Below are 102,930 nucleotides of genomic sequence, written 5' to 3'. Positions count from 1 at the left end.
TCCTTTTAGAGCTCTGGCTCTTGGGCAACACAGCCCGAGGGCCAGAGCTTTTTTTGCGTTGAGGTAGGGTCAGGGAGCATCATTGGTACGTTTCCCACTGGAGGGCACCGGGTGGAGGTCCAGGAGACCCGTGTCCAGACGGACCGGGTCCTCACCATCCCCAACATCCTCAGCATGGCGCGGCTCCTTGGCGTGCCGCTGTTCCTGTGGCTGATCCTCAGGCCTGAGTTCGGAGGGCCTAAGAGCGACGGCTGGGCGCTTCTGGTGCTGGCTCTCAGCGGCGTCAGTGACTACCTGGACGGCAAGCTCGCGCGGCGCTGGAACCAGATCAGCAGCCTTGGCCGGCTCCTCGATCCCGCTGCCGACCGGCTCTACATTCTCTCCACGTTGGTCGGTCTCACCTGGCGCGAGATTCTGCCGATCTGGTTGACCGCTGTACTTTTGGCCCGGGAACTGGTTCTGCTGGTGATGGTGGGCATCCTCAGGCGCCATGGCTATCCGCCGCCGCAGGTGAACTTCCTTGGCAAGGCCGCCACGTTCAACTTGATGTATGCCTTCCCCCTGCTGCTGCTCAGTGACGGAACTGGATGGATCCCGTCACTCGCTGCTATTTTCGGATGGGCGTTCGCTGGATGGGGTACAACGCTGTACTGGTGGGCAGGAGTCCTCTACGTGGTGCAAGTCCGCCGCCTTGTCCGTGCGGACGCCATGGCCGACGGAACTCGCGGATTGAATCGGGCGTAGCGGCTCGATGGCCCGCGGCCGAAAAGTGCGGGACAATCTGGACGGGTGAAGTCGGCTAGACCGTCGTCTCTTCGAGGAGGACGCTTCCGACATGAAGGCCGTCGTGATGGCCGGAGGCGAAGGCACGCGCCTTCGCCCCATGACCTCAAGCATGCCCAAGCCGCTCCTGCCGGTGGCCAACCGGCCGATCATGGAGCACGTTCTGCGGCTGCTCAAAAGGCATGGGCTGAATGAGACCGTCGTGACTGTTCAGTTCCTGGCCTCGCTGGTCAAGAACTATTTCGGTGATGGCGAAGAGCTCGGAATGGAGCTCAGCTATGCCAATGAGGAGAAGCCACTCGGTACCGCCGGGAGTGTCAAAAACGCCGAAGAGGCGTTGAAGGACGATGCTTTCCTTGTCATCTCCGGCGATGCCCTGACCGACTTCGACCTCACCGACCTGATCAATTTCCACAAGGAAAAGGGCGCGCTGGTCACCGTCTGTCTGACGCGTGTGCCCAATCCGCTGGAATTCGGTATCACGATCGTCGACGAGGAGGGCCGGGTCGAGCGCTTCCTTGAGAAGCCGACCTGGGGCCAGGTCTTCTCGGACACCGTGAACACCGGTATCTATGTCATGGAGCCCGAGGTCTTCGACTATGTCGAACCCGACGTGCCCGTGGACTGGTCCGGTGACGTCTTCCCTCAGCTGATGAAGGAAGGCAAGCCGATCTATGGGTATGTCGCGGAGGGATACTGGGAGGACGTCGGCACTCACGAGAGCTATGTGAAGGCGCAGGCCGACGTCCTGGAGGGCAAGGTCGACGTCGAGATCGACGGTTTCGAGATCTCCCCGGGTGTATGGGTGGCGGAAGGCGCCGAGGTGCACCCAGATGCCGTTCTGCGTGGCCCTCTGTACATCGGGGACTACGCCAAGGTCGAGGCCGGCGCGGAAATTCGTGAACACACCGTCGTCGGCTCGAACGTGGTCGTGAAGAGCGGAGCCTTTCTGCACAAGGCCGTCGTGCACGACAACGTGTACGTCGGGCAGCACAGCAATCTGCGCGGTTGTGTCGTCGGAAAGAACACCGACATCATGCGCGCCGCCCGGATCGAGGACGGCGCGGTCATCGGCGACGAGTGCCTGATCGGTGAAGAATCGATCGTGCAGGGGAACGTGCGGGTCTATCCGTTCAAGACCATCGAGGCCGGCGCCTTCGTCAACACCTCGGTGATCTGGGAGTCGCGGGGCCAGGCGCATCTCTTCGGCGCCCGGGGCGTCTCCGGGATCCTGAACGTGGAGATCACGCCCGAGCTCGCAGTGCGCCTGGCCGGCGCCTATGCGACGACCCTGAAGAAGGGGTCCACCGTCACCACGGCTCGTGACCACTCCCGGGGTGCCCGGGCGCTGAAGCGGGCGGTCATCTCCGCGCTGCAGGCCAGCGCCATCGACGTACGTGACCTGGAGAACGTTCCGCTGCCGGTGGCGCGGCAGCAGACCGCGCGGGGCAGTGCCGGCGGGATCATGATCCGGACGACGCCCGGGGTGCCGGATTCCGTGGACATCATGTTCTTCGACGGGCAGGGCGCCGACCTGTCGCAGGCCAGTCAGCGGAAGCTGGACCGGGTGTTCGCGCGGCAGGAGTACCGGCGTGCGTTCCCAGGAGAGATCGGGGATCTGCACTTCCCGGCCAGTGTCTTCGACTCGTACACCGGGTCGTTGCTGCGGAACGTCGACACGACGGGGATCTCGGAATCCGGGCTCAAGGTCGTCGTGGACGCGTCCAACGGAAGTGCTGGGCTCGTGCTGCCCAGCCTGCTCGGCAAGCTCGGTGTGGACTCGCTGACCATCAATCCCGGTCTCGACGAGTCCAGGCCGACGGAGTCGGCGGATGCGCGGCGGTCGGGGCTGGTGCGGCTGGGCGAGATCGTGGCGTCCGCCCGGGCCGCGTTCGGGGTGCGGTTCGACCCCGTGGGTGAGCGGCTGTCGCTGGTCGACGAGAAGGGGCGGATAGTCGAAGACGACCGGGCCCTGCTCGTCATGCTCGACCTCGTGGCCGCCGAGCGACGCAGCGGCCGGGTGGCGCTGCCGGTGACCACCACGAGGATCGCCGAGCAGGTGGCGGCGTATCACGGGACGCAGGTGGAGTGGACGACCACCTCTCCGGACGACCTGACACGCGTCGGGCGCGACGACACCACGATCTTCGGCGGTGACGGCAAGGGCGGGTTCATCGTCCCGGAGTTCAGCAGTGTCTTCGACGGTACGGCGGCGTTCGTGCGGTTGATCGGGCTGGTGGCGCGGACGCAGCTCACGCTCAGCCAGATCGATGCGCGGATTCCGCGGGCGCATGTCATCAAGCGGGATCTCGCGACTCCCTGGGCGGTCAAGGGACTTGTGATGCGGCGGGTCGTCGAGGCGGCCGGAGATCGCTTTGTCGACACGACCGACGGTGTGCGGGTCGTGGAGACGGACGGGCGCTGGGTGATGGTGCTGCCCGACCCGGCTGAGGCAGTCACCCACCTGTGGGCCGAGGGGCCGGACGACGCGTCGGCTCAGGCCCTGCTCGACGAGTGGTCGGCGGTCGTGGACAGCGCCGGCCGCTGAAGCGCGGCACGCGCGCGTGCCGGACAGTGTCCCCTCAAGGGGCCTGTCCGGCACGCCGGTGGGGCCATTCGGAGGTAGCGGTCGCGACGTGCGACGATGTGCGGCATGCCGCAGCAGCCCCCCGTTCGGAGCACACCTACGCGCCCCTCGCGCCCGGACGCGTCCATGTCGCTGCTCACCAACGTCATGGATCACAGCCTCGACGACGGGTACGCCGAGGCAGCCGCCCGGAAGAAGGCCGCGGGCGACAGGGGCCTGCCCAAGACGCTCAGAGCCAAGCTGGGGCTTGCCGCCGGTTTGGTGCTCGCGGCGCTTGTGGTGACCGTGGGAGCGGCCCAGGCGCGGGTCGCGGCGCCTGTTGTGGCCAAGGAGCGCGAGGAGCTGATCGACCGCATCGACCGGGAGACCGCGGCGGCGGACAAGCTTGAGGAGAGCGTCGACGAGCTGCGTGAGGACGTGAGCGCGCGGCAGCGGGAGGCGCTGAAGAGGGCGGGCCATAGCGACCAGGCGGAGCTTGTGGGCATCCTCGCGGGCGCTGTAGAGGTCCACGGGCCCGGTGTGAAGCTGGTCGTGAACGACGCCAAGGAAGCGACCTCCGACGGTGACGGCGACCCGCGCGAGACGTCCGGGTTCTCCGACACCGGACGGGTGCGTGACCGGGACATGCAGCGGGTGGTCAACGGGCTGTGGGAGTCCGGCGCCGAGGCGATCTCGATCAACGGGCAGCGGCTGACGGCCCTGTCGGCGATCAGGGCCGCGGGTGACGCGATACTGGTCGACAACAAGCCGCTGGTTCCGCCGTACACGGTGCTCGCGGTGGGGGACGGGGAGCGGCTGAGCACCAGGTTCCAGGACAGTGCAGACGGGCTGTATCTGCACGCCCTGCAGGAGAACTTCGGGATCAGGACCAGCATTTCCGTGCAGGAAGACCTCCGGCTGCCCGCCGCCCCGAGCGTGACCGTACGTACCGCACAGCCGAACACCGAGAAAACCGAGAAGGGCACATCGTGATCGCCGTACTGGGCCTCGTCGTAGGAGTCGTGGCCGGCCTGTTGGTCCGGCCTGAGGTTCCGGCGGTCGTCGAGCCTTATCTGCCGATCGCCGTCGTGGCGGCTCTCGACGCCGTCTTCGGAGGTCTGCGGGCCATGCTCGACGGTATCTTCGACGACAAGGTCTTCGTCGTGTCGTTCCTGTCCAACGTGGTGGTGGCCGCGCTGATCGTGTTCCTGGGCGACAAGTTGGGCGTGGGCGCCCAGTTGTCCACCGGTGTCGTCGTCGTGCTGGGTATCCGCATCTTCTCGAACGCCGCGGCGATTCGTCGGCATGTCTTCCGGGCGTGAGGCCGATGAGCAACCAAGACGAGACCCCCGAGAACAGGCTGCGCAAGGAGCTGCCCGAGGAGGTGTCGGCCGGTGCGGCCGAGGCCGCGGCGGCCCCTGCGGAGCAGCGGACCGAGCTGAGCGGGCGGCAGCGGCTGGTGAAGGGGCTGTGGCCGCCACGGGTCACCCGGGCCCAGCTCATCGTCGCCCTGCTGCTGTTCGGTCTGGGCTTCGGCCTGGCCGTCCAGGTCGCGTCGAACAGCGACGGTGACAGCGCCCTGCGCGGCGCACGTCAGGAAGATCTCGTTCGCATCCTCGATGAACTGGATGACCGTACTCAGCGTCTTGAGGACGAGAAGCAAGGTCTCGAGAAGCAGCGCGACGAGCTGGAGAACAGCTCCAACCAGGCTGAGGAGGCCCGCAGGCAGACGGTCGAGAAGGAGAGGCAACTCGGCATTCTGGCGGGCACGGTGGCCGCGCAGGGACCTGGCATCACGATCACCATCGACGACACGAAGGGGACGGTCGAGGCGGACATGCTGCTCGACGCGATCCAGGAGTTGCGCGCGGCCGGCGCGGAGGCGATCCAGGTGAACGGCGTACGAGTCGTCGCCGGCACCTATCTCACAGATTCCGGCAACAGCGTGAGTGTCGACGGGAACAAGATCGACGCGCCCTATCGTTTCAAGGTCATCGGCAAGCCGCAGGACCTCGAACCGGCGCTCAACATCCCTGGAGGCGTGGTGCAGACTCTGGAGAAGGAGCAGGCCACCGTGACCATCGAGCGGTCGGACAAGATCGTCGTGGACGCCTTGCGGGCAGCGAAGCGGCCTGACTACGCTCGGTCGTCCTCCCAGTGAACCGGGGGTGCATGGGGGCCGTCCGACGAGGGCATGAGGTTGCGGGGGGTCGGCGCACCGAATGGGTGGTGCGTGGTGGAAACTGTCTGGTGGAGACGGACGTTGTGAGGATGTCCGGGTCGGTCAGAGAGTGCAGTCAGGGTTCGTCCTGCCCCACGGGCGGGTCTGTTTCGGTCAAGGGGAATCGCCCGTGAAGTTGTTTGCGAAGTTGTTCGGCAAGAGCGCGCGAGAGGGCAGCGGCAACGCGACCGCTCGTCATCGTGCGCAGGGGGACGCTGAGGGCCAGCGCCCGCTGTTCAGGGACCAGGTGCCTGGGCCGGGCGGTGATGTTTCCGGAGGTCAGGGCGCGCCGTCAGTTGACCCTGGCCAGTCCGGCGGCATAGGTTTCGGGCAACCGTCAACCTCAAGTACGGGTGGAGGGTTTTCCCCGATGTCGGCCCTGGTGTGTACGAGGTGCGGTAACCGCAACGCGGAGAACAGCCGCTTCTGTTCCAACTGTGGTGCGCCGCTGCGAGCTGGTGCGGCGGCCGAGCGTCCGTCCGAGACGACCTCCACGATCTCCATCTCCGGCCTTGAGGCCTACGATGCCGAGGCCACCGGTCAGACGCCGATTCCGGCGCTGTCTCCCGAGGCCCAGGCGGCCGTTGACGCGCTGCCGCTGGGCTCCGCGCTCCTGGTGGTGCGCCGTGGGCCGAACTCGGGCAGCCGCTTCCTGCTGGACGGCGAGCTGACCACGGCCGGGCGGCACCCGCAGAGCGACATCTTCCTGGACGACGTGACGGTCTCGCGTCGCCATGTGGAGTTCCGTCGTGGCCCGGACGGCACGTTCACGGTGGCCGATGTCGGCAGTCTGAACGGCACGTATGTCAACCGGGAGCGGATCGACCAGGTCGCCCTGAACAACGGTGACGAGGTGCAGATCGGCAAGTACCGGCTGGTCTTCTACGCGAGCCAGCGGGGCTACTGACCCTCCCCGGAGCCCGTCCGGGGAGACCCAGGGAAGGTCCATGCTGAAAACACCGAGCGGCGGTGCCGGGCACGGCATCGCCGCCACGGACGGTCGGCTGATGAGCATCGGCACGGTGCTGAACGTGCTGCGCGCGGAGTTCCCTGACATCACCATCTCCAAGATCCGCTTCCTGGAGTCGGAGGGCCTCGTCGAGCCGCAGCGGACTCCCTCGGGGTATCGCAAGTTCAGCGCCCACGACGTCGAGCGGCTCGGCCACGTACTGAGGATGCAGCGGGACCACTATCTGCCCCTCAAGGTGATCCGCGAACACCTGGACGCCATGGAGCGCGGCGAGGCCGTACCACTGCCGACCCTGTGCCGCCAGCGGGACGGTGAAGCCGCCCCGCAGCCCGCCGCGGCCCCCACAGCGGCCCGGATAGGACGGGCCGAACTGCTCGCCGCAGCCGACATCGGTGAGCAGGAGCTCAAGGAGTGGGAGTCGTACGGGCTGATCACTCCGCTGTCGGACGGGGCGTACGACGCCGAGGCGGTCACCGTCGCCTCGCTCATCGCCGAGCTGGGGCGGTTCGGGATCGAGCCAAGGCATCTGCGGGTGATGAAGGCCGCCGCCGACCGTGAGGCGGGGCTCGTGGACCAGGTCGTGGCGCCGCTGAGGCGGCACCGCAATCCGCAGACCAGGGCCCACGCGGAGGCCCGTGCGAAGGAGCTGGCGGGGCTCACGGTGAAGCTGCATGCCGCGCTGGTGCAGACCGCTCTCGGGGTGCGGCTGCCCTGAGCAGGACGGCCGGGGGAGTCCGGATCGGCCACCCGTTCTCTGCCCGACTACCCAAACATCCCGAGCACGGCCTAGGGTTGCTGTGTGAACGAGCTCGATGTCGTAGGTGTCCGGGTCGAAATGCCCTCCAACCAACCGATCGTGCTCCTGCGTGAAGTGGGAGGCGACCGCTACCTCCCCATCTGGATCGGGCCGGGGGAGGCGACAGCCATCGCCTTCGCCCAGCAGGGCATGGCCCCCGCGCGACCGCTGACCCACGACCTGTTCAAGGACGTGCTTGAGGCCGTCGGCCAGGAGCTCACCGAAGTACGCATCACGGACCTGCGTGAGGGCGTCTTCTACGCCGAGCTGGTCTTCGCCAGCGGGGTCGAGGTGAGCGCCCGCCCGTCCGATGCCATAGCGCTGGCCCTGCGCACCGGAACGCCGATCTACGGCAGCGACGGGGTGCTGGACGACGCCGGCATCGCGATCCCGGACGAGCAGGAGGACGAGGTGGAGAAGTTCCGCGAGTTCCTCGACCAGATCTCGCCGGAGGACTTCGGCACCAGCAGTCAGTGAGGCGGGTGGGCGGCCCGGCGGACTCGGTCCGTGACGGGGTTGCCCACAGCCGGTTACGGCTCAGATTCCGGCATGTGCCGGAGGCGAGTGTGAGCGTCGTGCGGCCTGCTCCGAGCGCATTCGGCTAGCCTTTCCCCGCGGTGGGGTACGGGAAACCACTCTTAGGGTGATTATCACTCGGCGTGCCGAGTGTGGCGATCGTTGACGCACCCCTGGTGACTGCCTACCGTCGAGAAGGCAGGTCAAGGACGGAGGTCGGCGTGAGAAGCAGCGGCGACGGTACGGCTGGGGGTGGCCCCGGAGGCAGCTTCGGGGTGAGCGGTCCGTGCCCGCCCCCTGGCTCTCAGCCGCGTTCGAGCATGGGGTACCCCCAGCCCGGAAGCGCGACCGAGCACGCTTCGCAGCTACCCACGGCCGTGCCGAGCAGCGGAGGGGCGGCGTCCATGGCGTCCGAGCAGATCGGCTATCGCGGTCCGACGGCGTGTGCGGCCGCCGGTATCACCTACCGGCAACTGGACTACTGGGCGCGCACCGGCCTCGTCGAGCCGAGCGTGCGGCCCGCGTACGGGTCGGGGACGCAGCGGCTGTACAGCTTCCGGGACGTCGTCGTCCTGAAGATCGTCAAGCGGTTCCTCGACACCGGTGTGTCGCTGCAGAACATCCGTACCGCGGTGCAGCATCTGCGGGAGCGGGGCTTTCGCGATCTGGAGCGCATGACGCTGATGAGCGACGGCGCGACGGTGTACGAGTGCACCTCGCCGGACGAGGTCCACGCGCTGCTGCAGGGCGGGCAGGGGATCTTCGGGATCGCTGTGGGTGTGGTGTGGCGGGACGTCGAGAGCGCGCTGTCCCAGTTGCACGGGGAGCGCATCGACACCGGAGAGACGCTGGTCGGGCACAATCCGGCGGACGAGCTGGCTCGGCGGCGTAACCGAGCGGTCTGAGCGGCCTTCGCCGTAACGCCGCGCAGTGGCTGGGCGGGCGGCGTCGGAGGGCGTGGACGGGCGGTCGCAGCAGGCGTTGTCAGTGGCGTGAGGCAGCATCGGAGATGTGAGAAACGCGCCCACGATCCTGCATCTCGACATGGATGCCTTCTACGCCTCGGTGGAGCAGGCATCCAAGCCGAGTCTGCGTGGAAAAGCCGTGATCGTCGGCGGGCTCGGGCCGCGCGGAGTCGTCGCCACCGCCTCCTACGAGGCTCGGGTGTTCGGGGTCCACTCGGCGATGCCGATGGCCCAGGCGCGCCGGCTGGCGCCGAACGCCGCGTATCTCGTGCCGCGCTTCGGGATCTACCGTGACATCAGCGAGCAGGTGATGGCGCTGCTGCGGGAGCTGTCGCCGCTGGTGGAGCCGCTGAGCCTCGACGAGGCGTTCGTGGATCTGGAGGCCGGGGGAGTGGCCTGGGACGAGGCGTCGGCGCGGCTCGTGGGGGCGAAGCTGCGCGCCGACATACGGGCGGTCACCGGCCTCTCGGGATCGGTGGGCCTCGCTGCGTCCAAGATGCTGGCGAAGATCGCCTCGGAGCAGGCCAAGCCAGACGGACTGGTGCTGATCGAGCCCGGGACCGAGCGGGCGTTGCTCGGACCGATGTCGGTGCGGACCTTGCCGGGCGTGGGGCCGGCGACGGGGGACCATCTGCGGCGGGCCGGGATCCATACGGTCGACGAGCTCGCCGAGGCGGGTGAGGACGAGCTCGTCCGGCTGCTGGGCAAGGCCCACGGGCATGCCCTGTACGCCATGGCCCTGGCGCACGACGAGCGGCCCGTGGTGGCGGAGCGGGAGGCCAAGTCGGTGTCGGTCGAGGACACGTATGACGTGGACATCCATGACCGGGCCCGGGTGGGCATGGAGGTGCAGCGGCTGGCCGACCGTTGCGTGCGGCGGTTGCGTGCGGCCGGGTTGTCCGGGCGGACCATCGTGCTGAAGGTGCGGCGGTACGACTTCTCCACGCTGACCCGCTCCGAGACGCTGAGAGGGCCCACGGACGATCCGGCGGTGGTGCGGGAGGCCGCGGCGCGGCTGCTGGATTCCGTGGACACCACGGGGGGCGTACGGCTGCTGGGGGTCGGGGTCAGCGGTCTGGCCGACTACACGCAGGAGGACCTGTTCGCGCAGGCGGCGGGGGAGCAGGTCGAGCATGCCGAGGAGGAGGGCGACCAGGAGGAGTTCGCGGGGGAGCGGGAGGCCGCGCCTGCCGAGCGGCGGTGGGTCGCGGGGCACGATGTGCGGCACACCGAGTACGGGCACGGGTGGGTGCAGGGGAGTGGGCTCGGGCGGGTGACCGTGCGGTTCGAGACGCCCGAGTCGGAGCCGGGGCGGGTGCGGACGTTTCGGGTCGACGACCCGGAGCTGGAACCGGCGGAGCCGTTGCCGTTGGTGGTGCGAAGACCCGGGGGCGTCGACGATTCGGGCTCGGTGGGTGTGGGGTGACCGCCGGGGCGTCGGCTAGGGACGGGGACAGGAGGTGGCGGGTTCTCTGCGCCCGGCGTCGTGGTCGTTGTAGGGGGGGGGACGCTCGCCCGTGCTTGCGAGGTGCCGCCTGCGGCCACCCGTGCCGGCCGGGCGGCACGACTGCCCGCAGGCTGCGCCAGTCGGTGGGCGGGTCATGTGTCTTCCCTGCCGGCCAGTTTCCCGAAGTCCCGGTCCGGGAGTGGGGACGGAGGGGCTACGTCGAGGCCGTAGTGGTGGTAGAGCTGGAGTTCCTGCTCGGGGGAGAGGTGGCGGCCCACGCCGAAGTCGGGGGCGTCCTTGATCAGGGCGCGGTCGAAGGGGACATGGAGGCTGCCTTCGACCAGTTCGCTGGGCTCCAGGGGGACGAAGGCGTCCCGGGAGAACAGGCCGGTGCGTATCGCCGCCCATTCCGGCACTCCGGTCGCGTCGTCGAGGTAGACCTCGTCGATGGTGCCGATCTTGGTGCCGTTGCGGTCGAAGGCCTTGCGGCCGATCAGGTTGCGCGGATCGATGTCGGTCTGCACGGGCCCTCCACTCGTTCGCAACTCATCCGTTAGCACTACGAAAAGGCACATCGGGGAGCGCGGCCACTCGAAGACCCGGGCGTTGACCTCGCTGGTAGGCTTGCTAACGGCTGCTGACCCCGTGCGGGAGAGTCCTCCAGACACCATCGGAGGCGCCGAAGGAGCAAATCCTCCCCGGAATCTCTCAGGCCCACGTACCGCACGGACGAGGTCACTCTGGAAAGCAGGGCGGGTGTCGACGGCTTCCGCTCTCACCGACGGTGAAAGCCAGGGGGCCTTCGGGCGACCCGGTGAAGCTCTCAGGTTGAGATGACAGAGGGGGAGGCCGTCGGGGTACCCGCGCCGTGGTGCCCCTCGAAGGTCGCGTCAGACCAGGAGGCCTCCGCAATGACCGCCCATCGCATTCCGCTCTCCGAGCTCGAACAGGGGATCCCCTTCGAGCAGCGTCATATTGGTCCTGATCACGAGGCTCGGGCCAAGATGCTCGCCCACGTCGGATACGGCTCGCTCGACGAGCTCACGGCCGCCGCGGTGCCGGATGTGATCAAGAACGCCGATTCCCTGGATCTGCCGGGGGCGCGCACCGAGGCCGAGGTGCTCGCCGAGCTGCGGTCGCTCGCCGATCGCAACCAGGTGCTCGACTCGATGATCGGGCTCGGGTACTACGGGACCTTCACGCCGCCGGTCATCCTGCGCAATGTGATGGAGAATCCTGCCTGGTACACGGCCTATACGCCGTACCAGCCGGAGATCTCGCAGGGGCGGCTCGAGGCCCTGCTGAACTTCCAGACCATGGTCGCCGACCTCACCGGGCTGCCGACCTCCGGTGCCTCGCTGCTCGACGAGGGGACGGCGGCGGCGGAGGCGATGGCCCTGTCCCGGCGCATGGGCAGGAACAAGAAGGGGCTGTTCCTGGTCGACGCGGATGTGCTGCCGCAGACCATCGCCGTGATCGAGACCCGTGCCGAGCCCACCGGGGTGGAGGTCGTGGTCGCCGACCTGAGCGACGGCATTCCGGCCGAGATCGCCGGGCGTGAGATCAACGGCGTGCTCCTCCAGTACCCGGGCGCCTCCGGTGTCGTACGGGACCTCAAGCCCGTCATCGACCAGGCTCACGAGCTCGGCGCCCTCGTCACGGTCGCCGCCGATCTGCTCGCGCTCACGCTGCTGAAGTCGCCCGGTGAGCTCGGGGCGGACATCGCGGTCGGTACGACGCAGCGGTTCGGTGTGCCGATGGGCTTCGGCGGACCGCACGCCGGCTACATGGCCGTACAAGAGAAGTTCGCGCGCAGCCTGCCGGGGCGGCTCGTGGGTGTGTCCGTGGACGCCGACGGGAACAAGGCGTACCGGCTGGCCCTGCAGACGCGTGAGCAGCACATCCGGCGGGAGAAGGCGACCAGCAACATCTGCACCGCGCAGGTGCTGCTGGCCGTGATGGCCGGGATGTACGCCGTGTACCACGGGCCCGAGGGGCTGAAGGGGATCGCGCGGCGGACCCATCGGTACGCCTCGATCCTCGCCGCGGGGCTCACGGCCGGTGGCGTCGAGGTCGTGCACGGTTCCTACTTCGACACGCTGACCGTACGGGTGCCCTCGAAGGCCGCCGAGGTCGTCGCCGCCGCCCGGCAGAGCGGCGTCAACCTGTACCTGGTCGACGCCGACCATGTGTCCGTCGCCTGTGACGAGACCACCTCGCGGACGCAGCTGGGGGCCGTGTGGACGGCGTTCGGGGTCGAGGGCGACATCGAGGCGCTGGACGCGGCGACCGAGGACGCCCTTCCGGACGGGCTGCTGCGCACCGACGACTACCTCACCCACCCCGTCTTCCACCAGTACCGCTCCGAGACCGCGATGCTGCGCTACCTGCGCAGGCTCGCCGACCGTGACTACGCGCTGGACCGGGGCATGATCCCGCTCGGCTCGTGCACCATGAAGCTCAACGCGACCACCGAGATGGAGCCGGTCACCTGGCCGGAGTTCGGGCAGCTGCACCCCTTCGCGCCCGCCGAGCAGGCGCAGGGCTATCTGACGCTCATCCGCGAGCTGGAGGAACGTCTCGCCGAGGCCACCGGCTATGACAAGGTGTCGCTCCAGCCCAACGCCGGGTCGCAGGGTGAGCTGGCCGGGCTCCTCGCCGTACGTGGGTACCACCGGGCCAATGGCGACGAGCAGCGGACCGTGTGTCTGATTCCGTCGTCCGCGCACGGTACGAACGCCGCCAGCGCCGTGATGGCGGGCATGAAGGTCGTCGTCGTGAAGACCGCCGACGACGGTGAGGTCGACGTCGAGGACCTGCGGGCGAAGATCGAGCAGTACCGCGACGAGCTCGCGGTGCTGATGATCACGTACCCGTCGACGCACGGTGTCTTCGAGGAGCACGTCGCCGACGTCTGCGCCCAGGTGCACGAGGCCGGCGGGCAGGTGTACATCGACGGGGCCAACCTCAACGCCCTCGTGGGGCTCGCGAAGCCCGGGCACTTCGGTGGTGACGTCTCGCATCTGAACCTGCACAAGACCTTCTGCATTCCGCATGGCGGTGGCGGTCCGGGGGTCGGGCCGGTGGGTGTGCGTGCGCATCTGGCGCCGTATCTGCCGAACCACCCGCTGCAGCCCGCGGCCGGTCCGGAGACGGGTGTGGGGCCGATCTCGGCTGCGCCGTGGGGTTCCGCGGGCATCCTGCCGATCTCCTGGGCGTACGTCCGGCTCATGGGTGGTGAGGGGCTGAAGCAGGCCACGCAGGTGGCGGTGCTCTCCGCCAACTACATCGCCAAGCGGCTGGAGCCGCACTACCCGGTGCTCTACACCGGACCGGGCGGGCTGGTCGCGCACGAGTGCATCATCGATCTGCGGCCGCTGACCAGGGCGACCGGGGTGAGCGTCGACGATGTGGCCAAGCGGCTCATCGACTACGGCTTCCACGCGCCGACGATGTCGTTCCCGGTGGCCGGGACGCTGATGATCGAGCCGACCGAGTCCGAGGACCTGCACGAACTCGACCGGTTCTGTGACGCGATGATCGCCATCCGCGCGGAGATCGAGAAGGTCGGGTCGGGTGAGTGGCCCGCCGAGGACAACCCGCTGCGCAACGCTCCGCACACGGCTGGTGCGCTGGGCGGGGAGTGGGAGCACGCCTACAGCCGTGAGGAGGCCGTGTTCCCGAGTGGTGTGTCGGCCGCCGACAAGTACTGGCCGCCGGTGCGCCGGATCGACCAGGCCTTCGGTGACCGGAACCTGGTGTGCTCCTGCCCGCCGCTGGATGCGTACGAGGACTGACGTCCGGGCGTGGATGACATGAGGGCTCCGTCCTGGCCGTAACCGGCCGGGGCGGAGCCCTTGTCCGTCACGGCGTGGTCAGTGCCACCTCCGTGGCCTTGACCAGCGCGACGACGGGGGCGCCGGGGGACAGGGCCAGGTCGGTGGTGGCGTCCCGGGTGATGGCCGCGGTCAGGGCGCCGCCCTCCACGGCGATCTTCACGGAGGCCATGGCGCCGCCCGTGGTGATGCCGGTGACCGTGCCGGGGAGCTGGTTGCGGATGGACAGGCCCTCGACCGGGGCGGTGGCGAGGGAGATCTCCGTCGCTTTCACGAGGGCCTTCACGGGGGTGCCCTCGGCCAGGCCTAGATCCTCCACGGCCTCCCGGGTGATCGCCGCGGTGAGGTCCTGGCCGCCCGTGAGGCGGACCTTGACCGTCGCCATGACCTCGCCGGGGGTGATGGCGGTGATCGTGCCGGGGAGCTGGTTGCGGATGCTCAGGCTCATGGGGCGCCTCGCAGACGGTGGGGGTGTGGGGGCGGGCTTGGGTGGTGGCTTGGGGGGCTTGGGTGGGGGGTTTGCTTTGTGGCTATTTGGGTTGGTTCTCACCGTAGTGCGTCGTGGGTGTTATGCCGGGTACGCGTGCGTCTGCGTTGCCTTGACCGTCGCCCATACCGAGGCACCCGGGTGCAGGTCCAGTTCGGCTGCGGCGACCGTCGTGAGATCGGCGGCGAGGGGGAGTTCGCCGGTGAGGTCGGCGCGGATTTGGTCGCCGTGGGTCTCCAGGCCGGCGACCTCGCAGTGCCAGAGGTTGCGGGCGCTGGAGCCGGTGGGGCGATTGCGGTGGAGCGTTACGGCGCTCGGTGGGAAGGCCACGAAGGCCGGGCCGGTGAGGTTCTCGGTGGTCGTGATGGCGGGGCCTGGGTCCAGGTGGACCGTGTGCCCGTCGGCATGGCCTCGGTAGAGGTTGAGCCCGACCAGTTGTGCGATGTAGTCCGTGCGGGGGTGGCGGGCGATGTCGGCGGGGGTGCCTTCCTGGACGATCTGCCCGTGTTCGATGACGACGAGGTGGTCGGCCAGCACCATGGCGTCCAGGGGGTCGTGGGTGACCAGGACGGCTACGGCTTCGAAGTCGGCGAGGTGGTGGCGGAGTTGGGCGCGCACCTCCAGGCGGGTGCGGGCGTCCAGGGCGGCGAGGGGCTCGTCCAGGAGCAGCAGGCGGGGGTTGGTGGCCAGGGCGCGGGCGAGGGCGACGCGTTGGGCTTGGCCGCCGGAGAGGTGGCGGGGTTTGGTGGTGGCGTGGTCCTTGAGGCCCATGCGGTCCAGCCATGCGGCGGCCTGGGTGCGGGACTGTGACTTGGTGGCGCCTTGGCAGCGGGGGCCGAAGGCGACGTTGTCCAGGGCTGTGAGGTGGGGGAAGAGGAGGTAGTCCTGGAAGACGACGCCTACGGGGCGGGATTCGGGGGGTGTGTGGTGCAGGGGGGTGCCGTCCAGGTGGAGGTGGCCGGTGGTTAGGGGGAGCAGGCCGGCCAGGGCGCGTAGGGCGGTGGATTTGCCGGCGCCGTTGGGGCCCAGGAGGGCCAGTACCTCGCCGGGGGCGGCGGTGACGGTGATGTCGAGGTGGAATGGGGGGCGGTCGACGACCAAGTGGGCGTTCAGGCCTGGGGGGTGAGGGGGGTTGGGGGTGGTGGCGGGTTTTGGGTCGTCGACGTCGGTCATTAGGGGTGTCCGGTGGGGTGTGGGTGCGGGTGGTTTTTGGGCATCCGGCCTTCGGCCGGATTTGGGTTCCCACCCGCACCAACCGTGCTGCTTTCGTCGTCGGGTGCGGGTGGCCCCTGTGGGGCTCAGCGCCGTCGGCGGCTGCGGGCGTCACGGGGGCGGCTGGCTTGGGGCAGGGTGGGGTGGCTGGGAGCTTCGGGGCTGGGCTCGGTTGTTTGTGAGGGGGGCGGGTTTTGGTCATGCTGCTCGCATCCAGCGGTCCCGCAAGCCCGCCAATACGGCGATCGAGACGGCCAGCAGTACCAGGCTGAGGGCGATCGCCGCCTCCGGATCGTTCTGGAGGGCCAGGTAGACGGCGAGTGGCATCGTCTGGGTTCGGCCCGGGAAGTTGCCCGCGAAGGTGATCGTCGCGCCGAACTCGCCCAGGGCGCGGGCCCAGGCCAGGACCGCGCCGGCTGCGATGCCCGGGGCGATCAGGGGCAGAGTGACCCGGCGGAACGCGGTGAAGCGGGAGGCTCCGAGTGTGGTGGCCGCCTCCTCGTAGCGGGGGTCGGCCGCGCGCAGGGTGCCCTCGACGCTGATGACCAGGAACGGCATCGCCACGAAGGCCTCGGCGATCACGACCCCCGTCGTGGTGAACGGGAGGGTGATGCCGAACCAGGAGTCCAGCCAGCGGCCTACGACGCCGTTGCGGCCCAGGGCCATCAGCAGAGCCACGCCGCCCACCACCGGGGGCAGGACCAGGGGGAGGGTGACCAGCGCGCGGACCAGGCCGCGGCCCGGGAACTCAGTGCGGGCGAGGAGCCAGGCCAGAGGGACGCCGATGACCAGGCTGACCGCCGTCGCCGCCGTGGCGCAGATCAGGGACAGCTGGAGTGCCTGCCACACCGCGGCGCTCGTCAGCTGCTCGGGCAGGCTGCGCCAGGGGGCGCGGACGAGGAGGGCGATCAGGGGCAGGAGCAGGAACGCCAGACCTGCGAGTGCGGGGAGCAGCAGGGGGAGCGGGATGCCTGGGCGGACGCGGTCGTGGCGGCGGCCGGAGCGCACCGTGTCCGCGGCGTTCGTCGTGTCCGGCGAGGTCATGGCTTGAGGAACCCGGCCGCGGTCAGCACGGACTGACCCTCGGCGGACCGCACCAGCTCGATGAAGGCCTTGGCGGCCTCCGGGTTGGGCGCGTCCTCGAGCAGGGCGATCGGGTAGTCGTTGATGGCGCCGGCGGACTCGGGGAAGTCCACGCCCTCCACCTTGTCGCCCGCGGCCTTCACGTCGGTCTTGTAGACGACCGCCGCGTCGGCCTCCTTCAGCTCCACCTTCGTCAGGGCGCTCTTCACGTCCTGCTCATAGGAGACCGGGGTCAGCTTGAGGTGGCCGGCGGCGAGGGCCTTTTCGGCGGCGGAGCCGCACGGGGCCGTCGTGTCGCACAGCACGACCTTCAGGTCTGACCTGGTGAGGTCCTTGAGGGACGAGATCTTGTCGGGGTTGCCCGGCAGGGTGGCGATCTCCAGTTGGTTGCGGACGAAGATGACCGGCGCGGAGGCGTTGTCCTGCTTGTCGGTCACGATCGCCATGGTCTTGGTGCTGGCGGCGGCGAAGACGTCGGCCGGGGCGCCCGCGGTGATGCTGGCCGCGAGGGAGTCGCTGCCACCGAAGTTGAAGGTGACCTTCGTGCCCGGGTGCTCCTTCTCGAACTCCCTGCCGAGCGTTGTGAAGCTCTCCTTCAGGGAGGCGGCGGCGAACACCGTGACCGTGCCGGACAACTTCGCGGAGGAGGCCGAGGAGCCGCCCGGCTTGGCGGACGCGTCGGATGCGGAGGGCGAGGAGCAGGCGCTCAGGGCCAGCAGCGCGGCGGCGCCCACGCCGGTCGCCTGCAGCAGCCGACGGGTCCGGTGCGTGGAACGGGTCATCACTGAGCTACTCCTCTGTCTGCCACGGACGAGCCGTCGTGTCTCGCTACGGACCCTCGATGGCCGTGCGGCGATGATACTGCCGCATTTGCGAGCCGCAGGTCTTTAGTGGCATCGCATGAGCTGTGCCTCCGCGGGTTGTGGGTACGCATGTGCGTCCGGTGGAGAAGAGGTGCTGTGGGGCGCGGGTGCCGTGCGGATGAGCCATGGTGCGGGTGCCGGGCGGGCCGGTCAGGGTGCGGGTGCCCTGCGGGCCGGTCAGGTGCGGTCGATGTGGACGTTCGTCGACTTCACGCGCGCGGTGGCCTCCATGCCGACCTCCAGGCCCAGTTCCTCGACTGCCTCGCGGGTCAGCAGGGAGACCAGTCGGTGCGGGCCCGCCTGGATCTCGACCTGAGCCGCCACATCGCCGAGTTTGATCGCGGTGACGATGCCGGGGAAGGCGTTGCGGGCCGAGGTGTAGGAGGTCTCCTCCTCGTCGGTGCCGGACTTGGCGAGTTCGACCGAGAACGCGGCGAGGTCCTTGCCGTCGATGAGTCGTCGTCCGGTCTCGTCGCGGTGGGTCGCCACCCGGCCCGCGTCCGCCCACCGGCGCGCGGTGTCCGGGCTGACGCCCAGCAGCCGTGCTGCCTGGCCGATCGTGTAGGACTGCATGCCGGTCACGATAGGTGCAGAGCCGGGAACTATCGGCATGGGGCTGGCCGTTGGGCATATCGCGATATAGCGTTAGTGTCGTTGGTGACGTTGCGATCGGGGTGAGGGTATGTCGGCTGATCTCTCGCGTACGGGGCTGCGGGCCTCGGACGTGGACCGGGACCGTGTCGTGGACGTGTTGAACGCCGCGGCGGGGGACGGCCGGCCGACCATCGAGGAGCTGGACGAGCGGGTGACCGTCGCCCTCTCCGCCCGCACCCTCGGCGAGCTGGCCGAGCTGACGGCGGATCTGCCGGCGGTGCCGGGCGGGGGCGAGGTCAAGGACGTGGTCCGTATCGAGCAGCAGGGCGGTTCGGCGGCGCGGGGCGAGGGATGGGTGGTGCCCCGGCGGCTGGAGATCGAGTCGTCCTGGGGCGATGTGACTCTCGACTTCACCCGGGCGGTGACGACTCACGACCCCCTGCAGATCGACCTGGACATGAGCGGCGGCGCGCTGAGACTGCTCACACGGCCGGGCATCGTGGTGAACACCGACTCCCTGGTGATCGAATTCGCCAAGATCAAGGCGCGCTCGGGCGGTGATCCGGGCACACCGGTCGATCTGCGGGTCGAGGTCGGCGGACGGATGAGCTATGGGCAGGTCCTGGTACGGCCTCCGCGGCGCACGCCGTTCAGGAGATCCCCGAGGCCCTGAGCACTGCCAGCGCCGTCGCGTCGTCGATCTGACGGCGCAGTCGCTCCAGTACGTCCGTGCCCTCGCGCAGCGTCCCGCGTTCATGTGAGCGGCGTACTCCCGTGTCCAGCTCGTGCCACAGCAGCGGGTTGGCGACCAGGATCCGTGGGTCGAGTTCCAGGCGGCTGCCGTCCGTGTCGCGCAGGGTCAGGCGGGCGGAGACGTCGTCGTGCTGCCGTACGGCCACCAGCGCGTCCGTACGCACCGCCTGCCGTCGTACGAGGCCACGCACCATCAGCCAGCCAGAGCCCGCTGTCACACGCTCCGGGAGCAGGATCACGAACAGCAGGGCCGTCAGTGCCAGCCACAGCAGGGCGCGAAGCGGTGTCAGGGTCTCCGCGTCCCAATCGACGAGCAGGGTCATGACAAGGAAGGTGAGAGTGCAGCCCGTGGCGAACCGGACGTCGGCGCGCCAGTGGCGGTCGCCGGTCGGGCTCGGACGGGGTCTGCTTCCTTGCACAGTGCCGACGGTAGGGGCAGCGGTGGCCGGGCGAGCGCTGTTCGACGGTGCTCTGACGGCTTAAGGCTCACCTTTGACGCGAACCTGTTGGCCGTGGCCGTCTCAGCCGGTGTGCACTCGGGGCCTGCGGGCGGGGTCCGGCTCGGCCTCGCGCAGGACCTCGCGGGTGACGGGGGCGACCTCGCCCTGGCCGAAGAGGATGAAGCGAAGGAAGTTGGAGAAAGGGTTGCCCTCGGTCCACTCGAAGTAGATGTGCGGGATGCGGTCGGTCGAGTCGCGGACGTGGAGGAGGAGGGCGGCCAGGGCGTTGGGTATGGACGAGGACTCCAGGGTCAGGACGCGGTAGCGGCCGTGCATGACCTCGCCGCGCACCGTCAGGCCCGCCTCGAACTCGGACGGGTCGGTGACCGTCACCTCGACGAAGACGAAGTCCTCCTGCTCCGTCAGGTCGTTGTCGGTGCGGATCTGCTCGATCTTGTCGCGGTACTCGGCCTTGTCGCGCCGGTCGGGTTCATTGGCGATGAAACGTATCTTCCGGCTCGCGATGTCCCGGACGAATCGTTCCGCCATGTCGTCCAGCGTCACGCTGGTCACGCGGAGCTCGAAGGCGCGCAGCAGCCGTGAGAGCAGGGAGATGAGGATGATCCCGGCGATGAAGCAGGCACCGATCTTCACACCGTCGGGGCGCTCGATGACGTTCGCGACGGTCGTGTAGAGGAAGACCGCCGAGATGACCGCGAACGCGATGGTCCAGTTCCGCTGACCGGCCTTGCGGGCCGCGATGGTCACGGCGATCGCGGCGGAGCTGATGAGGACCAGCACGCCGGTGGCGTACGCGCCGCCCTGGGCGTCGACGTCCGCGTCGAAGATCCAGGTGACCAGGAAGGCCACCAGCGTGAACACGATGACCATCGGCCGCACCGCACGCGCCCAGTGCGGGGCCATGCCGTAGCGGGGCAGATAGCGGGGCATCAGGTTGAGCAGGCCGGCCATGGCGGAGGCGCCGGCGAACCACAGGATGGCGATCGTCGAGACGTCGTACACCGTGCCGAAGGTGCCCCCCAGGTACTGGTGCGCGAGGAACGCCAGCGCCCGGCCGTTGGCCTCTCCGCCCGACTCGAACTCCTTCTCCGGGATGAGGAGAGTGGTGATGAAGCTCGTGGCGATCAGGAAGCAGCTCATGATCAGGGCGGCGGTGGTGAGCAGCTTCTTGGTGTCCCGGATGCGCCCCCTGGGCTGTTCCTCGGTGTCGCCCGGCTCGCCCTGGACGTGCGGCATCACGGCGACGCCGGTCTCGAACCCGGAGAGGCCGAGGGCGAGCTTGGGGAAGACGATCAGGGCCACACCGATCATGACGAACACGTTGCCGTGCTCGGCCGTGAGGGCGTGGGACCAGTCGGTGATCACGTGCCCCTCGGTGAGGACGTGGTACAGGCCGACGACCACGACGACGGCGTTGAGCGCGAGATAGCTCGCGACCAGCGCGACCGCGACGCCGATCGCCTCCAGGAACCCCTTGAGGAACACCGCGCCGAGCAGCGCCACGAGCAGCAGGGTGATCAGCAGCTGCTTGTCGTGCAGGGCGCTTTGCAGATGCGGGTTCTCCACCAGGTGGGTCGAGGCGTCCGCGGCCGACAGGGTGATGGTGATGAGGAAGTCGGTGGCGGCGAAGCCGAGCAGGGTCAGGACGAACAGCTTGCCCTTCCAGAAGGACAGCAGCCGCTCCAGCATCGCGATCGAGCCCTCGCCGTGCGGGCTCTCCTCCGCCACCCGCCGGTAGACGGGCAGGGCGCCCGCCAGGGTGACGACCACGAGCACGATGGTCGCGATCGGGGAGAGCAGACCGGCGGCGAGGGCGGCGATGCCCGGCTGGTAGCCGAGTGTCGAGAAGTAGTCGACGCCGGTGAGGCACATGACCCGGTACCAGCGCTGACCTTTGTGAGCCGGCTCCGGTTCCGCGTGCGGGCCGGGGAGGCCGTGGCGCTTGCCCATGTCCGACAGGCCCTCCAGCATCCAGGCGCGCAGGCGACTGGGCGGCGGGTGTTCGGTCGTGGCCATCGGCGTGCTCCTGATGTGCGGCTCAGCGTGGAAGTCCGGCCATCACGCGGACGGCCGCACCAGCGTAAGCAGAGCGTGACGCTGGGGCCCACGGATGAAGGGGCCGCGAGCGTCAAGCTTCCGTTAAGACTGGCCGGTCCGGCGTGGGCCGCACACCAACAGCCGAGCTCCGGGGCCGTATGGCCACCGGCCCGGCGGTCTGGAGGGAGGGCAGCGCCGCTTCGCGGCATCGGACACACAGCGTCATCGCGCGGGTGTTCTTCCGCGAGGTCATGCGCTGAGCCGCCGTTGGGGGCCCGTGGTTCCGCCGCTGCCTGCGCTGACCGCCGGCCGCGGTTCCGGCAGGCCGCCGCGGCCGCACCGCCAGGGGCACCGTGCCGCTGTTCCGAGTGCGCCTTCGAATCCTTGGACACGCCTTGGACAAGCCTTGGACAGGCGCCGTAAGAGTCCCGTCAAAGGCGGATCAACCGCCGTATGGGACCCGTCAATGACGGTCGAATCCGGCCATGGAGGCGGTTTGCTCTGACCGTCCCTTCCGACCGAACGTCAATCAAGGAGTTCACGGTGGCCGATCTGGCCTTCGTCGTCACCACGATCGCGGTCTTCGCGCTGGTGGCCCTCGTCGCCCGGGGGGTGACCAAGCTGTGACCGCCGAGCACATCGTCGGCCTGGTCGTGGCCGTCGCCCTGCTGGGGTATCTCGTCCTCGCCCTGATCTTCCCGGAGAGGTTCTGAGCCAGGACATGGGCCCCGTACTCGCCGGCGTGCTCCAACTGCTCGCCCTGATCGCCGCTCTGGCGCTCGCCTACATCCCCCTCGGCAACTACCTGGCCAGGGTCTACTCCTGCGACCAGCACTGGCGCGTCGAGAGGTGGATCTACAAGGGCATCGGTGCCAACCCCGACGTCGAGATGCGCTGGACCGCGTATCTGCGCGGTGTGCTCGCCTTCTCCGTCGTCGGTGTTCTCTTCCTCTACCTGCTCCAGCGGATCCAGGGTGTGCTGCCCGGTTCGCTCGGCTTCGCCTCCATCGATCCCGACCAGGCGTTCAACACCGCCGTGTCCTTCGTGACCAACACCAACTGGCAGTCGTACTACGGCGAGCAGGCCATGGGCCATGTCGTGCAGACCGCCGGTCTGGCCGTGCAGAACTTCGTCTCGGCCGCGGTCGGTATCGCCGTCGCCGTGGCGCTGGTGCGCGGCTTCGCGCGCTCCCGCACCGGTGAACTCGGCAACTTCTGGGCCGACCTGGTGCGCGGTACGGTCCGCGTCCTGGTGCCGGGCGCCGCGATCGCCGCGGTGGTGCTGGTCGCGTGCGGTGCCATCCAGAACTTTTCCGGCATCCACGAGGTCGGCCAGTTCATGGGTGGCTCGCGGCAGTGGAACGGCGGCGCGGTCGCCTCGCAGGAGGCCATCAAGGAGCTGGGTACCAACGGCGGCGGCTACTTCAACGCCAACAGCGCCCACCCCTTCGAGAACCCCACCCCGTTCTCGAACCTCTTCGAGATCTTCCTGATCCTCGTCATCCCGTTCGCGCTGACCCGGGCCTTCGGGCTCATGGTCGGCTCGGTCAAGCAGGGGTACGCGATCCTCGCCACCATGGGCACCATCTGGGTCGGCTTCGTCGCCCTGATGATGTGGACCGAGTTCGCCCACCACGGCCCGGCGTTCGACATCGCGGGCGGGGCGTACGAGGGCAAGGAGGTCAGGTTCGGCGTCGGTGCCTCGTCGATCTTCGCGACGTCGACGACGCTCACCTCGACCGGTGCGGTGGACTCGTTCCACTCCTCCTTCACCGGCCTCGGCGGCGGCATCACCCTGCTCGGCATGATGCTGGGTGAGATCGCGCCCGGCGGGACCGGCTCCGGCCTCTACGGCATGCTGATCATGGCGGTCATCGCGGTGTTCGTCGCCGGTCTGATGGTGGGCCGTACGCCCGAGTACCTCGGCAAGAAGATCGGCTCCCGCGAGATCAAGTCGGCCGCCTGCTACATCCTGATCACTCCGGCGCTCGTGCTCGTCTTCACCGCGTTCGCGATGGCCCTGCCGACCCCGGCCCACTCGATGACCAACAGCGGGGCGCACGGATTCTCCGAGATCCTCTACGCGTACACGTCCGCCGCCAACAACAACGGCTCGGCCTTCGCCGGTCTGAACGCGGACACCCACTGGTTCAACACCACACTCGGGCTGTGCATGCTGCTCGGCCGCTTCCTGCCGATGGTGTTCGTGCTGGCGTTGGCCGGCTCGCTCGCCGAGCAGACGCCCGTGCCGGCCACCGCGGGCACCCTGCGGACCGAAAAGCCGCTGTTCACCGGCCTGTTGGTGGGCGCGGTCCTGATCATCGCCGGTCTGACGTACTTCCCTGCCCTGGCGTTGGGGCCGCTGGCCGAGGGGCTGGCGTCATGAGCACCGACGTAACGAATCACGAGGATTGCATGTCCACCGCCACCGCGACCCGGCCGCCGCACAGCGACCTACCCACCGGGCGCAGGCCCCCCGAACGCCGTGTGGGCGCGGGCCTCTTCGACCCCCGGCAGCTTCTCGGATCGCTGCCGGACGCCTTCCGCAAGCTGGACCCGCGGGTGATGATCAAGTCGCCTGTGATGTTCGTGGTGTGGATCGGGTCCGTCCTGACCACGGTCTTCTCCTTCAAGGACCCGGGTGACTGGTTCGGGTGGACCATCAGCGCCTGGCTGTGGCTGACCGTGTTCTTCGCCAACCTGGCGGAGGCCGTCGCCGAGGGCCGCGGCAAGGCGCAGGCCGACACCCTGCGCAGGGCCAAGACCGACACCGTCGCCCGGCGGCTGCTCGCGGACGGTGCCGAGGAGCGGGTGCCCGGCACCGAGCTCCGGATCGACGATCGGGTGGTCTGCGAGGCGGGCGACATCATCCCCGGCGACGGTGATGTCGTCGAGGGGGTCGCCTCGGTCGACGAGTCGGCGATCACCGGAGAGTCGGCGCCCGTCATACGTGAGTCCGGCGGCGACCGTTCAGCCGTCACCGGCGGCACGAAGGTCCTTTCCGACCGCATCGTCATCAAGATCACGACCAGGCCCGGCGAGACCTTCATCGACCGGATGATCAACCTGGTCGAGGGCGCGGCCCGGCAGAAGACACCGAACGAGATCGCGCTCAACGTCCTGCTCGCGTCGCTGACGATCGTCTTCCTGCTCGCCTGCGCCACCCTGCCGCCCCTCGCGGCCTACGCCGGTACGCACCTGACGATGGTCGTGCTGGTCGCCCTCCTGGTCTGCCTCATTCCGACCACGATCGGCGCCCTGCTCTCCGCGATCGGCATCGCGGGCATGGACCGCCTGGTCCAGCGCAACGTCCTGGCGATGTCGGGCCGCGCGGTCGAGGCCGCCGGTGACGTCTCGACGCTGCTGCTCGACAAGACCGGCACCATCACGCTCGGCAACCGCCGGGCCGCCGCCTTCGTGCCGGTGCACGGCACGACGGAGGCCGAGGTCGCGGATGCGGCTCAGCTGTCGTCGCTGGCGGACGAGACGCCGGAGGGCCGCTCCGTCGTCGTCCTGGCGAAGGAGAGGTACGGGCTGCGCGAGCGTCACCAGGGGGAGTTGGCGCACGCCGAGTGGATCCCCTTCACCGCCCAGACCCGTATGTCCGGTGTCGACGTCGACGGCAGGAAGATCCGCAAGGGGGCCGCCGCTTCGGTCATGTCGTGGGTACGGGAGCGGGGCGGCACGGTCGCCGACGACGCCGACGGGATCGCCGACCGGATCTCCGAGGCCGGCGGCACCCCGCTGCTGGTCGCCGTCGAGGACGCCGAGGGCGCTCGCGTGCTCGGTGTCATCCACCTCAAGGACGTCGTCAAGGACGGTATGCGGGAGCGGTTCGAGGAACTGCGCCGCATGGGCATCAAGACCGTCATGATCACGGGGGACAACCCGCTGACCGCCAAGGCCATCGCCGAGGAGGCGGGCGTCGACGACTTCCTCGCGGAGGCCACTCCCGAGGACAAGATGGCCCTCATCAAGCGGGAGCAGGCCGGCGGCAAGCTGGTCGCGATGACCGGCGACGGCACCAACGACGCGCCCGCCCTCGCGCAGGCGGACGTCGGCGTGGCGATGAACACCGGTACGTCGGCCGCCAAGGAGGCCGGCAACATGGTCGACCTCGACTCCGACCCGACCAAGCTCATCGAGATCGTCGAGATCGGCAAGCAACTACTCATCACCCGGGGCGCGTTGACGACGTTCTCCATCGCCAACGACGTCGCCAAGTACTTCGCGATCATCCCGGCGCTGTTCGCGGCCGTCCATCCGGGCCTGGACAAGCTCAACATCATGGGCCTGTCCTCGCCGGACTCCGCGATCCTGTCCGCGGTCGTCTTCAACGCGTTGATCATCATCGCGCTGGTGCCGCTGTCCCTGAAGGGCGTGCGGTACCAGCCGGTGAGCGCGGACCGGATGCTGCGGCGCAACCTCACGATCTACGGCCTCGGCGGGCTGATCGCGCCGTTCATCGGCATCAAGATCATCGACCTGCTCATCTCTCTGATCCCCGGGATCGGGTGAAGGACCATGAACAACTCCGTAGCGAACACCGGCCGGTTGCTGGGCGCGGCCCTGCGGGCGCTGGTCGTGTTGACTGTGCTCACAGGCGCCGTCTATCCGCTGGCTGTCACAGGTGTGGCGCAGGCCTTCTTCCACGACAAGGCGAACGGCTCGGAGATCAAGGCGGACGGCAAGGTCGTCGGCTCCTCCCTGATCGGTCAACAGGGCTACGGCCTGGACTACTTCCAGCCCCGCCCGGCCAACGGAGTGGGTGAGAACTCGGTCAACAGGCAGTACACGCTGATCCTTTCCGGCGCCACCAACCGTTCCGGCGACAACCCCGAGCTCATCGAGTGGGTGAAGGAAGCGAAGGCGAAGGTCATCAAGGAGAACTCCGTGCCCGGCTACACGGTCAAGGCCGCCCAGGTCCCCGCCGACGCGGTCACCTCCTCCGGTTCCGGCCTCGACCCGCACATCTCCCCGCAGTACGCGGCCCTCCAGGTCCACCGAGTCGCCCAGCGCAACGGCCTGAGCGTCGCGCAGGTGCGGAAGCTGGTCGACGACCACACCGAGGGCCGCACCCTCGGCTTCATCGGCGAGCCGCGCGTGAACGTCCTCGAACTCAACATCGCGCTCAGGGGACTGGTCGAGGGCAGTTGATCAAGGGCAGTTGATCAAGGGAAACTCGTCGAGGGCATCTGATCGAGGGCATCTGTCCGATGGGCCGGCGCCGGTGGCCGAGCGTCCGGGGCCGTCGAGTCACTCGCCCGATCCACCTTGGGCTCTCTGGGAGGCATCCCGTCAGCGCCCGGCCGGTCGCTGTCAGCATCTGGCCGACCGCCGTCAGCATCCCGTCAGTGTCCGGCTGACCGCCGTCAGCATCACGTCAGGGCCGTCCCGAAGCCCGGGTCGCCGGGCATAGCGTCAGCGGCGAGCCCCGGTTCCGTCTCCCCGCGGCCGGGGCCGTCGAGTCACTCGCCCGATCCACCTCGGACTCTCCCGGAGGCATCCCATGACAGCCATCCTGTCCGGCGAAGACCCGGAGCCCTCTGATCGGTTCCCGGCCGGCCCTCTGTACGTTCCGGTCCGGCCGGGACCGGCCGCCTGTGCGGCCCGCCTCTTCCGTACGCCCCTCGGCGGCCGTACGGCTGTGGGGTTCACCTCGCTGCGGCAGCTGACCGCGACCCTCGGCCCCGACCAGCCCTGGATCAGGCTCGCCGAGCCCGCCCTGCGCGCCCTGACCGCACCGCTCGGCCTTACCACCGTCACGGTGGACCCCCCGTTCTGCGCCCCGCCTCCGACCGCGCCGTCCGCCGTGGAGCACACGGAGCACATGGAGCACACGGAGCACACGGAGCACGCGGAGCACACGGAGCCGCGCTTCGGCCCCGGACGCCACCGGACCGCCCGCGGACCCCAGGCGGTCGGAGCGCCGCGCGTGACTGGCGCGGCGGCGCTCATCTCCGCGTCGGCCGCTCCCCGCCGGCCGGATGGATCGGGTGAGGGGGCGACGCGGTGACCGCCGTTCACGAGCCCGCAGTGACCGCCCCGGCCGACGCGCTCTCGGTGTGGCCGGCGTCCGCCGCGGAGCCCCGTGCCGGTGAACTCACCGTGGGCGGTGTGCCGCTGGCCGAGGTCGCCGACCGGTTCGGTACGCCCGTCTATGTCCTCGACGAGGACGAGGTGCGCGCGCGTTGCCGCACCTACCGGCAGCTCTTCCCCGATGCCGAAGTCCTGTACGCGGCCAAGGCGTTCCTGTGCCGTGCGATGGTCCACTGGGTGGCTGAGGAGGGCCTGGGCCTGGATGTCTGCTCGGCCGGCGAGTTGGAGCTCGCCGTCACCACCGGCTTCCCGCCGGAGCGGATCGTGCTGCACGGCAACGCCAAGTCCCCGCGCGATCTGGACACCGCGCTGCGCCTCGGCGTCGGCCGTATCGTCATCGACAGCCCCTCGGAGATCGCCCGGCTGGCCGCGGCGGTCGGACCCGGCGGCCACCAGAAGGTGATGGTCCGCGTCGTGCCCGGCATCAGCGCCGGCGGTCACGAGAAGATCCGCACGGGCACCGACGACCAGAAGTTCGGCCTGTCCGTCACGGACGGCCACGCACAGCACGCGATGGCCCGGATCCTGGCCCAGCCCCAGCTCGAACTGACCGGCCTGCACTGCCATCTGGGGTCCCAGATCACCGGTGTCAGGCCCTATCTGGCCGCCGTACGGCGCATGACCGGCCTCATGGCCCGGCTGCACGCACAGCACGGTCTCGTCCTGCCCGAACTCGACCTGGGCGGCGGCCACGGCATCGCCTACCGGCCCGGCGAACCGGCCCTGGACCTGACCCTGCTGGCCCGCAAGGTGCGTGCGGAGCTCGTCGAGGCGTGCGCGGCGGCCGGGCTCACCGTCCCCCGCCTCGTCATCGAGCCCGGGCGGGCGATCGCGGGCCCGGCGGGGATCGCGCTTTACCGCGTCCTCGCCGTCAAGCGCAGCGGTCCGCATACCTACGTCGCGGTGGACGGCGGCATGAGCGACAACCCCCGGCCCGCGCTGTACGGGGTCCGCTACGCGCCCCGGCTGGTGGGCCGTCCCGGCACCGCCGTCCCTGCCCCGGTCACCGTGGTGGGCCGACACTGCGAGGCGGGCGACGTCGTCGCCGCGGACGTGGAGCTTCCCGCCGACGTCCGCCCCGGCGACCTGCTCGCCGTCCCGGCCGCCGGCGCGTACCACCTGTCCATGGCCTCCGGCTACAACCTGGTCGGCCGCCCGCCCGTGGTCGCCGTGGCCGACGGCCATGCCCGGCTCCTGGTCCGCCGCGAGTCCCTGGACGACATCCGCAGCCGCGACGTCGGCCTCTAGGCCGCGGCGCGCATCCCGATCCCCTCCGGACGAGAGACGGCCCGGCCCTCGTCCGGAGGTGCCGCGCCTCCGGCCCGCCCCCGGCACCCTGTCCGCCTCTGGCGCACTGTCCCGCCCCCGGCACCCGGTCCCGCCCCCCGCCCCCCGCGCGCCCTTGTCCCGCTCCCGGCACCCCCTTACAGTCCGCTGCGTAATGTTCGTCAATCGGACCGAATGTTTCGGCCGGCCCAGCGGAGGCCTGACGCGCATGCGGACGTACGACAACCCGGTCATCGGCGGCTTCCATCCCGACCCCAGCGTGTGCCGGGTCGGGGAGGACTACTACCTCGTCTGCTCCAGCTTCGAGTACTTCCCCGGCGTCCCGCTCTTCCACAGCCGTGACCTTGTGCACTGGCGGCAGATCGGCAATGTGCTCGACAGGCCGGGGCAGTTGGCGCTCGGGGACGACATCCCGGCCTCCGCCGGCATCTACGCCCCGACCCTCCGGTATCACGACGGCCGCTTCTACATGATCACCACCAACGTCGGCGCCGGGGGCAACTTCCTCGTCAGCAGTGACCGGCCCGAGGGCCCGTGGTCGGACCCGGTCCGGATCGACCTGCCCGGCATCGATCCCGACCTCGCCTGGGACGACGAGGGCAACTGCTGGTGCGCCGTCTCCGGGGTCCGGGTGGCGCGGATCGACCCGGCCACACCGGCAAGGTGCTGGAGGAGCCGTTCCCGGTGTGGTCCGGGACCGGCATGCAGCATCCGGAGGCGCCGCACCTGTATCGCGTCGGCGACTGGTGGTACCTGATGCTCGCCGAGGGCGGTACGGCCCTCGGCCACAGCGTCTCCGTCGCCCGCGCCCGCTCCCCGCGCGGCCCCTACGAACCGGCACCCGCCAACCCCGTCCTGACCCACCGCGGCACCGACCTCCCGATCCAGTGCACCGGCCACGCCGACCTGGTCGAGGCGCCCGACGGCACCTGGTGGATGCTCCTGCTGGCCACCCGCCCGCGCGGCTTCTTCCCGCACTTCCACGTCCTGGGCCGGGAGACCTTCCTGGCCCCGGTGCAGTGGGTGGACGGCTGGCCGAGGGTGGGCCCCGTGCGGGAGCGGCACGAGGCTCCGGCGGCCTGGCATCCCGTCGAACCCCCCGCCCCACGGGACGACTTCGACTCCGCGGCCCTGGCCCCGTACTGGATCTCCCCGCACCGCCGGCCGGAGGGGTCGTGGTCGCTCGGCGAGCGGCCGGGATGGCTCACGCTGCACGCCACCGGGAGCAGCCTGGACCGGCCGGGGCACACCTTCGTCGGGCGCCGCCAGCAGCACCCCGACTGCCGGTTCACCGCCCGCCTGGACCCCGGAACGGGCCGCGCCGGGCTGTCCGTCCGCATGGACGAGGCCCACCACTACGACATCGAGGTCGGCGGCGGCGAGGCAAGCGTGATCGCCCGGATCGGGCCCGTACGCCAACGCCTCGCACGGCAGCCGGTGCCCGAAGGGCCCGTCACGCTGGACGTCGAGGTCCGCACCGACCGTCCCGTCTCCCCGACCGGCGAGGACGCGCCCGGCCTCAGGGCCGGCGGTCCCGACACGATCGGTCTCGCGGTCGACGGCGTACGGCTGGCCGAACTCGACGGCCGTTATCTGTCCACCCAGGTCGCGGGCGGCTTCACCGGGCGGGTGGTCGGCATGTACGTCACCGAGGGCCACGCGGCCTTCGACTGGTTCGAGTACGTGCCTGAAGGGCCGTCCGGGCCGTGAGAGCCGGCGGCAGATTCACCGCGTACAAGGGGTTGCCACCGTTTGGCAGCTGTCTCTAGGGTGCGGCAGCAACGAAGCTTTCTGAATCCTCACCGAAACTTTCGGTCAAGCGGACGGCCATGGACGGGCCGTCCCGTACCCAAGGAGCGCATGATGGGCGACCCGGGACTGTCCCGCCGCGGCTTCCTGGCGGCCTCCGCCGCGGCCGGTGCGGGCATCACGGCACTGAGCGGATGCGGCGGCGACTCGGCCGGAGGGTCGTCGGACGGGACGACCACCGTCGAGTGGTGGAACATCTCCACCACCGAGCCGACGAGGGGCGTCTGGGCAGCCCTGGCCAAGAAGTTCGAGGCCCAGAACCCCAAGGTGAAGATAAAGATCGTCCAGTTGGAGAACGACGCCTACAAATCGAAGATGACGGCGCTCACCGCCTCCGGAAAACTGCCCGACATCTTCCACACCTGGGGCGGCGGCGTCCTCAGACAGCAGGTCGACGCCGGGCTTGTCGAGGACCTCACCGACCGGACGAAAGATTTCGCCGACGCTCTGCTGCCGGTCGCGAAGGAGCCGTATCTCCTCGACGAGAAGCTGTACGGCATCCCGTTCGACATCGGCATGATCGGCTTCTGGTACAACAAGGCGCTCTTCAAGGACGCGGGGATCAGCGAGCCGCCCACCACCTGGGACGGCTTCCTGGACGCCGTACGCGAGCTGAAGGCCAAGGGCACTACCCCGCTCGCCCTCGCCGGCAAGGAGAAGTGGCCCGGCATGTACTACTGGGCCTACCTCGCGATGCGCACCGCGGGCGCCTCCGCCCTCCAGAAGGCCTACGACGACAAGGACTTCACCGGCGACGCCTTCGTCCAGGCCGGGCAGCACCTCCAGGAACTCGTCGACCTCCAGCCCTTCCAGAAGGGCTTCCTCGGCGCCGCCTACTCCAGCCCCACCGGCCAGGCCGCGACGGTCGGCAACGGCAAGGCGGCGATGGAGCTCATGGGCCAGTGGGCGCCTGTCGTGCAGGCGGACTCCGGCAAGGGCCTCGGCGACGACCTCGGCTTCTTCCCGTTCCCCGCCGTCGAGGGCGGCAAGGGCGCGATCACCGAGGTGTTCGGCGGGGGCGGCGGGCACGCCCTGCGCAGCGGGGCTCCGCAGGCCGCCGTCGACTTCCTGAAGTTCTTCGCCTCGGAGGCCACCGACAGGGAACTGGTCGAGAAGACCGGCATCCTCCCCGTCCTCCCGGCGGCCGAGAGCGCCATCAAGGACCCCAACATCAAGGCCGTACAGGCCCAGTTGAAGGCCGCCACCGGCTTCCAGCTCTATCTCGACCAGGCGTACGCGCCCGCCGTCGGCCAGGAGGTCAACGACAGCGTGGCCGCGCTCATCGCCGGGTCCAAGTCCCCCGCCCAGGTCGCCCAGTCGATCACCAGGACCGCCAAGGAAGAGCAGTAGCCGGCGATGACCTCCACGTTCCTGCCGGACAAGCGGACCGGGCCCGGCCTCACCCCCTCGCCCGCCGCTCCCGGAGCGGGCCGGGGGCGGGCCCGGCGGCGCGCGCTGCACTGGCTCACCGCGCTCGGGTTCCAGATACCGGCCCTCGTGCTGTTCGGCGTACTGGTACTGCTGCCGATCCTGTTCGCGCTGTACGCCGCCTTCTTCCGCTGGGGCGGCTTCGGCATGCCCTCCGACTACATCGGCGCCGACAACTTCACCCGGCTCTTCGACGACCCCGTCTTCCTCGGCGATCTGTGGCGCTGTCTGGTGCTGGTGGTGCTGTCGCTCGCCGTCCAGCTGCCGTTCGCCCTCGCCATGGCCGTGCTGCTCAACCAGAAGCTGCGCGGCCGGGCCTTCTACCGGATGCTGTTCTTCGGGCCGTACATCCTGTCCGAGGCGATCACCGGCGTCCTGTTCGGCATGATCTTCGCCCCGGACGACGGGCTCGCCGACCAGATCCTGGGCCGTATCGGCCTCGAAGGCCTCGGCGGGGAGTGGTTCGCCGAGCCCTCCATGGTCATGGCCACCCTGTTCCTGGTCATGACGTGGAAGTACTTCGGTTTCCACATGATGCTCTACCTCGCCGGACTCCAGTCGATCCCCAGGGAGTTGACCGAGGCGGCGCTGATCGACGGCGCGAACGCCTGGCAGCGGTTCCGCAGCGTCACCCTGCCGCTGCTCGCGCCCACCCTCAGGATCAGCGTGTTCCTGTCCGTCATCGGGTCGATCCAGCTGTTCGACCTGGTCTGGGTGACCACCGCGGGCGGCCCCGACCACCACTCGGAGACCATGGCCGTGACCATGTTCCAGTACGGCTTCAAGCGCTACCAGGTCGGCTACGCCAGCGCGATCAGCGTGGTCATGTTCGGCATCAGCCTCGTCTTCGCCCTCGCCTACCAGCGGTTCGTGCTCCGCCGCGACCTCCAAGGGGCCACCACGACGATGAGGGGGGACGGCAAGTGAGGACCAGCTCCGGCAGGCGGCACCTGCCCCTGCACGCGATCCTAGTCGTGGTCGGCGCCGTGATGGCCGTACCGCTGCTGTACGCCGTTCTCTCCGGCTTCAAGTCGACCGACGAACTCTCCCGCAACCCCGTCGGCCTGCCCGACTCCTGGGTGACCTCCAACTACACCGACATCCTGGGCTCGGGCGCCTTCTGGCGGCTGGTCGGCAACAGCACGCTGATCGCGGTGGGCACGACCGTCCTCGTGGTAGCGGTCGCCGCACTGTCCGCGTTCTCCTTCGCCCGGTTCGCCTTCCGCGGGCGGGAGGTGCTGTTCACGCTGTTCACGATGGGGCTGATGTTCCCCTTCGCGGTGGCGGCCCTGCCGCTGTTCCTGCTGCTGCGCTCCATGGGCCTGCTGGACAACCCGCTCGGCGTGATCCTGCCGCAGGCCGCCTTCGGGCTGCCGATGACGATCATCATCCTGCGCGGCTTCTTCCGGGAGATCCCCGGGGAGTTGGAGGAGGCGGCCACGCTCGACGGCTGCAGCTCCTTCGGGTTCTTCTGGCGGGTGCTGCTGCCGATGGCACGGCCCGCGCTCGGCACCGTCTCGGTCCTCGCGGTCGTCACCAGCTGGAACAACTTCTTCCTGCCGCTGCTGGTGTTCACCGAGGACACCTGGTGGACCATCCCGATCGGCGTCCAGCAGTTCCAGGGCCAGTACTCCGCGCAGTACGCCCGCGTCTTCGCCTACCTCGTCCTGGCCATGGTCCCCGCCCTCGCCTTCTACTCGGTCGCCGAGCGCCAGCTCGTCGGCGGCCTCACCGCCGGCGCCACCAAGGGGTGACGCGCGCAGGCGGACGTACGGCTCACCCACACCAACCCACCGTGAGGAGTCGCACCATGCACACCACGACCATCCGCTCCCGCACCCGGCTCAGACTCGCCGGTGCCCTCGCCGCCCTGCTGGTCGCGGCCGGCGTCGCCACGGGCCCCGCGGCCCAGGCGGACGAGCGGCACGGCAAGGAGCCCACCCTCGCCGACCTCGCCCAGCGCCACGGCCGCTACTTCGGCAGCGCCACCGACAATCCCGAACTCGTCGACGAGCCGTACAAGGCGCTCCTCGGCAGCGAGTTCGACCAGATCACTCCCGGCAACGGCATGAAGTGGTACGCCACCGAGCCGCAGCAGGGCGTCTTCGACTTCTCCAAGGGCGACGAGATCGTCGACCTCGCCCGTGCCCACCACCAGAAGGTGCGCGGCCACACCCTCGTCTGGCACAGCCAGCTGCCGGGCTGGCTCACCTCGCGCGAGTGGACCCCGGCCGAGCTGCGGGCCGTACTGAAGAAGCACATCCAGACGGAGGTACGGCACTACCGGGGCAAGGTCTTCGCCTGGGACGTCGTCAACGAGGCCTTCAACGAGGACGGCACGTACCGCGAGACGATCTTCTACAAGACGCTCGGCCCCGGCTACATCGCCGACGCCCTGCGCTGGGCCCGGCAGGCCGATCCACGCGTCAAGCTGTACCTCAACGACTACAACATCGAGGTGATCGGCCCGAAGAGCGACGCCTACCACCGGCTGGCCAAGGAGCTGAAGGCACAGGGCGTCCCGCTGGACGGCATCGGTCTCCAGGCGCATCTCGCGCTCCAGTACGGCTATCCGACCACCCTGGAGGACAACCTCCGCCGCTTCTCCCGGCTCGGTCTCGACACCTCGCTCACCGAGGTCGACATCCGGATGTATCTGCCCGCCACGGAGGAGAAGCTGGCCCAGCAGGCCGACTGGTACCGGGACCTGACCGAGGCGTGCCTCGCGGTGCGCCGGTGCGTGGGCATCACGCTCTGGGACTACACCGACAAGTACTCCTGGATCCCGGCCTTCTTCCCGGGTGAGGGCGCGGCGCTGCCGTGGGACGAGGAGCTGCGGCCGAAGTCGGCCTACTTCGCGATACGGGACGCGCTGAGGTAGTCCGTCGCGGTCGCATCACGGTGAACCACGGTGAGTGACCGCCGGACACACATGGGGGCCGGCCCGCAGTCAGGGTCTGCGACCGGCCCCTGGAAGTTCGCCGGGCGTGCGTCGTCCCGCCCGGTGGTGCGGCCTGTCCGGCGTGATCCGCCGGCAGGTGCTACGCGGCGGTCATCACCTTGCCGGTGCCCAGCGGGCGGTGCGGGGCGATGATCTGGCCGTCCGGCAGGAGCTCACCGGTGTCCTCGAAGAGCAGAACGCCGTTGCACAGCAGGCTCCATCCCTGCTCCGGGTGGTGCGCCACATGACGGGCGGATTCCCGGTCGGCGGAGTCGGCTGAGGGGCACGGTGGCTGATGCTGGCACATGGGTGGGATCTTTCGCTCTGTCGTGATGTGTGAGATGGCTGTCGTGTCTGTCTCGCGGCGTGAAGCCTCGTTCATGGCCGCCCCCCGTTGTGATAAGTCGGTCGAACCCAGTGTTGCCCCACGAGCGTCAATCCGCAGGGATTTCGCAGCACCACTTCTCACAGGTTGATGACGCACCACCCGCGCGGACGGTTCATCCCAACTCCACTGTCACTTCGGGTGGTTCGACGTGGTCGGATGGGGCTAGTCCGGACGGGCCGGGGCCTCGGGGGGCTCGTCCGAGCGTAATGTCGCTCGTGCGAGCGACACTTTCGCGGCGGTTGCGCTTTGCGCGCTCAGGTGAGTGCTTTCTTGCTCGCACGAGTGGCTTACGGCTCGCACGAGTGTCTTGCGGCTTGTGCGAGTGCCTTGCGGCTTGGGCGAGTGCTTTACGGCTCGTACGAGTGGCTTACGGCTCGTATGAGTGCTTCAAGGCTTGCGCCTATGCGTTTCTCGTTGTCCGACCCGAGCCTAATCCCACCCCCGGGCAACGGCGTACCCCGCCACCCGGAATTCGGCGGCGGGGTACGACAGTGCGCTCGCGCGGTGCGCTGTCAGGCGGGGGAGCCGAGCAGGGGAGGCAGCGGGGGCAGTGGCGCCGGGGTCGCGCGCAGGGTGAGCACCGGGAGCAGCTCGGCGGCCCGGTGCGGCCGGTGGGAAGCGATGCCGGGCGGGGCCGGGGCCAGCGGGACGAGGAGGTCCGTGGCGGCGGGGTGGCCCGTGGCGCCGTCCGCGGTGCAGTCGCCGTGCAGCCAGAGGGTGAGCATGTAGAGGCCGGGGAACGACAGCAGGCGCGGCTGGTAGGGCTGCTTGATCGTCTCGGCCTGGCGCAGCGCGCGCTCGGTGGAGGCGATGTAGGGGCCCTCGAAGAAGTGCGAGAAGGCCCAGCCGTCGGGGGTGAGCCGGGTCTCGGCCGCGGCCACCGCGCGATCGCCGCAGCGGATCAGAAAGCGCCAGCCGGCCAGCCGGGTCGCGGAGACGCCCGCCGGGGTGATCTCGTCCACGACGTGCACGGGCAGCGGGAGTTCGGGTGTGGCGGGCCCTTGGGCGGCACGCAGAGAGGGGGTTCGGGCCTCGCGGACCGCGGTGGGCGAGCCGAGCGCGGTGAGAACGGAGCGAAGGGCGGGCGCGGGAGCCGGGGGAACATGCAGCGGCATGGTGGGTCGCCTCTCATTCGACAGGCACGGTGGCGCGAGGGCGGGGTGGGGTGGGGGCGGACGGCGCTGTCAGCTCACCGAGGTCAGAGAGGCGGGGGCCGGGGTCTGGGTGCGAAAGGTATGGATGAGGCCTGCCGTTCGTCGCGTGGACGGCAGGTCCAGGGACCGTGGGCGCCAACCCTCTGCCTTGATTGCGGAGTTTATACGACGAGTGTTCAGACGGTGTTTCATCTAGCCGATTTCGGTGCACCCGGCAAGGGTTCATTCGGTCGGTGATATGCGGGAATCATCCCGGTTCCCGACCGGCCATACGGCGATGACCTCGAAAAATGCCCCGGGTGCGGTCGGCCAATTCTCGTCGGCGTTTTTCACGAGTTCGTGAGCCGCCCGAAACTGCGCCGTGCGCCATGCCCGGTGAATGTGCCGCCGGTCACGTGCGACAGAGTAGCGGGTGCCGGGTCCGCGCGGGACGTTATCGATCGCTTCCGCTGGGCATCATCCCACCTGACCCGGGAGGCCGGCGGCCGGATCCGGGCCCGCCCGGTACTGTCCGCCGGGCGGTCCCAGGGTCCGCCCATCCGAGGAGGGACGCTTCGATGGGGGAGAAGGTCGTGGCAGGTCGGTTCGATCTGTCCGATCGCCAGCACTACCGCGAGAAGCTGCGGCGGTGTCTGACGGGCCTGGAGAAGCTGCTGGAGGAGAAGCGGTTCGATCGCCCCAAGAACCTCATGGGGCTGGAGATCGAATTGAATCTCACCGGCGCCGACGGCATGCCGAGGATGTTGAATGCGCAGGTACTGGAGCGGATCGCGAGTCGTGATTTCCAAACAGAACTCGCCATGTTCAATCTGGAAGTCAACATAGCCCCACACCGATTGCAGGGGCGGGTTTTCGATCAGCTCGCCGAGGAACTCCGTACGTCTCTGGCATATGCCGACCGAAAAGCGGGTGAGGTCGACGCGGGAATCGTGATGATCGGCATTCTGCCGACGCTGGACCGGGACGACCTGGTCTCCTCCAACCTCTCCGCCGTCGACCGCTACACCCTCCTCAACGATCAGATCGTGGCCGCCCGCGGCGAGGAGTTCACGCTCGACATCGACGGCGTGGAGCGGCTGACGTGCACCTCGAAGTCCATAGCCCCCGAGGCCGCCTGCACCTCGGTGCAACTGCACCTCCAGGTCACCCCCGCCCGCTTCGCCGACGTGTGGAACGCGGCCCAGGCCGTCGCCGCCGCGCAGGTCGCCGTAGGGGCCAACTCGCCCTTCCTCTTCGGGCGCGAGCTGTGGCGCGAGTCGCGTCCGCCGCTGTTCCAGCAGTCCACCGACACCCGCCCGCCCGAGCTCCAGGCCCAGGGCGTGCGGCCGCGCACCTGGTTCGGGGAGCGGTGGGTCTCCTCGGCGTACGACCTCTTCGCGGAGAACCTGCGCTACTTCCCGGCCCTGCTGCCGATCTGCGACGACGAGGACCCGCTGGAGGTCCTCGACGCCGGCGGCACACCGACGCTCGCGGAGCTCGTCCTGCACAACGGCACCATCTACCGCTGGAACCGGCCGGTCTACGGCATCGCCGACGGCGTCCCGCACCTGCGCGTGGAGAACCGTGTGCTGCCCGCCGGACCGACCATCACGGACGTCATCGCCAACGCGGCCTTCTACTACGGCCTCGTCCGCGCCCTGGCCGAGGAGTCGCGGCCCGTGTGGACCCGGATGCCCTTCGAGGCGGCGGCGGCCAACTTCGACGCGGCGTGCAAGCACGGCATCGACGCACGGCTGCGCTGGCCGCGGCGCGGGCGGTACGGCGGGACCACGGAGATCGACGCGGTGAGCCTCGTACGCGACGAACTGCTGCCGCTCGCCGAGGCCGGCCTGGACGCGTGGGGCGTCGAGCCCGCCGACCGGGATCTCTACCTGGGCGTCATCGAGGAGCGCTGCCGCAGGCGGATGAACGGGGCGTCCTGGCAGGCGGCCACCTTCCACCGGGCACTGGAGACGGGGCTGACCCGAGAGGCCGCGCTGGCGGCGACGACCCGGCGGTACCGCGAGCTGATGCACCGCGGGGATCCGGTGCACACCTGGCCGGTGGGGTTGCTGGAGCCGGTTGCGCTGGGGTGACGCCGGGCGCGTGAGGTGAGACCCGCCCTCGACGGGGGGCGCTGCCGCCCGTCCCATACTGATCGGGCAAGCTGTGACGTCCCATGACGGTGGCGCCCCTCCCTGCTGCCCTGCTGAACCCCGTGCCGGGATCCGGCCGTATGGCAGGCAAAGGGGCGGTACGCCGTTGAGGACGAGGCGGGATCACTCAACTGGAGGCAGGTGTGCAGGGCGAGGCAGGCCCCGTGGCCGAATCTTTTCCGCACGAGCGGCCGGCGCGACGGATCTTCCGTGATGAGACGCTGCTCGTCCTGGGTCTTTCGCTCGGTGCGAGCGGTGTGTCCGCCCTGATCAGCTTTGTCGGTTCGGTGACCAAGCCGGGCGGTCTCAAGGACCAGGCGGCGACGCTCAACGCCTCGGCCGCGCCGGGCCGCCCCTGGCTGGATCTCGCCTGGCAGCTCTTCGGGATCACCACCGCGCTGGTGCCCGTCGCCCTCGTCGCGCACTTCCTGCTGCGCGAGGGGGCGAGCCTGCGCACGCTCGGCTTCGACCGCACCCGGCCCTGGCCGGACCTCGGCCGTGGGGCGATGATCGCGGCGGTGATCGGCAGCACCGGGATCGCCTTCTACCTGGCCGCTCGCGGACTCGGCTTCAACCTCACCGTGGTGCCGGAGGCGCTGCCCGAGGTGTGGTGGAAGTATCCGGTGCTGATTCTGTCGGCCCTGCAGAACGCGATCCTGGAAGAGGTCATCGTCGTCGGCTATCTGCTGCGCCGGCTGGGCCAGTTGGGCTGGACGCCCGGCACCGCGCTCGTGGCCAGTTCCGTACTGCGCGGCTCGTACCACCTCTACCAGGGCATCGGCGGCTTCCTGGGCAACATGGCGATGGGCGTGGTCTTCGTGTACCTGTACCGGCGCTGGGGCCGCGTGGGTCCGCTGGTCGTGGCGCACTCCCTGCTCGACATAGGGGCGTTCGTGGGGTACGCGCTGCTGGCCGGGAAGGTGGGGTGGCTGCCGACGGCCTGAGGCGGCCGAGGGGCCAGGATGGGATTCCGAGAGGGGCGTACGGCGGATGTCGTACGCCCCTCTCGGCGCGTCTAGGCCACCAGCTCACCGTCGATGACGGTGACCGCGCGGCCGGTCAGCAGGGTGCGCTCGCCGCGCAGCTGCGTGCGGACGCGGCCGGAGCGGGGGGACGCCTGGAGGCCGGTGAGGTCGGGGCGGCCCAGGCGCTCGGACCAGAAGGGGGCCAGGGCGGTGTGGGCGCTGCCGGTGACCGGGTCCTCGTCGATGCCGACGTTCGGGAAGAAGCAGCGGGAGACGAAGTCGTAGCCCAGTGCGGGGTTCTCGGCGCCGGCGGTGGCGATGACGCCGCGCGCGGAGTAGGCGGCGAGCGCCTTGTGGTCGGGCCTGAGGGCGTGGATCGTCTTCTCGTCGGCGAGTTCGAGGATCAGGTCGCCGACGTTCGGGCCGGTGTCGAAGGCCGCGCGCGGCTCGGCACCGAGGGCCTGGGCGGCCCCGTCCGGGACCTCGACCGGGGTGAGCGGGGCCGTCGGGAAGTCCAGGGTGATCGAGCCGTCCTGCTCTGGCGTGGCGATGAGGACGCCGCTGCGGGTGGCGAACCGCACCGGGCCCTCGTGCGCGCCCGTGGAGTGCAGTACGTGGGCGGTGGCGAGCGTGGCGTGGCCGCACATCGCGACCTCGGTGACCGGTGTGAACCAGCGCAGCGCCCAGTCGGCCTCGCCGCCCGCGGGCAGGGGGTGGGCGAAGGCCGTCTCGGCGTGGTTGACCTCCAGGGCCACGTTCTGCAGCCAGTTGTCGTCGGGGAAGGCGTCCAGGAGCACGACCCCCGCCGGGTTCCCGGCGAACGGGCGGTCGGTGAAGGCGTCGACGATTCGGATACGCATGGCCCGACGCTAGAGGTTCCGCCAAGGCCACTGCCAAGGCCAATTCGCGGCTGCTGGACCGATTTCGGCGGTCGGCGGGTGGGGGGCCTGTGGCCAGAGCTCCGCCTCCCTCCCCCCCCGCGGACTCAGCCCTTGCCACGCGAACTGTTCCGATATATCGTTGAAGCATCGCGACAGATCAACGATGGAATGGAGTGATTGCGATGCGTTCCCACGGATTCGAGCGTGGACACGGTGGACACGGCCGGGGCGGCTTCGAGGGGCGTCGGGGTGCTTTCGGGCCCTTCGGGCCGGGTGGCCCCGGCTTCGGGGGCCCTGGCTTCGGGCCCGGCCCCTGGGGGCCGCGGGGGCGGGGTGGACCGCGAGGGAGGGCGCGGCGCGGTGATGTCCGGGCCTCGATCCTGGCCCTGCTGAAGGACCGCCCCATGCATGGCTACGAGATGATCCAGGAGATCGCCGAGCGCAGCGGCGGGGCGTGGAAGCCCAGCCCCGGCTCGGTCTACCCCACCCTCCAGTTGCTGGAGGACGAGGGCCTGATCGCCAGCGAGAGTGAGGGCGGCAAGAAGCTGTTCTCGCTCACCGAGTCGGGCCGTGAGGCGGCCGCCGCCGGGCCCGAGGCACCCTGGGAGGAAGCCTCCCGTGGCGTCGACTGGGAGGCCCTCGGCGAGATCCGCCAGGCCGGCTTCGGTCTGATGGAGGCCTTCGGGCAGGTCTGGAAGACGGGCAGCAAGGAGCAGCGCGAGAAGGCGCTCGCCGTCATCAACGAAGCCCGCAAGAAGCTGTACCTGATCCTCGCCGATGAGGACTGAAGCAGCGTCGGCGGCCTCCCCGCCGTGAGTGCAGGCGCCCCGTGGAGTGATCCACGGGGCGCCTTCGGGTGTGCGCCGAGCGTGCTCAGGTCACCAGTCCGGCCAGCTTGCGCAGCGACTCGTTCAGCGCCGCCGTCGCCGAATCCTTCAGCTTGCCCGCCATCAACGACACCGCCGCGCCCGTGAACTCCCCGTCGATGCGCACCGCCGTGGCGCCGTCGCCCTCGGGGGTCAGCGTGTAGCGCGTGGCCACGCTCACGGCCATCGGTCCCTTGCCGCGAATGGCGAGCACACGCGCCGGCTCCAGTTCCTCGACGGTCCACTCGACCTCGGCCGGGAACCCCATGAGCTTCATGTTCTCCTGGAAGGTTCCGCCCACTTCGAGAGCGGCGGGGCCGCCGTTCGGAAAGCTGGTGTGGGTGGCGTTCCACTGCCCGTACGCCGACCAGTCCGTCAGCTGCGCCCAGACCTTCTCGGCCGGTGCCTCGATGCGTGCCTCCGCGCTGACTTCGGCCATGCGACCACCCCTTCGTGTCGGGCTACGGTGTCGCGGAACGTAGCCGCGTGGCCTGCAACATTCAATACTGATGACCCGTCAGAAAATGTGGAGACGTGGACTCGGTCCACCGGCTCAGCCCACCAGCCGTATCGCCGCCGCGTCGAAGAGATCCCACGCGCGAGGGAGCGCGCTCTCGTCGTGGCAGTGCCATGCCTCCCAGAACAGGTCGGCGAGCAGGGCGTCCTCCGGGGCGTACACCCGATAGACGTACTGTCTGCCGTCGACGGCCGGCAGCGCCACCAGCCAGCACCTGCGCTCCATGTCCCTGTGGGACGTACGAGGGAGCGCCATGGTTGCGTACCGGGCGTACGGCAAGGCGGCGCGCGCCCCTCAAGGGTGTTCGGCGTGATCTCATCCGTAAGGAGGAGATGGCGAGCCGCGATGTCCACTCCCTGTGGGACGCCGAAATGCTTCCTCTCGGGGATGACCTGGCCCGAAGTGGCTGATGGGGTAGAGGATGTGCAACCCCGTATTTCTCGGCAGCCGGCTCAGCGGCAGGGCTGTCGGCGCCCGGCCACCGCGGCGGACGATGCCAGGCTCAGTGACGAGCTGGCAGCGGTGATCTCCGGTGCCCGCCGCCGGGCGGTCAGGGACGGGGACCGGCAGATCGACACGGCCCATCTGCTGCACTCGCTCCTGGAGCGCGACCCGGACGTGTACGCCGTCTTCGGTGAGGGACCGCAGATCGCCCGCCTGCTCGGTTATCTCGTCCAGCGCAGCATCGGCTACGGCCTGCGCTGGCAGGGCACCGTCGAGGACTCCGGGGCCGTACCCGTGGTCCTGGACGGAGACGGCTTCTCCCCGCTGGCCGCGAGCGCGATGGGGCACGCCTGCCGGCGCGCCGCCCGGCGCGGCGACACACAGGCCCGCGGCCTCGACCTGCTCGCGGCGATCGTGGTGGACCCGCAGGCGCGCGCCGTCGAGGTACTTGAGCGCGCCGGCATCGACGCCGACGCGGTGCGTGCGCGCATCGACGACCGCCGGGACGGGTATGACGACCGACCCGACGAGTATGACGACCGACCCGACGAGTATGACGACCGGCGCGACGAGCATGACGAGTATGCCGTCGGCGGCGAGACCCCCCGCTGAGCGTTCCGCTGGAAGCATCGCGAGCGATGTGCCGGCGTTCGTACGTACCGCGCCCCCACCCGCACCGCACCCAGAGCCCCCTCCCGTCCAGTCGGCGAGACAGGTGTCAACGGGGATGACGCTCATGTCATCGCCTGTCATCATGTGCCGGTGCGTATGTCTGAAAGCAGTCACGTCGGTCGAGGAAAGGGCGTCGGGCTCGGTCTGGCGATCGGTTCCGCGGTCGCCTTCGGAGGGTCCGGCGTCGCGGCCAAGCCGCTGATCGAGGCGGGGCTCGACCCGTTGCATGTGGTGTGGCTGCGCGTGGCCGGCGCCGCCCTCGTGATGCTGCCGCTCGCCGTGCGTCACCGCGCGCTGCTGCGCAGCCGTCCGGCCCTGCTCGCCGGGTTCGGTCTGCTCGGCGTGGCGGGAGTCCAGGCCTGCTACTTCGCCGCGATATCCCGGATCCCGGTCGGGGTCGCGCTGCTCGTCGAGTACCTCGCGCCCGCCCTCGTCCTCGGCTGGGTGCGGTTCGTGCAGCGGCGGCCGGTGACGCGCGCCGCCGCGCTCGGCGTGGTCCTCGCGGTCGGCGGCCTCGCCTGTGTGGTGGAGGTCTGGTCGGGCCTGAGCTTCGACGCCCTGGGGCTGCTGCTCGCGCTGGGCGCCGCCTGCTGCCAGGTCGGCTACTTCGTCCTGTCCGACCAGGGCAGCGACGGCGACGAGGCACCCGACCCGCTCGGCGTCATCGCGTACGGCCTGCTCGTCGGCGCCGCCGTCCTGACCGTCGTGGCCCGCCCCTGGAACATGGACTGGTCGGTCCTCGCGGACACCGCCCCCATGAACGGCACCCCGGTCGCGGCCGCCCTGCTGCTGGCCTGGATCGTGTTCGTCGCCACGGTCGTCGCCTATGTCACCGGCGTGCTCTCGGTGCGTCGGCTCTCGCCGCAGGTCGCGGGCGTCGTGGCCTGCCTCGAAGCGGTCATCGCGACCGTCCTCGCCTGGTTCCTGCTCGGCGAGCACCTTTCGGCGCCGCAGATCGTCGGCGGCGCGGTGGTGCTCGTCGGGGCGTTCATCGCGCAGTCGTCGGCGCCCGCGAAGGGCTCCGCCGATCCGGTGGCGGGCGGAGACGCCCGTACGGAAACCGGGTTGTCGGCCCGGGAAGCGGCGGCCTAGGCTCCGAGCCATGCACTGCGGCACCTTCATCATCTCTCCGCCGGCCGCCTGAGGCGGGCCCTCCGGACATCACGCCCAGGACGGCACGGGGCATGAACCCCCCGTCCCGCCGGGCGTGACGGTGCTGCCCGCAGACGAAGTCCGAGGACCTGACGCGCCCCGCGCGAGGTCCGTTCCCGAACTTCCGCGCGGCCGCCGCTCCCCGGGGCGCCGCCGCGCGTCTGCGGAGAGAGATCGTGTCGAATGCTTCCGGCCTGCCCGTTGGGCGAGGCCTTGCCTACCTGATCATCGCCGGTGCCGTCTGGGGCACCGCCGGCGCGGCGGCCTCGCTGGTCTACCGGTCCAGCGACATGGGCCCCGTCGCCCTGTCCTTCTGGCGCTGTGCGGCAGGCTTCGTCCTGCTGCTCGGCGTCCATCTCCTGCGCTCCCGCGTCCGGCCCGTCGCATCCGAACCGCTCGGACGCTGGATGCTGCGCAGCGCCGCGACCGGCCTGGGGCTCGCCGTGTTCCAGGGCGCCTACTTCGCCGCCGTCCCGGCCACCGGACTCGCCGTGGCCACCGTCGTCGCCCTGGGCACCGGTCCTGTCCTGATCGCGCTCGGCGCCCGGTTGACCATGGGGGAGCGGCTCGGGCCCCGCGGTGTCGTCGCCGTGGCGGGCGCCCTCCTCGGGCTGGGGGTCGTCGTGCTCGGCGGTTCGGGTGCGACGGTACGGCTGCCGGGCGTGCTGTGCGCCGTCGCGTCGGCCACCGGACAGTGCGCGATGACGCTGCTCACCCGCCGCTGGGGCCGCAGCGGCGGGACCGACGCCTCGGCCACGGCCGTGGGGACGTTCGGTGCGGCCGCCCTGTGCCTGCTGCCGTTCGCCTCGGCCGAGGGACTGGTCCCGCACACCGCCGACCCCGCCCGGGTGCTCTGGCTGTCGGCCTACATCGCGGCGGTGCCCACGGCCCTCGCCTACGCCCTCTATTTCGCGGGCGCGGCCGTCGTACGGTCCGCCACCGTGTCCGTGATCATGCTGCTGGAGCCGGTGAGCGCGACGGTCCTCGCCGTCGTCCTGCTCGACGAGCGCCTCACGTCGGCCACGATCGCCGGCACCCTGCTGATGCTGGCGTCGGCCGCATGGCTCGCGGTGACCGAGGCGCGGGGCGCGGCACGGCAGGAGGAACCGGCGCTTGTCTGAACCTGAGCCAAGGGCCCTGGCGGCACTGCACAGGGCGCCTGGCGGCACTGCCCAGGGCCCCTGGCTCAAGCTCCTCGCCGACGCAGCAAGTGCTCGCGGGCCGCCGCGTCCCCCGGCCCGCCGCGCGCCGCCAACGCGGCCGCGATCCGGTCCCGCACCTCCCCGGACCGCTTGCCCGCGTACTTGAACTTGGCCCGCACGCCGGTCACTTCGAGCCGAAGGCCCCGAATCCCCGACAGCATCCGCCCGTACGGCACCTCGCCCACCGCCACCCGCGCGGAACCGCCCTCCGGCTGGAAGTGACCGACCTGGCGGTTGAGAAGCGCAGCCTTCTCCTCGGGGTCGTCCACCAGATGCGCCCGGCAACGGAGTTGGACCGCCGCGTAGAAACTCGTGGGCGTCCCGTGTTCGGACGGCCCGTCGGGGTCGGCCTGCCAGGGGCCGGGGACGTACGCGTAGTCGTCGACCACGCTCAGTACGACGTCGGGATTCGCCTCCAGGGCACCCCACAGCGGGTTGGGCCGGGCGAGATGGGTGAGGGCCTCGCCGCGCTCGGGGTCGTAGGCGAAGTGCAGGGGCTGGACGTACGGCGGCTCGCCCGGTCGGCCGTTGACGGCGAGCTGCCCGAAGTCGTGGACGGCCAGCCACTGTTGCCACTCGCTGTCGTCGCGGGCCGCGTCCCAGGGGTGGATCAGCATCACAGGCCCGCCAGGTAGTCGGGGATCGCGAGACCGGGGGCCAAGTCGCCGTCGGCGACCGGGGTCTCGTAGCCCTTGCGCAGCGGGACGACGCCGGCCCAGTGGGGGAGGGCGAGGTCCTCGGGTTCGTCGTTCACGCCGCCGGTGCGGAGCTTGGCGGAGACCTCGTTCAGGTCGAGGCGGATCACGGCGGTGGCGGCCAGTTCCTTCTTGTTGGCGGGCCGGGAGTCGGCCGACCGGCCCGGCACCACGTGGTCCACCAGGGCGTCCAGGGCGGTCCGCTTCTCCTCCGGGTCCGTCACGTCGTACGCGGTGCCGTGCACCACCACGGACCGGTAGTTGATCGAGTGGTGGAAGGCCGAGCGGGCCAGGATCAGCGCGTCGACATGCGTGACCGTCAGACAGACCGGCAGTCCGGGATCGGCCTGGCCGGTCATCCGCAGCGGGCGCGAGCCCGTCGAGCCATGGACGTAGAGCGTCTCGCCGACCCGGCCGAACAGCGTGGGCAGCACGACCGGCGCGCCGTCGCGCACGAAGCCGAGGTGGCAGACGTAGGCCTCGTCGAGTATCGCGTGCACCAGTTCCCTGTCGTACGACGCCCGGTCCGCGGAGCGCGTGGGGACGGTGCGGTCGGTCGGCGTGTAGGCGGCGGGCTGCGACGTCGGCTGCTGGGTCCCCTGCATTGCGCTCTCCATTGCACTAGTGCATAATCGGGTTTGTGCTAGGAGGATATCGGATCGAAGGACGCCGCGCAGCTGAGATCGCGTCGAGCGTCGAGCGCGCGGTGGGATCCGGGGAGCTGGAGCCCGGCCAACTGCTGCCGCCCATGCGGGAGTTGGCGGTCGAGCTCGGGGTGAACCCGAACACGGTCGCCGCCGCGTATCGCATCCTGCGCGAGCGCGGGGTGATCGAGACGGCGGGCCGCCGGGGGAGCCGGGTGCGGCCCAGGCCGGCCACGACCGGACGCGAGTACGTCCGGGTGGACGTGCCCGAAGGCGTGCGGGACGTGGCGAGCGGCAATCCCGACCCGGCACTGCTGCCCTCCCTGGCGGAGGCCTTCGCGGCGGCGGCCGAGCAGGGCGACCGGGAGCCGGTGCTGTACGGAGACGAGCCCGTGGAGCCGGAGTTGGCGCGGATCGCGCGGGCCGCGCTGGACGCCGACAGTGTGCCGGAGGGGCCCCTCGCCGTCGCCTTCGGGTCCCTCGACGCCATCGAGCGCGTCCTCGCGGCCCACCTCAAGCCGGGGGACACCGTCGCCGTCGAGGACCCCGGATGGGGCAGCCTGCTGGATCTCATCCCGGCGCTCGGGCTCCGCATGGCTCCGGTCGCCGTCGACGACGAGGGGCCGCTGGCGGACGACGTGCGCAGAGCCCTGGCCGCCGGGGCGCGCGCCCTGATCGTCACCGACCGGGCGCAGAATCCGACCGGCGCGGTGGTGAGCGCTGCGCGCGCGAGAGCCCTGCGCGCCGTGCTGGAGGAGTACCCGCAGATCCTCCTCATCGAGGACGACCACGGCCACGGGATCGTCGACCTGCCCCTGCACCCCCTGGCCGGCGCCGCCCGCAACTGGGCCTTCGTCCGCTCGGTGGCCAAGGCGTACGGCCCCGACCTGCGCCTCGCCGTGCTCACCGGGGACCCCGTCACCGTCGATCGCGTACACGGCCGCCAGCGGCTCGGGCCCGGCTGGGTGAGCCGGCTGGTGCAGCGGGCCGTGGTGCGGCTGTGGTCCGACGGCGCCCTTGACCCGACGGCCGTGGCGGCGGCGTACGGCCATCGCCGTGACCTGCTGCTCGCGGCGTTGGCCGAGCGCGGAGTCGACGCCCACGGCCGCAGCGGCCTGAACGTCTGGATCCCGGTCCCCGACGAGACGGGCGCCGTCGCCCGCCTGCTGCACGCGGGCTGGGCGGTCGCCCCCGGGGCGCGCTTCCGGATGAACGCGCCGCCCGGCATCAGGATCACCGTCTCGACGCTCGCACCGGATGAGATCACTCCCCTGGCGCACGCGGTGGCGACGGCGGTAGGCCCGGCACCGGCGAGGAGTTACGTCTAGACACGGGCAGTCCAGCCGGTCGGAAGGGGCGCGGGGCCGCGTCTCCCCCTCAGGCGCACCGCCTCATCTGCGTGAGCGCCGCCCCCACCAGAACGATCACCGCCCCCACCGGTGTCGACCAGCTCAAGGACTCACCGAGCAGCGCGACGCCCGCAGCCGTGGCGATGACCGGAATGAAGTAGGTGACCATCTGGGCCGTCGTCGGACCCACCTCGGCGACGAGTCCGTACTGGAGGAGAACGGCGAGACCGGTCCCGAGCGCACCCAACGCCACGACCGCCAGCAGGGGCAGCACCGGAAAGCGCGTCGGCGCGGAGGTGAACAGCGGCGTCACCACGGCCAGTTGCACCGTGGCCAGCAACAACTGCGCCCCGGTCAGCGACAGATGCGAGTGGCTGGACCCGGCGAGCGTACGGCGGACGTATATCCAGCCGACGGGGTAGCTCAACGAGGCCAGCAGCGCCATCGCCGTCCCCGTGGCATCCAGCCCATGGAAGCCCTGCCACGCCCCGAGCACCGTCAGCACACCGAGGAAACCGAGACCGAGCCCGGCGACCCGCACCCGCGTCGGCCGGTCCTCCGAGAGGGCGACCAGGGCCAGGGCCATGCCCCACAGCGGCGAGGTCGCGTTGCAGATACCCGCCAGTGTGGAGGGGATCGTCAACTCGGCGTACGCGAACAGCGAGAACGGCAGCGCGTTCAGCAGAAAGGCGGCGACCGCCAGATGCCCCCACGTCCGGGCCCCGCGCGGGAGCCGCTCCCGCTTCAGCGCCATCGCGGCCGCAAGTACGGCCGTACCGAACACCAGCCGCCCGAGCGTGACCTGGAAGGGGGCGTAGCCGTTGGTGCCCACCTTGATGAGCAGGAAGCTGAAGCCCCAGATCAGGGAGAGGGCGGCGAAGCGCAGACGCCAGTCGAGGCGGGCGCGGGGCAGGGGGCGGGCGGCGGCTTCGGGCGGGGTGCGGGAGGCGCTGACGATGCTCATGGCAGCAACGATGCGGCAGACGATCTCGTAGCGCAATCGAGATTTCGCACGTGATATCTCGTAGCATTGCTTACATGTTGAACCTGGAGCGCCTGCGCACCCTCGACGCCCTCGCCCGGCACGGCTCGGTCAGCGGTGCCGCCGAGGGGCTGCACATCACGACGTCGGCCGTCTCACAGCAGATGTCCAAGCTGGAGCGGGAGGTCGGCCAGCAGCTGCTCGCCAAGAACGGCCGGGGGGTGCGGCTCACGGACGCGGGACGGCTGCTCGCCGAGCACGCGGCGCGCATTCTGTCGCAGGTCGAGCTGGCCCAGTCCGATCTGGAGGCGCAGCGTGGAAAGGTCGTCGGCGAGCTGAGACTGGCGGCGTTCCCGACCGCCGCACGCGGGCTGTTCCCGTCCGCGCTCTCCGCCCTGCGCACGGCGCACCCCGCGCTGCGGGTGCGCTCGTGCGAGCTGGAGCCGGAGAGCGGCATCGCCGGAGTGGTCCGCGGCGACCTCGACCTGGCCGTCGTGCTCGACTGGTACAACAAACCGATGGCGCTGCCCGAGGGCCTGGTCAAGGCGCACATCCTGGACGATCCGGCCGATGTGGCGATGCCCGCGGGGCACCGGTTCGCCGACCGGGACGAGGTGGATCTCGCCGAGTTCGCCGAGGACGAGTGGATCACCTGGGGCGAGGGCGAGTTCTGTCACGAGTGGCTGATGTTCACGCTGCGCTCCAAGGGCATCGAACCCCTTCTCGGCCACCGCGCCCCCGAGACGCACACCCAGCTGGCGCTGGTCGCGGCCGGACTCGGCGTGTGCATCGCGCCGCTGCTGGGGCGCCATCCGATGCCCGCGGGGGTCGTGACCGTGCCGTTGAAGCAGCGGGTGCGGCGCCATGTGTACATCGTCTGGCGAGCCGACGCCGACCGCCGCCCGTCGATCCGGGCGGCGGTGCGGGCGCTGCAAGAGGCCGGGAAGAACGTCTCCTGACGCCGCCTACAGCGCCCCCAGCTTCCGGAAGTCCCAGGACACGATCTTCTCGGGCGTCAGCCGCACCCACGCGTGCCGGCCGTCGTGCGGCATCTCGTCGAGCCCGAAGTTCTTGCGGGCGAACAGCGTCTCGGGGACGTCGAGTTCGGCCCGCAGCTCACCGACGCGCGGGATCTCGCCCACGAACTCGACCCTGCCGGACAGCTCCACACCGCGCAGCTGCTCGTACTCCTCGCCCGTGTCGATCACGATCGCGACCCGCGGATCACGGCGCAGCTCGGCCCACCGCTTGCTGCGGACGACCGAGTACAGCCACAGCGAGTTGCCGTCCCAGGCGAACCACAGGGCGCTGACATGCGGAAAGCCATCGGCGGACACCGTGGCGACCCGGCAGGTGCGCTGAGTGGTGAGGAACTCGTCCAGCTCACCGGGCGTCATCATGATCTTCCGGCCCCGGCGCTGAATGACGGTCATGCGGCCCCCTCTTCTCTCACGTCGTGTCAGAGGAGAGATCCTCTGACATCACGTCAGAAAAGGATGGGTCGTCTTCCTTCCCCACGCAATGGTGGCTACGCTCACCGCCCCCGGGCTCCCGGCTCCGCCCGAGCAGGGGGGACCCCCCATCGCCGTCGACCACAGGGGGAACCATGCCGTCGTACGCCGAGCTCAGCGAACTCCTCGACCCCGCGACCACCGTCCTGCTCACCGTCGAATGCCAGCAGGGCGTCGTCGGACCGGACAGCGCGCTGCCCGAACTGGCCGAGGCGGCCCGCTCCTCGGGCGCCCTGGCCAACGTCGCCCGGCTGGTCGCAGCCGCGCACGACAGCGGCGTCCAGGTGATCCACGCAATCGCCGAACGCCGCCCGGACGGCCGCGGCGCGAGCCGCAACGCCCGCCTCTTCCACGCCGCCGAACGACTCCCCGTCCAACAGCTGTCCGGCACCGCCGCGGTACGGGTGGCGGCCCCGATCGAGGTCACCGGGGAGGACTTCGTCGTACGACGACTGCACGGCCTCTCCCCGATCCAGGGCACCGAAGTCGACGCCCTGCTGCGCAACCTCGGCTGCCGCACGCTGGTCGTCACCGGCGTATCGGCCAACGTGGCGGTCCCCAACGCCGTCTTCGACGCCGTGAACCGGGGTTACGCCGTGGTCGTGCCCCGGGACGCCATCGCCGGGGTGCCCGCCGACTACACCCCCGCGATGATCCGCAACACCCTCGCACTGGTCGCCACGCTCGCGACCACGGACGAGGTGCTGGGCTGCCTCAAGCGTCCGCGCCGGGTCAGGCGAGCGTGATCGAGTCGCCTTCCACGCTGATCTGCCTGGCCTCCAGCGGCTGGGTCGCGGGCCCCTTCTTCACGCTGCCGTCGAGGACGGAGAACTGGCTCTGGTGGCAGGCGCAGGTGAGGGTGTCCCCCTTCAGGTCCGTCATCGGACACTTCTGATGGGTGCAGATCGTCGAGAAGGCCTTGAAGTCGCCCGCCGTCGGCTGTGAGACCACCACCTTCTCGTCGCCGAAGACCTTGCCGCCGCCCTCCGGGATGTCGGCGGTCTTCGCGAGCGCCGCACCGCCGGCGCCCGCCTCGTCGTCCGACCCGCACGCGGTCAGCGCAGCGGCGAGCCCCGCCGCGCCGACCGCCGCCACGACGGTACGGCGGCTCGGTCCCGACACCGGCTGAACTGATTCGCTGGTCATGCTGACGTTCCTTCCGGGGATTCGTGATCTGCCGAGAGGTACGGTCCTCGGGGACCTGCTGTTCAGACGCTCTCGGAATCCTGACCCGGTCCCGCGAAGAGGTGGGTAAAGCGGACCTGTCGATTCCCTGTCGAGTGCTGTCGGTTGGCTGTCGGCGCGCCGCCGCACCGCCGTCCGGGCCGCGCGCGGCCCCGGGGCCTGTCCGGCAGTCCCCCGTCCGAACGTCAGTAACCTGGGGCGATGCTCAAAGAAGTCATCGCGACCCGCTTCATCACACCCCTGCGTGAGGGCGGCTCGCTGCCGGGACTCGTCGAGGCCGACGACTTCGGGACGTACGTCCTGAAGTTCAGCGGCGCCGGACAGGGCCGCAAGACGCTGGTCGCCGAGGTCGTCTGCGGTGAACTCGCCCGCCGGCTGGGCCTGCGGGTGCCCCGGCTGGTGACGGTGGAGCTCGACCCGGTCCTGGGCCTCGGCGAACCCGACCAGGAGGTGCAGGAGTTGCTCAGGTCCAGCGGCGGCACCAACCTCGGCATGGACTTCCTCTCCGGCGCGCTCGGCTTCGACCCCCTCGCCTTCGAGGTGAGCCCCGAAGAGGCCGGCCGGATCGTCTGGTTCGACGCCCTGGTGAACAACGTCGACCGGTCCTGGCGCAACCCCAACCTGCTGATGTGGCGGGGCGAGCTGTGGCTCATCGACCATGGCGCGACCATGATCTGGCAGCACAACTGGCCCGGCGCCGAGGCGTCCGCGCTGCGCCCCTACGACGCCGCGGAGCACGCCCTGGGGCCCTTCGCGCCCGATGTCGCCGCGGCCGCCGCCCGGCTCGCCCCCCTGGTCACCGAGGACCTCCTCGCCGAGGTCACCGCCGAGATCCCGGACGCCTGGCTGGCCGGTGAGCCCGGCTTCGACACGCCGGACGACCTCCGACGGGCCTATGCCCTGCCGCTGCTGGCGCGGGCGGCCGTCATCCACGAGCGGATCAACGGAATCGAGCGGACCGACGGTATCGAGCGGACCGACGGTATCGAGCGGGTCGACGGTATCGAGCGGGTCGACGGTATCGAGCGGGTCGACGGAATCGAGGGGACCGAGTGAGCGAGCGTCACTTCATCAAGGCGGGACAGGGCGGCGACCGGGACGTCTTCGAGTACGCCGTCCTGCGCGTCGTACCCCGTGTCGAGCGCGGCGAGTGCATCAACGCCGGGGTGCTCGTCTACTGCCGAGCCAAGGCGTTCGTCGGCGCCCGCACCCACCTCGACGAGGCCCGGCTGCTCGCCCTCGACCCCATGGCGGACGTGGCCGGTGTCCGGGCCGCCCTGCGTGCCGTCGAGGGGGTCTGCGCCGGCGGCGAGGCGGCGGGGCAGGCCGCCCGCGACGACGCCGGGCGGCGCTTTCGCTGGCTGATCGCGCCGCGCTCGACGGTCGTGCAGCCCGGGCCCGTGCACACCGGCCTGACCGCCGACCCGGCGGCCGAGGTGGAGCGACTGCTGGACCTTCTGGTGCGGTGACCGTTCCCTCCACGGTGACCGCTCCCTCGCCGGCCGAGTGCTCCCGCCGGGCGTCAGCTCCTGCGCCGTTTCACCAGGTAACCGGCCGTGAGCGCGGAGCCCGTCAGGAAGGCCACGCCGATGGCGATGTCCCAGCCGCCCGGCCCGGACGTCGACGCGCCGCCCAGCCCGCCTCGCGCGCCACGGGTCGGCGCCACGGTGGTGGGAGTCGGGGAGCTCGTGGGGCGAGTCGTCGACGAGGTGACGCCCCCGCCGCGCCGGGGCAGTGCCTCACAGGCGATGCCGTCGTCGGGCCCCTGGTCCTCGTCGAGCCGGTGGGGATCGGTCGGGTCCGCGTCGAAGACGGCCTGTGCTTCCTCCTGGAACCTGAAGTCGCGGCAGTCCAGGTCCTGGGCGTGAGCGGGTCCGGCGAGCGGCACTGTCGCGGCGATCACGAACAGCGTGCCGACGGCAGCGGTGCGACGGCGCATGGTGCGCCTCCTTTCCGGCCATCTGTGGCTTCGCGCTTCGACGCTAGGGGCCACCTGGCGCGGCGGCGCGCAGCCGTAGACCGTTCGGGTGCTCACGGTGCGGAGTCGGCATGGGACGGACATGGCTGGGTCCGCCCGCTTGGCGTCGGTCGTCCGGGGAATCGATCACACGGACCCGGTCGGCCGTTGACACCGGGTGCCAGGCCTTCTAGCGTCACGTCTGCTGAAGGTACTAAGCGGTCGCTCACTAAGGAGCGTGCCGCAGGAGCCGCATCGCGAGGGCGAGGAGAACCAGCAATGTCCACCACTGAGCAGCGGGTCGCCGTGGTCACCGGCGGGGCGCGCGGCATCGGCGCCGCCACCGCCGTACGACTGGCCGCCGAAGGCCGCGCGGTCGCCGTGATCGACCTCGACGAGGCCGCGTGCAAGGACACCGTGGAGAAGATCACCGCGGCCGGCGGCAAGGCCGTCGCGGTCGGCTGCGACGTCTCCGACGAGACACAGGTCGAGGCGGCCGTCGCGCGGATCGCCGAGGAGCTCGGCGCGCCGACGATCCTGGTCAACAACGCGGGCGTGCTGCGCGACAACCTGCTGTTCAAGATGAGCGTCTCCGACTGGGACACCGTCATGAACGTGCACCTGCGCGGCGCCTTCCTGATGTCCCGCGCCTGCCAGAAGCACATGGTCGACGCGAACTTCGGCCGGATCGTCAACCTCTCCTCGTCCTCCGCGCTCGGCAACCGCGGCCAGGTCAACTACTCCGCCGCCAAGGCCGGTCTGCAGGGCTTCACCAAGACCCTCGCCAAGGAACTCGGCAAGTTCGGCATCACCGCCAACGCCGTCGCCCCCGGCTTCATCGCCACCGAGATGACCAAGGCCACCGCCGAGCGCGTCGGCATGGGCTTCGAGGACTTCAAGGCCGCCGCCGCGACCCAGATCCCGGTGGCGCGGGTCGGTGAGCCGGAGGACATCGCCAACGCCATCGCCTTCTTCACGGGCGAGGCCGCCGGCTTCGTCTCCGGCCAGGTGCTGTACGTCGCCGGCGGACCGCTCGACTAGGGGATCGGGAACATGACTTCGGAACTCTCCGGCAAGGTCGCGCTCGTCACGGGCGCCAGCCGCGGCATCGGCTACGGCGTCGCCGAGGCGCTCGTCGCGCGCGGCGACCGCGTCTGCATCACGGGCCGCAACGAGGACGCCCTCAAGGAGGCCGTCGAGCAGCTCGGCTCCGACCGCGCCATCTACGTGGCGGGCAAGGCCCATGACGAGGCCCACCAGGCCGTCGCCGTCGAGCGCACCATGGAGGCCTTCGGGCGCGTCGACTTCCTGGTCAACAACGCCGGTACCAACCCGGTGTTCGGGCCGATCGCCGACCTCGACCTGAACGTGGCCCGCAAGGTCTTCGAGACCAACGTGATCTCGGCGCTCGGCTTCGCGCAGAGGACCTGGCACGCCTGGCAGAAGGACAACGGCGGCGCCATCGTCAACATCGCCTCCGTCGCGGGCATCGCGCCCTCGCCGTTCATCGCCGCCTACGGCGTCAGCAAGGCCGCGCTGATCAACCTGACCCAGCAGCTGGCGCACGAGTTCGCGCCCAGGGTGCGGGTCAACGCGATCGCCCCGGCCGTGGTGAAGACCAAGTTCGCGCAGGCCCTGTACGAGGGCCGGGAGGCGGAGGCCGCGGCGGCCTACCCGCTGGGCCGGCTCGGGGTGCCCTCCGACATCGGGGGCGCCGCCGCGTTCCTCACCTCGGAGCAGTCCGACTGGGTCACCGGCCAGACGCTCGTCGTCGACGGCGGCATCTTCCTGAACGCCGGCGTCGGCTGACGCGCACGACACCGCACCACACCACACCACACCGGAACGGGCCCCGCTGGACGAGCGGGGCCCGTTCCGCACGGCGACCGGGCGCTGCGGCGGTGGTCAGCGGAACACGTCCTTGATGAGCCTGTCCAACGCCTTCGGGAACTCCTGCGCCGGGTCGATCGCGGCGTCGCCGGTGGTCAGCCCGGCGGTCAGGGTCCTGCCGCCGTCGGGCGTGCCGATCATCAGCGCCCCGTAGCCCCCCGGTGCGCCGCCGTTGTGGTGGACGATGGTGCCGCCGCAGTCCAGGCCCAGGTCCTGCACGAACAGCCCGAGGCCGTAGCCGAGCTTCCCGTACGGCTTGCGCATCTCGGTCAGCAGCGGAGCCGGCAGGAGCTTGCCGCCCAGCAGCGCGGAGAAGAACGTGTGGAGATCCCGGGTGGTCGAGATCATGTCACCGGCGCCGACCAGGAGGGAGAGGTTCTGGCGGCTGACGTCGACCACGTTCCACTGGCCGGCGTCCTCGTAGCGGTAGTAGCCGTGGGCGTGCGGCCCGGGGATCTCCGGGGAGTCGCCCGGCACCACGGTGCCCCGCAGCCCGAGCGGCCCGAGGATCCGCCGCTCCATCTCCTCGGCGTACGAGCGGCCGGTGACCTTCTCGACCAGCAGCACGGCCAGCGTGTAGTTGGTGTTGGAGTAGCTCTGGTCCGTCCCCGGCTCGAACCGCGCCGGCTTGGACAACGAGAACCGCACGAGCTCCTCGGGCTGGTAGGTGCGGAACCGGTTGTCCACCCACTTCTTGCCCGCCGCGTCGATCCCCGGCACAAGCGTCCCCTCGGCGTCGAGGTCGCCGGTGTAGTTGTACAACCCGCTGCTGTGCTGGAGCAGCATCCGCACGGTGATCCGCCGGTCCAGCCGGAACTCGGGCAGGTGGTCGGCCACCGGGGTGTCCAGCCCGATCGAGCCGTCGGCCACCAGCTGCAGAACCAGCGTCGCGACGAAGGTCTTGGTGGTGCTGCCCACCCAGAACCGCCCGTCCGTCGGCGGCTTCGCGGTCTCGCCCAGCTTGCGCACCCCGGCGCTGCCGACCCACTCGCCCCGCTCGTCGTGCACGCGCATCTGCATCCCGGCGAAACCGGAATCGACGAACGCCTGGAGGGCCTTCTGCAGTTCCGGGCGCTCCTGCCCGGCGGCGGCCTGCGGCACGGCCGTACTGTCCGCGGTGGTCGCCGCGGGTCCGGCCGCCAGGTCGAGGGCTCCGGTGATCTTGCGAGCCATCTCAGCCATGGTGGGACTCGGTTCGCCCTGCTGAGTCCGGGCGGCCGCTTCGATGGCGGTGACGACGCTGCTGCGGAAGTTGTCGGCCTCGGCCGGAGCCTGCTTCCGGAGTAAGCCCATGGCTGCCGTCAGGGCCGGCAGTACCTGGTCGGCCATCGCGGCCACGGACTTGCCGCCCAGCTTCACGTCCCGTGTCCGTTCGGCGAGCACGTGCCCGACCAGGCCGGTCGCGGAGGTCAGGGCGAGGGAGCCCGCGGTGGCGGCCTTGTGGGGCGAGCCCCCGGCACCAGCGGCGGCGGCCAGCAGCGAGACGGCACCGTACGCGGCGGTCCGCAGGGTGAGCTTGTCCTGATCGGTGAGGGTGACGGACATGGTGGTGCCCTTCTTCGAATGGGCCAGAGGCGGGAGCCGGTGTGGAACGCCCGGTTGGCTCTCGTTGGTGTTCAGCGATTGCTGAACGTCGGCGACGCTACATTGCGTTCAGTGATTGGTCAACAGACAAACGTCCGTCTTATCCCAGATATGGTCGGTCAGATTGTGCCCTGCATTGCAATGAGCTTGACGCTGAATGCAATGAGATGATCGGGCTTTGAATTGCAATGGGATTCGTGGGGCGGCATACTGTGCGGCGGGTGTGCGGGCGCCTGGCTCCGCGCATGGCGACAGAGGGGAGACGAGCGCCGATGCCCGGAGGCAGGCTCACCGCCGAGGACCGTCAGCGCATCGCTGAGGGGCTGGCCGAGGGGCTCGGATACGCGGAGATCGGCCGTCGGCTGGGGCGACCCGCCTCGACCGTCATGCGGGAGGTCACCCGCAACGGCGGACCCGACGACTACCGGGCGAATCGAGCGCAGGAGGCCACACGGCAGCGTGCGCGCCGACGCAAGCAGGCCGAGCCCCCGGCGCCACCGATCCCCGACAGCGGCCATGGGCGTGATCCCGAGGCGGTCCAGGACTTCACGGAATCCTTCACCGCGCTCCTCGTGCAGCAGGGGATGCCCCGGGTGGCGGCCGGGGTGATGGCCTGCCTGTACATCACCGACACCGGCACGCTCACCGCCGCTGACCTGGTCCAGCGGCTGCGCATCAGCCCGGCGTCCGTCTCGCACGCCGTGACCTTCCTCGAACAGCAGGGCCTGCTCCGGCGGGAACGCACTCCCGGTGTGCGCCGCGAGCGTTACGTCATCGACGACGGGATCTGGCTCCGCTCCCTGCGGGCGACCGTGCAGATGAACGACGCCCTGGTGGCCGCCTCGCGGCGCGGAGCCGAGATCCTCGGGAGCGGGACCCCGGCGGGCGCCCGCTTCGAGTCCTCCGCCGAGCTCCTGCTCCTCGTGAGCGAGTCCCTCAGGCAGGTCATGGAGCAGTGGCGGCAGACCCGGGGCACCCCGAGCGCCGGCGACAGCAATGACGGCTGACCCCCGCACCGGTGCCTCCTCGCGGCCGATATCAGGAGATCAGCGCCTCCTGACAACGTAGTCACGGCGAAGGTGAGCAAGTGCTCCTGAGACGAGAGGTCCACCCGCCGGAACACTGCGGTATGTTTTGCCGACCCTTGGCATGGCAGATCGAGGAGCGTGCGCGTGTTCAACCGGATCCGACGCCTGCGGCAGGTGGCGGCCATCGCGTCCATATCGTCCCTGGTGGCAGGGTGCGGCATCCTCTCGTCCGATTCGACGGAGGAGGAGGGCCCGATCGTGGTGGGGACGACAGCCGCCCCCAGCACCCTTGATCCCGCCGCGTCCTGGGACAGCTCCTGGGAGCTCTTCCGCAACATCTACCAGACGCTGCTGAGCTACCCCTCCGGCTCGATGACGCCCGAGCCCGACGCCGCCGAGAGCTGCCAGTTCACCGACCGCACGAACATGAAGTACAAGTGCGAGCTGCGCGAGGGACTGAAGTTCTCCGACGGGCACGCCCTGGACGCCCAGGCGGTCAAGCACTCGATCGACCGGATCCGGGAGATCAACGTCAACGGCGGCCCGGCGGGTCTGCTGGGCAGCCTCGAACGGATCCAGGTGCTGAACGACCGCGAGATCGTCTTCCACCTCAACAAGGCCGACGCGACCTTCCCGTTCGTGCTCGCCACGCCCGCCATGTCGATCGTGCAGCCCGACGCGTACCCGGCCGACAAGCTGCGCGAGGACGGCACGGTCGTGGGGTCCGGGCCGTACACCCTCCAGTCCTACGACGAGGGCAAGCAGGCCGAACTCCTGAAGAACGACAGCTACGAGGGGTACGCCGAGCGCAAGAACGACGCGGTGACCATCCGTTACTACCAGGACTCGCCGACCATGGTCGCCGCGCTGCGCCAGAAGGAGCTCGACGTCGCCTTCCGCGGCCTCGCCGCCGACGACATCGTCGACATCCAGGCCGACGACGAGGACGAGCTCCAGCTGATCGAGGGCTCCGGCACCGAGATCAACTACCTGGTCTTCAACCCCAAGGACCCCATGGCCGGCAAGTCCGCCGTCCGCAAGGCCATCGCCCAGGTCATCGACCGCCCGGCGATCGCCCACAAGGTCTACAAGGACACCGTCGAGCCGCTGTACTCCATGGTCCCCAAGGGCCTGACCGGCCACACGACGGGCTTCTTCGACGACTACGGCGAGCCCAGCAAGACCAAGGCCCGCCGGATCCTCGCCAAGGCGGGCATCACGACGCCCGTCCCGCTCACCCTCTGGTACACGAGCGACCGCTACGGCTCCGCCACCAAGGCGGAGTTCCAGGAGCTGAAGAGCCAGCTGGAGGAGTCCGGCCTCTTCCGGATCACCCTCAAGAGCCGCCCCTGGAAGACATACGTCGCGGGCTACCAGAAGGGCGAGTACCCGGTGTTCGGGCGTGGCTGGTTCCCCGACTTCCCGGACGCGGACAACTTCATCGCGCCGTTCGTCGGCGACCAGAACGCGCTGGGTACGCCGTATGTGGCGCCCGAGATCACCGAGACCCTGCTGCCCCGCTCCCGCGCGGAGAGCGACCGTGCCAACGTGGTCAAGGACTTCGAGGAGGCCCAGCAGATCCTCGTAGACGACGCGCGACTGCTGCCGCTGTGGCAGGGCCGGCAGTACGTGGCCGCGAGCGCGGAGATCTCGGGTGCCGAGCGGGCGCTGGACCCGTCGACGATCATGATGATGGGCGAGCTGTACCGCAAGACCAGCTGGTAGGGAGACCCGCCGGCGGGGCGGCCCGGGGTGGATGTGCGGTCCGAGGAGCGATTGTCAGTGGTCGCCGGTAGGTTCTGAGGTCTGAAGCGACCACTGGTCGTGGACCGTACATCGCCTGCCGCACATCGTAAGGAAGTTGACGTGACCGACATCGCCATGCTGCCCGAGTCCTGGCGCGGGGTTCTGGGCGACGAACTGCAGCAGCCCTACTTCAAGGAGCTGACGGAGTTCGTCGAGGAGGAGCGGGCGAAGGGTCCCGTCTACCCGCCGCGCGAGGAGGTCTTCGCCGCGCTGGACGCGACGCCGTACGACCGGGTGAAGGTCCTGATCCTCGGTCAGGACCCGTACCACGGCGAGGGCCAGGGGCACGGTCTGTGCTTCTCGGTCCGCCCCGGAGTGAAGACGCCGCCCTCGCTGCGCAACATCTACAAGGAGATGAAGGAGGAGCTCGGCCTCCCCGTCCCCGACAACGGCAATCTGATGCCCTGGGCCCGGCAGGGCGTCCTGCTGCTCAACGCGGTGCTGACGGTCCGCGGCGGCGAGGCGAACTCGCACAAGGGCAAGGGCTGGGAGAAGTTCACCGACGCGGTCATCCGGGCGGTGGCGGACCGGCCCGACCCGGCGGTGTTCGTGCTGTGGGGCAACTACGCCCAGAAGAAGCTCCCGCTCATCGACGAGACCCGGCACGTCGTGGTCAAGGGAGCGCATCCCTCGCCGCTGTCGGCGAAGAAGTTCTTCGGGTCCCGCCCCTTCACGCAGATCAATGAGGCGGTGGCCCGGCAGGGGCACGAGCCGATCGACTGGCGCATCCCTGACCTGGGCTGATCCACCGCCGGGCCGGTCCTTCGCCGGACCGGCCCGGTGCCGTACGGAGCCGCCTGCCCCGGATTGCCGGTGGGGGCCGTTAGCGTCGTGAGGGACCAGCCGACGAGGGCCCGGAGGACGCGGTGGCGGAGCGACAGGAGCAGAAGGCGCCGGATGCCGTGCTCACGCGGATCGGGCAGGTCGTCATGCTGCATCACGCGGGGGACCGTGAGGAGGCCCGGCGCCGGTTGCTGGAGCTGTGGACGGAACTCGGGGCGGACGGCGACCCCCTGCACCGGTGCACCCTGGCGCACTATCTGGCGGACACGCAGGACGACCCCTCGGACGAACTGGCCTGGGATCTGCGGGCCTTGACGGAGGCCGAGGGGGTCTGGAGCGTCGGTGGCTCCGAGGGCTCCGAGGGGCCCGGGAGTGCCGAGAGCGTCGAGGGCGCCCTCGCCGTACGGGCGCTGTATCCGTCCCTGCATGTGAACCTGGCGGCCGACTATGTGAAGCTCGGCCGCGCGGAGGCCGCCCGCGTACATCTGCGGCGGGCGCGGGGAGCGGCGGGGGCGCTGGGGGACGACAGTTACGGGGACGGGGTGCGGGCGCAGATCCGGCGGTTGGAGATCTGCTTGGGGGAGGGGCCGTAGTCGGCCAGGCCGCTTCGCCCGCCCCTCAGTGCCCGTACGTCTGCCGGCAGATCACGGCCTCCGGGCTGTCCGCCTGCCAGCCGCCGTACTTCCTGCCCAGCGCGCAGACGTCCGAGTTTCTCGGGGTCTCCGCGCGGACCGAGTCCGACACTTCGGGGATCTCGACCCGTGGCGGCCGTTTCGGAGCGCCTGCGGCGGGGCGGCGGTGTTCCGGGTGGTCGGGCCGGGAGTGAGGGTGCGAGCGCGGGGCCGCGGGCGGGTGCGCCGCCGGTGGGGCGGCCGGGGGCACGGAGGGTGCGGCGGACGCCGTGGGGGACGGGGTTCGTGACGGGCCGATGAGCGCCAGGGCCTCGCGGGCCGGCGCCTGCACCGGGCTCGGTGCCGTGGGCTCGTCCGATCGGGGCGCCGACGGCTGAGCCGGTGTCGTCGGCGGGCCCGGTACGGGCGGGCGGGGGACCGTCATGCAGCCCGAGAGGGCCGAGACGGCCACGGTGACCAGGAGCGTTGCGGTGGTCGTCGTTCGATGCACTCGACCGACTCTGCTGGTTCGAGCGGTTGTTGGGGCAGGGACGAGCAGAGGTTGCTCCACACGAGTGATCTCCGTCCCCGTACGGGCGGCTCGGGCCCGTGCGGCTGACGTCAGTCGCCGGTGGCGCCGTCGACGCGCTCGCGGATCAGGTCGGCGTGGCCGTTGTGGCGGGCGTACTCCTCGATTATGTGCGTGATGATCCAGCGCAGGTTGAAGACCTCTCCCGACCGGCTCCTGCCCTTGGAGAGGTCGTCCAGGCCGACGCCGGCCGCGTCGCGGCGGGCGTTGGCGATCTCGGCCTGCCAGGTGGCGTACGCCTCCTCCCAGGTGTCGGCCTCGGTGAAGTGGAAGTCGCCGTCCCGGTCCTCCTCGGTGCAGTAGAGCGCCCCGAGGTCCTCGCCCAGGAGGATCTCGTGGAACCAGAACCGCTCCACCTCCGCCATGTGCCGCACCAGTCCCATCAGCGTCAGCTCGGACGGCTCCACGGAGGCGGTCCTGAGCTGGGCGTCGGTCAGGCCCTCGCACTTCCAGGCGAGGGTCTGCCGGTGGTAGTCCAGCCAGCCCTCCAGCATCGTGCGCTCGTCGGCGGTGGTGGCGGGCTCAAGCCGTTCGGTTGTCATGCCCGCATCCTTGCTCAACTCGGGGCTGCCGCACCAAGGGTTTTCAAGGCGTCCGGGCCCGGCGGCCGAACATTCCGTCGAGCAGTTCACGCAGCCCGGCCCGTACCTCCGCCAGGCTCGGCGCCTCCGCGCTGAAGGACCCGGCCACGCAGCTGAACAGCAGCCCGTCCGCCCAGGCGGCCAGGGACAGCACATGCCGGGCCGGGTCGGTCGACCCCGCGGCGGTGAGGAGCGCGCCGAGCCGGTCGCGGAAGCGGGCGCCCGTCGCGTCGAAGTACGCGCGCAGCTCGGGGCGGCGCGTGGCCTCCAGGGCCAGTTCGTAGCGGGCGAGGGTCAGTTCGCGGTTGCGGGTCAGGGAGCGGTGCGTCGCCAGGGCCAGGCCGTCGGCCAGCGCGTCGAGGTCGCCGCGCGGGTCCGGCAGCTCGTCCAGTGCCAGCACGCGAGCCTCGCGGTCGGCGAGCCGTCGCACCGCCAGCTCCAGCAGTGCCTGCCGGGTGCGGGCGAGGTTCGACGTGGAGCCCTGCGGGAGTCCGGCCGCCTCGTCGACCGCTCGGTGCGTGAGCCCGCGCATACCCCGCTCGGCGAGCAGTGTGAGGGCGGTGTCGGCGACGAGATCGGCACGGGAGGCGCCGGCGGTGCTTACGGACATGAGATCAACCTATCCGTCGCACTACGCCTGTAGTAGAGTCGACGCACTGCTTCACTACATCTGTAGTTCATGCGATGCGATGCGAGGAGGAGCCATGGCACGGTCGAGTCGGGCCGTAGTGATCGGCGGCGGCATCGGAGGTCTGACCGCGGCGGCCACGCTGCACCGGGGCGGCTGGGACGTCACCGTGCTGGAGCGGGCTCCGTCCCTGGAGCCGGTCGGCGCCGCCATCTCCCTCGCGCCCAACTCCCTGCGCGCGCTGGACGTCATTGGGCTCGGCGACGAGATCCGCGACCTCGCGGCCTGGCAGAGCGGTGGGGCCACCGCCCGCCCGAGCGGAGTCGAGAGCGAGGGAGGGCTGCGCACCCCGTCCGGCCGCTGGCTCGCCCGCACGGACGCCGACGTCGTGGCCGAACGCTTCGGCGGCCCCCTCGTCATGCTGCACCGGAGCACCCTCATCGGCGGTCTGGCCGGGCGACTCCCGCCGGATGCCGTCCGCACGGGTGTCGCCGCGACCGTCGCCGACCCGGGCGACACCGCCCGCCCCGCGCGCGTGCGCACCGCGGACGGCGATCTGGAGGCCGACCTCGTGGTGGCCGCCGACGGCATCCGGTCCGCCGTACGCCGCACGCTGTTCCCGGACCACCCCGGGACCGTCTACTCCGGGTTCACCACATGGCGGGTCGTGATCCCGGTGCCCGGCGTGGAGTTCGCCTCGCACGAGACCTGGGGCCCCGGCCGCATCTGGGGCTCGCACCCGCTGAAGGACGGGCGGATCTACGCGTACGCCGCGGCGCTCACACCCGCGGGGGAGCGCGCGCCGGACGACGAGAAGGCCGAACTGCTGCGCCGCTACGGCGACTGGCACGACCCGATCCCGGCGATCCTCGCGGCCACCCGCCCCGAGGACGTCCTGCGCCACGACGTCCACCACATTGCCGAGCCGCTGCCCGCCTACCACCGCGGACGGGTCGCCCTGGTCGGGGACGCCGCCCACGCCATGCCGCCGACGCTGGGACAGGGCGGCAACCAGGCCATCGAGGACGCCGTCGTCCTCGGCCTCCGGCTGGCTCTCGGCTCCGCTCCAGCAGGGGGGACCCACCTGTGCGACGGCCTCGCCGCGTACTCCGCGGACCGCCTCCCGCGTACGACGGCCATCGCCCGCCAGGCCGTCAGGGTCGGCCGCCTCAACATGATGACCGGACGCGCCGGCATCGCCGTACGGAACGCAGCGCTCACCACGCTGTCCAAGGCCGCGCCCCTGCTGTTCCTGCGGGGCTTCGAGGGCATCGCCGACTGGCGCCCGCCCGAGCCGCCGTATGCTGCCGGGAAGAACCCGGCAGGCAAGCGCTAGAGGAGCACACCCCGTGAAGGTCGGCTGCATCGGACTCGGCGACATCGCGCAGAAGGCCTACCTGCCGGTGCTCGGCGTCCAGCCCGGGGTCGAGCTGCATCTGCAGACCCGTACGCCCGCGACGCTCGCCCGGGTCGCCGACAGCCTCCACCTTCCGCCGGAGCAGCGGCACGAGGACCTCGACTCGCTCCTCGCCCAGGGCCTCGACGCCGCCTTCGTGCACGCGCCCACCATCGCCCACCCGGAGATCGTGACCCGGTTGCTGGAGGCGGGCGTGCCGACCTACGTCGACAAGCCGCTCGCCTACCGACTCGCCGACTCCGAGCGGCTGGTGGCGCTCGCCGAGCAGCGCAACGTCAGTCTCGCCGTCGGCTTCAACCGGCGCTACGCCCCCGCCTATGCGCAGTGCGCCGACCATCCGCGCGAGCTGATCCTGATGCAGAAGAACCGGATCGGGCTGCCGGAAGAGCCGCGCTCGATGATCCTGGACGACTTCATCCACGTCGTGGACACGCTGCGCTTCCTGGCGCCCGGCCCGGTCGACGACGTGACCGTGCGCGCCCGCGTCGAAGGCGGACTGCTGCACCACGTCGTGCTGCAGCTCGCCGGCGACGGCTTCACCGCGCTCGGCGTGATGAACCGGCTCAGCGGCTCGGCCGAGGAGATCCTGGAGGTGTCCGGGCAGGACACCAAGCGTCAGGTCATCAACCTCGCCGAGGTCGTCGACCACAAGGGCCAGCCGACCGTGCGGCGACGCGGGGACTGGGTGCCGGTGGCCCGGCAGCGCGGCATCGAGCAGGCCGTGCTCGCCTTCCTCGACGCCGTGCGCGCGGGCAAGGTGCTCAGCGCCCGGGACGCGCTGGGGACCCATGAGTTGTGCGAACGGGTGGTACGCGCGGTTCAGGAGCGGGCCGCCTGAGCCGCGCCCGCAGGGTCCGTACGCCCTCGCCCGCGCCCCAGGCGGCGATGATCAGCAGCGCCGCCAGAACCGGCCACTCGCCGAACCGGACGTACGGCGTCACACCGTCGGCCAGCGGCACCTCGTAGACCGCGCTCGTGGTCGTGCTCGTGCTGAGCCAGGAACCGATGCGCTCTCCGCTCGGGCCGTACACGGCCGAGACGCCCGTCAGCGTGGCGTGCATCATCGGCCGGCCGGTCTCGGCGGCGCGCAGCGCGGCCAGCGAGGCGTGCTGTTCGGGGGCCCAGCTCTGCTGGAACGTCGAGGTCGCCGACTGGGCGATCAGCACCTCGGCGCCACCGTCGACGAGGTTGCGGCTCATGTCGGAGAAGGCCGACTCGAAACAGACCATCGGGCCGATCCGCAGCCCGTGCCCGGCGGCCATGACGACCTGCTTGGTCCCGCGCCTGCGGTCCTCGGCCGCCGCCTCGCCCACGGAGGTGGCCCAGCCGAGCAGTGAGCGCAGCGGTATGTACTCCCCGAAGGGGACCAGCCGCATCTTGTCGTAGCGGGCGCCGGTCGGGCCGTCGGGGCCGACGAGGATCGAGCTCTTGTAGATGCCGGGCCTGTCGGAGCGCCGCGCGTCCACGTTCACCAGGATGTTCGCCCCCGTCTCGCGGGAGAGTGCCGCGAGGCGCCGGGCGAAGTCGGGGCGGTCGCGCAGGTCGTAGCCGACGCTGCTCTCGCCCCAGACGATCAGGTCGACGTCCTGGCCGACCAGCCGGCGGGTGAGCTGCTCCTCCCGGTCGAAGCGCCGGTCGGCCTTGCCCGCCCCCTGGATGACACCCGGCTGTACGGCGGCGATCCGGACCCGGTCCTCGACCTGCGGGCGCGGGGACCACACCCAGGCGGCCGACGCGGCGACGGCCGTGGCGAGGAGACCGGCCACCGCCGGGACCCTGGCCCGCCGCACCGTCACCAGCACGGCGACCGCGACATTGACGGCCACCATCAGGAAGCCGATCAGCCACACCCCGCCCACCGAGGCGAGCCGCAGCGCGGGCTCCACCTGCCACTGACTGGAACCCAGCACGCCCCACGGCCCGCCCAGCCCCTGCCAGGAGCGGACGAGTTCGATCAGCAGCCAGCCGGACGGCAGCACGACGAGAGCCGCCGCCACCCGGCCCGGGGACGGACTCGCCGCCAGGAAATGGCGCACCAGCCGGCCCCAGGGGGCCCACAGCGCGCCGAGCAGGGCGGCGATCACGAACGTGAAGACATGCAGGTTCGGCAGCAGCCAGTGGTGCATGGCCAGCATGAAGCCGAACCCGCCCCACCAGCCGTCGTACACCGCCCGTCGGCCGGTCGGCGCGGAGCGCAGAAGGGCGATCCACGGGACGAGTGCGACGTACGCGAACCACCACAACCCCGGCTCCGGGAACGCGAGAACGGGCAGCGCACCGGCCAGCGCGGCGGCGATCGAGCGCCGCCACGGCGGGGCGAGCCAGCGGCTGATCGTCTGCATGCGGCTCCTTCCTACCCAGGGTCCTTCCAGTGTGCTCGCAGGCACTGACAACGGGACAGTGGGCGTGGACAACGGGACAGTGGGCGTGGGCTCAGTCGATCACGGCCGGAGAGATCCGCTCGGGCACACGACGCCACTTCTCCTGTACGACGACCTCGCGCAGCCGCCAGCCGTCGTCCGTCCGCAGCAGCCCGAAGGCGTATCGGCCGCCGCACACGAAGTCGGGGGCGGAGGAGCCCTCGCCGGGCTCGGCGAACCGCATCGGATTGACGTAGTCGGCCTGCACCCTGGCCGTGTCGCCGGTGTCCTGCTCCAGAATCCCGAAGCGCACCCGGCGGTTGACGATGAGGTGCTGCCGCATCGAGAACACCCGCATGCTCTCCGCGAGCCACGCGGCGACCCGCCCCGCGTCTCCCTCGATGCCACCGGCCGAGCGGTAGTCCGCGCGTCCGTCGGCGGTGAACAGGCTTCGGTAGGCCTCCCAGTCGCCGTCGTCCACGGCCATCGCGTAGTCGGTGATCAGTCCGTCGACCACGAGCCGGTCCCTCAGGGTGGCGAGTTCCACACGCTGCGTCATCGGCTCAGTGTTGGGCATGAGGTGGTCCGAGCCAAGAGGGCGTGCGGCGATATTCGGTGGATGGCGGGGGCGGCGGCGGGCGAGGCTGTCCCCGTGAGTGATCAGAACAACGTCAGAGAACAGCACGGCGGGTACATCCAGCAGCAGGAACCCAGGTTCCGGGTACGCGCACACCACACCGGGACCACGGTCACCGTCTATCAGGCCTACTGCCCCAAGATCGGCCGGGCGGCGGCCCGCAACGGCCGGTTTCCGTCGTCGTGGAGCCGCGACCGTATGACGTGGATCAAGCCGTCATTTCTCTGGATGATGTACCGCTGCGGCTGGGCGACGAAGGAGAACCAGGAGACCGTCCTCGCCGTCGAGATCAGCCGCGACGGCTTCGTCTGGGCGCTGCGGAACGCGTGTCTCTCGCACTACGTGCCCGTCCTGCACGGCGACCAGGATGCGTGGAAACGGCAGTTGAGGGCGGCACCCGCGCGCGTGCAGTGGGATCCGGAGCGCGATCTGCGCCTCAATCCCTTGCCGTACCGGTCCCTGCAGCTGGGGCTCGCCGGGGAGGCCGCCGCCCGGTACGCGGACGAGTGGATCGTCGGCATCGAGGACGTGACGCCGCTCGCCACGGAGATCCACGCGCATGTGCGGGCGGGTGAACTGGAGCGTGCGGCCGAGCTGTTGCCTCAGGAGCGGCCGTATCCACTGGAGGACGACGTCCTCGCGCATCTACGGGCTTAGCGACGGCGCGGCGTCAACGGGTACCGCCCGCCTCGGGCTTCCGGCTTCAAGCAGCCTCGATGACCTCACCGCGGATGGCGGCCGCCCACTCGACGACCAGCAGCTCGTACTCCGCGCGCTCCTGAGCCGACAGGGAGCCGCCCGCGCGCAGCCACAGGGCGCGGATCTCCTCGTTCACCTCGGCAGCAGACCGCACGGAACCAGGGCCTAAGGAATGGGGGGACATGCGGACAAGCCTAGGGGCAAGGACTGACGGTGCGCTACCGGACGGCTACGCAGAAGGTATGTGATTGGTCACGGATTTCGCGGAGGGGGGTTCGTACTGACTCGCCGGTCAGTGGGCCGGCCGCTCAGTCGGTCCGGACGACCGCGCGGCCGTGTCCTCGGTGACGGTCGAGCGGCCGTACGAGTCGAGTGCCGAGCGCGGCAGCGTTCCCGGTGCTCCGGGGCGACGCGGGCGAACTGCCGGGTGAGCGCCGTGGCCGGCCGGTGGCCGTCAGTGCGCCGACTCCGCCGCGTGCGGGCTCAGGACGCCCGCCGTCACCAGGACGATGATGACGATGCCCAGTGCGATGCGGTACCAGACGAACGGCATGAAGCTCTTCGTCGAGATGAACTTCATGAACCAGGCGATGACCGCGTAACCGGAGGCGAAGGCGATCACCGTGGCGAAGATCGTCGGGCCCCAGGAGACATGGTCGCTCTCCATCGCGTCCTTGAGCTCGAAGAGGCCGGAGGCGAGCACGGCCGGGATCGCGAGGAGGAAGGAGTAGCGGGCCGCGGCCTCGCGCTTGTAGCCCATGAAGAGGCCGCCGCTGATGGTGGCGCCGGAGCGGGAGACTCCGGGGATCAGCGCCGCGGACTGGCACAGGCCGAAGATCAGGCCGTCCTTGACGTTCAGGCTCTCCAGCGACTTGCGCTGCTTGGCGGCGCGGTGCCGGCCGCCCGACTCGTCGCGGGCCGCCAGCCGGTCGGCGACGCCGATGATGATGCCCACGACGATCAGCATCGTCGCCGTGATGCGCAGGTCACGGAAGGGGCCCTCGATCTGGTCCTTGAGCGTCAGACCGAGCACCCCGATCGGGATCGAGCCGACGATCACCAGCCAGCCCATCTGGGCGTCGTGGTCCCGCCGCATCTCCTTGTCGGTCAGCGACCGCAGCCACGCCGAGATGATCCGCCCGATGTCCTTGCGGAAGTAGATCAGCACCGCTGTCTCCGTGCCGATCTGGGTGATCGCCGTGAAGGCCGCACCCGGGTCCTCCCAGCCCGAGAACGCCGCGGTCAGCCGCAGATGCGCGCTGGAGGACACGGGGAGGAACTCGGTCAGCCCCTGGACGAGTCCGAGGATGAGCGATTCAAACCAAGACATGAAGTTACGGAGTCCAAGTGCTGATGGTGGCAAGAGGTGACGGTGGACACCGCGTCGGCGGCACAGTGATCGCGCGTGTCGAGGGGCAGCGTAGCGTCCCGCGATGACAGCTCCGGCACAGGGGGCGGGGCGGGCCCTCGTGGACCCGGGCGAAACCGGTGTTGACCTGCTGTGGGGGCGCCGCTTACGTTGCAGCGAGCGGAAAGCGCTTGCTGTGTCCGTCGCCCGTCGTCGGACAGCCGTCGCCCGGCGGCCGTCGTCCCGGAGGAGTCTGATCACGTCCATGGCCACATCCGAGACCGCTCCCGGGACGTACCGGCCCCACCCCGCCCCGCTCACCGGCCGCCGCATCAGGGTCGCCGTGATCGGCACCGGCGCCATCGCACGCGACTCCCACCTGCCCGCGCTCGCGAGACTCGCCGAGGAGGGGGAGACGGAGCTCGTCGCCGCGGTCGACATCGACGCGGGGTCGGTCGAGGACTTCTGCGCGGAGGCGGGCGGAACCCTCCACGCCTACACCGACCTGGACCGGATGCTGGCGGAGCAGCGGCCCGACCTGGTCACCATCTGCACCCCGCCCACCCTGCACCGCGACCAGACCGTCGCCGCGCTGCGCGCCGGTGCCTGGGTGTGGTGCGAGAAGCCGCCGGTGCCGAGCCTCGCCGACTTCGACGCGGTCGAGGCGGAGGAGGGCGAGGAAGGCGGCCCGTACGCCTCGATCGTCTTCCAGCACCGCTTCGGCTCGGGCACCCGGCACGTACGGCGGCTGCTCGCCGAGCAGGCCATGGGCCGGCCGCTCGTCGCGCACTGCCAGACCACCTGGTACCGGGACACCGCCTACTACGCCGTGCCCTGGCGCGGTCGCTGGCACACCGAGGGCGGCGGTCCCGCGATGGGGCACGGGATCCATCAGATGGACCTGCTGCTCGATCTGCTCGGACCGTGGAGCGAGGTGCGCGCCATGGCCGGCCGCCTGGTGCACGACGTGGAGACCGAGGACGTCTCGACCGCCCTCGTCCGCTTTGCGAACGGTGCGATGGCGACCGTCGTGAACAGCGTGCTGAGCCCCGACGAGGTCAGCCGCATCCGTATCGACTGCGAGCGCGCCACCGTCGAACTCACCCACCTGTACGGCCACGCCAACGACAACTGGCGCATCACCCCGGCCCGGGACGTGCCGGACGCCGAGGCGGCGGCCTGGCAGGACTTCGGCGCGGACGCGCCCAGCTCGCATCTGGAGCAGCTGCGGGAACTGGTCGCGAGCATGCGCGCCGGGGAGCGGCCGCGCAGCAGCGGCGCGGACGGGCGTACGAGCCTGGAGCTGATCGCAGCGCTGTACAAGTCGGCGTTCACGGACGCGACGGTGAAGGCGGGGGAGATCGGCCCCGGCGACCCCTTCTACTCGGCGATGCACGGGGGTGCCCCCGGATGGGCGCCCGTCGCCGGCGAGCAGGCCGCCGTCGGTGGGCGGGCCGGCGCGGGTGAGGGGGCCGCCGCGTGACCGGGCTGCGGGTCGTCCACGCGTACGGCGACCGCGTCACGGTGACCGAGCCGGTCACCGGCGTCGAACTGCTCGCCTACGTCTACCGCCCCGGGGCCGCCTGGAAGGCCCCGAAGCCGTACGTCCACCCGCTGCGGACCCTCGCCGGCAACGTCGTCACCGACTACCGGCCCAACGACCACCGCTGGCACAAGGGTCTGTCGCTGACGGCCTCGCATCTGTCGGGGGCGAACCTGTGGGGCGGCAACAGCTACGTCCACGGGCGGGGGTATCTCGAACTGCCCGAGCGCGTCGGGTCGATGGTGCACGTCGCGTTCGACGAGGTCGCCTCGGACGGCGACCGGGTCGTCATCGCCGAACGGCTGACCTGGCATCCCCACAGCGGGGAGCTGTGGGCCGACGAGCGGCGCCGGGTCGAGGTGCACGACATCGAGCCGGAGTCGGGCTCGTGGGCCCTGACCTGGACGAGCGCCGTGACGAACCGGCGCGACGAGCCTCTGCGGTTCGGCAGCCCCACCACCGCCGGGCGCGAAGGGGCCGGTTACACGGGCCTGTTCTGGCGCGGTCCACGCGGCTTCCAGGGCGGCCGGATCATCGCCCCGGACGCCGAGGGCCCCGGTCTGATGGGCGAACAGGCGCCCTGGCTGGCCTACTCCGGCGAGCACGACGGCACCGACGGCCACGCGACCCTCGTCTTCGCGCACGCCCCCGAGAACGACCACTCGGGCGACCGGGGCACCCACCCCGCCCACTGGTTCGTCCGCAACGAGCCCTTCGCGGGTGTGGCCCCCTCCTGGGCGTTCCACGACGAACTGGAGCTGGCACCCGGCGCCACCCTCACGCGCCGCTACCGCGTTGTCGTCGCCGACGGGGCATGGGAGCGGCAGGAGATCGCCAAGTACCTGGAGACGCATCCCTGGTGAGCCGGGGCGGCGGGCGGGGTGGGCGTCCTGGGCCGGTCCCGCGGTGATCTGCCGGACAGCGCCGGCCGCCGGGAACTCATGGCACGCGCGCGACGGCGGCCTCGGTGATCCGCGCCGCCGTTCCGTGTGCGGTGGTGGCGCCGGTGATCCGCGCCGCCGTCCCGTGCGCGGTGGTGGTCCCGGTGATCCGCGCCGCCGTCACGTGCGTGACGGTGATCCCGGCCGCCCGCGCCGCCGCGACAGCCCGGAGTGCCCCGCCTAGCCTGGTGACATGCCGACGGTGCAGGTGAGCGGCGTTGAGGTCGCCTACGCGCGCGTGGGACACGGGCCGCCCCTGGTCCTTGCGCACGGGGCGGGGCTGGACGGCCGTATGTGGCAGCCGCAACTCACCGACCTGGCCGACGAGTTCACGGTCGTGGCGTGGGACGAGCCCGGGGCGGGCCGTTCCTCGGACCTGCCGGCCGGGTTCGGCCTCCCGGACTTCGCCCACTGCCTGGCCGCCGTGATCGAGGCGGTGGGGCTCGGCCCCGCCCATGTGGCCGGGCTCTCCTGGGGCGGGACGGTCGTGCTGGAGCTGTACCGCCACCATCCGGAGCTGGTCAGAACGTTGCTCCTCGTCGACACCTACGCCGGCTGGAAGGGTTCGCTCGCGCCGGAGGAGGTCGCGGCCCGGGTGGAGGGGGCGAAGCGGATGCTCGCGGAACCGCCGGAGAAGTTCGATCCGAGGCTGCCGGGGCTGTTCGCCGGCGCCCCTCCCGCCGCGTTCGCGTCGCTGCTCGACGAGATGGCGCGGGACGTCCGCCCCGAGAGCATGCGGGCGCAGCTCTCCCTGATGGCCGAGGCGGACGAGCGCGACCTGTTGCCGCACATCTCGGTGCCGACCCTGCTGCTGTGGGGCGAGCTCGACGTGCGGTCACCGTTGGCAGTGGCGCGCGCGTTCCAGGAGGCGATCCCGGGCAGTGACCTCGTCGTGCTGCCCGGCGCGGGTCATGTCAGCAACCTGGAGACGCCCGAGCGCTTCAGCAGCGCGGTCCGGGAGTTCTGCCGCGGGCACGCGTGACCCCCGGCCGAGGGCATGACGTCACGCCGCCGACGGCCCCGCGACCGTCCATCCGGGCGCCTGCGGGTGGGCCGTGAGGTCCTCGTGGTGCACCGTGCCGCCGCAGGCCCGGCAGGTGACGACCGGGACGAGTTCGTTGCCGCAGATGTGCTCGATCACCATGGGCCGGTCGTCGTCCTGGCGCAGATGGCGGTCGCCCCACGCCATGAGGGTCATCAGGACCGGCTCCAGTTCCAGCCCCGCCTGCGTGGGCCGGTACTCGAACCGCTGCGGGCGCTCGCTGTAGGCGCGCTTGGTGAGGATGCCGGCGTCGACGAGGCGGCGCAGCCGGGTGGCCAGGATGTCGCGCGGGGCGCCGATGTTGCGCACCAGCTGGTCGAAGCGGCCGTTGCCGAGACACACCTCGCGCAGGACGAGCAGGGAGTACTTCTCGCCGACGAGCGCCAGGGCGTCGGCGATGGAACAGGGGCGCGGATCTTTGGGGGCGGCCATGGCGCTCAGTCTAGGTGAGGGTTGGGGTTTCCAACCCAGTGGGTTTGTTTTTCCAACCCTCGGGGTTATGGTGAGTTCGGATTTCCTACTCACTGGTAATCGCCCCGGCGGCCAAGGAGGCCTCGCACCATGCGTGACGCAGTCATCGTCGAAGCCGTACGCACCCCGATGGGCAAGGGCAAGCCGAACGGCTCCCTGGCGCACGTCCACCCCGTCGAACTCCTCGCCCACACCCTGCGCACCCTCGTCGAGCGCTCCGGCGTCGACCCGGCCCTGATCGACGACGTCATCGGCGGCACCGTCGACCAGGTCGGCGAGCAGGCCATGAACACCACCCGCTACGCCGCCCTGTCGGCGGGCTTCCCGGAGTCGGTGCCGGCGACCACCGTGGACCGCCAGTGCGGCTCCTCCCAGCAGGCCGTGCACTTCGCGGCCCAGGGCGTCATCTCGGGCGCGTACGACCTGGTCGTCGCCTGTGGCGTCGAGTCGATGAGCCGGGTGCCGATGTGGTCGAACGTGCCGCCCGGCAAGGACCCCTTCGGCCCCGGCATCGCCGAGCGCTACCCGGAGGGCCTCGTGCCGCAGGGCATCAGCGCCGAGCTGATCGCCGCCAAGTGGTCGATCACACGCGAGCAGATGGACGCGTTCGCGGTGTCCTCGCACCGCAAGGCCGCCGAGGCCTGGGAGAAGGGACTGTTCGACGCCGAGGTCGCACCCCTGGACGTCGTCGCGCGCGACGAGTGCGTACGACCGTCCAGCACCCCCGAGATCCTCGCCGGCCTCAAGCCCGCCTACTACGACCCGGCCTTCGCCGAGCGCTTCCCGCAGATCGAGTGGAACGTCACCGCGGGCAACGCCAGCCCGGTCAACGACGGCGCCTCCGCCGTGCTCATCACCTCCAGCGAGACCGCGGCCCGCCTCGGTCTGCGCCCCCTCGCCCGGCTGCACAGCTTCGCCGTCACCGGCTCCGACCCCCTGCTGATGCTCACCGGAGTCGTCCCGGCGACCGAGAAGGTGCTGCGCAGGGCGGGACTGCGTCTCGACGACATCGACCTGTTCGAGGTGAACGAGGCATTCTCCAGCGTCGTCCTGGCCTGGCGGCAGGAGACCGGCGCCGACCTCGCCAAGGTCAACGTGCACGGCGGCGCCATCGCGATCGGCCACCCCCTGGGCGCGAGCGGCACCCGTCTGACGACGACCCTGGTGCACGCGATGCGCGAGCGCCGCGCCCGCTACGCCCTGCAGACGATGTGCGAGGCGGGCGGCCTTGCCAACGCGATGATCCTGGAGACGGTGTAGCCGGGCCCCCGCGGGGCGGCGTACCGGTTCAGCGGCCGCGCAGGTGGTGGCGCTTGCGCCAGGCCACCACCACGCCCGCCAGCGCCGGTACGGCGATGCAGGCCAGCGCGATCAGGAAGGCGGGCGACGTCGGCGTGGAGGCACGGGCGCCGGCGACGACGTACGCGGCTGTGTTCGGGATCGACCCGAGTGCCGTCGCGAGCAGGAAGGGGACGTAGCCCATGCGGGAGACCGCGGCGGCGTAGTTCGCGGCCCAGAACGGCACCCCCGGAAACAGCCGCACCGCGAGCATCGAGCGGAAACCGTGCCGGCTGAACTGGCCGTCCGCCGCCGTCAGCACCCGGCCGCGCAGCAGCGGGCGCAACGCGTCCTGGCCCAGCAGCCGGCCCAGCCCGAAGGCGATCCCGGCCCCCAGCACCGTGCCCGCCAGGGCCGCGCCGATGCCCCACTGGGAGCCGAAGAGCGCGCCCGCCGCGAGGTTCAGCAGCGGCCGTGGCACGAACGCCACCGTGACCAGTCCGTACGCCACCGCGAACAACACCACCGCGGCCGCGCCCTCGACCTGGGGCGGCCAGCCGTTCGCCAGGAGCTTCTGGGGCTCGAAGAGCAGCACGGACGACGCCGCCGCCGCGAGCAGGACCACGAGCAGGGACAGCCGGGACCACGGCGAGAGCAGCGCTCTCGTGCAGCGCGCGGCGAAGCCCGTGGGCACGGGAACGGGCACGGGCGTGGGTACGGCGAGCTCCGTGGCGGCGGCCCGGGGAGAGGCCATGGCGGTGCCCCCAGAGCGGGTGGTGGCATCGTCGAGCATCCGGCGACAGTAACCGACAAATATGTGTGATCGCCGTATGGTTCGTCTCATGAGCGTCACAGGTGCGGGAACGTTCGAAGTTCCGCGCAGTGTTCTGGCCGACACGGTCCTGGAGCGGCTCACCGCCACCTACGCCGCCGCGGCGGACCCGCGGCGGGCCGCTGCCGCCCAGGCGTACGTGAAGGACGTGGCCCCCTTCCTCGGCATCCCCACCCCGGCGCGCCGCGCCCTGTCCCGCACCGTCCTGGCGGGCACCCCGCACCCCGACGAGGCCGACTGCACCGCCATCGCGCTGCGCTGCTGGCGACTGCCCGAGCGCGAGTACCACTACTTCGCCGTCGACTATCTGCGCCGCCACGTCGGGCGCTGCTCCTCCGGCTTCCTGCCGGTGGCCCGGCAGCTGATCACGACCGTCTCCTGGTGGGACACCGTCGACGCGCTCGCCGCACATGTCGTCGGCGCCCTCGTCGCGGCCGACCCGAAGCTCACGGCGGACATGGACGCCTGGATCGTGGACGAGAACCTGTGGGTCGCCCGCACGGCCCTGCTCCACCAGCTGCGCTACAAGGAACGCACCGACACCGAACGCCTCTTCACCTACTGCCTGCGCCAGTCCGGGCACACCGACTTCTTCATCCGCAAGGCCATCGGCTGGTGCCTGCGCGAGTACGCCAAGACCGACCCCGAGGCCGTAAGGGCCTTCCTGGCGCGGGAGCGGGGGAGGTTCGCGCCGCTGTCGGTGCGGGAGGCCTTGAAGAACATCGGCGCTTAGGCCCGCCCCGTACTAAGGCTCGCCCCGTAGTCCCCCGCCCGGAACCTTCCCGCCCGACTCCTCCCGCCGAACTCCGCCCCCGCGAAAACCATTCGACGCCGGGCGGGCCGTCGGCGATGATCGATCCCATGTTCCGGCACGCCTTCGTCCTCGCAGCATCCGCAGTCGCGGATGCTCCGAAGGCTGCCGTTCCGGTCTTCCTGACAGCCGTCGACGGCGCCCGAAGCTGACCCTCTCCGGATCGACCGGCGGACCCCGCAGGGGGAGGGTCGGCACCTCCTTGGGGTCCCCATCGCCTACGCAGAGACTTCGAGGTACAGCCATGCCCAAGACGGCATACGTGCGCACCAAACCGCATCTGAACATCGGCACGATGGGTCATGTCGACCACGGCAAGACCACATTGACGGCCGCCATCACCAAGGTCCTCGCCGCACGCGGATCTTCCGCCTTCGTCCCCTTCGACCGCATCGACCGGGCGCCCGAGGAGGCCGCGCGCGGCATCACCATCAACATCGCGCACGTCGAGTACGAGACCGACACCCGGCACTACGCCCACGTCGACATGCCGGGCCACGCCGACTACGTCAAGAACATGGTCACCGGCGCCGCGCAGCTCGACGGGGCGATCCTCGTCGTCTCCGCGCTCGACGGGATCATGCCGCAGACCGCCGAACACGTGCTGCTCGCCCGGCAGGTGGGCGTGGACCACATCGTCGTCGCCCTCAACAAGGCCGACGCGGGCGACGAGGAGCTCATCGACCTCGTTGAGCTGGAGGTCCGCGACCTGCTCACCGAGCACGGCTACGGGGGCGACGCCGCGCCCGTCGTACGGGTCTCGGGGCTGAAGGCGCTGGAGGGGGACCCGAGGTGGACGGCGTCGGTCGAGGCGCTGCTCGACGCGGTGGACACCTACGTTCCGATGCCGGAGCGGTATGTGGACGCACCGTTCCTGCTGCCCGTGGAGAACGTGCTCACCATCACCGGCCGGGGCACCGTGGTGACCGGCGCCGTCGAGCGGGGCACTGTGCGGGTCGGTGACCGGGTCGACGTGCTCGGGGCCGGGCTGGAGAGCGTGGTTACCGGGCTGGAGACCTTCGGCAAGCCGATGGACGAGGCGCAGGCCGGGGACAACGTGGCGCTGCTGCTGCGAGGAGTTCCGCGGGACGCCGTCCGGCGGGGGCATGTCGTGGCCGCGCCGGACAGTGTGGTGCCGCGCCGGCGCTTCACCGCGCAGGTGTATGTGCTGTCCGCGCGTGAGGGCGGTCGTACGACGGCGGTCGCCAGCGGGTACCGGCCGCAGTTCTACATCCGCACGGCGGATGTGGTCGGGGACATCGACCTGGGCGGGGCGGCGGTCGCTCGGCCCGGGGAGACGGTGACCATGACCGTCGAGCTGGGGCGGGAGGTTCCGTTGGAGCCCGGGCTCGGATTCGCCATCCGCGAGGGCGGGCGGACCGTGGGAGCGGGAACCGTCACGGCCGTGGAATGAGGAGGGAACGGTTCGTGGGGGACTGCGGGTCCGTCGTGGCTGGGCGCGCAGTTCCCCGCCCCTCCGGGGCGCGTCCCCTCCGGGCGTCGGACCGGTCGCCCGGCGGCACAATGGGACGGTGAGCGAACCTGTACCCGTCACCCGGTCCGTCGACTACGGCATCGCCAAACTGATGCCGGACGTCGATCGGAACCGGGCGTGGCTGCTGACCGTCGACGGGGCCCCGCAGTCGTACGTCGACCTGGACGAGCCGTCGTACCTGGAGTTCGAGTACGCGCGCCGGCTCGGCCATGTGCTCGACACCGTCGCCGAGCCGGGGCGGGCCCTGGACGCGCTGCACCTCGGCGGCGGGGCGCTCACCCTGCCCCGGTATCTGGCGGCCACCCGGCCCGGCTCACGGCAGGACGTCGTCGAGGCCGACCGCGGGCTGCTGGAGCTGGTCGAGGAACATCTGCCGGTCCCGGACGGGGACGGCATCCGGCTGCACGCCGGCGACGCCCGCGCCTGGCTGGAGGCGGCCCCGGACGACTCGGCCGACGTGCTCGTCGCCGATGTCTTCGGCGGGTCCCGGGTGCCGGCGCATCTGACGTCGATCGGGTACGTCCGTCAGGTGGAGCGGGTGCTGCGGGGGAGCGGTGTCTGCCTGGCCAACCTCGCCGATGCCGCGCCCTTCGCCTTCCTGCGCTCCCAACTCGCCACGTACGCCTCGCTGTTCGAAGAGCTCGTGCTGATCGCCGAGCCGGGCGTGCTGCGCGGGCGGCGGTTCGGCAACGCGGTGCTCGTCGCCGCCCATCACCCCCTCGACACGGCCGCCCTGGCCCGGCTCACCGCCTCCGACGCCTTCCCGGCCCGGGTCGAACACGGGCCGGGGCTGCGCGACTTCATCGGCGGGGCGCGGCCGGTGCGGGACGAGGACGCCGTACCGTCACCCGAGCCCCCCGACGGCGCTTTCAGCATCGGCTGAACCGACCTCGCCCCTCGCGGCCACCTGCTTGGTACGGCGGCGTAGATTCCGGACATCGGGTACGCACAGGACCGCGGCCGTGACGACCACCACCAGCGCGGCACAGCCCCACAGCGCCGACGTGCGCCCGAACGCGGCCTCCGCCGGGCCGGCCAGGGCCGTGGCCAGCGGGACCAGGGCGACCGAGCCGAACCAGTCGTAGGCGGAGACCCGGGACAGCTTGTCCTCGGGTATCTCCTGGTGGAGTGCGGTCATCCAGGAGACGCCGAAGACCTCCAGCGTCACGCCGGTCAGGAACATCACCGCGCACAGGACCGTGGCCGGCACCGGCACGGCGAGCGCGGCGGAGGGGAGGGCGAGCGGGAAGACGCACAGGGTGCCGGCGAGCAGCAGCCGGCGTGGCTTCCAGCGGGTCATCAGCAGGGCGCCGACGACCGTGCCCGCGCCGAAGAAACCCAGGGCCAGGCCCCAGGGTCCGGCGCCGCCCAGGTGGTCCCGGGCGACGAGGGGGCCGTAGACCGCGTCGGCGGCGCTGACGACGGCGTTCGCGAGGGAGAACTGGACGACGATGCCCCACAGCCAGGGCCGCCCGGCGAACTCCCGCCAGCCGTCCCGGAGATCGGCGAGCATGCCGCCACCGGGAGCGCGGGGCGGGGTGCCGCTGACGTCGAGGAAGGCCCGCAGCGCGCCGGCCACGGCGAAGGCGGCCGCGTCCGCCGCGAGCACCCAGCCGGGTCCGATCGCGGCGACCATCGCACCGCCGAGCGCTGCGCCGCCCACCGCCGCGCCCTGCATCGCCATCCGGAACACGGCGAACGCCCGGCTCGCCTCTTCCCCCCGGACCGACGACAGCAGCATGCCCTCGGCCGCCGGGCTGAAGAACGCCTGGCCGGTGCCGCCGAGGGCGGTCAGCAGCATCATCTGCCACAGCTGTGCCTCCCCGGCCAGGACGAGCACGGCGAAGGCGGCCTGGGAGAGACAGTTGAGCGCGTTGGCCGCGACCATCACCCGGTGCCGGGGGAGCCGGTCCGCGACGGCGCCGCCGACCAGCAGGAAGAGCACCAGGGGCAGCGTGCGGGAGGCGGCCACCAGACCCACGTCACCGCCGTCGCCGCCCGCCTCCAGCACCGCGAACGCCGCGGCGATCAGCGCGCCGTGACTGCCGAGGTTGGTGACGAACGCCGCTGCGGTCAGCAGGCTGTAGTTGCGGCCCGCCCAGGAGGGCATGCGGGAAGAGCGGCGGAGATCGGCGGCGGAAGTCACCGGCCGACTATCGCCGCCCGCACCTCGATTTGCCAAACGAATTGCAGGTCACCGGCCCGATGGGGCCTGTCCGCCGGCCATGGAGCAGGTTCGCCGTGCCGCGGTTCGGCCCGTCGGCCCGTCATGGGCGGCGTACACGGTGGCGTTGATCGGCAGGTCCCGGCGCCCGGCGACGGCGACCGTGGCGGCGACGCTCGTCACATCGGCCTGTTCCGCGACCCTACTCGTGGGTAACATGGCGGCCATGAGCGCAGACCAGATGTCCATCGGCGAAATGCTCGCCGCCACCGTGCCCATGGCCCGGACCCTGAACCTCGAGTTCCTGGAGACCACGCCGGAGAAGGCCGTGGTGGCTCTGCCGGATCAGAGCGAGTACCACAACCATGTGGGCGGGCCGCACGCCGGTGCGATGTTCACGCTCGGGGAGTCCGCCAGCGGCGCGATCGTGCTGGCCGCGTTCGGTGACCAGCTCTCGCGGGCCGTGCCGCTCGCCGTGCGCGCCGACATCGCCTACAAGAAGCTCGCCATGGGCCCGGTCACCGCCACGGCGACCCTCGGCCGCCCGGCCGCCGAGGTCGTCGCGCAGCTGGACGCGGGGGAGCGGCCCGAGTTCCCGGTGGCGATCGAGATCCGGCGCGCCGACGGGGCCGTGACCGGGGAGATGACCGTCGTCTGGACGCTGCGGCCGAACGGCTGAGCCCGGCACGGAAGCGAACAGGGGCCCCGTGCGGGCCCCTGTTCGCTTGTCCGGGCTGTGGGCCCCGGGGCCCCGGCGGCCCTGGCCGCGGGTGTCCGGGCCGCCGGTTCCCCGGCCGCGAGCGCTCACGCCGCGAACCGGCCCCGCTCCGCGCCGGTGCCCTCAAGGCCGGCCGCGAACTCCTTCAGCCAGGCCGTGAACTCCGGCCCCAGATCCGGCCGGTCGCAGGCCAGCTGTACGACCGTGCGCAGATAGTCCGCCTTGTCGCCGGTGTCGTACCGCAGCCCGTCGAACACCACTCCGTGGACCGTTCCGCCCGCCGCCAGTTCCTGCAGCGCGTCGGTCAGCTGGATCTCGCCGCCGCGGCCGGGCGGGACGTGCTCCAGGATGCCGAAGACGGCCGGGTCGAGGACATAGCGGCCGATGACCGCGTAGCGGCTCGGCGCGTCCGCGCGTGACGGCTTCTCCACCAGACCCGTGACGCGGACCACGCCGTCCTCACCGGACGGTTCGACGGCCGCGCAGCCATAGAGGTGGATCTGCTCAGGGGGCACCTCCATGAGGGCGACCACACTGCCCTGGTAGCGGTCACGGACCTCCAGCATCCGGCTCAGCAGCGTTTCGCGCGGGTCGATGAGGTCGTCGCCCAGGAGCACGGCGAACGGCTGGTCGCCGACGTGATGGCGGGCGCACAGCACCGCGTGGCCGAGGCCGAGCGGGTCGCCCTGGCGGATGTGGTGGATGTCGGCGAGCCGGGCCGGGTCGCGTACCGCGTCCAGCCGTACGGTGTCGCCCTTGGCGGTGAGCGCCTGCTCCAGCTCGAAGGCGTGGTCGAAGTGGTCCTCGATCGCCCGCTTGTGCCGGCCGGTGATCATCAGGACGTCGTCGAGCCCGGCCGCCGCGGCCTCCTCGACGACGTACTGGATGGCCGGCTTGTCGACGACCGGCAGCATCTCCTTCGATGTCGCCTTCGTCGCGGGCAGGAACCGGGTGCCGAGTCCCGCGGCCGGGACGACCGCCTTGCGGACCGCACGGGGCGCAGCGGGGGTGGGTGTCGCGTGGGGGACGATCATGCGGCTCATGCTGGTGTACGGGGATGAGAGCACGCCGAGAGAAACCTCGGAGCTCGCTGTGCGTCATGCGGAATTGGAGATTCCGTGGACCGATCGTCTTTGCCTGCACACAACTTGACGCCTCGCCGGGCACAATTTCGAAGGCGGGTACGGATACCGCCGGTAACCTATTTGAATTTCTCGCTTTTTGAACGTCGGTCACTCGAACTTCTTGTTTCCTGTGCGTCGCTTGTGCGAAAGTGAGCGGCCCGATGGCCGGTTCACAGCCGACGCGGCCCAGGTATGCACCAATCAGGCACCTGCTTTCCGACGGGCGCGCATTCCCCATGCCGTCCTTCGGCCGGGAAGGAAATGGTTCAGTGCAATCCCCTTACCCCCCACGACCGCCGTACCCGCCACGCCCCGGGGCGAGCCCCGGACCATCCGACCGTGATCTCCTCGCGACCCTCGGCAAAGCCGGGGCGGACGCCCACGCCGTCGCGCTGCTGCTGGCGCGGCACTGGCGTGCCACCCACGACTACGCGTCCATCTGCCTTGTGTCCACGGCGAGTTCGGCCTCCATGGTGGCCGCCGCGGCGTTCCATCGAGTGCTCGGCCGACCCGCCGACGGCGCACTGCGCCCCCAACTCCTCACCGCCGTACGGGAACTGGTCAAGGACTGGGCGGCGGACGACGCCATTTCCGCCCTGTTGCCGGAACTCGGCAAACCGACCGGCGCGCGCGGGCTGCGCGCCGCCCGGTCCGTGACGCCCGAAAGGCGGCACATCGCCGAGCGCGCATTCCGGGCGCTGCCCGGGGCCTCGCAATGCCTCCTCTGGCACACGGAGGTCGAAGCGGAGCCGATAACCATAACCGCCGGTCTGCTGGGCGTGGACACCGGCACCGCGTCGGCGGCGCTGGAGAGGGTCCGTGAGCAATTCCGGGCGGGTTGCGTCCGTGCCCACCGGGAACTCGCGCCCACCCGGGAATGCCGCTACTACAACCGCCTCCTCGATGTCCCCATTCGCCGGGGCGGGGCCTTGTTGCCCGATGTGCAACAACATCTGATGGAGTGCCGTTACTGCCGCCATGCCGCCGAGCAGCTCAGCCATTTCGAGGGCGGTCTGGAAGTGCTGCTCGCCGAGACCGTGCTCGGCTGGGGCGCCCGGCGCTATCTCGACTCCCGGTCCGGGCGCGGCGGCTCCGGCTCGGCGCCGGCCGCCCGCCCGCGGCACGGCGGCCGGCACCGCCCGGCGCCTCTCCCCTCGCCGCGCGGGCGCGCGAAGGCCGTCGCCGTGGGTGTCGGTCTGACCTCCCTCGCCCTGCTCGTGACCGTGCTCACCGCCAGGGGCTGGTCCGAGGAGGACGGCGGCCCCGACCCGCGGGCCACGTGGGGCGCGCCCAGCGGCAGGACCGTCCACCCGGGCGCCGTGTCCCCGCCCTCGTCCGGGGGATCGCCGTCGGCCGCCTCGGCCGAGGAGCCCGTCGGGATCGCCCAGGGCAGGCTCCGCAACCTCGACCGCGGCCTGTGCCTGGACCTGCGCGACGGCGAGGTCCGCACCGGCGCTGAAGCCGAGCTGGCGCAGTGCGCGTCCGCCGCGTCCCAGCAGTGGTCGTATCAGGAGAACGGCCTGCTGCGCAGCGCCGCCGACCCCACCCTCTGCCTCGATGCCGACCCCGGCGAGGGCACGGTCGTCCTGGCCAACTGCCTCGCGCACGCCGGTGAGGTGCGCTACGACCTCACCGTCCACGGGGAGCTTCTGCCGCGCGGCACCGAGGGGCGGGCCGTCGCGTGCGGGACGGGCGCGAGCGTGGTCGTCGCCGAACGGGACGGGTCCGAGGCGCAGCGCTGGCTGCTCGACGGCGGGCTCACCGACGCGGCCGGGACGCAACCCGAGACGAAACGCGAGACGAACCGCGAGAGGAAAGAGGGGGAGAAGCGGGATGGACAGGGAGCGCAGGAGGACGCCGCGACAGCGGCACCCGAGCCCCAGCCCGGGCGCGACGCCCCGGACGCCGCCGTCCCCGAGCCGCCCGCCGCCGAGCCCCCGCGGCACGAGCCGGACCGGTCGGACGAGCAACCGGAGCCGGAGTACGAGACGCGGTACGTCCAGGCCGACTCCGACGACGCGGCAGAACCCGCCACGCCCGTCGACGTCGTCGCGCCCCTGCCGGCCGAGGTACCGGCCCCCGTTCCCGCCGCCGTCGGCACCGCCGTGACGGCGGCGACTCCGCCCTCCGCCAGTCAGGGGCCACCCCGCTAGTCCCCGCTGGTCAGGGGCCACCCCGTGGGTCAGGGGCCACCCGCCGGGTGGCCCCTCCTTCGTTTCCCGGTGTCATTCGGACGTTTCTCATTCACCTTGTTCACATCGTTGACACGAGTCACCCCCGCCCCTAGTTTCCCCGCCGCGCCAGTGCTGTCCCATGCGCACGACTGTGGAGGTGGACCGGTGATACGTCGTATGTCCGTCGCGCTGACGGCCCTCGCGGCCGCGCTCGTCGCTCCCTTACCCGCACAGGCCGCCGACCCGCCTGTCGTCCGCACGGACACGGGCTGGGTACGGGGTGAAACCACCGCCGAGGGACGCCAGTTCCTCGGCATCCCGTACGCCGAACCACCCGTCGGAAAGCTCCGCTGGAAGGCGCCGCGGCCGGTCCGGCCCTGGCAAGGAGTGCGCTCGGCGCAGGACTTCGGCGACAAGTGTGTGCAGGCGGCGAGCTGGGACCCCGGCTACGAGCGGCCCAGCCACACCGAGGACTGTCTCGACCTCAACGTGTACGTCCCCGAAGGCGCCGCCCGCCGGGCGGTCCTGGTCTGGTTCCACGGCGGCGGGCTCACCGCGGGGGCCGGGCAGGACGTCGTCCCCGACACCTTCGCCCGGCAGACCGGCACGGTGGTCGTGACCGTCAACTACCGCCTGGGGGCGATGGGCTTCCTCGCCACGGCCGCCCTCGACGACGAGGCGCGCGACGGGGTCTCCGGCAACTTCGGCATGCTCGACCAGCAGGCCGCGCTGCGCTGGGTGCGCGCCAACATCGGCCGCTTCGGCGGCGATCCGGGCCGGGTGACCATCGCGGGCGAGTCCGCGGGCGGCCGCTCGGTCTGTACACAGCTGGCCTCGCCGCAGGCGAAGGGGCTGTTCCGGGCGGGGATCATCCAGAGCGGGGCCTACGGCGACTGCGCTGCCCGGACGCACTCGACGGCCGTGGCGCAGGGCGCCGCTTTCGCGCGGCAGCTGGGCTGCGCCGACCTGGCCTGTCTGCGCGCCAAGCCGGCCGCGGAGATCCTGGCGGCGCAGGGCGGCTTCGACTGGGCGCCGGTGACCGGCGGCGACTTCCTGCCGAGGCAGCCTCGGGAGGCGTTCGCACGGGGGGCCGCCGTGGGTGTGCCGGTCATGAACGGGGCCAACCAGGACGAGGGCCGGCTGTTCGCCTTCGCCCGCTTCGACCTGAACGGCACCCCGCTCACCGCCGAGCAGTACCCCACGGTCATGCGGGCGGAATACGGCGACGAGGCGCTCGCCCGCTACCCCCTGTCGTCCTACCCCTCGCCGACGATCGCTTACGCCACCGCCCAGGGCGACCAGCTGTTCGCCTGCCCGGCGCTCCGCCTCGACGGCACGCTCGCCGGACGCGGCCGGGTCTACGCGTACGAGTTCGCCGACCGCACCTCCCCGCCCTTCGCCTCCCTGCGCGACCTCGGCACGGGCTTCGACTTCGGCGCGACCCACGTCAACGAGGTGCAGTACCTCTTCAAGCACTTCGGTCTGGTGTCACCGCTGAACGCCGAGCAGCGGACGCTGGCGCGCCAGATGATCCAGTACTGGGGCTCCTTCGTCCGGGACGGGGTGCCGCGTGCCACGGGACAGCCTGCGATGCCGGCCCGCCCCGGAACGGCGCTGACGCTGCGCACCGCGTCCGCCGGCGGGAACGTGCCGAGCGCCACTGTGCACCGTGAGCACCAGTGCAACCTGTGGGACGCCGAGACCGTCACACAGAACAGGTAGGCTGCCCCGGCGCACGCTCACAGCCGAGCGTGCGCCGGGAACGCACGGTGCAGGACATGGGAGGAAGCGGCGTTGCACGTCCAGGAATGGCTCGAAACGGTGCCCCCGCTCGCCATCTATCTGCTGGTCGGCGTGGTCATCGGCCTGGAGAGCCTGGGCATCCCGCTGCCCGGCGAGATCATCCTGGTCTCCTCGGCGCTGCTCGCCTCGCAGCACGGTGAGATCGACCCCTTCGTACTCGGTGCCTGCGCGACCGCCGGCGCGATCATCGGCGACTCCATCGGCTACGCCATCGGCCGCAAGGGCGGCCGTCCGCTCCTGGCCTGGCTGGGCGCGAAATTCCCCAAGCACTTCAGCGAGGGCCACATCGCCACGGCCGAGCGGTCCTTCCAGAAGTGGGGCATGTGGGCCGTCTTCTTCGGCCGCTTCGTCGCCCTCCTCCGCATCTTCGCGGGCCCCCTCGCCGGCGTGCTGCGCATGCCGTACTGGAAGTTCCTGACCGCCAACGTCCTCGGCGGCATCCTCTGGGCGGGCGGCACGACCGCGGTGATCTACTACGTGGGCGTGGTCGCCGAGTCCTGGCTGAAGCGCTTCTCGTGGCTGGGCCTGGTGGCTGCGGTCCTGATCGGCCTCACGTCGATGCTGATCATCAAGCGCAAGGCGAAGAACGCCCAGACGGCACACCGGGAGCCGGAACCGGTCGGCGCCGGGGACTGAAACGCCTTGAGGGGGGCGGGGCTGTATCGACATGCGGCTCCGCCGCGTGGGCGCGACCAGCCACCACCGGTCCGCAGAACCGCGTACGACCTCTAGTCCCCGTGCTCTTCCCGGTGCGCCTTCGCCAACTCGGCATACATGGTCCCGTTGAGCGTCACGCCCTGACGCTCTTCCTCGGTCAGCTCCCGCCGCACCTTCGCAGGCACCCCCGCCACAAGCGACCCCGGCGGCACCTGCATCCCCTGCGGCACCAACGCCTGCGCCGCCACCAAGGACCCCGCCCCGATCACCGCCCCGTTCAACACGGTCGCCCCCATCCCGATCAGACAGTCGTCCTCGACGGTCGCCCCGTGCACGACGGCGTTGTGCCCGACCGACACCCGCGCGCCGATGCTGACCGGAAAACCGGGATCGGCATGCAGCGTGCAGTTGTCCTGGATATTGGACTGGGCCCCGACGGAGATCCGCTCCACATCACCGCGCACCACCGCCCCGTACCAGACGCTCGCCCCCGCATCCAGCGTCACGTCCCCGATCACCGTGGACATGGGCGCCACGAACGCCTCCCCGTCGATCTTCGGCTCCCTGCCACCGATGCCCTTGACCAGCGCCTTGTGCGTCATCACCGTCTCCCGTCGTCCGCGGTACATCGGCACGTTACGCCACCCGGTAGGGCGAAGATCACAGGCCCCACACCCCATGAGGGCGCCGCACGGTAAGTACGGTAAGCGGGTGCCCAAGCGCAAGAACACGTTCTCGTCCTGGCGGCGCAGCCTCGCGCAACGCGCCGTCCACGCCGGCTGGGCCTGGCTGCAGCGCACGGGTTCGGTGACGGCCGACCACCCCGGCCGCTTCCGCTTCGGCTCGATCGGCGAAGCCACCCGCCTCGCCTTCCCGCTCGGCACCGTCTTCGGCGAACCCTGGATCCACCTCGGCTCCCACTGCATCGTCGGCGAGCAGGTGACGCTGACGGCCGGTCTGATGCCCGACCTGGACCTCGGCCCGGAGCCGATCCTGCGCATCGGGGACGGCGTCGTGCTGGGCCGCGGCAGCCATGTCATCGCCGACACGACCGTCACCATCGGCAGCGACTGCTACTTCGGGCCGTATGTCTACGTCACGTCCACGAACCACTCCTACGACGATCCGCACGAGCCCATAGGCAAGCAGTGGCCGCGGATGGAGCCGGTCGAGATCGGCCCGGGGTGCTGGATCGGCACCGGGGCGGTGATCCTGCCGGGCGCGCGGATCGGGCGGAACGTGGTGGTCGCGGCCGGTGCGGTGGTCCGGGGCGTGGTGCCCGACCATGCCGTGGTGGCGGGGGCGCCCGCCCGTGTCGTACGGCGCTGGACGCCCGACGACGGCTGGCAGCCGCCGCTGCGCACCCCGGCGCCGGTGCCGATCCCCGACGGGATCACGCCCGAGCAGCTGCAGGCGCTGGCCGACCTGGACGAGGAGACGGCGGCGAAGCTGGCGGAGCTGGACGAGAAGGCGGTCGCTCGGCTCGCCGAGCTCGACGCTGAGTCCTGAGTCAGCCGGCCGCCAGCAGCACCGTGCCCACCAGCGCCAGCCCCGCACCCGCCGCCTGCACGGTCCGCAACCGCTCCCTGAGGAAGCCGCGCGCGGCCAGGGCGGTCACCACCGGGTAGAGCGAGGCCAGGACGGCGGCCACGGTGACCGGGCCGCGCTGGGCGGCGACCACATAGGTACCGTTCGCCGCGACATCGGCGAGGCCGACGAAGGCGAGCGCCGGCAGGGAGCGCCAGGGGAAACCGTCGTCCGGGAGGGCGGCGCGGCCCCGCCGCACGGAGGCGTACAGCGCGAGGCCGCCCGTCGGCACCTCGACCAGGCGCTGTACGAAGAGCGCGAGGAACAGACCGTTGACGGTGGAGGACGCCTCCGCGATCAGGGCGAACACCGTGCCGAAGCCGAAGGCCGCGACCAGCGTGAGCAGGATGGTCTGCCGCTGCACGGGGGCGCCCCGCAACTGCGGTCCGCCCGCGAGTACGACACCGAGCACGGCGACCGCGATCCCCACGACCTGCACCAGGCCGGGCCGCTCGCCGAGAAGGAGGCCCACCCCGACCGGCACGGCCACGCCCACGGTGCCGAGCGGGGAGACCACGCCCATCGGGCCCAGCGCGAGCGCCTTGTAGAAGCAGATCAGGGCGACCGGGCCCACCAGCCCGGCGGCCACCGCGAACCACAACTGGGGACCTGCCTCGCTCCAGCCGCCGGTGGCCACCACGATCACGCCGAGCACGGCCACGGCGATCGTCTGCGAGACGACGACCACCGTGAGAGCCGGGGTGCGCCGGGTCAGCAGTCCGCCGCCGAAGTCGGCCAGCCCCCACAGCAGGCTGGTGGCCAGGGCGAAGAGTGCTGTCACGGGTCGCCTCGCAGTACAGTTCGGTGCACGATCAGGTGCACCTCACCGTAGTGCAGTGAGTTGAACTCTGTCATCCAGAATATTGGCCTCACCTTGTGGATGGAATGTGTCGGACCTCGAACTGCTGACCCAGTCCCTGGCGCGCAACGTCAAGCGCTGGCGCACCGAGCGCGGCTTCACCCTGGACACGCTGGCCGCGCGTGCCGGGGTCAGCCGCGGCATGCTCATCCAGATCGAACAGGCCCGCACGAACCCGAGCCTCGGCACCGTCGTCAAGATCGGCGACGCGCTCGGGGTCAGCATCACCACCCTCCTCGACTACGAGCAGGGCCCGAAGGTCCGCGTCGTCCCGCCCGAGCAGGTGGTCCGGCTGTGGCACACCGAGGCCGGCAGCTACAGCCGGCTCCTCGCGGGCACGGAGGCGCCCGGCCCGCTGGAGATGTGGGACTGGAAGCTGATGCCGGGCGACAGCAGCGGATCCGACCCGCACCCCGTCGGCACGGTCGAGATCGCCCATGTCACGGCGGGCGAACTGACCCTCACCGTCGAGGGCGTGGAGTACCGCGTCCCGGCCGGTTCCAGCGTCACCTTCGACGCCAACGCCCCGCACACCTACGCCAATCAGGGCGACGTCCCGATGGAGATGACGCTGACGGTCTCGGTCCCGCTAGTGCACTGAGACGCCCGGCCCGCGGCCCCGGCCGCCCTGTTAGCGTGCGCTCATGGACGCACCCATCGGACGCTTCGACCACGCCACCCCCGCCCCCGACTGCCTCGACGAACTCACCCGCCCGGTCGCCGACGCCGTACGCCACTGGCACGGCAGCGTCCTCGCCGACCAGCTGCTCTACGTCGAGACCGATCCGCAGTGGGCCGACACCGCCGTCTTCGTGCAGCACTACGGACAGGAACTGCTCGAACAGTCCGCGAACTGCGTGGTCGTCGCGGGCAAGCGCGGCGGCGAGACGACGCTGGCCGCGTGCGTCGTGCTCTCCACCACCCGCGTCGACGTCAACGGCGCCGTACGCCGCCAGCTGGGCGCCCGCAAGGCGTCGTTCGCCTCGATGGACACGGCGACCGGCGAGACCGGTATGGAGTACGGCGGCATCACCCCGATCGGACTGCCCGAGGGCTGGCCGCTGCTGGTGGACTCGGCCGTCGTCGACCTGCCGTACGTCCTGGTCGGCAGCGGACGCCGGCGCGGCAAGCTGCTGGTGCCGGGGAAGGCGTTCGCGGAGCTGCCGGGGGCGGTCGTACTGGAGGGGCTGGGCGTCGCCGTCTGACGCCTCAGGCCGCCGTGTGGTGGGCGAGGGCCAGGTGCGGATCCGCCTCGCCCGGCACCGGTGCCGGATCGGCGTGGACCAGGGCCGCGGTGAGCCGGGGCACGGCGTGCAGCAGGGCGTGCTCGGCGTCGACGGCGATGGCGTGTGCCTCACGTACCGTCACTTCGCCGTCCACCACGACCGCCACCTCGGCGCGCAGCCGGTGCCCGATCCAGCGCAGCCGCAACTCGCCCACCTCGCGCACCCCCGCGACCTGCCGAAGCGCCCGCTCGGCCCGGTCCACCAGAGCCGGGTCCACGGCGTCCATCACACGCCGGAACACCTCGCGCGCCGCGTCCCGCAGCACCAGCGTGATCGCGGCCGTGATCGCCAACCCCACGATCGGGTCCGCGAGTTGCCAGCCCAGCGCCGCGCCGCCCGCGCTCAACAGGACGGCCAGTGAGGTGAATCCGTCCGTACGGGCATGCAGGCCGTCCGCGACGAGCGCGGCCGAGCCGATCGCGCGGCCGACCCGGATCCGGTAGCGGGCCACCCACTCGTTCCCCGCGAACCCGACGAGCGCGGCAACGGCGACGGCCGGGATCTGCTCCACGGGCCGCGGGTCGAGGAGGCGGTCGACCGCCGTCCACGCCGCGAAGGCCGCCGACGCGGCGATCGTCAGCACGATGACGATGCCCGCGAGATCCTCCGCCCGCCCGTAGCCATAGGTGAATCGGCGCGTAGCCGCGCGGCGGCCCAGCACGAAGGCGATCCCGAGCGGTACGGCGGTCAGCGCGTCCGCGGTGTTGTGCACCGTGTCGCCGAGCAGCGCCACCGACCCGGAGGCGACCACCACGACGGCCTGGGCGAGTGCCGTCACGCCGAGGATCGCCAGCGAGACCCACAGTGCGCGCATGCCGCGGGCCGAGGATTCGAGCGCGGAGTCGAGCTTGTCGGCCGTCTCGTGGGAGTGGGGTTTGAGGAGGTGGGCGAGGCGGTGGCGGAGGGGGGTGGTCGAGTGGGGCTGGGAGTGGGGGTGAGGGTGGGCGTGGGAATGGTCGTCGAGGTGCTCGTGCTGCTGTCCGTTCCCTGCCCCGCGGCCGTGGCCGTGCCCATGGCCGTGCCCGTGCCCGTGCCCGTGTCCAGTTCCGTGCCCGTGCTCGTGTCCGTGCGCGTGGTGATGCTCGTGGTCGTGCCGGTCGCTCACGGTGATCCCCTTCCGGTGTGCGGGAGTGGACGAGTGGCCTCCCATGACGCCATTATGTGCGTATGAGCGCACGCATGCACCTGTCACCTGCGCATGATGCGCATCCGCGCACCCCCGGCGAGGAACAGTTCGCGCTCGCCGCCGAACTCCTGGCCCTGCTCGGCGACCGGACCCGCCTCACGCTGCTGCACGCCCTGACGGCGGGCGAGGCCGATGTCACGACACTCACCGAGGCCTGCGGCGCGGCCCGGCCCGCCGTCAGTCAGCATCTGGCACGGCTGCGGCTCGCGGGTCTGGTGAGCACGCGCAAGGAGGGGCGCCGGGTGATCTACTCCCTCCGCGACGGTCATCTGCGCCGCCTTGTCGACGAGGCGCTGAATGTGGCGGATCACCGGCTCAGCGACCGGCCCCTGCACGACTGAGGGGAACGTCGATGTGCGCGGCCCGCCCGGCATCGAGGCCGCCGCTCATGGGGCGTGGTCAGTAGTCGGCGTTCATGCCCAGGTACTGCTCCGCGAACGCCATGGCCGCCGTGGGGGAGCCGAAGATGCGGCGGAGCCGGGCGAGGGTGGTGCCCACGCGGTAGGGGTCGCCCGAGGATGTGCCGTGGTAGACCTCGGAGAGCCAGTGGGAGAACCCCTGGTAGTCCCACACCCGGCCCAGACAGGCCTCCGAGTAGCCGTCCAGACCGGTGCCGTCGCCCTTCGTCAGGTGCGCGACGAGTGCGTCACCGAGGAGGAAGGCGTCGTGCAGGGCGAGGTTCATGCCCTTGGCGGCGATGGGGGCGGTGAGGTGGGCGGCGTCGCCGGCCAGGAAGAGACGGCCGAACACCATGGGCTCGACCACGTAGTTGTGCATGTCGAGGACGCGCTTCTCGATCAGCCGCCCCTCAGCCAACGGCGGCGCCCCGTTCGCCCCGAGCCGCTGCTGCAGCTCGGTCCAGACACGGTCCTCCGACCAGTTCTCCGGGTCGTCGCCGGGCGGGCACTCGAGGTAGTAGCGGGTCACCTCGGCGCTGCGCGGCATGTGCCCGGCGAAACCGCGCGGATGCATGCCGAACAGAACGCAGTCGGCGGACGGCGGCGCCTCGGCGAGCAGCGCAAGCCAGCCGATGCCGTAGTCGCTGCGGGAGATATGGGCGCGGTCGGCGGTCAGTACGGTGCGGGTCACCCCGCGCGCCCCGTCGCAGCCGGCGACGAAGTCGCAGGGCACGACCTCGCGTCGACCCGTCCGCGGGCAGGTGTACGACACCGAGGGGCGGTCGGTGTCGAGGTCGTGCAGCTCCACGTCCCGCACGCCGAAGCGTATGGCTCCGCCGCGCACGTCCGCGTACTCGCGCACCAGGTCCGTCACCAGGAACTGCTGTGGATAGACCCAGTGGTGAACCCCCGTCAGTTCCGCATACTCGAAGCGGTAGCGCTCCCCGCCGAACCGGAACTCGCACTCGGTGTGCCGCTGTGCCCGCTCCAGCAGACTGTCCGCGAGGCCCCGCCGCTGGAGTCCGCGGACGGCCCCCTCCTCCAGGACCCCGGCGCGCGGTCGCTGCTCGATGAACTGGCGTGTCTCGGTCTCCAGGACCAGACAGTCGACGGACGCCGCCCGCAGGATGTTGCCGATGGTGAGACCGGCCGGTCCGGCGCCCACGATGACGACGGGAAAGCGTTGCGGGACACCGGAGTTGGGGTGGGGGGTGGTGGAAGTCACCCGAGCATTATGGAGGCCGCCACTGGGGGAGGGGAGGCTTCCGGGGGCCTCACCGCTCGGCGGACCGGAACCCGGCTGACCTCCGCCTCGGCTGGCCCAGGCGCGGTATCTCGATCGCCGGGCAGCGGTCCATCACCATCTCCAGGCCCGCCGCGCGGGTGCGCTCGTACGCCGCCTCGTCGATGACGTCCAGCTGGAACCAGACCGCCCGGGCGCCCTTGGCGACCGCCTCGTCGGCGACCGGGCCCGCGAGGTCGCTGTTCACGAAGACGTCGACCACGTCCACGTCGAAGGGGATGTCCGCCAGGGAGGCGTAGCCCTGCTCGCCGTGGACCGTCTCCGCCTTCGGGTGGACGGGCACGATGCGCTTGCCGTAGCGCTGAAGGACATCGGCGACGCCGTACGCCGCCCGCCGCTGGTTGGACGACAGGCCCACGATGGCCCAGGTGCCGCCGAGTTCGGTGAGGATCTTGCGGACCACTGCCTCGTCGCCGTACACCGCCGGCCTCCTCGTGCCTCGTACAACCCGCCGTCTGTCTCCCGTACCGACTCCAACGGCCGACGCCTCCCGAAGATTCCCCGATTCCCCGATTCCCCGATTCCCCAATTCCCTGATTCCCCGGCGAGGATTCCCCGCCCAGCCGCCGTCACCCCACGGTTCCTCGGAAGCCCGCCCCCGACTCCTGTCCCGAAAGCGGGCCGGATGGCTGCGGACGACCGCCCGTCCGCCTACGCTCGCTCCGTGCTGCGCATCACCGACGCCCGAACCGGCGAACCCGTCGACGCCGCGCCCGCCCGCCGTGGCCTGACCCGCATCGAGGCGCATGCGGAAGGCTTCGACGTCACCGCCCTGCGGGTACTGCTGGTCGCCGACCTCCTCGTCCGCGCCCTGGAGCTCGGCGGCACACCCGTCTGGGCGCTGCTCGACGAGGAACGACAGCAGGCGGAGCTCCGGGCCGGCGCCGCCGCCCTGGGGATCCGGCCCTTCGAGGACGGCCGGGACGCCGCCTCGGGACTGGGCGAGGCGCAGGTCATCCATGTCGTGCGCGAGGGCGGCGCGGAACCCGACGCCGTCCGGGTCGCCGTCGCGCCCGTGCACGCGGAGGCGCCCCCCGAGGAGGCCGACCCCGCGGCCCTGCGCCTCGCGCTGCTCTCCCGGCGCGCAGGCGTGCCTGTACGGCTCGACGCGGGTGCCCTGACCGACGCCCACGACACCCTCGTACGCTGGCGGCGCGCCGTCGCCGCCTGGGCGCAGCAGCCGTCGCGGCCCATCCCCGATGAGGTGCGGGCAGAGCTCCGTACCGCCTGGGAGGACGACCTCGACGTACCCGGCGTTCTCGGCGTCCTACGCTGGGTGGAGAGCGCGCCGGACCTGCCGGACGGCGCCCGTTTCGAGACGTACGCCTACGCCGACCGCCTCCTCGGCCTCGACCTCACCCACGACCTGGGAACCCCGGAGTGAGCGCGCGTATGGGGGCGGGCCCGCTGCGCCGGCTGGTCGTCCTCAGGCACGCCAAGTCCGCCTGGCCGGACGGCGTCGCCGACCACGAGCGCCCGCTCGCCCCCCGCGGCCGCCGGGACGCCCCCGTCGCGGGCCGGATGCTCGCCGACGCCGACTGCCTGCCGGACCTCGCCCTGTGCTCCACCGCCGCACGCGCGCGTGCCACCTGGGAACTGGCCTCAGCCCAGTGGGGCACACCGCCGCCGGTGCGGCACGATCCGCGGCTGTACGCCGCGGACGTCCACGACCTGCTGGCGGTCGTGCACGAGGTGCCCCCCGAGGTCGGAACGCTGCTCCTGGTCGGGCACAACCCCGGCCTGGAGGAGCTCGTCCTCGAACTCGCCGGGCAAGGCCTCGACGACGCGCTGGAGAAGGTCCGTACGAAGTTCCCGACCTCGGCGATCGCCGTGCTGGCCTGGTACGGCACCACCTGGCGGGCCCTCGCGCCCGGCACGGCGCTGCTCACGGACGTGATGGTGGCGCGGGGCAAGAAGAAGTGAGGGTCTCCCGCGCGGGCGGCTGCGGGCGCTGCGCATAGGCTGGCCCGATGCAGGACGAGTACCGCACAGTCGCCCACGCGGGCGTGCACGAGACCGAGGTCAACCGCTCACGCTTCATCTGTGCGCTCGCTCCGGCGGCCACCGAACAGGAGGCCCAGGATTTCATCGCCGCCGTCCGCAAGGAGCACGCGGACGCCACCCACAACTGCTGGGCCTACGTCATCGGCGCCGACGCCGCGATCCAGAAGGCCGGCGACGACGGCGAACCGGGCGGCACGGCGGGCCTGCCCATGCTCCAGATGCTGCTGCGCCGCGACACGCGGTACGTCGTCGCCGTCGTCACCCGCTACTTCGGCGGCGTCAAGCTCGGGGCGGGCGGGCTGATCCGGGCGTACGGCGGAGCCGTGGGCGAGGCGCTGGACGCGCTCGGCACCCTCACCAAGCGCCGCTTCCGGCTGGCCACCGTGACCGTCGACCACCAGCGCGCCGGCAAGGTACAGAACGACCTGAGGTCGACCGGGCGCGAGGTGCGGGACGTGCGGTACGGGGAGGCGGTCACCATCGAGGTCGGCTTGCCGGACGCCGAGGTGGAGGCGTTCCGGGCATGGCTGGCGGATGTGACGGCGGGCACGGCCGGGTTCGAGCTGGGCGGGGAAGCGTACGGCGACGCCTGATGACCCGGGTTGAAAGGGGCCTAACCGGCGTATGCGGCGCCCGTCAGGCGCGCTGAGTGAGCCTCTTCAGCGGTGCCGCTCAAGGGTGAGGACGGCTGCGGCGGTTGACGTCATGGAGTTCGGGATGCAGCGGGCGCGACCGAAGATGGGGTGTCGTCACCCAGGGGCTGGAACGGCACTCCGCCGTGAGGTGGATCTCCATGGCGTCGCCTCCGCCGCATGGGGGAAACGGCCCGGCCACGCGGTGAGCGCGGCACGACGGGTGCGGGTCGCCCCAAAAACCGGTCAGGAACTCGGCTTGTCAGTCGAGGCGGGTTCCTTACCTGCCTCGGCGGGTTGCTGTGTGAAGACCACAAGGTGCCAGGTGCCCTTCTCCCGCGTCACGGTGAAGGTGTCCTGCAGGGGTTGGCCTGCCTTGTCCTCGGCCGTGAGGCGGGCCGAGCCGGTGTCCGCGGACGTTGCCGAGGCCGAGGGGGTCGAGGGACTTGAGGACTTGGCCTCGTCGTCACCGGGCGAGCAGCCGGCTGCGAAGGCCAGAGCGGCCAGAGCGGCCGGCACGGCCAGAGGATGTCGACGCTGCACAGTGCACTCCTACGTGGTTCCTGTGAGGGGGATCAGCAGCATTCCATTGCGAGGCTGATCTGAGGTATGCGGTGGATCAGTGGGCGGCATGCGTTAGCGTGGCCGGTGTTTTGACGGCGAGCCCTGTGCTGGTTCGTGCTGGTTTTAGAGGCGCAGTAGGGGTAAACGTGCAGATCAGGGCGATTTCATGAGAATTCTGCACACTTCCGACTGGCATCTCGGCCGAGCGTTCCACCGGGTCAGCATGCTCGGTGCCCAGGCCGAGTTCATCGGGCACCTCGTCACGACCGTGCGGGAGCGCGGTGTGGACGCGGTGGTCGTGTCGGGAGACGTGTACGACCGTGCCGTGCCGCCGCTCGCCGCGGTAGAGCTGTTCGACGACGCCCTGCACCGGCTCGCCGACCTCGGTGTGCCCACGGTGATGATCTCCGGGAACCACGACTCGGCGCGCCGACTCGGCGTGGGGGCGGGGCTGATCGGCCGTGCGGGCATCCATCTGCGGACCGACCCGTCGGCATCGGGTACGCCGGTCGTGCTGCAGGACGACTTCGGCGACGTGGCCTTCTACGGACTGCCCTATCTCGAACCCGCCCTGGTGAAGGACGAGTTCGGCGTCGAGAAGGCCGGGCACGAGGCCGTACTCGCCGCCGCCATGGAACGGGTCCGCGCCGACCTCGCCACACGCACGCGTGGCACACGCTCGGTCGTCCTCGCGCACGCCTTCGTCACCGGGGGCGAGGCCAGCGACAGCGAGCGGGACATCACCGTCGGTGGGGTCGCCGCGGTACCCGCCGGTGTCTTCGAGGGCGTCGACTACGCGGCGCTGGGCCATCTGCACGGCTGCCAGACCATCACCGAGCGCGTCCGCTACTCGGGCTCCCCGCTGCCGTACTCCTTCTCGGAGGCGGACCACCGCAAGAGCATGTGGCTCGTCGACCTGGACGCCGCCGGTGCGGTCACCGCCGAGCGCGTCGACTGCCCGGTGCCGCGTGCGCTGGCCCGGATCCGGGGAACGCTGGAGGAACTGCTCGCCGATCCCGGGCTCGCGCGGCACGAGGAGGCCTGGGTGGAGGCGACACTCACCGACCCGGTGCGCCCCGCGGACCCCATGGCCCGCCTCGCCGAACGCTTCCCGCACACGCTCAGCCTCGTCTTCGACCCCGAGCGGGCCCCGGACGATCCCGACGTGTCCTATGCGCAGCGCCTCGCGGGCAGGAGCGACCAGGAGATCGCGGAGGACTTCGTGGCCCATGTGCGCGGCGCCGGGCCCGACGAGCACGAACAGGGCGTGCTGCGGGACGCGTTCGACGCCGTGCGCGCCGACGACGCCGTGCGGGAGGTGGCCCGGTGAGGCTCCATCGCCTCGACCTGACGGCCTTCGGGCCCTTCGGCGGCGCCCAGACCGTCGACTTCGACGCCCTCTCGACGGCCGGGCTCTTCCTGCTGCACGGACCCACCGGCGCCGGCAAGACCTCCGTCCTGGACGCCGTCTGCTACGCGCTCTACGGCTCCGTGCCGGGCGCCCGGCAGAGCGGCCAGGGCATGACCCTGCGCAGCGACCACGCCGCGGCCGGCACCCGCACGGAGGTCCGCCTCGAACTCACCGTCGCCGGACGCCGGCTGGAGATCACCCGGCAACCGCCGTGGGAGCGCCCGAAGCTGCGCGGCAAGGGCATGACGGTCGACAAGGCCCAGAGCTGGCTGCGCGAGTACGACGCGACCGCGGGGGCGTGGAAGGACCTCAGCCGTTCGCACAACGAGATCGGCGAGGAGATCACCCAGCTGCTCGGCATGAGCCGCGAGCAGTTCTGCCAGGTCGTGCTGCTGCCCCAGGGCGACTTCGCGCGCTTCCTGCGCGCCGACGCCGAGGCCCGCGGCAAACTGCTCGGCCGTCTCTTCGACACCCAGCGCTTCGCCGAGGTCGAAAAGCGCCTCGCCGAGCGCCGCCGGGCGGCCGAGGCCCAGGTGCGGGACGGCGACGCCGCGCTGCTGGCCGACGCGCACCGCATGCAGCAGGCGGCGGGTGACCTCATGGAGCTGCCCGGTCTCGCACCGGGGGAGCCGGGCCTGGCCGACGCCGTCCTCGGCGCCGCCGCCATCGCCCGCAGCGCCGCCCGCGAACAGCTGACCGTCGCCCACAGCCGCCTGCTGGCCGCGGAGTCCGCCCAGGCCGCCGCCGACCGCGCGCTGGCCGACGTACGCGAAGTGGCCCGGCTGCAGCGGCGGTTCGCCGAGGCGCGGGAGCGGGCCGCGCTGCTGGAGCAGCGCGCGGAGGGCTACCGGCAGGCACAGACCCGGATGGAGCGGGCCCGTAAGGCGGAGGCCGTGGCTCCCGCACTGGAGTTGCGTGAGGCCGCCGAGGCGGAGCACCGGCGGGCGGCCGCAGCCGAGGCACGCGCGCGTGGACTGCTGCCGGAGACCTTGGTGGGGGAGGGCGCCGCCGGACTCGCCGCCGCCGCGCGCAGGGCCGCCGAGGAACTGGGCGGACTGGAGTCCGCCCGCCGCACCGAGCAGCGGCTGGCCGCACTCGTCGACGAGCGCGAGGAACTGGGCCGTCAGCAACGCGCCGACGAGGACCTGTTGCAGGACGCCGAGGACTGGCTCGCCGGGTGGGAGCAGAGCCGTGCCGCGCTCCAGACCCGCATCGAAGCCGCCCAGGAGGCCGCGACCCGAGCCGAGCAACTCGCCGTACGGCGTGAGCCCGCCCAGCAGCGGCTCGATGCCGCACGGCTGCGCGACCAGCTGGCCGGTGACACGGAATCGGCCGCCGAACAGACCCGTCTCGCACAGGAGCGGGTCCTCGCGGCCAAGGCCCACTGGCTCGACGTCAAGGAACGGCGCCTGAACGGCATCGCCGCCGAACTGGCCGCCCAGCTGAAGGACGGCGAACCCTGTGCGGTCTGCGGTGCCACCGACCACCCCGCCCCCGCCCGCAAGGACGCCGGGCACGTGGACCGGGAGGCGGAGGAGCGAGCGCTGGCCGCCTACCAGCAGGCGGAGGAACGCCGCACCGAGCGGGAACAGCGGCTGGGCGTCGTACGAGAGGCGCTGGCCGCCGCCACCGCCGAGGCCGGAGACGCGCCGACCGAGCAACTCGCCGCGGAACGTGAGGAGTTGGAGCGTCTCTATACGCAGGCCCGCCGGGACGCGTCTGTCCTGCACCCGGCCCAGGAGGAGCTGCGCCGGGCCGAGGCGGAGTACGAGCGGCGGTCCGCGGACCGGCAGCAGGCGGCCGTGAGATCCGCCTCCCGGGTCGGCCACCGCGAGCGGCTGGACCGCGAGAGGGCCGCACTGGAAGCGGAGTTGGCCCAGGCCCGCGGCAGCGCCGACAGCGTGGCCGCGCGGGCCGCGCAGCTGGAGCGGCAGGTCGCGCTGCTCACCGACGCCGCCGACACCGCGCGCGCCGCCGAGGACACCGCCCAGCGGCTCAAGGACGCCGACGCCCGCCTGGCCGACGCCGCCTTCCGCGCGGGCTTCGACACCCCGCAGGCCGCTGCCGCCGCGCTCCTCGACGACGCCGCCCACCGCGAGCTGCAACGACGGCTGGACGCCTGGCAGTCCGAGGAGGCGGCCGTACGCGCCGTCCTCGCCGAGGCCGACACCGTGGCCGCCGCGCAGCAGCCGCCCGCCGACGTCGTGTCCGCGGAGCGGGCGCAGGCCACGGCGACCCAGCGGGCCCGCGACGCCGCCTCCGCACGCGACGCGGCCACCCGCCGCTGCACCGAGCTCGACCGGCTGTCCGCGCGAGCGGCCGCCGCCGTGCGCCGGCTCGCCCCGCTGCGCGAGGAGTACGACCGGGTGGCCCGCTTGGCCGCCCTCACCGCGGGCACCTCGGCGGACAACGGACGCAGGATGCGCCTGGAGTCGTACGTCCTGGCGGCCCGCCTCGAACAGGTCGCCGCCGCCGCGACCGTACGGCTGCAGCGCATGTCGTCCGGCCGTTACACCCTGGTGCACTCCGACGACCGGACCGGCCGTGGCCGCAGCGGGCTCGGGCTGCACGTCGTCGACGCCTGGACCGGGCGGGAGCGGGACACGGCGACGCTGTCGGGCGGTGAGACGTTCTTCGCCTCGCTCGCGCTCGCGCTCGGCCTCGCGGACGTCGTCACCGACGAGGCGGGCGGGGTCCGCCTCGACACCCTCTTCATCGACGAGGGCTTCGGCAGCCTCGACGACCAGACCCTCGACGAGGTGCTGGACGTGCTCGACTCACTGCGCGAGCGCGACCGCAGCGTCGGGATCGTCAGCCATGTCGCCGATCTGCGGCGGCGGATCCACGCGCAGTTGGAGGTCGTGAAGGGCAGATCGGGGTCGGTGCTGCGGCAGCGGGGTCACTGAGCGAGGGGGCGCCGGGGGAGCGGTGACGAATAGACGACGCTCGTCGTCACCGAGCCCAGCGCGCCGATCTTGCCGGACACCTCCTCCAGATGCCGCATCGAGCGCACCGCGACCTTGATCACGAAGCAGTCGTCGCCGGTGACGTGATGGGCCTCCAGGATCTCGGGCGTGGCGGCGACCAGGTCGTGGAAGGGCTTGTAGTTGCCGTTCGGGTAGCGCAGACGCACGAAGGCCAGGATCGGCAGCCCCAGCCGCTCGGGGTCCACGACCGCCGCGTACCCCTGGATGACGCCGGCCTCCTCCAGCCGCCGCACCCGCTCCGTGACGGCGCTCGCGGACATGGAGACGGCACGGGCCAGCTCGGCGAAGCTGGCGCGGCCCTCGCGCTGGAGGACGTCGAGGATGCGCCAGTCGGTGGCGTCCGGGGAATATGCGGTCATGGGCGAGGATTAGCAGGGGAATCCCGGGCCGATCAAGAGGAGCGCCGGGGATCTCTCCTTCAGGGAGTGGATCACCGGCCGTAGATTTCTGGTCATGACGACCACTGCCACGAGCGCCAACCCCGTCCTGCGCGTCGCGCCCGCCGCCCCTGCCGAGGCCGCCGCCCACTTCCGGGCGAGCCTCGCCTTCCACACCGACGTGTCCGACGTCGCCGCCGCCCTCGCGTCCGGCGGCGACCCCGGATTCGTCGTCGTGGACTCCCGTTCCACCGAGGCCTGGGACCAGGGCCACATCCCGGGCGCGGTCCACCTGCCCACCGCCCTCGTCCCCGGGCAGGCCGAGCGGCTCCTCGACAGGTCCGTGCCCGTCGTGACGTACTGCTGGGGCCCCGGCTGCAACGGAGCGACCCGGGCCGCCCTCGCCCTCGCCGAACTCGGCTACCAGGTCAAGGAGATGCTCGGCGGCTTCGAGTACTGGGCCCGCGAGGGCCTGGAGTTCGAGACCTGGCAGGGCCGCGAGCGCCGCCCCGCCGACCCGCTCACGGCACGTGCGGACGCTGACGCCTGCGGTTGCTGAGGCAGGGGTTGAGCACAGTGCCTGATGAGCCGCCGTGCGTGTAGGTTCTGCTGCCATGGTGAGATACGCGGATCCGGGCGCGGTGGAATGGGTCGAGTCGGGTGGCGGCCCCCTCATAGCGGTGCCCGAGACGGTGCTGCCGTTCTGGGCGGGCGCCGACGGCGACGAGACCGCCTCGGACTACGACCGGGCCTGCGAGGTCGACGGGCCCGTCGGACTCCTGCCGGTGGGAGACAGCGCGGCCCTGGTGTTCGGCGACGAGCCCGCCTCGACCTCCTATCTGCCCGACCACGGCACCTTCGTACGCTGGTGCGCCGCCGACTCCGAAGAGGAACTGCTGGCCCGGGTCCCGGCCGCCCTCGCCACGGCGGAGTGGGGACAGGAGGTGCGCTGGAAGGTGCCCGGTACGGTGGTCCTGTTCGACTCCGCCTGGCCGGGACAGGAGACGGAACGGACCGAGCATCTGCGGGTGGCCCTGGAGCCGGGGGCGTACGCGGTCCGTGCCGCCCAGGTGCAACCCGGACCCGAGACCTGGCTCGGGCTGGTCCAGCTCCGATGTCTGCCGCACTGACCCCGGGGCCTCGGCGGAAAAACCAGGTGCACCGCACCCGGCGGTTCCCCATCATGATCTGCCATGCCCCGACTCCCGCACCCCGCCCCGGAAGCCCTGCGCCGCGAACCCTTGCCGCTGCGCGGCCGAACCGCCCTGGTCACCGGGGCCAGCAGACGCGCCGGCATCGGTCATGCCGTGGCCCGGCGGCTCGCCGCGTACGGGGCGAGCGTCTATCTGCACCACCATGTGCCGCACGACGCCGCCATGCCCTGGGGAGCCGATCGGCCCGAGGACGTGGCCGCCTCCGTGCGCGAGGCGCTCGGTGATCCCGACGCCGAGGTGCTGTCGGGCCCGGGT

At 71.1% G+C, this 102,930-nt stretch carries 106 protein-coding genes, 1 pseudogene and 1 riboswitch (1 of these 108 cut by a window edge); of the genes and pseudogenes, 67 read left to right on the top strand and 40 right to left on the bottom strand.

All coding sequences use genetic code 11. The features are described 5' to 3' along the window. The first annotated feature begins 111 nt into the window (after positions 1 to 111). From clsA to AQI70_RS31395, 10 genes are all read left to right on the top strand, one after another. Positions 112 to 744 carry a cardiolipin synthase ClsA gene (clsA, locus tag AQI70_RS31440; RefSeq protein ID WP_062155844.1) on the top strand — a complete coding sequence of 211 codons (633 nt, stop codon included), beginning with the start codon at positions 112 to 114 and terminating at the stop codon, positions 742 to 744. Between the two features lie 91 nt (positions 745 to 835). Continuing rightward, entirely contained in the window at positions 836 to 3,331 is a 2,496-nt protein-coding gene (locus tag AQI70_RS31435) for a mannose-1-phosphate guanyltransferase (RefSeq protein ID WP_004002796.1), read from the top strand. A 105-nt stretch (positions 3,332 to 3,436) separates the two neighbouring features. After that, positions 3,437 to 4,342, top strand: a complete 906-nt coding sequence (locus AQI70_RS31430) for a DUF881 domain-containing protein (RefSeq protein WP_208607480.1) — start codon at positions 3,437 to 3,439, stop codon at positions 4,340 to 4,342. Continuing rightward, entirely contained in the window at positions 4,339 to 4,671 is a 333-nt protein-coding gene (locus AQI70_RS31425; protein WP_003988855.1) for a small basic family protein, read from the top strand. The genes AQI70_RS31430 and AQI70_RS31425 overlap by 4 nt, the downstream gene beginning before the upstream one ends. A gap of 5 nt (positions 4,672 to 4,676) precedes the next feature. After that, positions 4,677 to 5,510 carry a DUF881 domain-containing protein gene (locus AQI70_RS31420; protein ID WP_062155842.1) on the top strand — a complete coding sequence of 278 codons (834 nt, stop codon included), beginning with the start codon at positions 4,677 to 4,679 and terminating at the stop codon, positions 5,508 to 5,510. Between the two features lie 61 nt (positions 5,511 to 5,571). Next, positions 5,572 to 6,477, top strand: a complete 906-nt coding sequence (locus tag AQI70_RS37945; RefSeq protein ID WP_079051551.1) for an FHA domain-containing protein — start codon at positions 5,572 to 5,574, stop codon at positions 6,475 to 6,477. A gap of 40 nt (positions 6,478 to 6,517) precedes the next feature. Beyond that, entirely contained in the window at positions 6,518 to 7,255 is a 738-nt protein-coding gene (gene ftsR, locus AQI70_RS31410; protein WP_062155841.1) for a transcriptional regulator FtsR, read from the top strand. 84 nt (positions 7,256 to 7,339) lie between these two features. Next, entirely contained in the window at positions 7,340 to 7,813 is a 474-nt protein-coding gene (locus tag AQI70_RS31405) for a bifunctional nuclease family protein (protein WP_004002801.1), read from the top strand. A gap of 359 nt (positions 7,814 to 8,172) precedes the next feature. After that, positions 8,173 to 8,757: a MerR family transcriptional regulator gene (locus AQI70_RS31400; RefSeq protein ID WP_078504334.1), complete on the top strand. Its 585-nt coding sequence runs from the start codon at positions 8,173 to 8,175 to the stop codon at positions 8,755 to 8,757. A 106-nt stretch (positions 8,758 to 8,863) separates the two neighbouring features. Further along, positions 8,864 to 10,243 carry a DNA polymerase IV gene (locus AQI70_RS31395; protein WP_062155840.1) on the top strand — a complete coding sequence of 460 codons (1,380 nt, stop codon included), beginning with the start codon at positions 8,864 to 8,866 and terminating at the stop codon, positions 10,241 to 10,243. Between the two features lie 173 nt (positions 10,244 to 10,416). Here AQI70_RS31395 and AQI70_RS31390 read toward each other — a convergent pair whose 3' ends face one another. Next, complete coding sequence (locus AQI70_RS31390) at positions 10,417 to 10,788, bottom strand: PRC-barrel domain-containing protein (RefSeq protein WP_004002804.1); 372 nt, start codon at positions 10,786 to 10,788, stop codon at positions 10,417 to 10,419. Between the two features lie 114 nt (positions 10,789 to 10,902). Next, positions 10,903 to 10,998, top strand: a riboswitch (glycine riboswitch). A gap of 177 nt (positions 10,999 to 11,175) precedes the next feature. On the opposite strand from AQI70_RS31390, the gene gcvP reads away from it, so the two are divergent. Next, on the top strand, positions 11,176 to 14,061 hold the full coding sequence (gcvP, locus tag AQI70_RS31385) for an aminomethyl-transferring glycine dehydrogenase (protein WP_062155839.1): 2,886 nt from the start codon (positions 11,176 to 11,178) through the stop codon (positions 14,059 to 14,061). Positions 14,062 to 14,128: 67 nt separating this feature from the next. Here the strand turns inward: gcvP and AQI70_RS31380 are convergent, their stop codons facing one another. From AQI70_RS31380 to AQI70_RS31360, 5 genes are all read right to left on the bottom strand, one after another. Further along, positions 14,129 to 14,548, bottom strand: coding sequence for a TOBE domain-containing protein (locus tag AQI70_RS31380; RefSeq protein WP_062155838.1), 420 nt, complete (start codon positions 14,546 to 14,548; stop codon positions 14,129 to 14,131). 120 nt (positions 14,549 to 14,668) lie between these two features. Continuing rightward, entirely contained in the window at positions 14,669 to 15,760 is a 1,092-nt protein-coding gene (locus AQI70_RS31375) for an ABC transporter ATP-binding protein (RefSeq protein ID WP_062155837.1), read from the bottom strand. Between the two features lie 237 nt (positions 15,761 to 15,997). Next, positions 15,998 to 16,843, bottom strand: coding sequence for a molybdate ABC transporter permease subunit (gene modB, locus AQI70_RS31370; RefSeq protein WP_062155836.1), 846 nt, complete (start codon positions 16,841 to 16,843; stop codon positions 15,998 to 16,000). After that, positions 16,840 to 17,664 carry a molybdate ABC transporter substrate-binding protein gene (gene modA, locus AQI70_RS31365; RefSeq protein ID WP_062155835.1) on the bottom strand — a complete coding sequence of 275 codons (825 nt, stop codon included), beginning with the start codon at positions 17,662 to 17,664 and terminating at the stop codon, positions 16,840 to 16,842. Before modA ends, modB begins: the two co-directional genes overlap by 4 nt. Positions 17,665 to 17,922: 258 nt before the next feature. Further along, a complete protein-coding gene (locus AQI70_RS31360) occupies positions 17,923 to 18,318 on the bottom strand; it encodes a TOBE domain-containing protein (RefSeq protein WP_086026079.1) in 396 nt (131 codons plus the stop codon). Positions 18,319 to 18,427: 109 nt separating this feature from the next. Here AQI70_RS31360 and AQI70_RS31355 point away from each other — a divergent pair, with 109 nt between their 5' ends. After that, the gene (locus AQI70_RS31355) at positions 18,428 to 19,012 is read left to right on the top strand and encodes a DUF1707 SHOCT-like domain-containing protein (RefSeq protein WP_062155834.1); all 585 of its coding nucleotides are present in this window, start codon (positions 18,428 to 18,430) and stop codon (positions 19,010 to 19,012) included. On the opposite strand, the gene AQI70_RS31350 is transcribed toward AQI70_RS31355, so the two are convergent. Together AQI70_RS31350 and AQI70_RS31345 are read right to left on the bottom strand one after the other, a co-directional pair. After that, positions 18,990 to 19,511: a hypothetical protein gene (locus AQI70_RS31350; protein WP_062155833.1), complete on the bottom strand. Its 522-nt coding sequence runs from the start codon at positions 19,509 to 19,511 to the stop codon at positions 18,990 to 18,992. The genes AQI70_RS31355 and AQI70_RS31350 overlap by 23 nt on opposite strands. Before the next feature lie 102 nt (positions 19,512 to 19,613). Beyond that, on the bottom strand, positions 19,614 to 21,569 hold the full coding sequence (locus AQI70_RS31345) for an APC family permease (protein WP_062155832.1): 1,956 nt from the start codon (positions 21,567 to 21,569) through the stop codon (positions 19,614 to 19,616). 474 nt (positions 21,570 to 22,043) lie between these two features. Here AQI70_RS31345 and AQI70_RS39290 point away from each other — a divergent pair, with 474 nt between their 5' ends. The 12 genes and pseudogenes from AQI70_RS39290 to AQI70_RS31290 all read left to right on the top strand — a co-directional run bounded on the left by AQI70_RS39290 (position 22,044) and on the right by AQI70_RS31290 (position 35,094). Further along, complete coding sequence (locus tag AQI70_RS39290; RefSeq protein ID WP_159042713.1) at positions 22,044 to 22,217, top strand: hypothetical protein; 174 nt, start codon at positions 22,044 to 22,046, stop codon at positions 22,215 to 22,217. Continuing rightward, on the top strand, positions 22,214 to 22,303 hold the full coding sequence (gene kdpF / locus AQI70_RS31340) for a K(+)-transporting ATPase subunit F (protein WP_062155831.1): 90 nt from the start codon (positions 22,214 to 22,216) through the stop codon (positions 22,301 to 22,303). The genes AQI70_RS39290 and kdpF overlap by 4 nt, the downstream gene beginning before the upstream one ends. Positions 22,304 to 22,311: 8 nt before the next feature. Then, on the top strand, positions 22,312 to 23,976 hold the full coding sequence (kdpA, locus tag AQI70_RS31335; protein ID WP_062155830.1) for a potassium-transporting ATPase subunit KdpA: 1,665 nt from the start codon (positions 22,312 to 22,314) through the stop codon (positions 23,974 to 23,976). A gap of 29 nt (positions 23,977 to 24,005) precedes the next feature. Then, complete coding sequence (gene kdpB, locus AQI70_RS31330; RefSeq protein ID WP_062155829.1) at positions 24,006 to 26,108, top strand: potassium-transporting ATPase subunit KdpB; 2,103 nt, start codon at positions 24,006 to 24,008, stop codon at positions 26,106 to 26,108. A 6-nt stretch (positions 26,109 to 26,114) separates the two neighbouring features. Further along, positions 26,115 to 26,747 carry a potassium-transporting ATPase subunit C gene (locus tag AQI70_RS31325; RefSeq protein WP_062155828.1) on the top strand — a complete coding sequence of 211 codons (633 nt, stop codon included), beginning with the start codon at positions 26,115 to 26,117 and terminating at the stop codon, positions 26,745 to 26,747. A 352-nt stretch (positions 26,748 to 27,099) separates the two neighbouring features. Continuing rightward, the gene (locus AQI70_RS39855) at positions 27,100 to 27,606 is read left to right on the top strand and encodes an SAV_915 family protein (protein WP_062155827.1); all 507 of its coding nucleotides are present in this window, start codon (positions 27,100 to 27,102) and stop codon (positions 27,604 to 27,606) included. Then, positions 27,603 to 28,937 (top strand): diaminopimelate decarboxylase, encoded by a 1,335-nt coding sequence (lysA, locus tag AQI70_RS31315; RefSeq protein WP_062155826.1) that lies wholly within the window; start codon positions 27,603 to 27,605, stop codon positions 28,935 to 28,937. The genes AQI70_RS39855 and lysA overlap by 4 nt, the downstream gene beginning before the upstream one ends. A gap of 247 nt (positions 28,938 to 29,184) precedes the next feature. Further along, a pseudogene (locus AQI70_RS31310) lies at positions 29,185 to 30,686 on the top strand (glycoside hydrolase family 43 protein). 153 nt (positions 30,687 to 30,839) lie between these two features. Beyond that, positions 30,840 to 32,135 carry an extracellular solute-binding protein gene (locus AQI70_RS31305; RefSeq protein ID WP_062155825.1) on the top strand — a complete coding sequence of 432 codons (1,296 nt, stop codon included), beginning with the start codon at positions 30,840 to 30,842 and terminating at the stop codon, positions 32,133 to 32,135. 6 nt (positions 32,136 to 32,141) lie between these two features. Beyond that, complete coding sequence (locus AQI70_RS31300; RefSeq protein WP_062155824.1) at positions 32,142 to 33,140, top strand: carbohydrate ABC transporter permease; 999 nt, start codon at positions 32,142 to 32,144, stop codon at positions 33,138 to 33,140. Further along, a complete protein-coding gene (locus AQI70_RS31295) occupies positions 33,137 to 33,967 on the top strand; it encodes a carbohydrate ABC transporter permease (RefSeq protein ID WP_062155823.1) in 831 nt (276 codons plus the stop codon). Before AQI70_RS31300 ends, AQI70_RS31295 begins: the two co-directional genes overlap by 4 nt. 56 nt (positions 33,968 to 34,023) lie before the next feature. After that, the gene (locus tag AQI70_RS31290; RefSeq protein WP_062155822.1) at positions 34,024 to 35,094 is read left to right on the top strand and encodes an endo-1,4-beta-xylanase; all 1,071 of its coding nucleotides are present in this window, start codon (positions 34,024 to 34,026) and stop codon (positions 35,092 to 35,094) included. A gap of 160 nt (positions 35,095 to 35,254) precedes the next feature. Here AQI70_RS31290 and AQI70_RS31285 read toward each other — a convergent pair whose 3' ends face one another. Further along, positions 35,255 to 35,461, bottom strand: coding sequence for a DUF5999 family protein (locus tag AQI70_RS31285; RefSeq protein ID WP_037890473.1), 207 nt, complete (start codon positions 35,459 to 35,461; stop codon positions 35,255 to 35,257). A 593-nt stretch (positions 35,462 to 36,054) separates the two neighbouring features. Beyond that, entirely contained in the window at positions 36,055 to 36,657 is a 603-nt protein-coding gene (locus AQI70_RS31280; protein WP_004002829.1) for a hypothetical protein, read from the bottom strand. A gap of 596 nt (positions 36,658 to 37,253) precedes the next feature. Here AQI70_RS31280 and AQI70_RS31275 point away from each other — a divergent pair. Next, positions 37,254 to 38,771, top strand: coding sequence for a glutamate-cysteine ligase family protein (locus AQI70_RS31275; protein ID WP_062155821.1), 1,518 nt, complete (start codon positions 37,254 to 37,256; stop codon positions 38,769 to 38,771). A gap of 203 nt (positions 38,772 to 38,974) precedes the next feature. Beyond that, the gene (locus AQI70_RS31270; protein WP_062155820.1) at positions 38,975 to 39,775 is read left to right on the top strand and encodes a CPBP family intramembrane glutamic endopeptidase; all 801 of its coding nucleotides are present in this window, start codon (positions 38,975 to 38,977) and stop codon (positions 39,773 to 39,775) included. A 71-nt stretch (positions 39,776 to 39,846) separates the two neighbouring features. On the opposite strand, the gene AQI70_RS31265 is transcribed toward AQI70_RS31270, so the two are convergent. After that, positions 39,847 to 40,656, bottom strand: coding sequence for a PhzF family phenazine biosynthesis protein (locus AQI70_RS31265; protein ID WP_062155819.1), 810 nt, complete (start codon positions 40,654 to 40,656; stop codon positions 39,847 to 39,849). 203 nt (positions 40,657 to 40,859) lie between these two features. Between AQI70_RS31265 and AQI70_RS37940 the strand changes: the two genes are divergently transcribed. Beyond that, positions 40,860 to 41,465, top strand: coding sequence for a PadR family transcriptional regulator (locus AQI70_RS37940; protein WP_079051550.1), 606 nt, complete (start codon positions 40,860 to 40,862; stop codon positions 41,463 to 41,465). 85 nt (positions 41,466 to 41,550) lie between these two features. Here AQI70_RS37940 and AQI70_RS31255 read toward each other — a convergent pair whose 3' ends face one another. Further along, positions 41,551 to 41,982, bottom strand: a complete 432-nt coding sequence (locus AQI70_RS31255) for a type II toxin-antitoxin system Rv0910 family toxin (protein WP_062155817.1) — start codon at positions 41,980 to 41,982, stop codon at positions 41,551 to 41,553. Positions 41,983 to 42,096: 114 nt separating this feature from the next. Then, a complete protein-coding gene (locus AQI70_RS31250; protein WP_062155816.1) occupies positions 42,097 to 42,285 on the bottom strand; it encodes a hypothetical protein in 189 nt (62 codons plus the stop codon). 162 nt (positions 42,286 to 42,447) lie between these two features. Between AQI70_RS31250 and AQI70_RS31245 the strand changes: the two genes are divergently transcribed. The 3 genes from AQI70_RS31245 (at position 42,448) to AQI70_RS31235 (ending at position 45,449) form a co-directional block, all read left to right on the top strand. Next, a complete protein-coding gene (locus AQI70_RS31245; protein ID WP_244181910.1) occupies positions 42,448 to 43,116 on the top strand; it encodes a Clp protease N-terminal domain-containing protein in 669 nt (222 codons plus the stop codon). A gap of 156 nt (positions 43,117 to 43,272) precedes the next feature. After that, positions 43,273 to 44,268 carry an EamA family transporter gene (locus AQI70_RS31240; RefSeq protein ID WP_251062290.1) on the top strand — a complete coding sequence of 332 codons (996 nt, stop codon included), beginning with the start codon at positions 43,273 to 43,275 and terminating at the stop codon, positions 44,266 to 44,268. 236 nt (positions 44,269 to 44,504) lie between these two features. Beyond that, complete coding sequence (locus tag AQI70_RS31235) at positions 44,505 to 45,449, top strand: DMT family transporter (protein WP_062155813.1); 945 nt, start codon at positions 44,505 to 44,507, stop codon at positions 45,447 to 45,449. Between the two features lie 65 nt (positions 45,450 to 45,514). On the opposite strand, the gene AQI70_RS31230 is transcribed toward AQI70_RS31235, so the two are convergent. Continuing rightward, on the bottom strand, positions 45,515 to 46,147 hold the full coding sequence (locus AQI70_RS31230; protein ID WP_062155812.1) for an FMN-binding negative transcriptional regulator: 633 nt from the start codon (positions 46,145 to 46,147) through the stop codon (positions 45,515 to 45,517). Beyond that, the gene (locus AQI70_RS31225; RefSeq protein WP_062155811.1) at positions 46,147 to 46,830 is read right to left on the bottom strand and encodes a pyridoxamine 5'-phosphate oxidase family protein; all 684 of its coding nucleotides are present in this window, start codon (positions 46,828 to 46,830) and stop codon (positions 46,147 to 46,149) included. The genes AQI70_RS31230 and AQI70_RS31225 overlap by 1 nt, the downstream gene beginning before the upstream one ends. Before the next feature lie 35 nt (positions 46,831 to 46,865). Between AQI70_RS31225 and AQI70_RS31220 the strand changes: the two genes are divergently transcribed. Next, complete coding sequence (locus AQI70_RS31220; protein ID WP_062155810.1) at positions 46,866 to 48,197, top strand: aminotransferase class I/II-fold pyridoxal phosphate-dependent enzyme; 1,332 nt, start codon at positions 46,866 to 46,868, stop codon at positions 48,195 to 48,197. 49 nt (positions 48,198 to 48,246) lie between these two features. On the opposite strand, the gene AQI70_RS31215 is transcribed toward AQI70_RS31220, so the two are convergent. Continuing rightward, a complete protein-coding gene (locus AQI70_RS31215; protein ID WP_244181908.1) occupies positions 48,247 to 49,182 on the bottom strand; it encodes a DMT family transporter in 936 nt (311 codons plus the stop codon). A 74-nt stretch (positions 49,183 to 49,256) separates the two neighbouring features. On the opposite strand from AQI70_RS31215, the gene AQI70_RS31210 reads away from it, so the two are divergent. Next, the gene (locus AQI70_RS31210) at positions 49,257 to 50,159 is read left to right on the top strand and encodes a LysR family transcriptional regulator (RefSeq protein ID WP_004002844.1); all 903 of its coding nucleotides are present in this window, start codon (positions 49,257 to 49,259) and stop codon (positions 50,157 to 50,159) included. 6 nt (positions 50,160 to 50,165) lie between these two features. Here the strand turns inward: AQI70_RS31210 and AQI70_RS31205 are convergent, their stop codons facing one another. Next, the gene (locus tag AQI70_RS31205) at positions 50,166 to 50,633 is read right to left on the bottom strand and encodes a pyridoxamine 5'-phosphate oxidase family protein (protein WP_062155808.1); all 468 of its coding nucleotides are present in this window, start codon (positions 50,631 to 50,633) and stop codon (positions 50,166 to 50,168) included. 173 nt (positions 50,634 to 50,806) lie between these two features. Here AQI70_RS31205 and AQI70_RS31200 point away from each other — a divergent pair, with 173 nt between their 5' ends. Further along, complete coding sequence (locus AQI70_RS31200; RefSeq protein ID WP_062155807.1) at positions 50,807 to 51,457, top strand: cysteine hydrolase family protein; 651 nt, start codon at positions 50,807 to 50,809, stop codon at positions 51,455 to 51,457. Here the strand turns inward: AQI70_RS31200 and AQI70_RS31195 are convergent. Then, entirely contained in the window at positions 51,444 to 51,857 is a 414-nt protein-coding gene (locus AQI70_RS31195) for a Rieske (2Fe-2S) protein (protein WP_062155806.1), read from the bottom strand. The genes AQI70_RS31200 and AQI70_RS31195 overlap by 14 nt on opposite strands. A gap of 240 nt (positions 51,858 to 52,097) precedes the next feature. On the opposite strand from AQI70_RS31195, the gene AQI70_RS31190 reads away from it, so the two are divergent. Together AQI70_RS31190 and AQI70_RS31185 are read left to right on the top strand one after the other, a co-directional pair. Further along, positions 52,098 to 52,952, top strand: coding sequence for a HipA family kinase (locus tag AQI70_RS31190; RefSeq protein ID WP_107117114.1), 855 nt, complete (start codon positions 52,098 to 52,100; stop codon positions 52,950 to 52,952). Continuing rightward, positions 52,949 to 53,365 carry a DUF3037 domain-containing protein gene (locus tag AQI70_RS31185; RefSeq protein WP_062155805.1) on the top strand — a complete coding sequence of 139 codons (417 nt, stop codon included), beginning with the start codon at positions 52,949 to 52,951 and terminating at the stop codon, positions 53,363 to 53,365. The genes AQI70_RS31190 and AQI70_RS31185 overlap by 4 nt, the downstream gene beginning before the upstream one ends. Before the next feature lie 53 nt (positions 53,366 to 53,418). Here the strand turns inward: AQI70_RS31185 and AQI70_RS31180 are convergent, their stop codons facing one another. Next, positions 53,419 to 53,835 carry an excalibur calcium-binding domain-containing protein gene (locus tag AQI70_RS31180; protein WP_062155804.1) on the bottom strand — a complete coding sequence of 139 codons (417 nt, stop codon included), beginning with the start codon at positions 53,833 to 53,835 and terminating at the stop codon, positions 53,419 to 53,421. Between the two features lie 297 nt (positions 53,836 to 54,132). Here AQI70_RS31180 and fabG point away from each other — a divergent pair, with 297 nt between their 5' ends. Beyond that, positions 54,133 to 54,894, top strand: a complete 762-nt coding sequence (gene fabG / locus AQI70_RS31175; protein ID WP_062155803.1) for a 3-oxoacyl-ACP reductase FabG — start codon at positions 54,133 to 54,135, stop codon at positions 54,892 to 54,894. 12 nt (positions 54,895 to 54,906) lie between these two features. Next, on the top strand, positions 54,907 to 55,662 hold the full coding sequence (locus AQI70_RS31170; protein ID WP_062155802.1) for an SDR family oxidoreductase: 756 nt from the start codon (positions 54,907 to 54,909) through the stop codon (positions 55,660 to 55,662). Between the two features lie 96 nt (positions 55,663 to 55,758). On the opposite strand, the gene AQI70_RS31165 is transcribed toward AQI70_RS31170, so the two are convergent. After that, positions 55,759 to 57,288 (bottom strand): serine hydrolase domain-containing protein, encoded by a 1,530-nt coding sequence (locus tag AQI70_RS31165; RefSeq protein ID WP_341845970.1) that lies wholly within the window; start codon positions 57,286 to 57,288, stop codon positions 55,759 to 55,761. Positions 57,289 to 57,599: 311 nt separating this feature from the next. On the opposite strand from AQI70_RS31165, the gene AQI70_RS31160 reads away from it, so the two are divergent. The 4 genes from AQI70_RS31160 to AQI70_RS31145 all read left to right on the top strand — a co-directional run bounded on the left by AQI70_RS31160 (position 57,600) and on the right by AQI70_RS31145 (position 61,537). After that, positions 57,600 to 58,334 (top strand): GbsR/MarR family transcriptional regulator, encoded by a 735-nt coding sequence (locus AQI70_RS31160; protein ID WP_062155801.1) that lies wholly within the window; start codon positions 57,600 to 57,602, stop codon positions 58,332 to 58,334. A gap of 165 nt (positions 58,335 to 58,499) precedes the next feature. Beyond that, positions 58,500 to 60,080: an ABC transporter substrate-binding protein gene (locus AQI70_RS31155; RefSeq protein WP_062155800.1), complete on the top strand. Its 1,581-nt coding sequence runs from the start codon at positions 58,500 to 58,502 to the stop codon at positions 60,078 to 60,080. Between the two features lie 141 nt (positions 60,081 to 60,221). Then, positions 60,222 to 60,905, top strand: a complete 684-nt coding sequence (locus AQI70_RS31150; protein WP_062155799.1) for a uracil-DNA glycosylase — start codon at positions 60,222 to 60,224, stop codon at positions 60,903 to 60,905. Between the two features lie 122 nt (positions 60,906 to 61,027). Further along, on the top strand, positions 61,028 to 61,537 hold the full coding sequence (locus tag AQI70_RS31145) for a tetratricopeptide repeat protein (RefSeq protein ID WP_062155798.1): 510 nt from the start codon (positions 61,028 to 61,030) through the stop codon (positions 61,535 to 61,537). A 25-nt stretch (positions 61,538 to 61,562) separates the two neighbouring features. Here the strand turns inward: AQI70_RS31145 and AQI70_RS31140 are convergent, their stop codons facing one another. The 3 genes from AQI70_RS31140 to AQI70_RS31130 all read right to left on the bottom strand — a co-directional run bounded on the left by AQI70_RS31140 (position 61,563) and on the right by AQI70_RS31130 (position 63,335). Next, on the bottom strand, positions 61,563 to 62,066 hold the full coding sequence (locus AQI70_RS31140) for a hypothetical protein (protein ID WP_062155797.1): 504 nt from the start codon (positions 62,064 to 62,066) through the stop codon (positions 61,563 to 61,565). Positions 62,067 to 62,176: 110 nt separating this feature from the next. Continuing rightward, the gene (locus tag AQI70_RS31135) at positions 62,177 to 62,686 is read right to left on the bottom strand and encodes a DinB family protein (RefSeq protein ID WP_062155796.1); all 510 of its coding nucleotides are present in this window, start codon (positions 62,684 to 62,686) and stop codon (positions 62,177 to 62,179) included. Positions 62,687 to 62,729: 43 nt separating this feature from the next. Beyond that, on the bottom strand, positions 62,730 to 63,335 hold the full coding sequence (locus AQI70_RS31130; RefSeq protein ID WP_062155795.1) for a TetR/AcrR family transcriptional regulator: 606 nt from the start codon (positions 63,333 to 63,335) through the stop codon (positions 62,730 to 62,732). Positions 63,336 to 63,429: 94 nt separating this feature from the next. On the opposite strand from AQI70_RS31130, the gene AQI70_RS31125 reads away from it, so the two are divergent. Together AQI70_RS31125 and AQI70_RS31120 are read left to right on the top strand one after the other, a co-directional pair. Further along, positions 63,430 to 64,689 carry an FAD-dependent monooxygenase gene (locus AQI70_RS31125; protein WP_062155794.1) on the top strand — a complete coding sequence of 420 codons (1,260 nt, stop codon included), beginning with the start codon at positions 63,430 to 63,432 and terminating at the stop codon, positions 64,687 to 64,689. 13 nt (positions 64,690 to 64,702) lie between these two features. After that, complete coding sequence (locus AQI70_RS31120) at positions 64,703 to 65,608, top strand: Gfo/Idh/MocA family protein (RefSeq protein ID WP_062155793.1); 906 nt, start codon at positions 64,703 to 64,705, stop codon at positions 65,606 to 65,608. Here AQI70_RS31120 and lnt read toward each other — a convergent pair. Together lnt and AQI70_RS31110 are read right to left on the bottom strand one after the other, a co-directional pair. Further along, the gene (gene lnt, locus AQI70_RS31115) at positions 65,532 to 67,112 is read right to left on the bottom strand and encodes an apolipoprotein N-acyltransferase (RefSeq protein WP_062155792.1); all 1,581 of its coding nucleotides are present in this window, start codon (positions 67,110 to 67,112) and stop codon (positions 65,532 to 65,534) included. The genes AQI70_RS31120 and lnt overlap by 77 nt on opposite strands. A 91-nt stretch (positions 67,113 to 67,203) precedes the next feature. Then, complete coding sequence (locus tag AQI70_RS31110) at positions 67,204 to 67,689, bottom strand: nuclear transport factor 2 family protein (RefSeq protein WP_062155791.1); 486 nt, start codon at positions 67,687 to 67,689, stop codon at positions 67,204 to 67,206. Between the two features lie 60 nt (positions 67,690 to 67,749). Here AQI70_RS31110 and AQI70_RS31105 point away from each other — a divergent pair, with 60 nt between their 5' ends. Beyond that, entirely contained in the window at positions 67,750 to 68,424 is a 675-nt protein-coding gene (locus AQI70_RS31105; protein WP_244181906.1) for a DUF4291 domain-containing protein, read from the top strand. A 46-nt stretch (positions 68,425 to 68,470) separates the two neighbouring features. Here the strand turns inward: AQI70_RS31105 and AQI70_RS37935 are convergent, their stop codons facing one another. Beyond that, complete coding sequence (locus tag AQI70_RS37935) at positions 68,471 to 68,650, bottom strand: hypothetical protein (protein WP_078504336.1); 180 nt, start codon at positions 68,648 to 68,650, stop codon at positions 68,471 to 68,473. 270 nt (positions 68,651 to 68,920) lie between these two features. Continuing rightward, positions 68,921 to 69,796, bottom strand: coding sequence for an undecaprenyl-diphosphate phosphatase (locus tag AQI70_RS31100; RefSeq protein WP_062155790.1), 876 nt, complete (start codon positions 69,794 to 69,796; stop codon positions 68,921 to 68,923). 283 nt (positions 69,797 to 70,079) lie between these two features. Between AQI70_RS31100 and AQI70_RS31095 the strand changes: the two genes are divergently transcribed. Next, complete coding sequence (locus AQI70_RS31095) at positions 70,080 to 71,297, top strand: Gfo/Idh/MocA family protein (RefSeq protein ID WP_062155789.1); 1,218 nt, start codon at positions 70,080 to 70,082, stop codon at positions 71,295 to 71,297. After that, entirely contained in the window at positions 71,294 to 72,220 is a 927-nt protein-coding gene (locus AQI70_RS31090; RefSeq protein WP_062155788.1) for a DUF6807 domain-containing protein, read from the top strand. Before AQI70_RS31095 ends, AQI70_RS31090 begins: the two co-directional genes overlap by 4 nt. A gap of 76 nt (positions 72,221 to 72,296) precedes the next feature. Here AQI70_RS31090 and AQI70_RS40720 read toward each other — a convergent pair whose 3' ends face one another. After that, entirely contained in the window at positions 72,297 to 72,422 is a 126-nt protein-coding gene (locus AQI70_RS40720) for a hypothetical protein (protein WP_279616767.1), read from the bottom strand. A 69-nt stretch (positions 72,423 to 72,491) separates the two neighbouring features. On the opposite strand from AQI70_RS40720, the gene AQI70_RS31085 reads away from it, so the two are divergent. Next, entirely contained in the window at positions 72,492 to 73,280 is a 789-nt protein-coding gene (locus AQI70_RS31085; protein WP_062155787.1) for an alpha/beta fold hydrolase, read from the top strand. Between the two features lie 21 nt (positions 73,281 to 73,301). Here AQI70_RS31085 and AQI70_RS31080 read toward each other — a convergent pair whose 3' ends face one another. Continuing rightward, positions 73,302 to 73,772, bottom strand: coding sequence for a winged helix-turn-helix transcriptional regulator (locus AQI70_RS31080; RefSeq protein ID WP_004002873.1), 471 nt, complete (start codon positions 73,770 to 73,772; stop codon positions 73,302 to 73,304). A gap of 129 nt (positions 73,773 to 73,901) precedes the next feature. Between AQI70_RS31080 and AQI70_RS31075 the strand changes: the two genes are divergently transcribed. Beyond that, positions 73,902 to 75,071, top strand: a complete 1,170-nt coding sequence (locus AQI70_RS31075; protein ID WP_062155786.1) for a thiolase family protein — start codon at positions 73,902 to 73,904, stop codon at positions 75,069 to 75,071. A 28-nt stretch (positions 75,072 to 75,099) separates the two neighbouring features. Here the strand turns inward: AQI70_RS31075 and AQI70_RS31070 are convergent, their stop codons facing one another. Then, positions 75,100 to 75,882 carry a TVP38/TMEM64 family protein gene (locus AQI70_RS31070; RefSeq protein ID WP_062155785.1) on the bottom strand — a complete coding sequence of 261 codons (783 nt, stop codon included), beginning with the start codon at positions 75,880 to 75,882 and terminating at the stop codon, positions 75,100 to 75,102. A gap of 49 nt (positions 75,883 to 75,931) precedes the next feature. On the opposite strand from AQI70_RS31070, the gene AQI70_RS31065 reads away from it, so the two are divergent. From AQI70_RS31065 to AQI70_RS31055, 3 genes are all read left to right on the top strand, one after another. Next, the gene (locus tag AQI70_RS31065; protein ID WP_062155784.1) at positions 75,932 to 76,654 is read left to right on the top strand and encodes a DNA alkylation repair protein; all 723 of its coding nucleotides are present in this window, start codon (positions 75,932 to 75,934) and stop codon (positions 76,652 to 76,654) included. 322 nt (positions 76,655 to 76,976) lie between these two features. After that, positions 76,977 to 78,146, top strand: coding sequence for an elongation factor Tu (tuf, locus tag AQI70_RS31060; RefSeq protein ID WP_062155783.1), 1,170 nt, complete (start codon positions 76,977 to 76,979; stop codon positions 78,144 to 78,146). Between the two features lie 118 nt (positions 78,147 to 78,264). Beyond that, positions 78,265 to 79,110: a spermidine synthase gene (locus tag AQI70_RS31055; protein WP_062155782.1), complete on the top strand. Its 846-nt coding sequence runs from the start codon at positions 78,265 to 78,267 to the stop codon at positions 79,108 to 79,110. On the opposite strand, the gene AQI70_RS31050 is transcribed toward AQI70_RS31055, so the two are convergent. Next, positions 79,072 to 80,337 carry an MFS transporter gene (locus tag AQI70_RS31050; RefSeq protein WP_425264646.1) on the bottom strand — a complete coding sequence of 422 codons (1,266 nt, stop codon included), beginning with the start codon at positions 80,335 to 80,337 and terminating at the stop codon, positions 79,072 to 79,074. The genes AQI70_RS31055 and AQI70_RS31050 overlap by 39 nt on opposite strands. Positions 80,338 to 80,421: 84 nt before the next feature. Next, a complete protein-coding gene (locus AQI70_RS39285) occupies positions 80,422 to 80,610 on the bottom strand; it encodes a hypothetical protein (RefSeq protein WP_159042712.1) in 189 nt (62 codons plus the stop codon). Between the two features lie 22 nt (positions 80,611 to 80,632). Between AQI70_RS39285 and AQI70_RS31045 the strand changes: the two genes are divergently transcribed. Further along, on the top strand, positions 80,633 to 81,070 hold the full coding sequence (locus AQI70_RS31045; RefSeq protein ID WP_062155780.1) for a DUF4442 domain-containing protein: 438 nt from the start codon (positions 80,633 to 80,635) through the stop codon (positions 81,068 to 81,070). A 125-nt stretch (positions 81,071 to 81,195) separates the two neighbouring features. On the opposite strand, the gene galU is transcribed toward AQI70_RS31045, so the two are convergent. After that, positions 81,196 to 82,143, bottom strand: coding sequence for a UTP--glucose-1-phosphate uridylyltransferase GalU (gene galU, locus AQI70_RS31040; protein WP_062155779.1), 948 nt, complete (start codon positions 82,141 to 82,143; stop codon positions 81,196 to 81,198). A 359-nt stretch (positions 82,144 to 82,502) separates the two neighbouring features. Here galU and AQI70_RS31035 point away from each other — a divergent pair, with 359 nt between their 5' ends. The 3 genes from AQI70_RS31035 (at position 82,503) to AQI70_RS31025 (ending at position 86,846) form a co-directional block, all read left to right on the top strand. Beyond that, positions 82,503 to 84,386, top strand: a complete 1,884-nt coding sequence (locus tag AQI70_RS31035; RefSeq protein ID WP_244181904.1) for an RICIN domain-containing protein — start codon at positions 82,503 to 82,505, stop codon at positions 84,384 to 84,386. Between the two features lie 186 nt (positions 84,387 to 84,572). Then, on the top strand, positions 84,573 to 86,129 hold the full coding sequence (locus AQI70_RS31030; protein ID WP_244181902.1) for a carboxylesterase/lipase family protein: 1,557 nt from the start codon (positions 84,573 to 84,575) through the stop codon (positions 86,127 to 86,129). A 72-nt stretch (positions 86,130 to 86,201) separates the two neighbouring features. Further along, a complete protein-coding gene (locus AQI70_RS31025) occupies positions 86,202 to 86,846 on the top strand; it encodes a DedA family protein (protein ID WP_062155776.1) in 645 nt (214 codons plus the stop codon). A 92-nt stretch (positions 86,847 to 86,938) separates the two neighbouring features. Here the strand turns inward: AQI70_RS31025 and AQI70_RS31020 are convergent, their stop codons facing one another. Further along, complete coding sequence (locus tag AQI70_RS31020; RefSeq protein ID WP_062155775.1) at positions 86,939 to 87,469, bottom strand: gamma carbonic anhydrase family protein; 531 nt, start codon at positions 87,467 to 87,469, stop codon at positions 86,939 to 86,941. A 109-nt stretch (positions 87,470 to 87,578) separates the two neighbouring features. Between AQI70_RS31020 and AQI70_RS31015 the strand changes: the two genes are divergently transcribed. Next, a complete protein-coding gene (locus AQI70_RS31015; RefSeq protein ID WP_062155774.1) occupies positions 87,579 to 88,376 on the top strand; it encodes an acyltransferase in 798 nt (265 codons plus the stop codon). Between the two features lies 1 nt (position 88,377). On the opposite strand, the gene AQI70_RS31010 is transcribed toward AQI70_RS31015, so the two are convergent. After that, positions 88,378 to 89,235 carry an EamA family transporter gene (locus AQI70_RS31010; protein ID WP_062155773.1) on the bottom strand — a complete coding sequence of 286 codons (858 nt, stop codon included), beginning with the start codon at positions 89,233 to 89,235 and terminating at the stop codon, positions 88,378 to 88,380. 106 nt (positions 89,236 to 89,341) lie between these two features. On the opposite strand from AQI70_RS31010, the gene AQI70_RS31005 reads away from it, so the two are divergent. Together AQI70_RS31005 and AQI70_RS31000 are read left to right on the top strand one after the other, a co-directional pair. Continuing rightward, positions 89,342 to 89,914, top strand: a complete 573-nt coding sequence (locus tag AQI70_RS31005; protein ID WP_004002888.1) for a helix-turn-helix domain-containing protein — start codon at positions 89,342 to 89,344, stop codon at positions 89,912 to 89,914. 43 nt (positions 89,915 to 89,957) lie between these two features. Then, the gene (locus AQI70_RS31000) at positions 89,958 to 90,518 is read left to right on the top strand and encodes a YbaK/EbsC family protein (RefSeq protein WP_062155772.1); all 561 of its coding nucleotides are present in this window, start codon (positions 89,958 to 89,960) and stop codon (positions 90,516 to 90,518) included. A 4-nt stretch (positions 90,519 to 90,522) separates the two neighbouring features. Here the strand turns inward: AQI70_RS31000 and AQI70_RS30995 are convergent, their stop codons facing one another. After that, positions 90,523 to 91,704, bottom strand: a complete 1,182-nt coding sequence (locus AQI70_RS30995) for a cation diffusion facilitator family transporter (RefSeq protein WP_062155771.1) — start codon at positions 91,702 to 91,704, stop codon at positions 90,523 to 90,525. Positions 91,705 to 91,766: 62 nt separating this feature from the next. On the opposite strand from AQI70_RS30995, the gene AQI70_RS30990 reads away from it, so the two are divergent. Next, positions 91,767 to 92,126, top strand: coding sequence for an ArsR/SmtB family transcription factor (locus AQI70_RS30990; RefSeq protein WP_062155770.1), 360 nt, complete (start codon positions 91,767 to 91,769; stop codon positions 92,124 to 92,126). A gap of 58 nt (positions 92,127 to 92,184) precedes the next feature. Here AQI70_RS30990 and AQI70_RS30985 read toward each other — a convergent pair whose 3' ends face one another. Continuing rightward, the gene (locus tag AQI70_RS30985; protein WP_062155769.1) at positions 92,185 to 93,408 is read right to left on the bottom strand and encodes a 4-hydroxybenzoate 3-monooxygenase; all 1,224 of its coding nucleotides are present in this window, start codon (positions 93,406 to 93,408) and stop codon (positions 92,185 to 92,187) included. Positions 93,409 to 93,457: 49 nt separating this feature from the next. Beyond that, positions 93,458 to 93,907: a CoA-binding protein gene (locus tag AQI70_RS30980; protein WP_062155768.1), complete on the bottom strand. Its 450-nt coding sequence runs from the start codon at positions 93,905 to 93,907 to the stop codon at positions 93,458 to 93,460. A 204-nt stretch (positions 93,908 to 94,111) separates the two neighbouring features. On the opposite strand from AQI70_RS30980, the gene AQI70_RS30975 reads away from it, so the two are divergent. The 3 genes from AQI70_RS30975 to AQI70_RS30965 are packed head-to-tail and all read left to right on the top strand — an operon-like array spanning position 94,112 to position 96,083. After that, positions 94,112 to 94,870: a hypothetical protein gene (locus AQI70_RS30975; RefSeq protein WP_062155767.1), complete on the top strand. Its 759-nt coding sequence runs from the start codon at positions 94,112 to 94,114 to the stop codon at positions 94,868 to 94,870. Then, positions 94,867 to 95,409 carry a SixA phosphatase family protein gene (locus AQI70_RS30970; protein WP_062155766.1) on the top strand — a complete coding sequence of 181 codons (543 nt, stop codon included), beginning with the start codon at positions 94,867 to 94,869 and terminating at the stop codon, positions 95,407 to 95,409. Before AQI70_RS30975 ends, AQI70_RS30970 begins: the two co-directional genes overlap by 4 nt. 47 nt (positions 95,410 to 95,456) lie before the next feature. Continuing rightward, positions 95,457 to 96,083, top strand: a complete 627-nt coding sequence (locus AQI70_RS30965) for a YigZ family protein (protein ID WP_062155765.1) — start codon at positions 95,457 to 95,459, stop codon at positions 96,081 to 96,083. A gap of 285 nt (positions 96,084 to 96,368) precedes the next feature. On the opposite strand, the gene AQI70_RS30960 is transcribed toward AQI70_RS30965, so the two are convergent. Beyond that, on the bottom strand, positions 96,369 to 96,641 hold the full coding sequence (locus tag AQI70_RS30960) for a hypothetical protein (RefSeq protein WP_062155764.1): 273 nt from the start codon (positions 96,639 to 96,641) through the stop codon (positions 96,369 to 96,371). Between the two features lie 211 nt (positions 96,642 to 96,852). Between AQI70_RS30960 and AQI70_RS30955 the strand changes: the two genes are divergently transcribed. After that, positions 96,853 to 98,016: an exonuclease SbcCD subunit D gene (locus AQI70_RS30955; RefSeq protein ID WP_062155763.1), complete on the top strand. Its 1,164-nt coding sequence runs from the start codon at positions 96,853 to 96,855 to the stop codon at positions 98,014 to 98,016. Beyond that, on the top strand, positions 98,013 to 101,003 hold the full coding sequence (locus AQI70_RS30950) for an AAA family ATPase (protein WP_062155762.1): 2,991 nt from the start codon (positions 98,013 to 98,015) through the stop codon (positions 101,001 to 101,003). Before AQI70_RS30955 ends, AQI70_RS30950 begins: the two co-directional genes overlap by 4 nt. On the opposite strand, the gene AQI70_RS30945 is transcribed toward AQI70_RS30950, so the two are convergent. After that, positions 100,997 to 101,443, bottom strand: a complete 447-nt coding sequence (locus AQI70_RS30945; protein ID WP_062155761.1) for an Lrp/AsnC family transcriptional regulator — start codon at positions 101,441 to 101,443, stop codon at positions 100,997 to 100,999. The genes AQI70_RS30950 and AQI70_RS30945 overlap by 7 nt on opposite strands. Before the next feature lie 94 nt (positions 101,444 to 101,537). On the opposite strand from AQI70_RS30945, the gene AQI70_RS30940 reads away from it, so the two are divergent. From AQI70_RS30940 to AQI70_RS30930, 3 genes are all read left to right on the top strand, one after another. Then, a complete protein-coding gene (locus AQI70_RS30940) occupies positions 101,538 to 102,020 on the top strand; it encodes a rhodanese-like domain-containing protein (protein ID WP_062155760.1) in 483 nt (160 codons plus the stop codon). A 55-nt stretch (positions 102,021 to 102,075) separates the two neighbouring features. Further along, complete coding sequence (locus AQI70_RS30935) at positions 102,076 to 102,591, top strand: immunity 21 family protein (protein ID WP_062155759.1); 516 nt, start codon at positions 102,076 to 102,078, stop codon at positions 102,589 to 102,591. A 63-nt stretch (positions 102,592 to 102,654) separates the two neighbouring features. After that, positions 102,655 to 102,930: the beginning of an SDR family oxidoreductase gene (locus AQI70_RS30930; protein ID WP_062155758.1), read on the top strand. It continues 558 nt past the right edge of the window; the window shows 276 of its 834 coding nt (coding positions 1–276); its start codon is at positions 102,655 to 102,657; its stop codon lies beyond the right edge, outside the window.

The organism is Streptomyces curacoi (assembly GCF_001513975.1).
Taxonomy (GTDB): domain Bacteria; phylum Actinomycetota; class Actinomycetes; order Streptomycetales; family Streptomycetaceae; genus Streptomyces; species Streptomyces curacoi.
This window is presented reverse-complemented; position numbering and strand designations above follow the sequence as displayed.

Bases quoted from the DNA above. Each gene is read 5' to 3' on its own strand.
- AQI70_RS31435 (WP_004002796.1), top strand. From the start codon at position 836: ATGAAGGCCGTCGTGATGGCCGGAGGCGAAGGCACGCGCCTTCGCCCC.
- AQI70_RS31430 (WP_208607480.1), top strand. From the start codon at position 3,437: ATGCCGCAGCAGCCCCCCGTTCGGAGCACACCTACGCGCCCCTCGCGC.
- AQI70_RS31420 (WP_062155842.1), top strand. From the start codon at position 4,677: ATGAGCAACCAAGACGAGACCCCCGAGAACAGGCTGCGCAAGGAGCTG.
- AQI70_RS37945 (WP_079051551.1), top strand. From the start codon at position 5,572: ATGGGTGGTGCGTGGTGGAAACTGTCTGGTGGAGACGGACGTTGTGAG.
- ftsR (WP_062155841.1), top strand. From the start codon at position 6,518: ATGCTGAAAACACCGAGCGGCGGTGCCGGGCACGGCATCGCCGCCACG.
- AQI70_RS31400 (WP_078504334.1), top strand. From the start codon at position 8,173: ATGGGGTACCCCCAGCCCGGAAGCGCGACCGAGCACGCTTCGCAGCTA.
- gcvP (WP_062155839.1), top strand. From the start codon at position 11,176: ATGACCGCCCATCGCATTCCGCTCTCCGAGCTCGAACAGGGGATCCCC.
- AQI70_RS31380 (WP_062155838.1), bottom strand. From the start codon at position 14,548: ATGAGCCTGAGCATCCGCAACCAGCTCCCCGGCACGATCACCGCCATC.
- AQI70_RS31375 (WP_062155837.1), bottom strand. From the start codon at position 15,760: ATGACCGACGTCGACGACCCAAAACCCGCCACCACCCCCAACCCCCCT.
- modB (WP_062155836.1), bottom strand. From the start codon at position 16,843: ATGACCTCGCCGGACACGACGAACGCCGCGGACACGGTGCGCTCCGGC.
- modA (WP_062155835.1), bottom strand. From the start codon at position 17,664: ATGACCCGTTCCACGCACCGGACCCGTCGGCTGCTGCAGGCGACCGGC.
- AQI70_RS31360 (WP_086026079.1), bottom strand. From the start codon at position 18,318: ATGCAGTCCTACACGATCGGCCAGGCAGCACGGCTGCTGGGCGTCAGC.
- AQI70_RS31355 (WP_062155834.1), top strand. From the start codon at position 18,428: ATGTCGGCTGATCTCTCGCGTACGGGGCTGCGGGCCTCGGACGTGGAC.
- AQI70_RS31345 (WP_062155832.1), bottom strand. From the start codon at position 21,569: ATGGCCACGACCGAACACCCGCCGCCCAGTCGCCTGCGCGCCTGGATG.
- AQI70_RS39290 (WP_159042713.1), top strand. From the start codon at position 22,044: ATGGGACCCGTCAATGACGGTCGAATCCGGCCATGGAGGCGGTTTGCT.
- kdpA (WP_062155830.1), top strand. From the start codon at position 22,312: ATGGGCCCCGTACTCGCCGGCGTGCTCCAACTGCTCGCCCTGATCGCC.
- kdpB (WP_062155829.1), top strand. From the start codon at position 24,006: ATGTCCACCGCCACCGCGACCCGGCCGCCGCACAGCGACCTACCCACC.
- AQI70_RS31325 (WP_062155828.1), top strand. From the start codon at position 26,115: ATGAACAACTCCGTAGCGAACACCGGCCGGTTGCTGGGCGCGGCCCTG.
- AQI70_RS39855 (WP_062155827.1), top strand. From the start codon at position 27,100: ATGACAGCCATCCTGTCCGGCGAAGACCCGGAGCCCTCTGATCGGTTC.
- AQI70_RS31305 (WP_062155825.1), top strand. From the start codon at position 30,840: ATGGGCGACCCGGGACTGTCCCGCCGCGGCTTCCTGGCGGCCTCCGCC.
- AQI70_RS31300 (WP_062155824.1), top strand. From the start codon at position 32,142: ATGACCTCCACGTTCCTGCCGGACAAGCGGACCGGGCCCGGCCTCACC.
- AQI70_RS31290 (WP_062155822.1), top strand. From the start codon at position 34,024: ATGCACACCACGACCATCCGCTCCCGCACCCGGCTCAGACTCGCCGGT.
- AQI70_RS31285 (WP_037890473.1), bottom strand. From the start codon at position 35,461: ATGTGCCAGCATCAGCCACCGTGCCCCTCAGCCGACTCCGCCGACCGG.
- AQI70_RS31280 (WP_004002829.1), bottom strand. From the start codon at position 36,657: ATGCCGCTGCATGTTCCCCCGGCTCCCGCGCCCGCCCTTCGCTCCGTT.
- AQI70_RS31275 (WP_062155821.1), top strand. From the start codon at position 37,254: ATGGGGGAGAAGGTCGTGGCAGGTCGGTTCGATCTGTCCGATCGCCAG.
- AQI70_RS31265 (WP_062155819.1), bottom strand. From the start codon at position 40,656: ATGCGTATCCGAATCGTCGACGCCTTCACCGACCGCCCGTTCGCCGGG.
- AQI70_RS37940 (WP_079051550.1), top strand. From the start codon at position 40,860: ATGCGTTCCCACGGATTCGAGCGTGGACACGGTGGACACGGCCGGGGC.
- AQI70_RS31255 (WP_062155817.1), bottom strand. From the start codon at position 41,982: ATGGCCGAAGTCAGCGCGGAGGCACGCATCGAGGCACCGGCCGAGAAG.
- AQI70_RS31250 (WP_062155816.1), bottom strand. From the start codon at position 42,285: ATGGAGCGCAGGTGCTGGCTGGTGGCGCTGCCGGCCGTCGACGGCAGA.
- AQI70_RS31245 (WP_244181910.1), top strand. From the start codon at position 42,448: ATGACCTGGCCCGAAGTGGCTGATGGGGTAGAGGATGTGCAACCCCGT.
- AQI70_RS31240 (WP_251062290.1), top strand. From the start codon at position 43,273: ATGTCTGAAAGCAGTCACGTCGGTCGAGGAAAGGGCGTCGGGCTCGGT.
- AQI70_RS31230 (WP_062155812.1), bottom strand. From the start codon at position 46,147: ATGCTGATCCACCCCTGGGACGCGGCCCGCGACGACAGCGAGTGGCAA.
- AQI70_RS31225 (WP_062155811.1), bottom strand. From the start codon at position 46,830: ATGCAGGGGACCCAGCAGCCGACGTCGCAGCCCGCCGCCTACACGCCG.
- AQI70_RS31215 (WP_244181908.1), bottom strand. From the start codon at position 49,182: ATGAGCATCGTCAGCGCCTCCCGCACCCCGCCCGAAGCCGCCGCCCGC.
- AQI70_RS31210 (WP_004002844.1), top strand. From the start codon at position 49,257: ATGTTGAACCTGGAGCGCCTGCGCACCCTCGACGCCCTCGCCCGGCAC.
- AQI70_RS31205 (WP_062155808.1), bottom strand. From the start codon at position 50,633: ATGACCGTCATTCAGCGCCGGGGCCGGAAGATCATGATGACGCCCGGT.
- AQI70_RS31200 (WP_062155807.1), top strand. From the start codon at position 50,807: ATGCCGTCGTACGCCGAGCTCAGCGAACTCCTCGACCCCGCGACCACC.
- AQI70_RS31195 (WP_062155806.1), bottom strand. From the start codon at position 51,857: ATGACCAGCGAATCAGTTCAGCCGGTGTCGGGACCGAGCCGCCGTACC.
- AQI70_RS31190 (WP_107117114.1), top strand. From the start codon at position 52,098: ATGCTCAAAGAAGTCATCGCGACCCGCTTCATCACACCCCTGCGTGAG.
- AQI70_RS31180 (WP_062155804.1), bottom strand. From the start codon at position 53,835: ATGCGCCGTCGCACCGCTGCCGTCGGCACGCTGTTCGTGATCGCCGCG.
- fabG (WP_062155803.1), top strand. From the start codon at position 54,133: ATGTCCACCACTGAGCAGCGGGTCGCCGTGGTCACCGGCGGGGCGCGC.
- AQI70_RS31170 (WP_062155802.1), top strand. From the start codon at position 54,907: ATGACTTCGGAACTCTCCGGCAAGGTCGCGCTCGTCACGGGCGCCAGC.
- AQI70_RS31165 (WP_341845970.1), bottom strand. From the start codon at position 57,288: ATGTCCGTCACCCTCACCGATCAGGACAAGCTCACCCTGCGGACCGCC.
- AQI70_RS31160 (WP_062155801.1), top strand. From the start codon at position 57,600: ATGCCCGGAGGCAGGCTCACCGCCGAGGACCGTCAGCGCATCGCTGAG.
- AQI70_RS31135 (WP_062155796.1), bottom strand. From the start codon at position 62,686: ATGACAACCGAACGGCTTGAGCCCGCCACCACCGCCGACGAGCGCACG.
- AQI70_RS31130 (WP_062155795.1), bottom strand. From the start codon at position 63,335: ATGTCCGTAAGCACCGCCGGCGCCTCCCGTGCCGATCTCGTCGCCGAC.
- AQI70_RS31125 (WP_062155794.1), top strand. From the start codon at position 63,430: ATGGCACGGTCGAGTCGGGCCGTAGTGATCGGCGGCGGCATCGGAGGT.
- lnt (WP_062155792.1), bottom strand. From the start codon at position 67,112: ATGCAGACGATCAGCCGCTGGCTCGCCCCGCCGTGGCGGCGCTCGATC.
- AQI70_RS31110 (WP_062155791.1), bottom strand. From the start codon at position 67,689: ATGACGCAGCGTGTGGAACTCGCCACCCTGAGGGACCGGCTCGTGGTC.
- AQI70_RS31105 (WP_244181906.1), top strand. From the start codon at position 67,750: ATGGCGGGGGCGGCGGCGGGCGAGGCTGTCCCCGTGAGTGATCAGAAC.
- AQI70_RS37935 (WP_078504336.1), bottom strand. From the start codon at position 68,650: ATGTCCCCCCATTCCTTAGGCCCTGGTTCCGTGCGGTCTGCTGCCGAG.
- AQI70_RS31100 (WP_062155790.1), bottom strand. From the start codon at position 69,796: ATGTCTTGGTTTGAATCGCTCATCCTCGGACTCGTCCAGGGGCTGACC.
- AQI70_RS31095 (WP_062155789.1), top strand. From the start codon at position 70,080: ATGGCCACATCCGAGACCGCTCCCGGGACGTACCGGCCCCACCCCGCC.
- AQI70_RS31085 (WP_062155787.1), top strand. From the start codon at position 72,492: ATGCCGACGGTGCAGGTGAGCGGCGTTGAGGTCGCCTACGCGCGCGTG.
- AQI70_RS31080 (WP_004002873.1), bottom strand. From the start codon at position 73,772: ATGGCCGCCCCCAAAGATCCGCGCCCCTGTTCCATCGCCGACGCCCTG.
- AQI70_RS31075 (WP_062155786.1), top strand. From the start codon at position 73,902: ATGCGTGACGCAGTCATCGTCGAAGCCGTACGCACCCCGATGGGCAAG.
- AQI70_RS31070 (WP_062155785.1), bottom strand. From the start codon at position 75,882: ATGCTCGACGATGCCACCACCCGCTCTGGGGGCACCGCCATGGCCTCT.
- AQI70_RS31065 (WP_062155784.1), top strand. From the start codon at position 75,932: ATGAGCGTCACAGGTGCGGGAACGTTCGAAGTTCCGCGCAGTGTTCTG.
- tuf (WP_062155783.1), top strand. From the start codon at position 76,977: ATGCCCAAGACGGCATACGTGCGCACCAAACCGCATCTGAACATCGGC.
- AQI70_RS31050 (WP_425264646.1), bottom strand. From the start codon at position 80,337: ATGCCCTCCTGGGCGGGCCGCAACTACAGCCTGCTGACCGCAGCGGCG.
- AQI70_RS39285 (WP_159042712.1), bottom strand. From the start codon at position 80,610: ATGTTACCCACGAGTAGGGTCGCGGAACAGGCCGATGTGACGAGCGTC.
- AQI70_RS31045 (WP_062155780.1), top strand. From the start codon at position 80,633: ATGTCCATCGGCGAAATGCTCGCCGCCACCGTGCCCATGGCCCGGACC.
- galU (WP_062155779.1), bottom strand. From the start codon at position 82,143: ATGATCGTCCCCCACGCGACACCCACCCCCGCTGCGCCCCGTGCGGTC.
- AQI70_RS31020 (WP_062155775.1), bottom strand. From the start codon at position 87,469: ATGACGCACAAGGCGCTGGTCAAGGGCATCGGTGGCAGGGAGCCGAAG.
- AQI70_RS31000 (WP_062155772.1), top strand. From the start codon at position 89,958: ATGGACGCACCCATCGGACGCTTCGACCACGCCACCCCCGCCCCCGAC.
- AQI70_RS30990 (WP_062155770.1), top strand. From the start codon at position 91,767: ATGAGCGCACGCATGCACCTGTCACCTGCGCATGATGCGCATCCGCGC.
- AQI70_RS30975 (WP_062155767.1), top strand. From the start codon at position 94,112: ATGGCTGCGGACGACCGCCCGTCCGCCTACGCTCGCTCCGTGCTGCGC.
- AQI70_RS30965 (WP_062155765.1), top strand. From the start codon at position 95,457: ATGCAGGACGAGTACCGCACAGTCGCCCACGCGGGCGTGCACGAGACC.
- AQI70_RS30955 (WP_062155763.1), top strand. From the start codon at position 96,853: ATGAGAATTCTGCACACTTCCGACTGGCATCTCGGCCGAGCGTTCCAC.
- AQI70_RS30945 (WP_062155761.1), bottom strand. From the start codon at position 101,443: ATGACCGCATATTCCCCGGACGCCACCGACTGGCGCATCCTCGACGTC.
- AQI70_RS30940 (WP_062155760.1), top strand. From the start codon at position 101,538: ATGACGACCACTGCCACGAGCGCCAACCCCGTCCTGCGCGTCGCGCCC.
- AQI70_RS30935 (WP_062155759.1), top strand. From the start codon at position 102,076: ATGGTGAGATACGCGGATCCGGGCGCGGTGGAATGGGTCGAGTCGGGT.